Consider the following 112876-nt stretch of genomic DNA (forward strand, 5'->3'; position numbering starts at 1 on the left):
GGTTGAACCATTTAATCGAGCAGCGGCGATCATGCCACTCTCGATTTCAGAATGTCAAACCATCTCGGCCGGAGAGGAAATCGACCGAGGATCGCCTCGGACGAGAGGCGGGGAGAGCTCAGCCAGCTGGGGAAGCTAGATGACCGCGATGATGATGCCGAGGATCACGGTAAGAGCCGCAATGGCAGCACCGGCCATACTTCCAACCACGGGCAGAAGCATTGTTCCTCCTGTTGTCGGTAGAGCTAGTGATCGCGCAGCGACGGAGTGCCGCTGCCGATATCAGAGATGTCGAACTACCTCGACATTTCAGGAACTTAGCCGAGGTCGCCTCACACCGGAGGCAGTTTCACGAACTCGGTCTGAACGGAGTGCTAGATGACCGCGATGATGATGCCGAGGATGACGGTAAGCGCAGCAATAGCGGCACCGGCCATACTTCCAACCACGGGCAGCAGCATTGTTCCTCCTGTTTGTAGGTCGATCCATGGATGACTTAGCGCTGGTGATCATGCCAACTGTCACGTGGCACGTGACGATCCGACCCGGCGTGTCGGGAAATTAAACGAAGTCGCCTCGCTCCGGACTTCATTTAAATAGAATATGGCTACTCAATAATTAACTGGTCGGTCGTCCGACCAAATCAATGCTCAACCCGCACAACCCAATCCGGCCGATGGCAGCACAAGCGGACGGCCGAGCCCGGCCGTCCGCTGTGCCGACAAAAAAAGGAAAGATGGACGAGTTAGTCGTCCGGGCCGGGCCGATGGCTCCAGCGGGCCGACAGACCCCACCGCGGCACCGCGGAGCCGCGGCCGTGCCCGGCTATTGCGCGGCCGCAATGAACGGCCACTCACATGCCCGCGAAACAATCCGCGCTTCGGCCCGAATGGCCGACCTCGCCGGTTAGTTCCGAGTGGAATCGTTTGGCGGACAAGCGAAGACGCCGCCGATCACAGATCGGACGTTCCGGGCATACATCGGATGAATACGCGCTTACCCCGGATTCACGGAAACGAGTTCCAGCAGTCGCATGAGGTCCGTATAACGGCGTGCACCGATCCGGGCGCGCAGTTCCTGTTCCGCACGCGCCTCTTCGGCGCGCACCGACGCGACGAGTTCCGCACCGAGCCTGCTGAGCCCGATCAGAATCCGCCTGCGGTCGTCCTGTGCGGCGAGCCGGAAGATGAGACCGCGCTCGGCCAGGTAGTCCGCGTGCCTGGTCGCCGAGGACGGCGCCAGCTGTGACCTGGCCGCAAGCTCGCTCATCGTGATGCCGGTCTCGCTGGAGAGATTCGACAGCATCGACCACTGATCGGCCGTGAGCTGCCTGGCACACAGTGCTGCGTCCAAGTGACGCAGCCAACCGCGTTCTGCGGCACGCAGCGCACCATGCAGCGTCGAATATCCGCTTACAATGGTCGTCATTGTTATTTCCTGCCTGCCATGAATTTCGCTCGAACGAGAAGAAGAGTACCGAATGTCAGCGTTCGGCGAGAGCCCCGAGGGCACTATCGAGATCCTGAACATCGTTCCGATGCAGGGTCCCGGCGGTATCGTGGCCCCCTCGTGCGACGCGGCGATTTCGCTGGCGGTCGACGAAATCAACCGGGGCACAGGAATTCTCGGTCGCGAAATTCGTACTACGAATATCGACGGCGGCCGGCCGCCGCACGAGGTGGCGAACGAGGTTTCCGCCCTGCTCGCGACCGGAATGGTGGACGCGATCACCGGCTGGCACACCTCCGCGGTGCGGCTGGCAGTGGCGCGGGCGACCGCGAGCCGGGTGCCCTATCTGTTCGCCACCGGGCACGAAGGCCTGCCGGACGAGCTGCCCGGTGTACTGATGCTGGGCGAGCATCCGGCGGGGCAGACGCTGCCCGCCGTGCACTGGCTGGCCCGCGAACACGGCATCCGGCGCTGGGCGATCATCGGCAACGACTACATCTGGCCGCGGGAATCGGCCAAGGCGATCCGCAACAGCCTGGCCGACCCCGACGCCATCGTGCTCGAGCGGTTCGTGCCGCTCGGTTCACCCGATTTCGGCGACTTCCTCTCCCATCCGGCGCTGGATCAGGCCCAAGGCGTGATGATCCTGATGGTCGGTGCGGACGTGTCCCGGTTCAACCGGCAGTTCGCGGCTACCGGTCGCGCGGCCTCGCAATTGCGGATCAGCCCGGCGGCGGACGAGAACGTCTTGCTGGCGGGCGGGCCGGGCGCCAACCACAACTTCTATGTGGCATCCAGCTTTTTCATCGACGAGCATTCACCGGACGGGCGCGAACGGGTGGCGCGTTATCGCAAGCGGCACGGTGAATTCGCGCCCGCGCTGACCAGTTTCAGCAATATGACTTATGAGGCCATCCACACGCTGGCCGGGCTCGCGCACGCGGTCGGCTCACTGCGCGTGCCCGAAGTGCTCGGCGCGCTGGACCACGGGGTGATCCTGGAGACCCCCGGCGGCCAGCGCGCCTTTCAAGGCAATCAGGCGATCCAGCACGGTTTCATCGCCCGCGCCGACGGCGTCGAATTCGACATCGTCGACCGCATCACCTGACGGCGGATCAGGCCGCGACGAGCGTGTCCAGCACCGAGAGGAACAGGCCGAGCCCGTCGTCGCTCGGGCCGGTGAGCGGCTCGGTCGCGTGCTCGGGGTGCGGCATCAGGCCGACGATGCGGCCGTCGGCCGAGGCGATGCCCGCGATGCCGCGCTGCGAACCGTTCGGGTTGTCACCGGCGTAGCGGAAGACCACCCGGCCTTCGCCCTCCAGCTCGTCCAGCACGGCGGTGGGCGCCTGGTAGCGGCCCTCACCGGACTTGAGCGGGATGAGGATCTGCGCGCCGGCTTCGTAGCGCGAGGTCCACGCCGTAGCCGCCGATTCCACCCGCAGCCACTCGTCGCGGCAGATGAAGTGCAGACCTTCGTTACGGGTCAGCGCGCCGGGCAGCAGGCCGGCCTCGCACAGCACCTGAAAGCCGTTGCAGATCCCCAGCACCGGCAGGCCGGACTGCGCCGCGCGCACGACCTCGCCCATCACCGGGGCGAACCGGGCGATCGCGCCGGCACGCAGGTAGTCACCGTAGGAGAACCCACCCGGCACGACGACCGCGTCGACCTGCTTCAGATCCGCGTCCGCGTGCCACAGGCTGACCGCCTCGGCGCCGGACAACCGCACCGCACGGGCCGCGTCGACATCGTCGAGCGTCCCCGGAAAGGTGATGACTCCGATCCGCGCCGTCATGGCAGGCGAACCACCTTCCACTCCTCGATCACGGTGTTGGCCAGCAGCGATTCGGCGATCTGTGCGAGCTCCGCGTCGCCGACACTGTCGTCGACGTCGAGCTCGAATCGCTTGCCCTGCCGGACATCCGAGATGCCCTCGAATCCCAGGCGCGGGAGTGCACCGACGATGGCCTGTCCCTGGGGGTCCAGGATCTCGGCCTTCGGCATCACCTCGACCACGACTCGTGCCACGCGTTGCTCCTCAAGTGGGGTGGGGGGTTACCTCAGCAGCGTAGTTGTGCTGGTTGCCCGCGGCACCTCCGGGGTCGGCCAAAATTCGCGGGGCGGGGGCCACGGACCGCACCGCGCATAACATGGCGCCATGCGCATAGCTCACTTCGGCCACTCCTGCCTACTCGTCGAGCTGCACGGTAAGAAGGTGCTCTTCGATCCCGGCACCTTCTCGCACGGCTTCGAGGGCCTCACCGGCCTGGACGCGATCGCGATCACCCACCAGCATCCCGACCACATCGACCCGAACCGGATCGAGGCGCTGATCGAGGCCAATCCGGCGGCGCGGCTGCTCGCCGATCCGCAGACCGCGCAGCAGCGCGGCGAGCCGTGGGAGGCGGTGCACGCGGGCAACGTGCTCACGCTCGGCGATCTGCAAATAACCGGCGGTGGCGGTCGGCACGCGGTGATCCATCCGGAGCTGCCCGTAGTCGACAACACCGTCTTCCAGCTGGGCACCCCGGACGATCCGGCGCAGCTGGTGCACCCGGGTGACTCGCTGTGGGTGCCGCCGGTCCCGGTCGGCGTGCTCGCGGTGCCCGCGGCTGCGCCGTGGATGCGGCTCAGCGAGGCCGTGGACTACCTGCGCGCGGTGCGCCCGCGCACCGCGCTGCCCATCCACTACGGCATCATCGAGCCCGCCGCGCAGGGCATCTACTTCGGCAGGCTGGCCGAAATGGGGCCTGCCGAAACAGAATTCACCGTGGTGGAGCCCGAAGACCAGCGCGAGTTCTAGCGCGCCCGCCGGGCCTGCTCGGCGTAGTCGAGCAGGAACAGCGCCTCGGCCAGGGCCATGTGCTCGATCTCGCTGGGATCCACGCTCTCGTTCGGCGCGTGGATCAGCGCCTTCGGTTCCTCGACGCCGAGCAGCATGATCTCGGCGGCCGGGTAGGTGTCGGCGAAGACATTGCACAGCGGGATCGAGCCGCCCTGTCCCTGGGTGGTCGTGGGACGACCGTAGGCGGCGGTCAGCGCCGCCTCCATCGCCTCGCGCGCCGGGCCGCCGCTGCTCGATCGGAACGCGGCGCCGACGCCTTCGAGCTCGATGGTGAGTTTCGCGTTCCACGGCGTGTTCGCCTCGAGGTGCGCGACGAGCGCCTTGTGCGCCTGCTCCGGATCGGTGCCCGGCGGGATGCGCAGGTTGAGCCGGGCCCGCGCGGACGGCTGCACGGCGGCGGCCGACCCGACCACCGGCGGCGCGTCGATGCCGAGCACGGTCAACGCGGGCCGGGCCCACAGCATGTCGGAGACCGTGCCGTCGCCGGTGCACTCGACGCCGGGCAACAGGCCTGCGTCGCTACGGAATTGGTCTTCCGGGTACTGCACGCCGGTCCAGCGCTGGTCGTGCTGCAGTCCCGCGACGGTGGTGTTGCCGTGTTCGTCGCGCAGCGAGGCGAGCAGGTGGATCAAGGCCGCGAGCGCGTCCGGGGCGGCGCCGCCGAACATGCCGGAATGCAATGGGCTGGTCAAGGTTTCGACGGTCACCACGACATTCACGTTGCCGCGCAACGTCTCCGTCAGCGTCGGCACGCCCGCGGCGAAGTTGCCGCAGTCGCCGATCACGATCGCGTCGGCCCGCAGCAGTTCCGGGTTGGTCTCGACGAACCGTTCGAGCCCGCCGGTGCCCTGCTCCTCGGATCCCTCGGCGACCACCGTGATGCCCAGCGGCAGGTCCGGCCCCACCGCGCGCAGTGCGGTCAGGTGCATGACGATATTGCCCTTGCAGTCCGCGCTGCCACGGCCGTACCAGCGGCCGTCGCGCTCGGTGAGTTCCCAGACCGGCGAGTGCCAGGCGGCGCCGTCCAGCGGCGGCTGCACGTCGTAGTGGCAGTACAGCAGCACGGTCGGCGCGCCCTCCGGCGCCGGTCGCGCGGCGATCACCGCCTTGCTGCCGTCCGGCGTCTCGTGCAGACCGACCCTGGTCAACCCCGCCGCGGCGAACGCGTCTGCCACCCACTGCGCGGCACGGTCGCACTCCTCCGGCGGGAACTGCCGCGGGTCGGCCACCGATTTGAACGAAACCAGTTGTGTCAGATCGGTTTTCGCCTGTGGCATCAGCGCGGCCACGGCCGCGCGCAGTTCGGCGGTACGAGAATCGTCGGTCACCCGTCCACTCTGGCACGAACTGACCAGTCCACCGAGTGAAATATCGCGCAACGGCCGATTCGTGTCGCCGCGCCCCGCGCCGCCGTCCGCCGCGTGTGTGATTCTGGTACCCGAGCGCAGTTCGGTACCAGCACGCGAGCCGACCCTCCGGAGGCAGCCGATGTCCGAGACCCCCGACTCCGACGACCTGTTCGCGTTACCCGGGATCAACCGGATCGCGCCGCGGGCCGGTTTCCCGCAGCATGAACTCCGCCCCCAGGTCGCCTACGAGATCGTGCACGACGAGTTGCTGCTCGACGGCGTCTCGCGGATGAATCTCGCGACCTTCTGCACCACTTGGACCGACGATACGGCGCGCAGGCTGATGGCCGAGTCGCTGGACAAGAACATCGTCGACAAGGACGAGTACCCGCAGACCGCCGAGTTGGAGCGACGCTGCGTGCGAATGATCGCCGACCTGTGGCACTGCCCCGATCCGGCAGGCACGCACGGCACCTCGACCACGGGTTCCAGCGAGGCGGCGATGCTCGGCGGCCTCGCCGCCAAGTTCCGCTGGCGGCAGCGCGGCGGCACCGGCACACCCAATTTCGTCTGCGGCCCGGTGCAGGTCTGCTGGGAGAAATTCGCGCGGTATTTCGACGTCGAGATCCGGCAGGTCCCGCTCAGTGGTGACCGGCTGACGTTGCACCCGGACGAGGTCGCCGCGCACTGTGACGAGCGCACCATCATGGTGGTGCCGACCTTCGGACAGACCTTCACCGGCCTGTACGAGGACGTCGCCGGGATCAGCCGCGCGCTGGACCGGGTGCAGGAGGTGAGCGGCCTGGACATCCCGATCCACGTGGACGCCGCCAGCGGCGGGTTCCTGGCCCCGTTCACCGCGCCCGATCTGGTCTGGGATTTCCGGCTGCCGCGGGTGAAATCGATCAACGCCTCCGGGCACAAGACCGGGTTGGCGCCGCTGGGCGCGGGGTGGGCGATCTGGCGTGAGGCCGCCGATCTGCCCGCCGAGCTGATCTTCGATGTGGACTACCTCGGCGGCAGCGTGGGCACGTTCAATCTCAATTTTTCCCGGCCGGGCGGACAGGCGATCACCCAGTACTACGAATTCATCCGGCTCGGCCGCACCGGCTACACCCGGGTGCAGTCCGCCGGCTACCGCGCGGCCCGGAAACTGGCCGCGGGGCTGCGCGAATTCGGCACCTTCGAGCCGATCCACGACGGCGACCCGCGACATGGGATCACCGCGGTGTCGTGGCGGCTGATCGGCGACCCGGGCTTCAACCTCTACGACCTGTCGGATCGACTGCGCAGCCGCGGCTGGTTGATCGCCGCCTACCCGTTGCCCGCGCACCGGGAGAACGAGATCATCATGCGGGCGGTGATCCGGCACGGCTTCACCGTCGACATGGCCGACCTACTGCTCGCCGACTTCGACCGCTGCGTGAAACAGCTTGCCCGGCATCCGTTCTCGACCTCGCTCACCCGCCGGGAAGCGGGCGGATTCACCCACAGTGCGACGGCGCAGGTGCCGGACCCGAAACGGGACACGCACCCGGGCTGAGTCTTTCGCGCGTCGCCGCCCGCTTTACGCCATGACGGGCGGCGACGCCGGTGCGTTACGCCGCGCGTGCGATCGCGGGCGACTCCCACCGATAGACGGCGCCTACGGCACCGTGGAACAGCGCGAGATCGACGGCGTCGAGCATGGCCTGACGGGGGCCGGAGCGTTCCAGCTGGGCGGCCGAAACCGCAAGGCGCAGTAGCCCTCCGCGCCGCGCGGTACGGGCGGCGCCCATCACCAGCGCGCGACACCACCACGGTTCGGCGCGGAAACCCTCGCCGATGCCGTACACCCGGACCTTCTGCGCCACATTGCTTTCCAGATCCAGGATGGAGGTCAGGCCCAGCGCGACGCGGAACCCGAGCTCCGGCAGCACCTCTAGCGCGCCGACCGAGGCGTCCCAGCGCGGCGCCGCGAACAGGCGGGTACGCAGCTCCACCTGCTCCATCACCCGATCCGCCGCGGTGAGCCGCAACTTCGCCTCGTGCCGTGGCAGCGTGGCGAATTCGGCCCGGCGGCGTTTGGTCGCGGCCTGGTCGTAGCCGTGCAGCACGATGGCGTCGCCGCGGGCCCGCCTGCCGCGCAGCCAGGCCTGCGTCGCGGGGTCCTCGGTCAGGCGGTACTTGCCCTTCAGCCGGGGCGCCACGAGCAGCGATAGCGGCACACCGCGCTGGTCCATCGACGCGGCGAACTCGATCGCCGCGTCCCGGGTGGTGTCCCTGATGCCGGAGATCGAGACGATCAGCTCAGCGTTCATGAACCTACGATGCCAGCGGCAGATGTATTCGACGTGCAGGTCGGGTGACCGCGCGACGAACAGCGCCGGGCAAGGTCGCTACCTGCGGTGCGGCCGATCCGACGGCCGCACCGCGTGCGGGTCACGCACCGGCGAGACCGACCCGGTCCAGCACCCAGGCGTACTCGAAGGCGACTTCCTTCCACTTCTCGTACCGGCCGCTGACCCCGCCGTGGCCCGCGCTCATCTCCGTCTTGAGCAGCAGCTGCGCGTCACCGGTCTTGGTCGCCCTGAGCTTGGCGACCCACTTGGCCGGTTCGACGTAGAGCACGCGCGTGTCGTTGATGCTGGTGATGGCGAGGATGGCCGGGTAATCCTTGGCCTCGATGTTCTCGTACGGCGCGTACGACTTCATGTAGTCGTAGACATCCTTGTCCGCCAACGGGTTACCCCACTCGTCCCATTCGATGACGGTCAGCGGCAGCGACGGGTCCAGGATCGAGGTGAGCGGGTCCACGAACGGGACGTTCGCCAGGATGCCCGTGAACAGCTCGGGGGCCAGGTTCGCCACCGCGCCCATCAGCAGGCCGCCCGCGCTGCCGCCGTCGGCGATCAGCCGATCCGCGGCGGTGACGCCGGTGTCGATCAAATGCCGGGCGCACGAGACGAAATCGGTGAACGTGTTCTTCTTGGTGAGCGTCTTGCCGTTCTCGTACCAGAGCCGGCCCATCTCGCCGCCGCCGCGCACGTGCGCGACGGCGAACACCATGCCGCGGTCCAGCAGAGACAGGCGCGAGACCGAGAAGGACGGATCCATGCTCGCCTCATAGGAACCGTATCCGTAGAGCAGCAACGGTTTCGGTGCGTCCAGCGGGACGCCCCGCTTCCAGACCAGGGAGATCGGGATCCGGGTGCCGTCCGCGGCGACCGCCCAATCACGATGCTGCTCATAGTCGTTCGCGTCGTACCCGCCCAGTACCGGCTGCTCCTTGCGCAGCAGCAGGTCACCGGTGGCCGGCACGTAGTCGAACACCTGCACCGGGGTTATGAACGAGCTCAGTCCGATGCGCAAGGTCGGTTGTGCCCATTCGGGATTCGCGCCCGCGCCGACGGAGAACAGCTCGAGGTCGAAGTCGAGTTCCTTGCGCTCGCCGTAGCCGCTCTCGGTGAGCGGCCAGACCGTCACGCGGGTGAGCGCCTCGCGCCGGTAGCTCAGCACCAGGTGGTCGGCGAACGCGTCGACATCCTCGAGCCGCACGTCGTCGCGGTGCCCGATCAGCAGGGTCAGGTTCGACGGGTCGGCCACCGGTGCGTCGGCGAGCACGAAGTTCTCCGCCTTCACGCCGTCCACGACGTCGTTGTGCAGGATCAGGAACCGGTCCTCACCGGCCACCACCGCGTGCTCGGCCGAATATTCGACCCCCTCGCGGCGCGGCAGGATCACCCGGAACTCGCCCTCGGGGTTGTCGGATTCGAGCACCCAGCCCTCGGTGGTGATCTTGGAACCGACCCAGATCATCAGGAACTTCTCCGAGCGCGTGGAAACCACGCTCACCCAGTACCGCTCGTCCGGCTCGTGGAACACCTTGACGTCGGCGTCCGGCGCGGTGCCGAGCCGATGCCGCCACACGGTGTCGGGCCGCCACGATTCGTCGACCGTCTGATAGAAGACGTGCGTGCCGTCCAGCGACCAGGTCGCACCCGGTGCGGTCTCGGCGACCTCGTCGGGCAGCAGGTCACCGGTGCGCAGGTCCTTGAAGCGCAGCACGTACCGCTCGTCCCCGTTGGTGTCCACGGAGTAGGCGAGCAGGTTGCCGTCGTGACTGATCGAATACGCGCCGAGCGCGAAGAAGTCGTGGCCCTCGGCCAGCACGTTGCTGTCCAGCAGGATCTGCTCGCCCGGCACCTCGGTACCGGCCTCGAGCTGCGGCGGGGTCCACGCGTCGATGCCCTCGGCCTCGGCCGCGATCGGACAGCGGCAGTGCACGCCGTACTGCTTGCCTTCGAAGCTGCGCGAGTAGTACCAGTAGTCGCCCATCCGGGTCGGCACCGACAGGTCCGTCTCCTGGGTCCGCGACTTGATCTCGTCGAAGATGCTGTCGCGCAACCCGGCCAGGTGCGCGGTTTGCGCCTCGGTGTAGGCGTTCTCGGCTTCGAGGTACGAGATGACCTCCGGGTTCTCCTTGTCCCGTAGCCATTCGTATTCGTCGACGAACACGTCACCGTGGTGCACGCGTTCGGTGGGCACCGTCTTGGCGATCGGCGCGGCCACCCCGCCCAGGTCTGAGATCGTTCCGGTACCACTGTCGAGAGCCATGGGCTCCACCGTAGCGGCGCGCGCATCGTCCGTCCCGGCAGGACCCGGCCTGCCCACTGATCAGCGGGGACACTCCGGCCTTCCGGTCAGACCTCCGCTGATCCCGCGTTTCCCCGGGGCATCGTGGCGTGGTCCGAGGCGGCATGGATGACACCGTCGAGAACCTGCTGGGTGCTCTGCAGATCACGCAGCGCCTGTTCGATCCGGCGGCGTTCCTCGGTGAGCCGTTCCAGCAGCAACGGCGTGGCCGCCGCGTTGGGCGTGCCGTCCACATCGTTGATGCACGGCAGCAATTCGCCGATGGTGTCGCTGTGCAGGCCGGCCGCGAACATCTCCTGGATGCGGCGCACGCGCTCGACGGCGGCGGCCGGGTATTCGCGCTGCCCACCGGAGGTCCGCGTCGCGGCGAGCAGCCCCTTGGTCTCGTAGTACCGCAGCGACCGGACGCTGACGCCGGTCCGCTCGGCCAGTTCTCCGATGCGCACAATCGCTCCTTGACCTGACATTGATGTCAGGTTTTACGGTACAGGAATGAGGCTGCTGACCGAATACCGCGATCCGAAACTCACCACCCCCAACCGCATCGTCATGTCGCCGATGACCCGGCTGCGCACCCAGCCCGACGGCGCGCCGACCGCGGACGTCATCGACTATTACGCCCAGCGGGCGACGGCGGGGCTGATCATCACCGAGGGCCTCTGGCCGCATTCGACCGGGCAGAGCGAGGCGTGGTCGCCGGGTCTGCAGACGGACCGGCACGTGGCGGCTTGGCGGCAGGTCACCGAGGCCGTGCACGCGCGCGGCGGCCGCATCTTCGCGCAGCTCATGCACGGCGGCCGCAAAGGGCATCCGCTCGCCCGCATCGACGGCTCCTGGCCCGCCGGTCCGTCCGCCGTGCTGGACGAGGATCGGGTGCACCTGATCGCGGGCGGCAAGGCCGACCCCATCACGCCTGCCGCGTACGACCACGACGGCATCGCCGCTGCCGTGGCGCAGCATGCCCACGCGGCGCGCAACGCGATCGACGCGGGCTTCGACGGCGTCGAGCTCCACGGCGCCAACAGCTATCTAATCCACCAGTTCCTGGCCGACAACACCAACCTGCGCACCGACGAATTCGGCGGCTCGCCCGCCAACCGCATGCGCCTGCCGCTGGCCATCGTCGACGCGGTGGCGGACGCGATCGGCGCGCAGCGCACCGCGATCCGGCTCTCCCCCGGCAATCCGCAGTTCAACATGTACGAGGCCGATCCGGGCCCGCTCTACCGGACGCTGATCACCGAACTCGATCGGCGCGACCTCGCCTACCTGCACCTGACCGACAACGACGACTACCCGGCGCTCGCCGACCTGCGCCCCCGCTGGCACGGCACGCTCATCGCCAATATCGGCGAGAACCGGGAACCCACATCCGCCGCGGGTGCCGAAGCTGTGCTCACACGCGGCCTCGCCGATCTGGTGTCGTTCGGTCGCGCGTTCATCGCCAATCCCGATCTGGTGCACCGCATTACCCACGATCTGCCGCTGGCCGCCCTGCGCGAGGACGGGCTGTACGGCCGCACCGCCGAGGGTTACAGCGACTATCCGGCGTATGCGGCGAGCATGGCGCGCAGCGCGTAGCCCGAGCCGGACGCTCAGCTCTATCGGCGAGCCGCGAATTCGAATCGGCGTGTCGCCCTGACGAATCGGCGTGTCTGCGTCGTGTCGTAGGGTTGCGATTATGCGTATCGCCGTTGCCAGCCGGGTGGCCGTCGCCGCGACGATACTGTCCGCGGTGGCGGGACTCGGCGCGGCGAGCCCGGCCGCGGCCAGCGGCGGCGCACTCGCGGTGCCGCCGGGGCGGCAGGCTTCGATCGCCGCGGAAACCGCGTTGCTCAGCTGGGACGGCAAACGCGAGACCCTGGTGCTCGACCTGAATCTGTTGGCGGACACCGACAATGCGGTGCTCGTCGTCCCGACGCCGAGCCGGGCCAGCTTGGAGCCGGTCGCCGAAACCACCTTCGTCGACCTGAATCGGCTGACCCTGCCCGAGATAGTGACCGAGCGCCGCTGGTTCGGCGCCGGCGCGCCCACCGGCGCATCCGACGGGCCCGATCAAGCGACACTGGAAGACCCGACAGGTCCGTTCGAGACGTTTCACTTCACCGGCGCGCAGCTCGCCGACATGCGAACTTGGTTGGCCGCCACCGGTTACGCCCTTCGGCCGGAAGCGCATACCGCGCTCGACGAATACGGCAGGGACGGTTGGTCGTTCGTCGCGATCCGGCTCACCCGTTCCGGATCGATGACCGGAACGCCTTCCTTGACCGGGCGGATCGATCCGATCCGTTTGAGTTTCGCGACCGAACGCCCCGTCTACCCGATGCGGATCTCCGGCACCGCACCACAGCGGGTGCAGTTGTATGTGCTGAGCGACCACCGCGTGGCACGTTCGGACACCGGCGCGACGACGCAGACCGTCGATGTGGAATTCGCCGGACGTATTGCCGACACCACCAATCCGACGCTGACCGGTATGGCGGACGGCGGACGGAACTATCTGACGAAAATGTCGGTCGCGATCCCGGACCCCTCGAGCCGCACGACCGACTTCACCTTCGCCGCCGCACCCACCGACGACGAGGTCCGCGGCCGGCTCACGGTGCTCGAACCCGTGGAATTCCTCGGCATGCCCGCCGGTCCGGTGATCCTCGCGCCCGCGACGGCGGCCGCGGCGCTGGTGCTGTTCGCACTGGTGCGCACGTTGCGCAGACAGCCGAAGTAGCAGATCAGCCTTCCAGTACCTTCACCTTGTCGTTCGCTCGGCCCGCGAGGACCGCGCCGAGCGCCGCCAGCACGACGAGCCCGGCCAGTTCGCCGAGCCAGCCGCCCGGCACCCAATCGAACAGGCCCCACAGCTGCGATTTCCGGTGATCGATCAGCAGCCGGATGACCGCCTGTGCCGAGGCGACCAGTACGACCATGCCGACGACCTGCACGCCGATCCACGCGTTCTTGCCCATCCTGCTCTTCCTTTCGTCGCTGTGCCCGGTCCAGACACCCTCGGTGCCGTTCTCATGGTTCGCCGCGCACCCTGAATCGCGCATCGGTCATCGGTCGGGGGCGGGTTCATCCTTTGGTCGCTCGTGATTCGCCCTGCAGAGCGATGCGCCGGCCGGCTACCCCCACATAGAGTCACCTCATGTCCAGCGCTCCCCTGTCGTCGGCGCCGCCGCTGCGGTGGTGGTCGCACGCCTGGCGGCTGGCGGTGGCGGCGCTGATCGGCGGGCTGGCCTGGAACACCTCCCAGGTCGAGATGGCACCGCTCGACGGCATGCAGCTGGCCTGGTTCCACGTGGTCGATCCACTGCTCGGCGTGGCCTGCATCCTGCTCACGCTGCTGCGGCGCCGGTATCCGGTGACCATCGCGGCGATCGTGACGGTGGTGTCCACCGTGTCGGTGACAGCGAACGGCGCGGCCGCCCTCGTGCTGTGCTCGCTGGCCACGCGCAGGCGGTATGCCGAAACGATCGCGATGTCGATCGTCTGCATCGGCACCGGCTTACTCACCGACACCGTCTTCTATCCCAAACGTCCTGACATCCAGCCGGATTGGTACGGGCCGACCGTGCTCACGGCCACCGTCGCCGCCATCGTCGCGATCGGCTTCGCGGTGGGCGCACGCCGCGATCTGGTGTGGTCGTTGCGTTCTCGCGCCGAAACCGCCGAGCGCGAGCAGCATGCGCGCGCCGCCGAGGCCCGGTTGCTGGAACGCAACCGCATCGCACGGGAGATGCACGACGTACTGGCACACCGGATTTCGGTGGTGGCGATGCACGCCGGGGCGCTCGGCTTCCGCACCGACCTGAGCCGGGAGCAGACCGCGGCCACCGCGAAAACCATTGCCGAGAACGCCCATCTGGCACTGCAGGAGCTGCGCGAGGTGCTCGGCGTGCTGCGCGCCGACACCACGCTCGACGACACCCCGGAACCGCCGCAACCCACCCTGGCCGATCTGGAGCGGCTGGTCGACGAAGCCCGCTCGACCGGCATGGACGTGTCGATCACCGACACCACCACCGCCGAACTACCCGCGACCAGCGCCCGCACCGCGTATCGCATCGCCCAGGAGGGACTGACCAACGCGCGCAAGCATTCACCCGGCGCGCCGGTGCGGGTGCGCATCGACGGCGGCCCCGGCGGTGACCTGACCGTCGTCGTCGGCAACGCCGCCGCACGAGCGCCCGGGCTGTCCATCCCATCCTCCGGATACGGCCTGCTCGGTCTCACCGAACGCGCCGAATTGGTCGGCGGCACCCTCGATTACGGACCCGATCCGGCGGGCGGCTACCGCCTGCGCGCGGTGTTGCCCTGGCCCGCCGCCGTCACCACGGGCGAGCGATGACCGCGCCGATCCGGGTGGTCGTCGTCGACGACGAACCGCTGGCCCGCTCCGCGTTGACGCTGATTCTCGGCGGCGATCCGGAACTGGCGCTGGTGGGCGAGGCCGCCAACGGTGAACAGGCGCTCGCCGTGGTGCGCGAGCAACGGCCCGATCTGGTGCTGATGGACATCCGGATGCCGGTACGCGACGGGCTCGACGCCACCCGCGAACTGCTCAACCGGCCCGATCCGCCGCGCGTGGTCGTGCTGACCACCTTCGACGCCGACGATATGGTGTTGCAGGCGTTGCGCATCGGCGCGCACGGATTCCTGCTCAAGGACACGCCACCCGCCGAGATCGTCAGCGCGATCAAACAGGTCGCGGCGGGCAAGCCCATGCTGTCGCCCAGCGTGACCGCGCAGCTGATCTCGGTGGCCACCGCCGCGCCCAGCGCGGACGAGGCGGCCCGCGAGCCGGCCCGCCGGGCCCTGGCCGCCCTCACCGACCGGGAACGCGAGATCGCCGAAGCCATCGGCCGCGGACTGTCCAACTCCGATATCGCCAAAGAACTACACCTCAGCGTCGCCACGGTGAAGTCGCACATCAGCAGACTGCTCACCAAACTCGGCGCGGAGAACCGGGTGCAGATCGCGATCCTGGTGCTCACCGCGGGTCGCCCCGGCACGTGATCCGCTGGGCCGCAACGGAATCGGTCAGGCGCCGATGGCGGGCGCGATAGTCGGCCACGACGCGTGCAGGGTGTCCTGCCAGTACGACCAGGAGTGAGTTCCGGTGGGGCTGTAGTCGACTCGGGCCGGGATCCCCAGGGCGCGCAAGCGTTGCTCGAAGGCGACCACGCAGGTGTTGACACCGACCTCGACCGGGCCGCCGAGGAAAATGTTCTCGGCCAGTTGCGGTTTGATCTCCAGTTCGTGCGGACCCGGGATACCGGTGCCGGACGAAAGGTAGATCGTTTTACCGCGCAGGTTCTCCACCAGCAGCGCGGGATCGTGTTCGGCCCAGGCCGGACTACCCGGCGGACCCCACATGTTGACCGGATTCCCGCCCCGGTTCGCGATCGAGAACATCGTCGCGCCCATCGCCAAGCCGGTGTCGGGGCAGGCGCTGTAGCCCGCGACCGCGCGATACAGCCACGGCTTTCGGGCGGCGAGAATGAACGCCGCGTTGCCGCCCATGGAGAGCCCGCCGATCGCGTTGACGCCGTTGCCGTTGAACGCCGCATCGATCAGCGGCGGCAGCTCCTCGGTCAGGAACGTCTCCCAGCGGTAACGGCCGAAGCGGGGATCATCCTGCTGCCAGTCGGTGTAGTAGCTGGCCTGTCCGCCGACGGGCAGCACCACATTGACGCGCGAACCCGCGAAGAAGTGCTCCGCGTCGGTCGCGTTGGTCCAGGTGCTCTGGGTCTGACCGGGATCGAGCCCGTCCAGCAGGTAATAGGTCGGCCGGGGGCCGCCGCCGGCCGGATGCAGCACTTGCACCTGGATGGTCCGGCCCATCGCGGGTGAATCGATGAACAGCGCCGAACGGGTGGACGTGAGGCGGTCGATGCGCTCGAGCTGCGCGGCCGCCGCCGGACCGGAGCCCACCCACGCAGGTGCGGCCAGGCCCAGCGCCAAGGCCAGCACTGCCACAGCAACCGATGTTCGCCGCACGTCCCCACCTCCATCACCGCAAGACAATGACCTTCAAGGTAACTCACCGCAAGACGGGACGGAAGAGATCTTGATTTCAGGCTTCCATTCAGCAAACTGTCCGGTATGTATGCGCTACGTCCGGCGGCTCATCGTTCGAGGGCCCCGCGGATCGACCCCGCCAGATAATCCAGATCGGCACGCGGCGGACTGGTCGGACGGCCACGCAAGCCGAATCCGTCCCCGAGAGTCCGCGGGATGACGTGCAGATGCACATGGAACACCTCCTGGCCCGCCGTAACCCCGTCAGCCAGAAAGAAATTCACTCCGTCGCAGCCGACCTCGCTGACCCGCAACGCCGCCGCCACCCGCTGCCCCACCTGAAACAGCTTGCCGCCCACCACCGGATCCAGCTCCGCCAGACTCCGTGCCGCCACCTTCGGCACCACCAGCACATGCCCCGGCGTCATCGGCCGAATATCCATGAACGCCAACACATCATCATCCTCGAACACCCGGCTCGCCGGCGCCCGCCCAGCCACAATGTCGCCAAAAATCGTGTACGGATTCACCGCAGCACCCTAACCCCACCCCAACACGAAACTCGACAATTGCAATAGCCTCTACGCATCAGATGAAGTACTATCGAGACAGCTTCTGGCACTAGCTGGAAGAAGTGGACCCGGCTCTTCACCGGACGGTGGGCAGTCGGGTTTCGCGTTTCTACCGCCTGCTGTCGACGTCGACAACCCTCCGAATCAGCGGCGTCACGATCTGCTTCCACGCGCCACCGGCCCCGAACGCCCAGGCGATGGCGTCAGGCCACCACAGCGCCGGCTCCGTGTGCGGCAGTAGGTGAACATAAGGGAGTTCCGATGAAGTCTTCCTGAGCACCGCCGCTACGCAGTGCCGATCACGCTGGTCCTGACTCTCGCGCGACTCGATCACAAGTCGCGCAGCCCTCGCTTCGATCAGATCTGCGACAAGCTCGGTCAGGCAGACGCGCCTGGTCTCGACCTCCGGACCGTGGCCCTCATAGATCGCCACGTCAATGCTGGCTGCTTGGGCCATAGCGCCCAGGATCTGCCGACGCCGCTGATCAGGCTCATGGTTGAAATGCCACCGACGTTGACCCCGGAGGCAGAAACTCCGACCGAGCTCGCGCGCAGCCGCAAGTTCGGCCACCGGGATCAACACCGCGCACAGCAGATAGCGATCTCTTCGAATCGATTCGTCAACGAACGCGTGAAAGGGCACCGTGGGACGATACCGTTCAGCTATGACACCCGCGAACCAGATTTCCGGCGAAATCGTTGCTCTCGCTACAGGATTGGCGAAGGGGTGTAGCGCGCCGCTTCGGGGTCGGCGTCGACGAGTTTCTGGACGGCGGCGATGACATCGGAGACCTGGGCCTCGGCGGCGCCGATGAAGGCGGACTTGTCGGCGAGGGCGGTGTCGAGGGCGGCGCGGTCGAGCGGGAGGCGATCGTCGGCGGCGAGGCGGTCGAGCAGATCGGGTTCGCGGCCCTGTTCGCGCATGGCGAGGGCGACGGCGACGGCGTGCTCCTTGATGACCTCGTGCGCGGTTTCGCGGCCCACGCCGGTACGGACCGCGGCCATCAGGATCCGGGTGGTGGCCAGGAAAGGCAGGTAGCGGTCGAGTTCACGGGCGATCACGGCCGGGTAGGCGCCGAATTCGGTGAGCACGGTGAGGAAGGTTTCCATCATGCCGTCGATCGCGAAGAACGCGTCGGGCAGCGCGACGCGGCGCACCACCGAACAGAACACGTCGCCTTCGTTCCATTGCGCGCCGGCCAGCTCGGCGGCCATCGAGGCGTATCCGCGCAACACCACCTGCAGGCCGTTCACCCGTTCACACGAGCGGGTGTTCATCTTGTGCGGCATCGCCGAGCTGCCCACCTGGCCGGGCTGGAAGCCTTCGGTGACCAGTTCGTGCCCGGCCATCAGCCGGATGGTGTGCGCGAACGAGGACGGACCGGCGCCCACCTGCACGAGCGCGGACAGCACATCGTGGTCGAGCGAGCGCGGATACACCTGGCCGACGCTGGTGAGCACGTTCGCGAAACCGAGATGCCGCGCGACCTGCTGCTCCAACCGGGACAGCTTCGCCGGGTCGCCGCCGAGCAGGTCGAGCATGTCCTGGGCGGTGCCCATCGGACCCTTGATCCCGCGCAGCGGATACCGCTCGATCAGCTCCCGGACCCGGGTGAGCGCGATGAGCAGTTCGTCGGCGGCCGAGGCGAACCGCTTGCCCAGCGTCGTGGCCTGCGCGGCGACATTGTGCGAACGACCCGCCATCACCAGGGTCTGATATTCGGCGGCCCGCTCGGCCAGCCGGGCCGCGACCGCGACACCGTGCGCGTACACGTGCTCGAGCGAGAGCCGGATCTGCAGCTGCTCCACGTTCTCGGTGAGATCGCGGCTGGTCATACCCTTGTGCACGTGTTCGTGCCCGGCCAGCGCGTTGAACTCCTCGATGCGCGCCTTCACGTCGTGGCGGGTGACCCGTTCCCGTTCGGCGATGGACGCCAGATCGACCTGCTCGAGCACGCGCTCGTAATCGTCGAGTACGCCTGCGGGAAGGTCGATTCCGAGTTCCGACTGCGCCCGCAGCACCTCCAGCCAGAGTCGCCGTTCGAGCACGATCTTGTGTTCGGGCGACCACAGCCGCACCAGTTCGGGGCTGGCGTATCGGGTGGCAAGAACGTTCGGAACGAGGGTCACGTCTTGTCAGTCTAATGTGCGGAAACGGTCCACTTGCTGGGGCGTCGCCGGAGCGACGATGTCGATCACCTCGAGCAGGGCGCCGCGCGCCATCCGGCGGGGTTCGGGGTCGAGTTCGGTGAGTGCCGCGACCACCGCGCCGTCCACCACGGCGACCAGTCTGCGGAGTTGTTCGGGCCGGACGAGTCGATCGGAGCGGCGCAGCACGTCGGCGAGCAGCTCGTCGAGCTGGGCGCGCAGCCGTAGCTGCACCTCTCGCAGCTCGGGGTGCCGCGCCGAGGCGACCGAGCGCTCGTAGCGGGCGATCAACTGCCCGCGCGCGCCCTCGTCGTGCCCGTCGGTGCCGACCAGCAGATCGAGCACCAGATCGACGGTCGCCTCGGCGCCGCGGCGGCGGTGACTCACCTCGCCGACCCGGCGGCGCATGGCGTCGAGTTCCACATTGCCGCTGAATTCGACCGCGCGCGCGATCAGGTCTTCCAGCGATTCGAAGTAGTAGGTGGTCGACGCCAAGGGAAGGTCGGCGCGGGTCGCGACCGAACGGTGCCGCACTGCCTCGAATCCGCCTTCGAGCAACAACTCGGCGGCAGCAGCTACCAAAGCCTGGCGACGCCGTTCGCCTTTCGGGGTCGTCGCGGTGATCACCGTGCCATCGTGCCAGTCGTCATCAGTTCTTCCAGGGGAAATCAGCGAGGAAAAGCAACCATCGATGTTTTACCGTATCCGCGCGGTCATGGTGTCGAACTGCGGAAAGTTGTTGCCGTACACGACGATCAGACTGCGAGATAGTGCCCTAGACGCAGCAGCGCCGCCTCGATGTCGGCGGTGGCGCCCGCGAAGGAGAACCGCACTGTCCGGTTTCCGCGCACCGTATCGAAGTCCAGACCGGGCGCGAGCGCGACGCCGGTGTGGTCTAGCACGTCGGCACACCAGCCGCGCGCATCGTCGGTGAGGTGACCGATATCGGCGTAGGCGTAGAACGCGCCGTCGGCCGGGGCGAGATCGGTGATGCCCAGTTTCGGCAGCCCGTCCAGCAACAACTGCCGGTTGATCGCGTAGCGCCGCACGTGCCCGTCGAGCTCGGCCTTCGCCTCGGCACCGAACGCGTGCAAGGCCGCGTACTGCGAGATGGCCGGCGGGCACACGGTCAGATTGGAGGCGAGTCGCTGCAGCGCCGGGCGCAGCCCGGCCGGGGCGAGCATCCAGCCGAGCCGCCAACCGGTCATCGAGAAGTATTTGGACACCGAACCGATGACGACCGACTCCCGCGAGGTCTCCCACGCGGACGAGGTCGCGGTATCCGCACCCGCGTAGGTGATGCCGTGATAGATCTCGTCGGAGATGAGCAGGGTGCCGTGCTCGGCACACCAGCGCGCCAGCGCCGCGAGTTCGGCGGGCGCGATCATGGTGCCGGTCGGGTTCGCCGGACTCGCGACCACCAGCCCCGCCGGCGGTTCCGGCAACGCCGCCAGCATCGCCACGGTCGGCTGGAACCTGGTCTCCGCGCCGCAGTCCAGTTCGACGACCCGGCAGCCGAGCGCGGTGAGGGTGTTGCGGTAGGCCGGATAACCGGGCCGGGCCACCACGACGGTGTCCCCCGGGTCGAAGGCCGCCAGGAAAATCAGCGAGAACGCGCCCGACGACCCGGTCGTGATCACGACATCGTCCGGGTCCACCGGGTAGCCGTAGGTCACGGTGTGATGCGCCGCGATCACCTCGCGCAGCGCAAGAATGCCGAATGTCTCGGTGTAGCCGAGCAATTCGGATTCGATCGCGGTTCTCGTCGCGCGCAGCACCGGCGCGGGCGCGGGCGTCGAGGGCTGGCCGGCCGCGAGTACCAGCACATCGCCGTGCGTTCTGGCCCGTTGCGCCGCAGCTTTCCAGACATCCATCACGTAGAAAGGTGGAATGGTCGACCGGCGAGATTCTCTGGACACCCGCAAGACGCTAGACGGTGTCCCCCGACGGCAGCGCGCGGATGCCGGGCTTTCGTCTCGTCGCGCAGACTCCGCCGTATCCCGCCGTCGCGCCTGCCTGTCCTGCACGCGGCCGCGACCAGGGTTATGGTCGCTTTGATGCTCGAGAATGCTCGACGAGCCGGCCTCGACCGGGTGCGCGGAGTGGGCGGCATCGTGGTCATTCCGCCGGATTGGCGTGCCCGGATGCGGGAGAAACCCGCCCGGGGCATCCGCGTGCTGTTCGATCGGGTGCAACTCGGTGAACTGCTGCGCCACCGGCCCGACCCCAGGGAACTGTGGCGGCGGCGGGCCGAGTTACCCGAACTGTGGGCGCAGCGACGACCCGATCGGGACAGAATGCTCGCGCTGCTGCGCAAGCATCGCGTGCTGCTGGCCGGGCTCGCGGCCACCGCCGTGTTCGCCGCGGGCGACACCGCCTACACCGGCACCATCAGCGATCAATTACCCGACGTGGACCACGTGCAGCGCGTGGCCGTGGCCTATCCCTTGCAGATGCAGACCACACCGCCCTCGGTACGCCGCTACCTGAACGCCATCGCCAACGGTGAACGCCTGCGCGAACAGGCGGTGGTGGCCGCCGCCGCGCGCGCGACCTTGGAGCGCGCCAAGGCCGAAGCCGCCGCGGCGGCCGCGGGCGAATACCAACCGTGGATGGCGGGCGGCACCCTCCCGAATCCCGGCGCGGTACTGCCCGGCATGGGCGGTTTCGTGATGCCCGCGCGCGGCGTGTTCACCTCCGGGTTCGGTTCCCGCTGGGGCACCTTCCACAACGGCATCGACATCGCGGGCCCGATCGGCACGCCGATCTACGCGGTCGCCAACGGCACCGTCATCGACGCGGGCCCGGCCGAAGGATTCGGGCTGTGGGTGCGCATCCGGCACGACGACGGCTCGATCACCGTGTACGGCCACATGTACGACTTCTTCGTGTCCCGGGGCGAGCGCGTCCCCGCGGGCATGCCGATCGCGCGCATGGGCAACCGCGGCGACTCCACCGGCCCGCACCTGCACTTCGAGGTCATCGTCGGTGGTCAGCACGTAGACCCCCGCCAGTGGCTGGCGGTCCACGGCCTGAACTTCGGCTGAGGCTGTTTACGACTCCCGGGTCTGGCCCGAACTGGCGGAGGCGCGGTCCGGCACGGCGATACGGTCTTCCACCGCGGCGAGACCGATATCGGTGCGGTAATGACTGCCCGGCAGCTTGATCGCGGTGATCCGCGCGTAGGCGTTGGTTCGTGCCTCGGCCAGGTCGGCGCCCACACCGACGACGTTGAGCACCCGGCCGCCCGCCGAGATCAGCGCGCCGTCCTCGCGCAGCGCGGTGCCCGCGTGCAGCACCGCCGCGGTGTCGTCGATTGCGCCGTCACCGGCGCCGGAGATCACATCACCGATGCGCGGGCGGCCCGGGTAGTTCTCGGCGGCGACGACCACGGTGATCGCCGAACCGTCCCGCCAGCGCGGCGGTTCGACCTCGGCGAGGGTGCCGTTCGCGGTGGCGGCGAGCAGTTCGCCGAGCGGGCTCTCCAGCAGGGCGAGCACCGCCTGGGTCTCGGGATCGCCGAAGCGGCAATTGAATTCGACCACGGCGGGCCCGGCGACGCCCATCGCGAGGCCCGCGTACAGCAGTCCGGAAAAGCCGCTGCCGCGCCGAACCAGTTCGGCGGCAACGGGTTTCACCACATCTTCGATGATCGTGGTCACCGCGTCCGGGGACAGCCAGGGCAGCGGCGTGTACGCGCCCATGCCGCCGGTGTTCGGGCCGGTGTCGCCGTCGCCGACCCGCTTGTGGTCCTGCGCGGGCAGCAGCGGCACCACCGTCTCGCCGTCGACCAGGCAGAACAGCGAGACCTCCGGCCCGTCCAGGAACGATTCCAGCAGCACCGGATGCCCCTGCTCGAGCAGTTCGGCGCCGTGATCGCGGGCTGCCGACCGGTCGGCGGTGACCACGACGCCCTTGCCCGCGGCCAGGCCGTCGTCCTTCACCACCCAGGTCGGGCCGAAGCGGTCCAGTGCCGCGTCGAGATCGGCCGGGTTGTCCACGATCTCGCTGTGCGCGGTGCGCACCCCGGCGGCCGCCATCACGTCCTTGGCGAAGGCCTTCGAGCCCTCGATCCGCGCGGCCGCGGCCGACGGGCCGAAACAGGCGATGCCCGCGGCCCGCACGGCGTCAGCCACACCCAGCACCAGCGGCACCTCGGGACCGATCACCACCAGTTCGGCCGCCACGTCGGTGGCCAGCGCGACCACGGCCTCCGCGGAGCACGGATCGACCGGCCTGGTCTGCGCGTGCTGGGCGATGCCCGCGTTGCCCGGAGCGGCGACGATCCCCGTCACCGCGGGATCCCTGCGCAGCGCAAGGACGAGGGCATGTTCACGGGCTCCGGAACCGATGACGAGTACGCGCACGGCAGACAGCTTAGGTGAAGCCGTCCAACACCATGCCCCGACCATGATGTGCCGACCAAGTCATCGCGGCTTCTTACTCAGCGGGTGATTTCGCACGGACATGGGTAACTCGTCGGGGACGGGCTGACACATCCACGACACCACCGTCGGCCGCCGACGCCACGACCGCGGCACCTGAGTCTGGCCTGAATACGCGGAGAGGCGGGGGAGCGCATCATGGAAAGGGACGGTTCCGGCATACCGCCGCGGGCCTGCCACACCCAGATCGTGCGAAGGACGGGGAAACGATGGGCCTGATCGACGGAATCATGGGCAACGCCGGACGGATCGATCCCGGTCGGGCACAACAGGAATACGCGAAGTTGATGGGTGAGGGCGAACAGATCTATGCGGCGTACCTGCTGGTGCGCGACGCCATCCTGTTCACCAATCGCCGCCTGATCCTGGTCGACAAGCAGGGCATGACCGGACGCAAGGTGAGCTATCACAGCATTCCCTACCGGGCGATCACGCATTTCTCGGTGGAGACCGCGGGCACCTTCGATCTGGACGCCGAGCTCGCCATCTGGATCTCCGGCAATCCCGATCCGTTGCAGAAGCGGTTCAACCGCCAGGTGGACATCTACGAGGTGCAGGGCATCCTGTCGCACTTCGTGTCGGTGTAGTCCGCGCCGGCCCGGACTAGTCTGCGCTGTATGGCTTCTGTCTTCAGCGCGATCATCGCCGGTCAGCTCCCGGGTCGATTCGTGTGGGAGGACGACGAATTCGTCGGCTTCCTCACCATCGCCCCGGTCACTACCGGGCACACCCTCGTGGTGCCCCGCAAAGAGATCGATCAGTGGCAGGACGTCGACTCCGAGACGTTCGCCAGGTTGACCGCCGTCGCCCAGAAGATCGGGCAGGCGGTGCGGCAGGCGTGGGACGCGCCGCGCGCGGGCCTGCTCGTCGCCGGGCTGGAGGTGCCGCACCTGCACGTCCACGTCTTCCCGGCGTTCACCATGACCGATTTCGACATCTCGGGCGCGGACCCCGACCCGTCGCCCGAATCCATGGACGACGCCCAGGCCAGGATCAAGCAGGCGCTGCGCGACCTCGGCTACGGGGCGAACGTGCCCGACTGAACCCGTCGCGGATGATGGGTGAACCAGGGGTGGCCGGGCGCCGAAACAGGTTGCCTGGCCGCCCTTTTCGCTGTCGGCGGCAATTCTTCCCGCGGCGGCCACACCGGCAACCCGTAGCCCTCCGGCATCCGCTCCAGTTCGTCACAGATGTCGTTGATCAGCTGACTCGTGCTCGGGCGCATCGGTTTTCCCCTCCGTTTCACGCGCGGTCGACCCCAACCGCCGCCACCACAACTACCAGGCAGGTACGACAACTCTCGCCGCCGTCTTGCCCCCAATACGTCCGCGCCCTGCCCCACACGCGAACGAGCGCGCCGTAACCGACGCGCTCGTCTGGAGCCCCCTGTCAGGATTGAACTGACGACCTTTCGCTTACAAATCAGGCAGGGCCTCTACCGACCGAACGAGCGCGCCGTAACCGACGCGCTCGTCTGGAGCCCCCTGTCAGGATTGAACTGACGACCTTTCGCTTACAAGGCGAGTGCTCTACCACTGAGCTAAGGAGGCGGGGTCCGCTCGAAAGCGGTTGCCATCATAACCGGGCACGCCGACTGCGCGACACCGGCATTACGGTGTCACGCAGACGGCGATCGATCAAATGTCCCGGCGCAGTATCAGATACCGCGGATCAGGACTGGGCGCCCTGGCGGGCCGCATCGTCGGCGGCCATGGCGTCACGCAGGCTCTTCGGACGCATATCCGTCCAGTTCTTCTCGACGTACTCGACGCAGGCGGCCCGGCTGTCCTCACCGAACACAACACGCCATCCGGCCGGGACCTCCGCGAAGGCGGGCCACAGGGAGTGCTGCTCTTCGTCGTTGACCAGGACGAAGAAGCGGCCGTCTTCGTCATCGAAGGGGTTGGTGCTCAATTTCACCTCACTGGATACTGGCGCTATGTACGGGACCGCTCGTGGTTCACCCGGCACAGGCCCGATGAACCGAGGTTCCACGGACGTCCGCACCGTTAGAGTCCCGAGCGTAGTTTCGACCCTAGCAAGGCAGACGTTACGCCTGGGCGGTTACCTCTGGCGGTGAGAACTCAGCTCGCGAAAAAATCAAGCAGGATCTTGTTGACCGTTTCCGGCTGTTCCAGGTAGCCGAAATGGCCCGCATCGGGCACTTCCTGGTAGCGCGCACCGGGAATCACCTCGGCAATCTCCCTGGACAGGTAGGGCGGGATCATCCGGTCGTCGGCGAAACCGATGGACAGGCAGGGCACGGTGATCGCGCGGTAGGCCTGCACCCGCTCGAAGTCGTGATCCATCCGGCGCTGGGCGCGGATGCCCGGCGTCACCGGACCGCCGGTGAACTCGAACAGGTCGAGCCAGTCGCGGGCCGAGTTCGGTTCGGCCATGGTCGCGGGCGAGAGGTTCATCACCGCGGTCACCGCGGCCTCGTACTTCGCCGGCAGCTCGACGCCGCCGGCGTCGAGTTCGTGTTCGCCGAGCGAGAGGGTCTTCTGGAACTGGTCGAGCCGCCCGTGGCCGGCCATGAAGACGGCCTTGCGCACGAGTTCGGGCCGGGCCAACGCCAATTCCTGGGCCACCCGCGCACCCATCGAGGTGCCGACGACCAGCGCCGGGCCCTCGTCGAGCAGCTCGATCAGCCCGGCGGTGTCGGCGACCAGCTGGTCGATCGTCATGCCGTCGGCCGCCTCGTAGGAGGGCGCGATGCCGCGGTTGTCGAAGGTGCACACCCGGTAGCCGGCGGCGACCAGTGCGGGCACCTGGTGCAGTTCCCACACCCGCCCGGGGCTGCCGGTGCCCATGATCATGACCACAAGCGGCCCCGACCCCTTGACATCGGTACCCCGCGCACGGTCACCTTTGACCTGGTAGTTGAGGGAAATTCCGTTCACCGTGGCCAGCGGCATATCGACCCTTTCGTGGAGTTGCTGCTGTCCCCCACGGTATAGGGGCGAGCGGGGGCGGCACACCCGGCCGGGGGCCGGTGTGACGCGGGTACCACCCGCCCCTGGCGGCGCCAGATACCATTGACTATTCGCACGTACGAGCGTAGTGAACCGGGAGGACTTGAAGATGGCCGCGAAGGGCAGCGCGAACGACATCGCGGACGACGATCTGGAACCACTGGCCGACGAGACCGCACGACAGGCTCAGCGCGTGGTCGCCGCCTATGCGGAGGACGCCGACGAGTGCCGGATGCTGTTGTCGATGCTCGGCATCGGCCCCAGTTCCCGGGTCGAATAACCCGTTCTTACCTTCGACGCCAACGGCGACGTCGAGCTACCCAGATCCTGTGGGACCCAGCGACGCGCAAAGGATGCGTGAGTGGACCAGATGACTTCGTCCGACGGCTCCGAACCCGCCCTAGACACCTCCGCCGACCACCCGCAAACCCCGGTCGGCCCTGCCGAATCCGGTTCGGGCTTCGTGGTGGTGGCCAATCGGCTTCCGGTCGACCTGGAACGGCTACCGGACGGGACGAGCCGGTGGAAACGCAGCCCCGGCGGCCTGGTCACCGCGCTGGAGCCGGTGTTGCGCAACAACAAGGGCGCGTGGGTCGGCTGGGCCGGGGTGCCGGACGCGGATGTCGATCCGATCATCGAGGACGGCTTGGAACTGCATCCGGTGCCGCTGTCGGCGGAGGAGGTCGCCGACTACTACGAGGGCTTCTCCAACGGCACGCTGTGGCCGCTGTATCACGATGTGATCGTGCGACCGGTCTACGACCGCAAGTGGTGGGCCGCCTACGTCACGGTGAACCGGCGCTTTGCCGAGGCGACCGCGAAGGTGGCGGCGGAGGGTGCCACCGTCTGGGTGCAGGACTACCAGTTGCAACTGGTGCCCAAGATGCTGCGCATGCTGCGACCCGATCTGACCATCGGCTTCTTCCTGCACATTCCGTTCCCGCCGGTCGAGCTGTTCATGCAGATGCCGTGGCGGACCGAGATCGTCGAGGGTCTGCTCGGCGCCGACCTGATCGGCTTCCATCTGCCCGGCGGCGCGCAGAACTTCCTCTATCTGGCGCGCAGGCTGGCCGGTCAGCCGACTTCGCGCGGCACCGTCGGCGTCCGCTCCAAACTCGGCGTCGTGCAGGTCGGTTTCCGCACGGTGCGGGTGGGCGCGTTCCCTATCTCGATCTCCTCCGCCGAGCTCGACGAGCATTCGCGCCGCCGTTCGATCCGCGAGCGGGCCGCGAAAATCCGTGCGGAGCTGGGCAATCCGAAGACCATCCTGCTCGGTGTCGACCGGCTGGACTACACCAAGGGCATCGATATCCGGCTCAACGCGCTGGAGGAGCTGCTGCTCGAGCAGCGGATCGATCCGGCGGAGACGGTCATGGTGCAGCTGGCCACGCCGAGCCGGGAGCGGGTGGAGAGCTACATCCAGATGCGCGGCGACATCGAGCGCCAGGTCGGCCGGATCAACGGCGAGTTCGCCCGGGTCGGCTACCCGGTGGTGCACTACCTGCACCGGCCGATCCCGCGGGACGAGCTGATCGCCTTCTTCGTCGCCGCCGACGTCATGCTGGTGACGCCGCTGCGCGACGGCATGAACCTGGTCGCCAAGGAGTACGTCGCCTGCCACAGCGGGCTCAACGGCGCCCTGGTGCTGAGCGAATTCACCGGCGCGGCAGCCGAATTGCGGCAGGCCTACCTGTGCAACCCGCACGACCTGGACAGCGTGAAGGACGCCATCGTCTCGGCGATCGAGGACGACCGCGACACCAAGCGCCGCCGGATGCGCTCGCTACGCCGTCAGGTGCTCGCCCACGACGTGGACCGCTGGGCCCGCGCCTTCCTCGAGGCCCTGGCTCAGGATCAGGTCGCGGGCAGCGCCCTGCTCTCCGACGACGACGTCTACCCGGAGGAACGTCAACCCACCCGCTGAGTTCCGTTCACAGGAATCACCCAGGTTTGGTCCAGCGACTTCGCAGGAGGATGACGGACCATGAAGCCCATGAGTGGTGCGCCTGTGGAGCAGGCACCCGAGGCGCGGGTGCTGGTGGTCGACGACGAGCCGATGATCGTCGAGCTGCTCGCGGTCAGCCTGCGCTACCAGGGCTTCGAGGTGGACACCGCGGCCGACGGCGCGCAGGCCCTGGACAAGGCGCGCACCTTCCGGCCGCAGGCGCTGATCGTCGATGTGATGATGCCCGGCATGGACGGGTTCGGCCTGTTGCGCAGGCTGCGCGCCGACGGCATCGACTCCCCCGTGCTGTTCCTGACCGCGCGCGACGAGATGCAGGACAAGATCACCGGGCTCACCCTCGGCGCCGACGACTATGTCACCAAGCCGTTCAGCCTGGAGGAAGTGGTCGCGCGGCTGCGGGTGATCCTGCGCCGAGCCGGGCACACCGCGCCGCAGCGGGAGAATTCGCGGCTCCGGTTCGAGGACATCGAGCTGGACGACGACACGCACGAGGTGTGGAAGGCGGGCGAACCGGTCGCGCTGTCGCCCACCGAATTCACGCTGCTGCGCTATTTCATGGTCAACGCGGGCACCGTGCTGAGCAAGCCGCGCATCCTGGATCACGTGTGGCGCTACGACTTCGGCGGTGAGGTCGGCGTGGTGGAGACCTATGTGTCGTATCTGCGCAAGAAGGTCGACACCGGTTCCGAGCGGCTCATTCACACCCTGCGTGGCGTCGGCTACGTGATGCGCGCACCGAGCCGCAGCCGGTCGGCCGGGAAATGAGCCTGGGGCGGATCGGGAGGATTCGCGCCAAGGCCACCGCCACGCTGTCGGCGGTCCCGTTGCGGGTGACCTTGATGGTGGTGCTGGTGCTCACCGCCGGGCTCGGCCTGCTCATCTCGGGCACGGTGGTCACCTCCGGGCTCGAGCAGTCGCTGACCAACCGCACCGATCAGCAGTTACGGGAGGGCGTGATCGAATGGTCACGCCGGGCCCGGATGCCACCGCCGCCGGTGCTGCCACCGGACCCGCGGCACGCGCCGAGCCAGTTCTACGTGCATTCCACCAGCACGGACGGACGGACGTTCTTCATCAAGGCCTTCGGCGTCGACGGCGAACCCGCGCTGCCGGAGAATCCGGCCACTGGACCGATCACCGTGGGTTCGACGGGCGGCGGGCCGGTCCAGTGGCGCGCGCTGACACTGCGCGCACCGGACGGCACCACGACCGTGGCGCTGCCGCTCACCCAGAACAACGACACCGTGCATCGGCTGGTGGTGCTGCAACTGGTCGTCGGGCTGACGGTGCTGTGCGCGCTGGCACTGGTCGCGTACTTCGTCATCCGGCGCAGCCTGCGCCCGCTGCGCCGGGTCGAGCACACCGCGGCCGCCATCGCCCGCGGTGACCTGTATCGCCGAGTCCCGGTGCGCGGCACCAACACCGAGGTCGACAGCCTGTCCCGGTCGCTGAACGGGATGCTCGCGCAGATCCAGCAGGCCTTCGCCAAAACCGAGGCGTCCGAGGCGGCCGCCCGGCACTCCGAGGCGAAGATGCGCCAGTTCATCGCCGACGCCAGTCACGAATTGCGTACCCCGCTCACCACCATTCGCGGTTTCGCCGAGCTGTACCGGCAGGGCGCGACCGGCGAGCCCGACCTGTTCATGGACCGCATCGAACGGGAGTCCCAGCGGATGGGCATCCTGGTCGAAGACCTGCTGATGCTGGCCAGACTGGACGCCCAACGTCCGCTGGAGCAGGGCGTGGTGGATCTGCTCGCCGTGGCCAGCGACGCCGTGCACGGTGCCCGCGCCTTGGCCGCGGCGGCCGATCCGACGGGTCCGCGGCGGCGCATCGAACTCGAAATACAGTCCGGCGAGGGCACTCTGGAGATCGTCGGCGACGAGACCCGGCTCCGTCAGGTGCTGACCAACCTGCTCAACAACGCGCTCACGCACACGCCGGCGGAGGCGGCCGTCGCGGTCCGGCTCACCCCGACCGCCGACGATATCGTGCTCGAGGTCGCCGATACCGGCCCCGGCCTGCCGCCCGAGGAGGCCGAGCACATCTTCGAACGCTTCTACCGCACCGACGGCTCGCGCACCCGCAGCAGCGGCGGCACCGGCCTCGGCCTGTCCATCGTCCAGGCACTGGTCACCGCGCACGGCGGCACGGTGCGCGTGCAGAGCGTCGAGGGCCTCGGCACCACCTTCACGGTCCGGCTGCCGCGCGGGCTCAGACCGGCGTGACCTGGTCGACCAGCCAGCGGTCGCCGTCCTTCTGCACCGTCGCCTTGACCCGGCTGCCGGTGGTGGTTCCCTGCGGTGAATCCTTGCTGGTGGTCACCTGATTGACGAACAGCAGGACGACCACCTCGGACTTGTCCGCGGACACGATGCCCGCCGCCTGGGTGGTGGCGTGCACCGTGAGCTGCTTCTCCTTCGCGCCGGGCGCGATCGCCTGGGTGATCAGCTTCAGATAGTCGTCGCGGAATTTCGGCGACAGGTTGTCGGCCGCCTTGGGCAGTTCCTTGTCCACCGTCTGATAGTCGTAGGTGAACATCGCCGACACCGATCGATCGGCCGCGGCCACCGCGTCCTTGCGGGCCTGCTCCGCCCGATCGTCGTTCCAGATCCGGAATCCGTTGACGCCGAGCACGATCAGGGCCGCCACGGCGACCACACTCGCGCCCGCCAACAGGATCTTGCTGCGCATTGTCATCCGACGAACTCCACCTTGGATGCGGTCAACCCGGCGTCGCCCCGGCTCACGGTGATCCGGAAACGGTAGAGCCGCGTCTGCGGCCCCTCCTGGCCCGCGTTGGTCAGGGTCTGCTTGACCGCCACCAGCACCTGCGCCGAATCCACGTCGTCGCTTTCCAGTGCCGCCTCGACGACCTCGCCGTTGGAGACGATCTTGGCCTGCTGCACGACATTCAGGAACGGATCTACCCGCCCGTCGAACTCGCTCTTGAACTGGCCGGAGGCCACCGCGAGGATCCGATCGATGTCTTGCTTGGCCGAATCGGCGCGGATGGTGGTCAGATTCAGGGCGGCCTGCCTGGCGGTCTGCACGAATTCGGTGCGCCGCTCGTCACGCGCGTCGATCGAACGAGCCTTGACCACCGACAGTCCCGCGCCGACCACCAGCGCGAGCACCAGCAGCGCCGCGGCCGCGAAGGCGAGGATGCGCCCGACGCGGAGGGGGGACTGCGCCCCGGGGTCGACGGCCGGCGTCGCATCGGGCTCGACTCCGCTCGTACTCGTAGTTTTGCCGAGTTCTACGGTTTCGCCGTCCGCCGTTTTGCCTGCGGCTTCGACGGTAGCCGCCGCGCCAGGTTCGGCGGTTTCGGCGTCGGCTGCCGCGCCGAGATCGAGTGTTCCGGCGTCCGCGACGACGGTGTCGGCCGGCGGCGGCGCTGGGTCGCTCCCGGTGCCGGACGACGCCGTACGCACCGGCACACCGGCCTTCGGCACCTTCGTCTGCTCGGCCGGTATCGATGTCACACCGGGAGCCGCCGACTCGTCGGCCGGTGGCCCCACCGAGCGCACGGCACGTCGCCGCGTGCGCCGCTGATCTCCGTTGATATCAGTCATCGTTGCTGCTCCTCGAGCATCGCCTGCCAGCTCGACGGTACCGTGCCCGAACCGCTCGGTCCGATATCGCCCTGTCGGTACGTGCGTCCGTCCGGACCGATGTACTGACCGGTGGACGGGTCGTAGGATCGCGCGGCCGCCGGTGTGCCGGTGCCGACGTACGCGGCGGGTGCGGTCTGCGCCGGAACCTCCGCGGGCGGCGCTGCCGCGGGCGCCACGGGCTGTACGGGACCGAACGGCGGGTTGTTGCCTTCCGGAACATAACCCGTGCGGCACAGTTCGGGCGTCGGCGCGCGCCGACCGGGGAATTCCGCACACGGCGTATTGCGAATGCCGCGTACCTGGATCGGCGAGTCCTGCGGCACCTTGCAATACAGGCCCGCCGGTGAGGGCAGCGAATCGAGTTCGCTAGGTGAACGCCATTGATCGGTGGGCAGGAATCCGGTGGTGCACGCGGGCGGATCGTTGACCACGGTCCCGAAATCGACCATGGCGCCGTACTCCGCGGGTCCGCGGATGACCGTCCGCAACGCCGCGATCAGCGGCGGGAACACCACCAGAAGTTGTTCCAGCCCAGCGTGATACGTCACGCCGACCTGCCCGGTGCTGACCAGGTTGTTCAGCAGCAGCGGCAGGGTCGGTCGCAAGGATTCGAACTGCGCGTTCACCCGCTGCATCGCCGAGGGGCCCTCGTGCAGCACATTGCGCAGCGAAACATCATGCGCGCGAAGTTGATCGGTCACCGTGGCCAAGTCACTGGTCCACGAACGGATCGCGGCGTCGGACTGGATCTGGGTGTCCAGCAAAGGTCCGATCTGATCGAGCAGCTTTTTGGTCGGTTCCGCGTTGTTCTGTGCCTCCTGCACCAGCAGCGACGCCGAATCGATGAACCGCTGCAGATCCGGGCCCGCCCCGTTGAATGCCTTGAACGCCTCGTCGATCACCTGTCGCAGCCGGGTGTCGGCCACGCTGGACAGCAACCGATCGGACTGGTCGAGCAACGTACCGACATCCTGGGGCAATTTGGTGCGCCCCACCGGAATCACCGAACCGTCGGCCAGGTTCCCGCCGACCGGACGCTCGGCGGGAATCAGGTCGACGTACTGCTCACCGACCGCCGAAACGCTGCGCACCCAGGCGTTGACATCCGCGGGCACCTTGTAGTCGCTGTCGATGGACAGGTGCGCCTCGACACCGGTCGTGGTCAGCCGGACATCCTGCACCACACCGACATTCGTGCCGCGGTAGGCGACATTCGCGGTGGGATAGAGACCGCCGGTCGCGGCCAGCTGCACGGTGACGTCATAGCGCCCGATGCCCAGCATCGCGGGCACCTTCACATACACCCCGCCCATCACCACCAGGCCGATCACCGTCAAGATGGCGAAGATCGCGAGCTGCGTGCGGACGAATCTGGTCAGCGTCATCGGCCCGGGCCCCCTTGTGGCGCAGTGTTTCCCGGCAACGGCACGGTCAGGCCCGGAATCGCGGGCAGGCCGGGGATGGGCGGCAGGCCGGGCAGCGCGGGCGCGGGCTGCCCGTCGGCCGGCGGCGGCAGCAGCGGTCCGGTCGCCGGATTGCCTGCCTGCGTAGCGGTATCCGGGGCGAAGCCGCCGACCACGCCTTCGACACCGCCGAAGCGGCCGCCGAGCGGCGTGCCGATCAACCAGTTGTTGTCCAGCCGCTTCCCGGTGAGGTCGACCGTGATGAACAGGTTCAAGTAGTCACCCTTGATCGCCTTGTCCAGGTTCTTCATCGGGAACGGGAAGGTCGGGACGATCTTCAACGCCTCGACCAGGTTCATCCCGGTGTCGGCCAGCGTCTCCAGCACCGGCGCCAGACTGCGCAGGTTCGCCTTCAGGTTCTCGCCGCTGGTGGTGATGATCCGGTCGGTGACATCACTGAGGTCGCCGAGCGCCGTGATCGCCGCGGTGATGCTCGCGCTGCGGTCGGCGAGCACGGTGAGCGCGGGATGGATCCGCTCGATCGCCCTGGCGACCACGTCGCGCTGCTGGGCGAATTGCCCGCCGAGCCGGTCGAGTCCGCTCATCGCCGCGATGATGTCGTTGCGCTGCTTGTCCAGTCCCGTGGTCAGCGTCTCGAGCTGGGGCAGCAGGTCGCGGATGTCGTTTTCGCGCCCGATCAACGCCGAATTCAGTTCGCGGGTGATCGTTTCCAGCTGCGAGATGCCACCGCCGTTGAGCACCACCGACAGCGAGGACAGCACCTGTTCCGTCGTCGGGAACGCGCCCGCTCGCTCCAGCGGAATCACGTCCCCGCCTTTCAACTGCCCCTGCGGGGCGGTATCGGTGGGAGCGGCGAGTTCGACATGGTTGCTGCCGAGCAAGCTGGTCTGCCCGATCTTGGCGACCGCATTGGCGGGCAGGTGCACGTTCGGGTTCAGCGAAACGGTGACCAGCGCATGCCAGCCCTCCACCTCGATGTTCGATACCGTCCCGACCGTCACGTCGTCGACCCGCACCGGCGAATTCCTGGTCAGCGTGGTCACATTCGGCATCTGGATGCGCACCTGGTACGCGCCGTCCATCGTGCCCTCGGTGCCCGGCATCGGCAGCGAGTTCAAGCCGTCCCACTCGCAACCCGAAACACCGAGCAGCACAGCGAGACCGAGCACCATCGTCGTCATCCGGCGCGGCATCATCGCCCCCTCCCGGAATGGCAAGTCCGGCAATGCCTTCCGGCACGGTGACCGGCGGCGGTCCCGGCGCGGGCGCCTGTTCGGCCAGACTCGGCGGGCTGAACTTCAGCTGCTCCGGGAACGCGTGCACACCGGTCGCCGGGTTCAGCAGGATCGGCGCGTAATTCATGGCCAGCGAACTGATCACCGGCGCAAGGTATTGCGCGCAGAGGTCGGCCGAGCGATCGGACTGGTTGATCTCCAGCGCGCGCACCGAACCGCACAGGAAGCCGAGCGGATCGGCCGTATTGTTCAGCGCCACCGCGCCGGTGAGCGTCCCCTGAGCGGGCTTGTAGATCTGGTAGAAGTTCACCAGCGCGGTCGGACCCGAGTGCAGCACCCGCTCCAGCTCCGGTTGCTTGTCCACCAGGATCTGCGTGACATCGGCCAGCCGCTGCACGCCCTCGGTGAGTTCGGCGCCGCTGCCCTCCAGGAAACGCTTCACGTCGGCCAGCGCGGTGTCCAGATTGTCCAGTCCCGCACCGAGTTCGGCGGAGGCGCCGGCCAGCACCGAGGAGACCGAGGCGAGCCTGCCGCCGAACTGCACGATCTGTTCGTTGCTCGCCGCGAGCACATCCACGAACTTCTGCAGGTTGCGAATGGTGCCGAACAGGTCGGTGCGTCCATCGGAAAGGGTGTTCAGGGTGGCGGACAGTTCACGCAGGGTGTCGCGCAGCTTCTGCCCGTTGCCGTCCATATTGTCCGCAGCGGTGTTGACGAAGCGGCCGAACGAGCCCTGCGAGTCGTCGCCGACCGGGCCCAAAGTGGTTGCCAGCTTGGAGAGTTCGGCCTTGATGTCGTCCCACTCCACCGGCACCGCGGTGTGCTCGATCGGAATCTGCGCGCCGTCGCCCATTTTCGGGCCGCCGGTGTAGGCAGGCGCGAGCTGGATGAACCGCGCCGAGACCAGCGACGGCGAGATGATCACCGCGCGGGCGTCGGCGGGCAGGTCGATCCCGCGATCGATGGTCACCCGCACCTTCACCCGGTCCTTGCCGGGATCGATCGAATCGATCCGGCCGACCTTCACCCCGAGCACCCGGACCTCGTCGCCCTTGTACAGGCCCGAAGTCGACGGGAAGTACGCGGTGATGCTGGTCGTGCCGAGCCGCGTGATCCCGGTGTACGCGCCGAACGCCACCAGCGCGACCACCACGGCGCCCGCGACCACGACCGCCCAGCGAGGCACCTTTTTCGCCTTGTCCATGAGGGTCATCGCGGTGGCTCCTGAATCGACGGGCCGATCGACGGCGGTGCCGGATGCGTGAAGATGTTGCGCAGGTCGTCGGGCAGATGCTCGGGCCACACCAGCGCGTCCACCAGGCCCTGCAGCTGGGTGCTGGTGGCGTTGACGACATAGGCGTTGAACCACGGGCCGTTGCCGACCTGCTCGCCGAGGGCCGCGGCGTACGGGCCGAGGTTGTCGAGCGCGTCCGACAGGTTCTGCTTGTTGCGCTGCAGCAGGCCGAGCACCGAGTTCAGCTTGTCCAGCGCCGGTTTCAGCTGCGCCTCGTTGTCGTTGACCAGACCGGACAGCTGCTTGGCCACCTCGTTGACGTAGACGATCAGCTGCCCGATCGCGCCGCGCCGCCGGTCCAGCTCGCCGAGCAGGTTGTTGCCGTCCAGCAGCAGCATGTTGATCTGGTTGCTGCGGTCGGCCAGGATCTTGGTCACGCTCTGCGCGCGGACCAGCAGATCGGACAGCGCCTGGTCGCGCGCATTGATGCTGCGGGACAACGCCGTTACCCCGTCCAGTGCCGCGCGCAGCGGGGCGGGCGTATCGGCGAAGGTCGCCGAGAGCGTGTCGAGCGTCTTGTCCACCTGCTCGAGGTCCAGCCCCTGCACGGTGCGGCCGAGATCGCCCAGCGCGTCGTTGAGCGAGTACGGAGAAGTGGTGCGGTCCAACGGGATCGTGTCGTCGCGCCGCAGCGCGCCCGGCCCGGTCGGCGTCAGCTCGAGCGACTTGCGGCCGAGCACCGTGTTGGTCTTGATCGCGGCAGCGGTCTTCTGGCCGAGCACGATCGACTCGTCGAGGGTGAAACGCACCAGCACCTTGTCGCCGTCGAGGTGCACGCTGTCCACCCGGCCGGTGCGCACCCCGGCCACCTGGACCGGGTCGCCGGGCAGCAGCCCGCCGGCGTCGGCGAAGAACGCGGTGTAGTTCGCGCCGCCGCGGATGAACGGCAGCCGTTCGAACTGCAGGGCCGACAAAGCCACGCACACCGCGACCACCAGGCCGACGATGCCGATGGTGACGACACGGGATCGCTGCTCGTTCATTCGGGCGCACACCTTCCGGTCGTCTGCTTGCCCGGCAGGTTCACCTGCAACGGCTGCCCGTCCGGTCCGTCCACGAGCAGGTTGGTCCCGCAGACGTAGAGCTGCAGGAACGAGCCGTAGGCGCCGATGCGGATGAGCTTCTTGTAGGTGTCGGGCAGCCGGTCGAGCACCCACTGGATGGTGTCGGAGCCGTTGTCGAGATTGCTCGACAGCCGCCCGGTCTGCTCGATGGCGGTGCGCAGATCGGGTCGCGCCTGCGCGAGCAGATCGGTCAGATCCCTGGTGGCCCCGGCGATCCGCGGCAACGCGTCGCCGATCGGGTCCCGGTCGGCGGCCAGATCCGTGATCAGGCGCTGCAATTCGTCGAGCGTGGTGGCGAACTGGTCGCCGCGCTGATCGATGGTCTGCAACACCGTGTTCAGGTTGTTGATCACGTTGCCGATCAGCTCGTCGCGGTCGGCCAGCGTCTTGGCGAAGGAACCACCGCTGTTGAGCAGTGAAACCAGCGTGCCGCCCTGGCCCTGGAAGATCTGGAGCAGGGCGCTGGTCAGATCGTTCACCTGCGCGGGATCGAGGCCGCGCAGCAGCGGCCGGAACCCGCCGAGCAGCATGTCCAGGTCGAGCGCGGGCGCCGTCTTGTCCTTGTCGATGGTGCCGCCGTCGCGCAGCACGTCCGCGGCGCCCGGGCCCTCCAGCAGCTCCAGATACCGGTCCCCGACCAGGTTTTCGTAGCGGATGGTGGCCCGGGTGCTGGTGAGCAATCGATACTTGCGGTCGACGTCGAACTCGACGTGCGCCAGCTTGTCCTTGCCCACCCGCACCGAGGAGACCGAGCCGACCGGCACCCCCGCGATGCGCACCTTGGCCCCGGGCAGCATGCCCGACGAGCTGGTGAACACGGCGTGGTAGCCGTGCTCCCTGGCGAAGCGCATCTGGCTGAACACGACCGTCAGCCCGGCGAAGACCAGCGCCATCACCAAGGTGAAGATGGCCAGTTTCACGGTCGTCGCGGTGTTCTTCACAGTGCGTCCACCCCCGGTAACCCGGCGAACAGCAGCTGGAACACCTTCGGCGCCGAGTTGGGCTTCACGAAACCCGTGTTGGGCACGTACGGAGCTCCCTGATTCGTGTCGGTGACGACGTAGTCGGCATGGCTGTTCGGCACCCGGTCGACCACGCCCTCGCAATGCGGGCCACCGGTGGCGTTCACCTTCGGCAGGTCGTCCGGGTAGGTGTAGGGCTTGGCGCCGAACATGAAGTTGGTGTTCATCCCGATGCCGGGCAGCACCCCGCCGAATACCCGTTCGGCCAGCGGCATCATCGGGCCGAGCGCGTTGATGACGCAGCCGAGCGCGGGGTTGTATTCGAACAGCAATTGCGTGGTGGGCCGCAAGAGATCCAGCGCGGTGCCGAGGTTGCCCTCGTTCTCCTTCAGCACCGATCCGGTGGTGTCGGCCAAGCCGATCAGGTTGGCCAGCACGTCGTCCAGGCTCTGCTGCTCGTCGACCAGCGCGCGGCTGGTGACGGTGGCGTTGTCCACGGTGCGCAGCAGGTCGGGCGCCGTGTCCGCGTACAGGTCGGTGACCTGACCGGTCTGCACCAGATCCTGTTGCAGCGTGGGCAGATACGGGTTGATATCGCGCAGGTAGGCATCGCTGCGGGCGAGCAGGTCACCGAGCTTCTCGCCGCGGCCCTGCAACGCGGTGCCGAGCGCGGACAGCGTCGCGTTCAGCTTCTCCGGCTCGACCTTGGCCAGCACGTCGGACAGGTGCTGGAACAGCGTGTTGAACTCGACGGTCACGTGCTGCACGCTCACCCGCGCACCGGGTTTCAGCGAGGTCGCCGAAGGCTGTTCGGGCACCGTGAAATTCACGTACTTCGCACCGAAGACGGTGGTGGAGCGGATATCTACGCCCGCGTTCGCCGGAACCAGTTTCAGCTGATCGGGATTCACCGCCAGTTTCAGGCTGGCGCCCTCGGCGGTCTGCTCGATCCCGACGACCCGCCCGATCTCCACGCCGCGCACCTTCACCTTGGCGTCCGGGTCGAGCACCAGGCCGCTGCGCGGCGCGTCGACCATGACGGTCGCCGTCGAGGTGAAGCCGCCGACGAACATCAGCAGCGCGATCGCGACGATCGCCACCATCGCCAGCACCATCGCCGCTCCGGCGAGCTTGAACCCGAGCGCGTTTCGCAATTTCGTCGAATCCGCCATATCGCTATCCGGAGAGGTGGAAGTTGCCGGAGGTGCCGTAGATGGCCAGCGAGATCAGCAGTGTCACCGTGACCACCGCGACCAGCGAGGTCCGCACCGCGTTGCCGACCGCCACGCCGACCCCGACCGGGCCGCCCGCGGCGTTGTAGCCGTAGTAGGTATGGATGAGCATGACCGCCAGGGCCATGAAGATCGCCTGCGCGAACGACCAGAGGATGTCGCTCGGGATCAGGAAGGTGGAGAAGTAGTGGTCGTACACGCCCGCCGACTGCCCGTAGATGACCACCGTGGCGAACCGGCTGGCCAGGAAGGACGCGATCACGGCGAGCGCGTACAGCGGCACGATCGCGATCATCCCGGCCAGCACCCGGGTGCCGACCAGGTACGGCACCGGCCGGATGGCCATGGACTCGAGCGCGTCGATCTCCTCGGCCACCCGCATGGCGCCGAGTTGCGCGGTCGAGCCGGCGCCGATGGTGGCGGCCAGCCCGATGCCGGAGATGACCGGGGCGGCGATGCGGACATTGATGAAGGCCGCGAAGAATCCGGTGAGCGCCTCGACGCCGATATTGCCGAGCGAACTGTAGCCCTGCACCGCGATGGTGCCGCCGGCGAACAGGGTGAGGAAGCCGACGATCACCACGGTGCCGCCGATCACCGCCAAAGCACCGCTGCCCATGCTGATTTCGGCGATCAGTCGAATGGTCTCGGTCCGATAGTGGGTGAGCGCGCGCGGAATTGCCCCCAGCGCCTGCGCGTAGAACACAGCCTGTTTTCCGACAGAATCGAGCGAGTCCGACATCCGACGCACCCGTCGAACGGTACGCGGGAAGCGGGATTCGATCACGAAGGCCATGCGGTCACCGCGCCGTGAACTTGATGCCTACCGCGGTGACCACCACGTTCACGACGAACAAAGCCATAAAGGCGAAGACGACGGTCTGATTCACCGCATCACCGACACTCTTGGGACCACCTTTGACATTCAAACCCAGATAACAGGCCACCAGCCCGGCGATCAGCCCGAACAATCCGGCCTTCACTTCCGAGATGATCAATTCGGGCAAATGAGTCAGCAGCGTGATGCCGTTGACGAACGCGCCGGGGTTCACGTCCTGCAGAAACACCGAGAAGAGAAATCCGCCGACGATGCCGATGGTGCAGACCAGGCTGTTCAGCATCAACGCGACGAACATCGAGGCGAGCACGCGCGGCACCACCAGTCGCTGCACCGGGTTGATACCGAGCACCCGCATCGCGTCGATTTCCTCGCGAATCGTGCGGGCGCCCAGGTCAGCACAGATCGCGGTAGCTCCGGCGCCCGCCACGATCAGCACCGTCACGATCGGGCCGACCTGGGTCACCGCGCCGAACGCCGCGCCCGCGCCGCTGAGATCGGCCGCGCCGATCTCGCGCAACAAGATGTTGAGGGTGAAGCTCACCAAAACCGTGAATGGAATCGCGACCAACAGCGTCGGCACGATCGAGACCCGTGCGATGAACCAGGACTGGTCGATGAACTCGCGCCATTGAAATGGCCTGCGCACGCTGGCGCGTGCGACTTCGGCAGTCAGTTCGAAGAACCCGCCGACGGCCCGCAATGGCACGGCAAGGACCTCGTTCATCTACGAACCTCCTTGCTCAGAACCCGCGTACAACTTCACGGCACGATTCTTCACCGAGGCCGCACCGCCTCACTGATTAGAACACGTTCACAACGTTGCCGGAAGATGTTTGTCACTTTTGAACTGCACTTTTTAGCTGCATCGGCATACAAATCTGGAACGGGTGTCAGAGAGATTGATCCCACCTTTGTGAGGCGGAGCACATCTCGACACCCAATGTCTACCAAGTGCCGGACCCGTGATCAACAGTTGGTCAGTTGATCAGCAGTTCGTGTCGAGTGGGTCTTGCAGATACCGATCCTCGCTGCGCATGTTTCGCGCCGAAGGTCGGGCGGCGATACGAACTCAGCCGAGATCGAGCAGCGCCGAAGCCGAGAAGGTCTGCCCGGCAGGGCGTTCGGCGAAGTAGCCGCCGAGGGTGGCCGCGAGATCGCCCGGCGACCACTGACCGTCCGCGGCGTCGAACCGTTGCTCGACGACGGGCGCGGCCATGAGCGCCACCATCGCGCCGTAGACCACGAACAGCTGACCGTTCACCGCGTCGGCGGCCGGTGACGCGAGGTAGGCGACGAGCCGGGCCACGTGATCGGGGGACAGTGGATCGACCGCACCCTCGGGTGCGGCGCTGAACACCGTTTCGGTCATCGCGGTCCGCGCGCGCGGCGCGATCGCGTTGGCGCGCACGCCGTAGCGCGAAAGCGCCCGCGCCGCCGACAACGTCAACGCCGTGATGCCCGCCTTGGCGGCACCGTAGTTGGCCTGCCCCTCCGGGCCGAGCAGACCAGCCTCCGACGAGGTGTTGATCAGCCTGCCGTAGACCGGCGCGCCGGCCGCCTTCGACTTGCCCCGCCAATAGGCCGCGGCATTGCGGGACAACAGGAAATGGCCGCGCAGATGCACCGCGACGACGGCGTCGAAATCCTCGTCGGACATGTTGAACAGCATCCGGTCCCTGGTGATCCCGGCGTTGTTCACCACGATGTGCACACCACCGAATGCCTCCTCGGCGGTGCGGATCAGCGCGTCCGCGGTGGCCCGTTCGGCGATGCTGCCCGCGACGAACTCGGCCTTGGCGCCGAGCGCGCGGAGCTCGGACAGGGTGTCGGACACCGCATCCGATTCGGCCAGGTCGTTGATCACCACCGAGGCTCCGGCACCGGCCAACGCGAGCGCCTCTGCCCGCCCCAGCCCGGCGCCCGCTCCGGTCACGATCGCCACTCGTCCGGCCAGGCTCACATCTACATCGTCCACGGGGCCGACCCTAGAACGTGTTCCAGCCAATGGCAAGGGACCATTTCACTGGAGCCGCAGCGCCGCTTTCGGGCATTGCGCGACCGCGTCCTCGACCTCGGCGACGCGATCGGCGGGCACCTCGGCCGTCAGGATGTGCAACTGGTCTTCGTCATCGAGTTCGAACACGTCGGGGGCGATTCCGACGCAGATTCCGTTCGCTTCGCACTGATCCAGATCGACGCTTACCTTCATGAGAACTCCTTTACCGCGATCCTTGGCGAACCCTAACAAGCCGGCACCGCCGCAGGTGGCGCTATCGACCGGATTCGGTAGCAATACTGGAACATGTTTCAGTCGGTATGCAATGATCGGGTGCACCCACATCGAGAAGGCATGAGGTATTTGCCATGCGCATTGCGTACACGCCGCAGCAGGAGGAGCTACGCGCGGAGCTGCGCGACTACTTCGCGCGACTCATCACCCCCGAGCGGCGGGCCGCGCTCAGCGCGCAGACCGGCGAGTACGGCCAGGGCACCGTCTACCGCGACGTCGTGCGGGAGATGGGCCGCGACGGCTGGCTGACGCTGGCCTGGCCGAAGGAATACGGCGGCCAGGACCGGTCCACGATGGATCAGCTGATCTTCACCGACGAGGCCGCGATCGCCGGCGCCCCGGTGCCGTTCCTGACCATCAACTCGGTCGCGCCGACGATCATGCACTACGGCAGCGAGGAACAGAAGCGTTTCTTCCTGCCCAAGATCGCCGCGGGCGAGCTGCACTTCGCCATCGGTTACTCCGAACCCGGCGCAGGCACCGACCTGGCCAGCCTGCGCACCTCCGCGGTGCGCGACGGCGACGACTACGTGATCAACGGCCAGAAGATGTGGACCAGCCTGATCGCCTACGCCGACTACGTCTGGCTCGCGGTGCGCACCGACCCGAACGTCAAGAAGCACAAGGGCATCAGCATGCTCATCGTGCCGACCACGGCCGAGGGCTTCTCCTGGACCCCGGTGCACACGATGGCGGGGCCGGACACCAGCGCGACCTACTACCAGGACGTCCGGGTGCCCGCGAGCGCACTGGTCGGCCAGGAGAACGGCGGCTGGGCGCTGATCACCAACCAGCTCAACCACGAGCGGGTCGCGCTCACCTCGGCGGGACCGCTCGCGCTCGCGGTGCGCCAGACCGTCGACTGGGCGCGCAACACCAAGGCGGGCAACGGCTCCCGGGTCATCGACCAGGAATGGGTGCAGGTCAACCTGGCCCGGGTGCACGCCAAGGTCGAATACCTGAAGCTGCTGAACTGGGAGATCGCCAGCCGGGCCGACGCGGGCGGCGACGCGGCACCCCGGCCGTGGGACGCCTCCACCTGCAAGGTGTACGGCACCGAGCTGGCCACCGAGGCGTACCGGCTGCTCATGGAGGTGCTCGGCCCGCAGGCCTATCTGCGGCAGGATTCCCCCGGCGCCGAACTGCGCGGACGGCTCGAGCGGATGCATCGGGCCGCGCTGATCCTGACCTTCGGCGGCGGCACCAACGAGGTGCAGCGCGACATCATCGCGATGACCGCCCTCAAGCAACCCGCCGCCGCGCGCTGATCCGGAAAGCAGAGAGCTGACATGGATTTCACTCCCACCGAAGCCCAACTCGATCTGGCCCGGCTGACCGGCGAGGTGTGCGCCAAGCTCGTCACCGCCGACCGGCTGCGCGAACTCGACAAGGCCGACGAACGATTCGACGCGGCGCTGTGGAGTTCGCTCGCCGAGACCGGCGTGCTCGCGGCGGCGCTACCGGAGTCCGTGGGCGGCGGCGACTTCGGCGTGCTCGAGCAGACCGCCGTGCTGCGCGAGCTCGGCAAGTCGCTCGCCGCCGTGCCCTACCTCTGGTCCATCGTGGTCGGCGCGGGCGCGCTGGCCCGGTTCAGCGATGCGGCGCAACAGGATCTGGCGACCCGGGCGGGCGCGGGCCAGGTGATCCTGACCGCGGCGCTGACCGAAGAACACAACTGGGATACGGCCAGGCCCACCACCGTCGCGGTCGAGGCGGCGGGCGGCTGGCGGCTCACCGGCGTCAAAACCACAGTGCCGGTGGCCGATCGCGCCGAGCGCATCCTGGTCCCGGCCACCGTCGCGGGCGCACCCGCGGTGTTCCTCGTCGATCCCGCCGCGGCGACCGTGACCGCGCAGCAGGTCGTCGATCGCAGCCCCGAGTACCTCGTCGAATTCGCCGATGCCCCGGCCGAATTGGTCGGCACCGTCGAACAGGGCGCCGAGATCCTGGACTGGGTGCTGACTCGGGCCTGGCTGGGTCTCAGCGCGCTGCAGCTCGGCACGGTGGAGCGCGCACTCGACCTGGTGGCCGAATACGCCCGCGAGCGTGAACAATTCGGTAAAGCGGTGGGTAGCTTCCAGGCCGTGGCCCAGCGGCTCGCCGACGCCTACATCGATGTCCAGGGCCTGCGCCTGGCGGTCACCCAGGCGGCCTGGCAGCTCTCCGAGGACCTGCCGAGCGCCGCGGCCGTGCACACCGCCAAGTTCTGGGCGGCCGACGCGGGCCACCGCGTAGCGCACACCGTCGTCCACATCCACGGCGGCGTCGGAATCGACCGCGACCACATCGTGCACAACTACTTCACCGCCGCCAAACACCACGAATTCGCCCTCGGCGCCGCCACCGACCACCTCCGCGCCCTCGGCACCCTCCTCACCACCAACCCCACCTGACCCACCCCGCGAACGGCCCGCCGATCCCGGCGGGCCGTTCGTGTTTGCCCGGCCCTGAGGTCGCCGCATGACGCAAAACTGAGGGCCGCCACGGTATTCGTGGCGACCCTCGGTCTGCGTGCGCGGTCTACTTGGTGCTTGCTTCTGCGTGTTCGTCGGCGGGGCGTTCGTCGGTTTGGGCTTTGGCCCAGCGGTAGTCGGGCTTGCCGGCGGGGTTGCGCTTGATCTGGTCGACGAACCAGAGGCTGCGGGGGAGTTTGTAGGGGGCGATCTCCTGGGTGAGGACGGGGCGCAGCTCCTCGAGGGTGGGACGCTTGTCGCCACGGCACTGGACGACGGCGGCGACGCGCTGGCCCCAGCGTTCGTCCTCGACGCCGACGACGAGGGCGTCGAAGACCTCGGGATGGCATTTCAGCGCACCCTCGACCTCTTCGGGGTAGATCTTCTCGCCGCCACTGTTGATGCTGACCGAGCCCCGGCCGAGCATGGTGACCGTGCCGTCTTCCTCGACCCGGGCGTAGTCGCCCGGGATCGAATAGCGAATCCCGTTGAACTCCTTGAACGTTGCCGCGGTCTTGGCCTCGTCCTTGTAGTAGCCGACCGGGATGTGGCCCTTGCGCGCGATGAGCCCGACCTGCCCGGAGCCGGGCACCACCGGATTGCCGTCCTCGTCGAGCACCTCGGTGGCGGCGTCGATCTTCACCCGCGGACCACCGGTATGGTTGGCGCCCTTGGCGATTACCGACAGCCCGCCGAAACCGGTCTCCGAGGACCCGATGGAATCGGTGATCATCCGGTTGGGCAGCAGTTCGAGGAACTTGTCCTTCAGCGTCGGCGAGAACAGCGCGGCGCTGCTGGCGATCACGTACAGGCTCGAAAGATCGTAGGGCGCACCGGTTTCCGGATTCCCCTCGAGCAACGCGTCCACCATCGGCCGGGCCATCGCGTCACCGGTGATGAAGATGAGGTTGATCTTGTGCCGGTCGATGTGCTGCCACACCCCGTGCCCGGTGAACTCGGGGATCATCACGGCCTTGCCGCCGTCGAAGAGACTGTGGAAGGTCGCCGTCTGCGAGCCACCGTGGATCATCGGCGGAATCGGGAACCGCACCATCTGCGGGTTGCCCGCGCCCTGCTTGGACTGATGCCACTCGTCCTGGACGTACTCACCGGTGAGGAAGTTGATACCGCCGCCGAGCACCCGCCACCAGTCCTCGTGCCGCCACATCACGCCCTTCGGCAGCCCCGTGGTGCCGCCGGTGTAGAGCATGAAGATGTCGTCACCGGAGCGTTCACCGAAGTCACGCTCCCCCGACGCGGCGGTCAGCGCGGCCTCGTATTCGACCGAATCCGCTGCGGTCGCGGTGGCACCGGCCGTATCGTCGTCGACAACGATCACCGTCTTCAGCAGCGGCGTCTTCGGGAGCACCCCCGCCACCCGATCGCTGTAGCGGCGCTCGTGAATCAGCGCGACCATGTCCGAATTGTCGAAGATATATTGCAACTCGTTCTCGACGTATCGGAAGTTCACGTTGACCATCACCGCGCGCGCCTTGAACACCGCGACCATGGCCTCGACGGCCTCGATCGTGTTGCGCGAGTAGATGCCCACCTTGTCGCCCGGCTGAACACCATGTTCGAGCAGGTAGTGAGCCAATTTGTTGGCGCGCTCCTCCAGCTGGGCGTAGGTGACCTCACGGCTGTCGTCCGCGAGCGCGACGCGGTCGGGCATCAGGTCGATGGCGTGTTCGACAAGGTCCGCTATGTTGTAGCTCACAGCCCTAAAATAGAACGTGTTACTGTTCCTGGCAAGGTTCGAAAGTCAGGAGATTCGCCGATGCCACACTGTCTCGTCGAGGAACGCGATCATGTCCTGATCGTCACGATGAATCGCCCCGAGGCGCGCAACGCGCTCTCGGCCGAAATGATGGCGATCATGCGGGACGCCTGGGACCAGGTGGACAACGATCCGGACATCCGGGTCGCGATCCTGACCGGTGCGGGCGGCGCGTTCTGCGCGGGCGCGGACCTGAAGGCGATGACCGCGCAGCATCCCGGCGATTCCTTCGCGGGCGGCGGCTGGGACCTGTCGAAAATCGAGGCGCTGCTCAAGGGCCGCAGGCTCACCAAGCCGTTGATCGCGGCGGTCGAGGGCCCCGCCATCGCGGGCGGCACCGAGATCCTGCAGGGCACCGACATCCGGGTGGCCGGTGAAAGCGCGAAATTCGGCGTGTCCGAAGCCCGCTGGGGACTGTTCCCGCTCGGCGGGTCCGCCGTGCGACTGGTCCGCCAGATCCCCTACACCGTCGCCGCCGACATCCTGCTGACCGGCAGGCACATCACCGCGGCCGAGGCGAAGGACATCGGACTGATCGGGCACGTGGTCCCGGACGGCGGCGCGTTGGACAAGGCACTCGAGCTCGCGGCCCAGATCGCCGCGAACGGTCCACTCGCGGTGCAGGCCATCCTGCGCACCATCCGGGAAACCGAGGGCATGCACGAGGAAGAGGCGTTCCAGATCGACGCGAAGCTCGGCATGGCGGTGTTCAAGTCCACCGATGCCAAGGAGGGCCCGAAGGCCTTCGCGGAAAAACGCAAGCCGACCTTCACCGGTAGCTGAAAAGGCCACGCCCCCGGCACCTTTCGGCGACCGGGGGCGCTGCCGCGGCGAATTCAGCCGGCCGGGTAGGCCATCCAGAACGGCTCCCACTGGTGACCGTCGGGATCGATGAACGTGCGGCTGTACATGCCGACTTGTTCCTCTTGCGCTCGCTTCTCCGCGTTGACCTCCTCGGTGCCGCCCGCGGCCAGCGCCGCGCCGATGTAGGAGTCCACTTCGGCGATGCTGGTCAGCGCCAAACTGTAAGAGGCGCCGATTCTTTCGGTGGTTTCGGCCACCGGGCGACGACAGAACGTGGTGAAGAACTGTCTGGTCAGCAACATGATGCAGATGTTGTCGTCGATCACGATGCAGGCCGCGTTGTCGTCGGTGAACTCCTGATTGACCTTCCAGCCGAGCGCCTCGTAGAACTTCTTCGACCGATCCAGATCGGCGACGGGGAAGTTGAGAAAAATCATCCGGCTGCTCATGTGTCGGTCCCTTTTCGTAGTCCGCCTGTTTCCTGCGCATCTATGCAGACGACGCGCAGGCCCGGAACTCATCGCTGAGCGGGCGATGTGACCGGGCACACGACCCGGTTCAGCGATCTTGAAAACGCAGGTGGCGGACTTTTGGGTCTGGGCTGTGTCGGTGGGCTGTGGCAGGGTGACACCCATGAACGACTTGTCCGGCCACACCGCCGGCCTCGCTCCCGACGTCCTCGAATCCTTCGAGAAGCACCGCCGGGAATTGTGCGCTTACGCCTACCGCATGCTCGGCTCCTCCTTCGAGGCCGAAGACGCGGTCCAGGAGACCTTCACCCGCGCGTGGAAGTCCTACGACTCGTTCGAGGGTCGCGCGAGCCTGCGCTCCTGGCTGTATCGAATCACCACCAATGTCTGCCTGGACATGCTCGACGGCCCGCAGCGGCGGGCCAGGCCGATGGACCTGTCCGGTCCGTCGCGGCCGGACTCGCCACTACCCGCGCCCCAGCCGGACTACGTCTGGATCGAGCCGATCCCGAACGCTTTGGCCTTCGGTGCCGACCCGGCCGACCACGCCTCGGCCAAGGACACCCTGCGGCTGGCCTTCGTCGCCGCCTGCCAGCACCTGCCCGCCACCCAGCGCGCCATCCTGATCATGCGCGAGGTGCTGCGGTTCTCCGCCAACGAGACCGCCGAGGCCCTCACCATGTCGCCCGCCTCGGTCAACAGCGCGCTGCAGCGGGCCAGGGCGACCATGTCCAAGGTGCAGCCGACCACCTCGGACAACTACGACGAGTCCGACGACGACCAGCGCAAGCTCGTCGACAACTTCGTCAAGGCCTTCGAGGCCTACGACATGGACACCCTGACTTCGCTGCTGAAAACTGATGTGGCGCTGTCCATGCCGCCGATCGAGCTGTGGATCTCCGGCCCGGAGAACGTGGTCGCGTTCATGCTCGGCCACGGCAGCGGTTGCCGCGACTCCCGGATGATCCGCCTCGAGGGCGCCAACGGTCACCCCGCCTTCGGCCACTACAAGCCGAGCGGCGAGCCCGGTGTCTGGGTCCCCTGGTCGATCACGGTCCTGGAACTCGACGGCGACACCATCTCCGGCCTCAACTTCTTCCTCGACACCGACAAACTGTTCCCCCTCTTCGGGCTCGCCCCGGAACTCCGCGAAGCGGTGTAGGTCCCGGCCCCGCCTCCCGGGGAGGTTTGGACACACCAGCATTGCGCCCAGCCAGTTGCGGTCGGACAGTGTGCCTGTGCGCAGTACTGCCCGACTCGCGCGGGTTCTCGCGCACCGCACGACGACTTGCCGGGCGACACACCGGAAGAGTCGCGAAGACGTGCGCGGGGCGTTCCATTTGCCCCCCAGGCCCCGCCGAGGTCGCGTACTACGCTGCGCCGCGCGGCTTCTCACGCACTGCGCAGCGAGACGGCGCGCCGGGGCGGGCGACGGGCGGGGTGTTCCCCTAGGTGGCAGGTACGTAGCGCTCGCGAAGTTTGCGCTTGTAGAGCTTGCCGTTGGGGTCGCGGGGGAGTTCGGGGAGGTAGTCGATTGATTTGGGCATCTTGTATTTGGCGAGTTGGGTTGCGGCGAAGGACAAGAGTTCGGCGGTGAGGGTGTCGTCGCCTTCGATGCCGGGGGCGGGCTGGACCACGGCTTTGACCTCGGCGCCCCAGTCGGGGTGCGGGATGCCGAAGACGGCGACGTCGGCGACCTTGGGGTGGGTGACGAGCACGTTCTCGATCTCGGCGGGATAGATGTTCACGCCGCCGGACAGGATCAGGTCGGAACGACGGTCGTGCAGGTAGAGGTAGCCGTCCTCGTCGAGGTGGCCGATGTCGCCGACGGTGAACAGGTCACCGACGCGCGAGTCCTCGGTCTTGGCCTTGTCGTGGTGGTATTCGAAACTCGAAGCGCCCATGCGCATGTAGACCAGGCCGGGTTCACCGGTGGGCACCTCGGTGCCGTCCTCCTCGCTGAGCACTTTGATCACCGACCAGGGCCAGGCCTTGCCGACCGAGCCGGGCTTGCGCAGCCAGTCGGTGCCGTTGATCACCGTGCCGCCGCCCTCGGTGGCCGCGTAGTACTCGGTGACCGTCGGACCCCACCAGTCGAGCATCTGCCGCTTGGTTTCCTGCGGGCAGGGGGCCGCGCCGTGCACCATGCTGCGCAGCGAGGAGACGTCGTACTTGGCGCGCACCGCCTCGGGCAGGGCGAGCAGCCGATGGAACTGGGTGGGCACCATGTGACTGTGCGTCACCCGGTACCGGTCGATGAGCCGCAGCATTTCCTCGGCTTCCCACCGATCCATCAGAACGAGCTTGTGCCCCAACTGGATCGAGATGGTCGCGAAGTTCAGCACGGCCGTGTGATAGAGCGGCGAGCCACAGATGTGCACGTGCTCGTCGTACGGCGCGAGTTCGAACAAACCGAAGAAGGCCGTCGTATGGGGCGGCACGACATCCGGATCGGCGCCGGTAAGCGGCCGGCGAACGCCCTTGGGCCGACCGGTGGTGCCGGAGGTGTAGAGCATCGGTGCGCCGGTGCTGCGGTCGGACGGCCGTCCGGTGTCGGCGGCGCCGAGCCAGGCCACCGAGCGGAAGCCGTCGATCTCGCCCACCGAAAAGCGTGCCGTGGCAGGCAGTTTCGCCTCATCGGCCGCGGCGGTCGCGGTGGCGGCGAAGCGGTCGCTGGCCAAGAACGCCTTCGCCTCGCTGTCCTGGAGGATGTAGGCGACCTCGGGGCCGGTCAGGTGCCAGTTCACCGCGACGATGTACAGCCCGGCCTGATACGCCGCGAAGTACGCGGCGACCGCCTCCGTGCAGTTGTGCACCATGCTGACCAGCACGTCACCGGTTTCCAGGCCGAGCCCGCGCAGGCCGGTGGCGTATCGGTCGGCGAGCGTGGCCAATTCGCGATACGTCACCTCCCGGCCCGCCGGATCGACCAAGGCGATGCGATCCGGTTCGGCTTCGGCGATGTTCCACAGACCGAGAATTTTCGTTGACTCCTGCGCCGTCATCTTTATGAATCTAGAACGTGTTCTACATATCGACAAGGGGGGCGAGCCGACGTAATTGCTCGGCATCCGCCGCGGACACCAGCATCATGGTGACCCCGGCCGCCTCCCACACCTTCAGTTGTGCACGCACATGCGCCTCGTCGCCGATGATCGCGGTATCGAGAATCATTTCGTCCGGCACGACGGCGGCCGCCTCGGCCTTTTTGCCCGCCTGGAACAGCCGGCCGATCTCGTCGACCTCGCGTTCGTAGCCCATCCGGCGGTAGACCTGCGCGTGGAAATTCTGTTCCGGCGCGCCCATCCCGCCGATGTAGAGCGACATGACCCAGCGCATCCGCTCGAGTTCGCTCGCGGCGTCGTCGGTGATCACCACCTGACAACTCGCGGCGATCTCGAAGTCCGCCCGCGACCGACGCGCTCCGGCCCGGGCGAAGCCCTCGTCGAGCCAGTCGTTGTACATGTTCGCCAGCCGCGGCGCGTAGTAGATCGCGAGCCAGCCGTCGGCGATCTCGGCGGTGAGCGCGACGTTCTTCGGCCCTTCGGCACCGAGCCAGATCGGCAGATCCGCACGTAGCGGGTGCACGATCGGCTTGAGCGGCTTACCAAGCCCGGTCGCCCCCGGGCCGGTGTAGGGCAGCGGGTAGTTCGGCCCGTCGTTGGTCACCGGCGCCGCCCGCTCCAGAATGCGCCGGATGATCCCGACGTATTCGCGGGTCCGCTGCAGCGGTTTGGCGAACGGCTGGCCGTACCAGCCCTCGACGACCTGCGGCCCGGATACGCCGAGCCCGAGCACGGCCCGGCCGCCGCTGAGGTGATCCAGGGTCAGCGCGTGCATCGCGGTCGCGGCCGGGGTGCGCGCCGACATCTGCACGACGGACGTGCCGAGCCGGACCCGCTGCGTGGCCGAACCCCACCAGGTCAGCGGGCCGAACGCATCCGAGCCCCACGATTCCGCGGCGAACACGGCATCGAAACCCGCCGCCTCCGCCGCCAGCACCAACTCCCCCGCGTGCTGCGGCGGCTGCGCCATCCAGTACCCGAGTTGCAATCCGAACTTCATGTTCGACCCTTCCGACCGACCTCCGAGCCGTTTGCACAGCCCGTCACCGACACCGCATCTTGCCAGCAGAATAAGAACCTGTTCTACTCGACATTGTGACTCAGGGGAATACCGCATCCGGCGTAATCGCGGATGAGAGAGGGTCGGATTTGAACACCACCGCACCTGATGTACTCAGTGCGCCTCTACGGGTGCAATTCGACTACACCCGGTCCGTCGGACCGACGATCGGCAAGTTCTTGACCGCCCTGCGCGACCGCAAGATCGTCGGTGTGCGCGGCACGGACGGCCGGGTGCTGGTGCCGCCGCCCGAGTACGACCCGGTCAGCGCGGAGCCGCTCACCGACTTCGTCGACGTGGCCGCGGTCGGCACCGTCGCTTCGTGGACCTGGGTGCGCGAACCGCTGCCCGGCCAGCCGTTCGACCGCCCGTTCGCCTGGGCGCTGATCCAGCTGGACGACGCGGACACCACACTGCTGCACGCCGTCGATGTCGCGGCGCCGGAGGACATCCGGACCGGCATGCGGGTTGCCGTCCGATGGGCCGCCGAGACCAGCGGCAGCATCCATGACATCGCCTGCTTCGTCCCGGGCGAACAACCGGAAGCGACCACCGCGGCGACCGAGACAGGCGGCGAGCCGATCTCGGTCATCACCACGCCCGTCGATCTCAGCTATAAGCACACCGCGTCGCCGCAGGAGACCGTCTACCTGCGCGGACTCGCCGAAGGCAAGCTGCTCGGCGGGCGCACCGACGCCGCGGGCAAGGTGTACTTCCCGCCGCGCGGCGCCAATCCGACCGACGGCAGGCCGACCGACCAGACCGTGGAACTGCCCGACCGCGGCACCGTCACCACGTTCTGCATCGTGAACGTGCCGTTCCTCGGCCAGCGGATCAAGCCGCCCTATGTCGCGGCGTACGTGCTGCTCGACGGCGCCGACATCCCGGTGCTGCACCTCGTACTCGGTTGCGAGGCAAGCGAAGTGCGGATGGGCATGCGGGTGGAGGCGGTGTGGAAGCCGCGCGAGCAGTGGGGCTTCGGGCTGGAGAACGTGGACCACTTCCGCCCCACCGGCGAGCCGGATGCCGACTACGAGACCTACAAGCACCACCTCTGAGAGGCCCACGTTGACTGACCACGGAACGGACATCGCGGTCGTGGGCTTCGCCCACGCGCCGCACGTGCCGGAGACCTTCGGCACCACCAATGGCGTCGAGATGCTGGTGCCCTGCTTCCAGCAGCTCTACAGCCGGCTCGGCATCACCAAGTCCGATATCGGCTTCTGGTGTTCCGGCTCCTCGGATTATCTTGCCGGGCGCGCGTTTTCGTTCATCTCGGCGATCGACGCGATCGGCGCGGTGCCGCCGATCAACGAGTCCCACGTGGAGATGGACGCCGCCTGGGCGCTGTACGAGGCCTGGGTGAAACTGCGCTCGGGACAGGCGGAGACCGCGCTGGTGTACGGCTTCGGCAAGTCCTCGGCCGGCACGCTGCGCCAGGTGCTCACCATGCAGCTCGACCCGTACCTGGTGACACCGCTCTGGCCGGATGCCTGGTCGATCGCCGGATTGCAGGCCCGCGCGGGCCTGGACGCGGGCCGCTGGACCGAACAGGACATGGCCGCGGTCGCCGCGGGAAATGACGGCGACGTCGAAAGCCTGCTCGGCACACCGTATGTCGCCGATCCGCTGCGTGCCCACGACATCGCGCCGGTCACCGACGGCGCGGCGGCCATCGTGCTTGCGGTCGGTGACCGCGCGCGCGAACTGTGCGAGCGGCCCGCCTGGATCACCGGTATGGCGCATCGGGTGGATACACCGAATCTCGGCGCCCGCGACCTCACCGTCTCCCCCTCGACCGCGGCTGCGGCACAGGCGGTTACCGGCGGCGACACGAGCAGCTTCGATATCGCGGAGCTGCACGCGCCGTTCAGCCATCAGCAGCTGATCCTCACCGAGGCGATCGGCCTGAAGAACGGGACCAAGGTGAATCCGTCGGGTGGCGCGCTCGCCGCGAATCCGATGTTCGCCGCCGGGCTCGAACGCATCGGCTTCGCGGCCGAGGCGATCATGGGCGGCACCGCGAATCGTGCCCTCGCCCATGCCACCAGCGGCCCCGCGCTGCAGCAGAACCTTGTGACAGTCCTGGATTCGGAGGCGAGCCGATGACCAATCCCGCTGCGGTGCTCGGCACCGGCCAAACCCATCACGTGACGAAAAGAACCGATGTATCGATGGCGGGCATGTGCCGCGAGGCCATCGACCGCGCGCTGGTCGACGCGGGCTTGACCATCGCCGATATCGATGCCGTGGTGGTCGGCAAAGCACCAGATCTGTTCGAGGGCGTCATGATGCCCGAGCTGTATCTCGCGGATGCATTGGGCGCCACCGGAAAACCGCTGTTGCGCGTGCATACCGCGGGCTCGGTCGGCGGCTCCACCGGCGTGGTCGCCGCCAACCTGGTGCAGGCCGGCGTGCACAAGCGCGTGCTCGCGATCGCCTGGGAGAAGCAGTCGGAGTCCAATGCCATGTGGGCACTGTCGATTCCGGTGCCGTTCACCATGCCGGTCGGCGCGGGCGCGGGCGGCTACTTCGCCCCCCACGTGCGCTCCTACATCCGCCGCTCGAACGCGCCGAGCCATATCGGCGCGATGGTCGCGGTCAAGGATCGCCGCAACGGCGCGAAAAACCCACTCGCCCACCTCAAGCAGCCCGATATCACGCTCGAATCCGTGCTGGCATCGCAAATGCTCTGGGACCCCATTCGTTTCGACGAGACCTGCCCGTCCTCGGACGGCGCCTGCGCCATCGTGCTCGGCGACGAGGAAGCGGCGACCGCGGTGGAGGCGACCGGCAAGAAGGTGGCCTGGGTGCACGGCACCGCGATGCGCACCGAGCCGACCACCTTCGCCGGACGCGACCAGGTGAACCCGCAGGCCGGTCAGGACGCGGCGGCCGCGCTCTGGCAGGCCGCCGGAATCACCGACCCGCTCAACGAGATCGACGTCGCGGAGATCTACGTGCCGTTCTCCTGGTTCGAGCCGATGTGGCTGGAGAACCTCGGCTTCGTGCCGCAGGGCGACGGCTGGAAGCTCACCGACAAGGGAGAAACCGAGATCGGCGGCATTCTGCCGGTCAACCCGTCCGGCGGCGTGCTCTCCTCGAACCCGATCGGCGCATCCGGGCTCATCCGGTTCGCCGAGGCAGCCAAGCAGGTCATGGGCCGCGCCGGTGCGTACCAGGTGGAAGGCGCCCGCAAGGCCGTCGGCCACGCCTACGGCGGTGGCTCCCAGTACTTCTCGCTCTGGGTCGTCGGCTCGGAGCGGCGATGAGCCCACTACAGTTCACCCTCGGCATCGCGCTCAGTCCGCTGGAGCAGCTGCCGGAACTCGCGAAGACCGCTGAGGAATGCGGCTTCTCGTCGATCGCGCTGCCGGACTCGCTGTTCTACATGAAGTCCGCGGCGGCGAAGTACCCCTACACCGCCGACGGGAGCAGGTTCTGGGGACCGGAGACACCTTGGGTCGACCCGCTGATCGGGGCGACCGCGATGGCCATGGCGACCAGCCGGATCCGGTTCTACACCAACGTGCTCAAGCTCGGCTCCCGCAATCCGCTGCTGCTCGCACGCCAGGTGGGGTCAGTGGCAGCCATGTCCGGCAACCGGTTCGGCTTCGGTGTCGGCATCGGCTGGGCGCCGGAGGAATTCGAGTGGTGCGGCGTGCCGTACGCGCGCCGCGGGGCCCGGGTCGACGAGATGATCGAGGTCATCAAGCTGGTGCTGGGCGGCGGCATGGTCGAATACCACGGCGAATTCTTCGATTTCGATCCGTTGCAGGTCAGCCCGGCGCCCACCGAGCCGGTGCCGTTCTATATCGGCGGGCACACGGAGGCGGCGCTGCGCCGGGCGGCCCGGGTCGGCGACGGATGGGCCTCGGCGATGATGACCTACGACGAGCTGCGCCGGACCATCGGCAAGCTCGACGCCCTGCGCGCCGAATTCGGCCGGGGCGCCGAACCGTTCGAGATCCAGGCGGTATGCGTTGACCGGTACGGCCGGTCGGGCTATCAGGACCTGGCCGATGTCGGCGTCACCGATGCGATCGTGGTGCCGTGGCTGATGGACGGCATCGGCTTCGACGGCGAGCTCGCCGCCAAACAGGACTCGCTGCGCCGATTCGCCGCGGCACATATCGAGGACCCGATCGTCGCGGAGGTACCCGCATGACCACTACCACCGACCATCCCGCCCGCACCGCCGGGCTCGCGTCGCAGGCCGCGGTGCGCGCCCGGGACAAGGCGGCCTGGGTCGCCCTGTTCGCCGAGGACGGCATCGTCGAAGATCCCATCGGCCCTTCCGGTTTCGACCCGGAGGGCAAGGGACACCGCGGAAAGGAAGCGATCGCGGCGTTCTGGGACAAGGCGATCGCGCAGACCACCTCGATCGAGTTCCTGTTCGGTGACTCGTTCGCGTGCGGCAACGAGATCGCGTTCACCGGCACCATCCGCAGCACGCTCGGCGGTCATCGGATCGACGCCGACGGGGTGTTCACCTACCGGGTGGACGAGACCGGCAAAATCGCCGCGCTGCGCGCGTTTTGGGAGGTCGACCGCGCCATGGCGACCGCGAAGAAGATCGACTGACAGACCGACCGGCGAAAGGCCCTCGGACCGGAGTGGGGACTACCGGGCCGAGGGCCTTTGGTTTCGGTGTGCTCAGTGCGCGACCGGGCAGGTCTTGTAATCCACCGGGAATTCCTTGATCCCGTTGAGCCAACCGGAACGCAGCCGCTTCGGGTCGCCGAGCTTGGTGATGTCCGGCAGATGATCGGCGATGGCGTTGAAGATCAGGTCCACCTCGAGCCGGGCCAGGTTCGCGCCGATACAGAAGTGCGCGCCGGTGCCGCCGAAGGACAAGTGCTGGTTGTCCTTTCGCAGGATGTCGAACTTCTCCGGCTCGTCGAAGACGTCCTCGTCGAAGTTGGCCGAGCGGTACAGCATGACGACCCGCTCGCCCTTCTTGATCTGTACGCCGCCGAGTTCGGTGTCTTCCAGCGCGGTCCGCTGGAAGGAGGTGACCGGCGTGGCCCACCGGATGATCTCGTCGGCGGCGGTGGCCGGGCGCTCCTTCTTGAACAGCTCCCACTGATCGGGGTGCTCCATGAAGGCGTTCATGCCGTGCGTGATGGCGTTGCGGGTGGTCTCGTTGCCGGCCACGGCCAGCATGATGACGAAGAAGCCGAACTCTTCCTCGCTCAGCTTGTCGCCGTCGACATCGGCCTCGATCAGCGTGGTGACGAGGTCGTTGGCCGGGCATTCCTTGCGCGCGGCGGCCATTTGGTATGCGTAGCCGAGGATCTCGGCCGAGGCCATGACCGGGTCCGCGTCGTTGTCCGGGTCGTCGTATCCGGTCATGTCGTTGGACCAGGTGAAGACCTTCATTCGGTCTTCCTGCGGCACGCCGATCAACTCGGCGATCGCCTGCAACGGCAGCTCACACGCGATCTGGGTGACGAAGTCGCCACTCCCGGATTCGGCCGCGGCCTTGACGATCGATTCGGCCCGCGCCGAAAGTTCTGCGCGCAGACCGTTTATCGCGCGCGGGGTGAAGCCGCGGGAGATGATCTTGCGCAGCTTCGTGTGCTCCGGCGCGTCCTTGTTGATCAGCACGAAGCGCTGCAGTTCGATCTGCTCGCGGGTGATGTCGTCATTGAAGCGCGGGATCGCGGTGTTCTCGTAGGTGGAGAACACCTCGCTGCGCCGGGACACCTCTTTGACATCGGCGTGCTTGCTCACCACCCAGAAGCCCTCGTCGTGGAAGCCACTGACCTCGGCCGGTTGCGGATTCCACCAGACCGGGGCGGTTCGGCGCAGTTCGGCGAACTCCTCGACCGGGACTCGTTCGGCATAGATGCCGGGGTCTGTGACGTCGAATCCGTCCGGCAGATTCGGCCGGACATTCCGAGGGTCTACCACCAGATGTCTCCTTCGACAAACTGAAACACGTTCTATAATCATTGAAGCATAGGCGGCAGTATCAGGAAAGAAACCGGACAGAACCGCCAGAAACATCCCTGAACTCGTTACAGTTTCTGTCCCATACGAAAGGTTGGACATGGGCACACCCGTCATCGTCGAGGCCGCGCGCACCCCCATCGGCAAGCGCGGCGGCTGGCTGTCCGGCCTACACGCCGCGGAACTACTCGGCCTCGCGCAGCGCGGGCTGCTGGAACGCGCCCATCTGGACCCGACACAGGTCGAGCAGGTGATCGGCGGCTGCGTCACCCAAGCGGGCGAACAGTCCAACAACGTGACCCGCGTCGCGTGGCTGCACGCCGGGCTGCCGTGGCAGGTCGGCGCGACCACCATCGACGCCCAGTGTGGTTCGGCCCAACAGGCCAACCACCTCGTCGCCGGGCTCATCGCCACCGGGGCGATCGATGTCGGCATCGCCTGCGGAGTCGAGGCGATGAGCCGAGTTCCACTGGGCGCCAACGTCGGCGAGCACGCGGGCGCACGCAGGCCGGCCTCCTGGAGCATCGACCTGCCCAACCAGTTCGAAGCGGCGGAGCGGATTGCCAAGCGACGCGGCATCACTCGCGCCGACGTCGACAAGTTCGGTGCTCGCTCACAGCGCCTGGCCGGCCAGGCCTGGGCCGAAGGCCGCTTCGACCGCGAGGTGCTCACGATCACCGCACCGGCGGTGGACAAGGAAGGCAACGCGACCGGCGAGAAGCTGGACGTGTCGCGCGACCAGGGGCTGCGGGAGACGACGGTCGAGGGACTGGCCAAGTTGAAGCCGGTGCTCGAGGGCGGCGTCCACACCGCGGGCAGCTCCTCGCAGATCTCCGACGGCGCCGCCGCGGTCCTGCTGATGGACGAGCAGGCGGCGCAGCGAGCGGGCCTGCGGCCGCGGGCGCGGATCGTCACCCAGGCCCTCGTCGGCTCCGAGCCCGAGTTCCACCTCGACGGACCGGTGCAGGCCTGCTCGCGCCTGCTGGAACGTTCCGGGATGAGCATCGGCGACATCGACCTGTTCGAGATCAACGAGGCCTTCGCCTCGGTCGCGCTCTCCTGGGCCTCGGTGCACCGGCCGGACCTGGATCGGGTCAACGTCAACGGCGGCGCGATCGCCCTGGGACATCCGGTCGGTTCGACCGGATCCCGGCTGATCACAACGGCTTTGCACGAGCTGGAGCGCACCGGCAACAGCACCGCGATGGTGCTGATGTGTGCCGGTGGCGCATTGGCGACAGGCACGATCATCGAGCGTCTATAGGGTGTTCAACTCCGCGAAACGGGTTTGTTGAACGTTCATCCCCCAGGCTCGAAAACGTGTCGTACGCCACACATGAGTGAGCTTCGTCAACTAGATGAGACGTCAGCTATCTTTCCGCTATCATGGGTGGCGCGGGGAAGACCTCCAGGACGGGCCAGAACCGGTCCGTACCTCGGCTTCTCGAGAGCCGTTGGGGTGACCCGCAAACGCAACGGTCCCAGTACCTTCGCCCAACCGGCACCTAGAAGCTTCAAGGAAATCCGGAATCAGGCGTAGGTTTTCAGTTACTGAGCCGCTAATATCAATGATACGTATCCGAGATAACGACTGTTAGTACAGCGAAGGGAATTGGGCGGCTCACAATGGCTGATTTCGCGGCGCGGCTGAACAAGCTGTTCGAAACCCTGCATCCCCCGGGGCGTAAGCCGCACACCAACGCGGAGGTTGCGGCTGCGCTGACGGCCTCCGGACATCCGATCTCGAAACCGTACCTGTCGCAGTTGCGGTCGGGACAACGGACGAACCCGTCCGATGAGACGGTGGCCGCCCTGGCGAAGTTCTTCAAGGTCAAGCCGGACTACTTCTTCAACGACATCTATGCCGCCAAGATCGATCACGATCTGGAGTTGCTGTCCCAGCTGCAGGGCTACGGACTGCGACGGCTGTCGAGTAGAGCGTTCGACCTGTCCGAAGAATCACAGAACCTCCTCACCTCCATGGCGGAGAAGTTGCGGGCAAGTGAAGGCTTGCCCGGAATTCCTCCGGATGGAACCGAATAGGTTCACTTGCACGAAGCACAGTGCGGCCCCACGGGTCGCACTGTGCTGTGTTATGCGTTCACACCCTGGACAATGCATGATGGCGTGCCCCGGGTAATAGGGGCTTGCCCTGTCAAGGGTGCTTGCGGTATCCGATCACGCGTGCGTGCGGACCCGCATTCGACTATCTCGGAACAGACTGCCGCACCGGTTATCCCGGTCCCCTGATTTTGTGCATGCTTCGATAAGTCAGCGTTCACCGGGCAGAACTCGACCCGGAGTCCGCAACGCGGATCCCGGGGTGTCTACGGGTGCACCAAATACGGGCGGAAGAGACCGCTTAGCTCAATTTCGGGCGTGCTCCAGGCTTGTCGCGTCATATGCCCGCGCGATGGCCTGGACCCAGCCGCGCGGACTAATGCCCTCCGGCGGAGCAATCCACCGCGCATCGATTGCCACATCGCCCAACGGGTTTCTCGCCCACTCCGCCACCGTGCCCGCCCGCTCCGCGATCGACCGTGGCGGCGGGGCCACCGCAGCGAGCACCACGCCACCGCCGGACTGGAGATACAACGCGTCCATGATCTGGGCCACTTGATCGGACGCTCGTAGCTGAGTCGAGGTACCGGTCTGGTCGTGCGCGACGACCTCGGGGAAGCGGCCGACCATGATCTTGTGCAACAACCGGATCTGGCGCAGCAGCACCCGGGCTCGCACCCAGAGCTCCACCACGATCCAGACCGCACCGAACGCGATCAGCAGACTCGCCGCCTCCCAGGCCGGCCACGCCCAGGTCGGATTCCCCGGCGCGACCCGCGGCGCATCATTGAACGCGCGCCGAACCTGAAGCACCGCAAGCACTGCGACGACAGCGGTGCCCGTGGTGTAGATCGCGATACCGCGGCCGAGCGTGGTCCAGTCGAGGTTGCGCAGACCGGTGATGACGATGAACACCGCGCCGAACGCGACCACCTCCCAGCCGAAGGTGAACGACCACGCGATGGTCGCGGCCACCGCGAACAGACCGAGGCTGTAGATCACCAGCGCGACCTGGCGCAGGTTTCGGCGCGATACCACCGGCCAGGCCGCCGAGGCCACCACCGAGGTGGCCGTCACGAAGGCGATCCACGCGGACACCACGACACCGTCGGAAAGCCAGCCGGCGTGCACGCCACCCGGCAGCAGGTTGTCGATCGCCACCGCGATCTCCGGCACCGCCACGGTTGCGGCCAGCGCAACGGCGGCGACCGCGATCACGATGGCCACCCGGGCCGTTGTGGCCGGCTTCACCAGCACGCGCCCCACCCGGGCGCCTGCCGCCATCCAGACCAGCAGTGCCGTCAACCAGAGGGTCATCCCAGCGCCTCATCGAATCGAAGGACCGAGACGCCTGCGCCTCGGCTGTTGAACACCCGGAGCCGGGTCATCAGCATGGCGGCGAAGGTCTCCGCCTCCCACTCGGCGAGCTCGTCCGCGCCGTCGTCGACGATCTGCTGGTGCGCCCGCTGACTCAGCATGTAGGCGATCAGGTCGTCGCTGGCCTCGAGCGTCACCTCAGGCGCGGGCGCGCCCTCGTGATCGAACACGATGTGGCCGAGTTCGTGCGCGAGCGTGTGCTCGCGGCTCGGCAGCGATTCGGCCAGCACGATCACGTCCCGATCGGGATAGAACCGGCGCTGACCGCACACGCCGGGCCCCAAATGCGCACTGGCGATTTCGATTTCGCGCCGCCGCTCGCTCGCGATGGCGAGCACGACCTCGTCCAGCGTGGTGGCGTCGGAGTCCGCCGCCACCGCGCACACAGCATCGACGGCCGCGGCCACCCGCCGGTAAGACCGCGAACTGCTCTGAGTCTTCGAGTCACTCATGCCTGCACCTCGCTGCCGCTCGGTTCCGGCATGCGCGACGCACGCTGTGACACAATTCGTTCGCTCCGCTCACTCATGCCACACCCCTCACGGCCTCGGGAAGAACATGGCACGGGCGGCGTCTACTCGGGCCTGTGCGGCCGAGGCGCCCTGGAAGCTGACCGCGCCGGAACCCGCGCCGGCGAGCCCGAGTGCGATCAGGCCACCGATCACCGAGAGCAGCTTCGGTTTCGGGAGACCGTCGTTGGCGCTCGTCGGGCGCACGTCGGGGTTGGGCTTGGCGGGCGAGGCCTGCGGCGGTGCCGCGGGGGCGGGCGGTGCGGGTGGCGGCACGGCGGCCGGGGCCGCTGCGGGCACCGGAGCGAGCACGGGCAGCGGGATGGCCGGCAGCACCGGCGAGGGCACCGGCGGCACCGCGATCGGAGGCAGCACCGGGGCGGGCGGTGGCGGAATCGGGATCAGCAGCAGGAGCAGCGGAGCGGCGGAGCCGACCGCGGCCGAACCGACCGCCGCGGAACCGACTGCGGCAGAACCGGTTGCAGCGGAACCCACACCCGCGGACCCGACGCCCGCAGAGCCGACACCGGCGGAACCCACCGCGGCCGAACCGACGCCGGCCGAACCCACCGCGGCCGAACCGGTCGTGCCGACGCCGACACCCGCGGACCCGACCGCGGCCGAACCCGTTGCGGCGGCGCCCAATCCGGCGGACCCGGTCGCGGCGAGCGCGGCCGAACCGGATCCCAGCACGACACCGAGCCCGGCCGAGCCGGTGCCCAGGGTCAGGCCGAGCCCGGCCGAACCGGAACCGAGCACGATGCCCAGCCCCGCGGACCCGGCCGCAGCCGCGGACCCGCCGGCAGCAGAACCACCGGCCGCAGCGGATCCGGCCGCAGCCGAACCGCCGGCCGCCGCCGAACCGGTCGCCGAACCGGTGCCGATCGCGGGGTTGGTAGGCACCGCACTGACGTCACTGGGCTGTCCGGGGACCGAAAGGGGGTACCAGGGACCACCGGTGTCATACGGCGGCGGAGCGGGGTCCAGAGCGCACTGGGGGCAGCCGCCGACGGGCTGTGCCTCGGCCGCTACCGGGCCGAGTAGCGCGAAACCGGCCACGGTCCCCGCTACTGCAAGCACACGTAACGTGCGACCAACGGCCATGCGTCGAGCCTTCCCCTCATTTGCAAAGCGCAGAACTTCCCCGGTCACGACGCTCACACGGGATTTTTTAACGGACGGGGGCCATAGTAAACCCCTATCGTTACCTGCGCAGAAAGAAGGGTGGTGCCAGGTCAGGCCCCGTACACCGGTTCGGGCGGCATCCCCTTGGCAATCAGGTCGGCCACCACCGGGCCGAGCTCGGCCGGATCCCACCGTGCGCCCCGGTCCACCGCGACGCCGTGCCGCCACCCGTCTGCCAAGGCCACTTTACCGCCCTCGACCTCGAACATGCGGCCTGTGACGCCCTTGGACTGCGCGCTGCCGAGCCAGACGACCAGCGGAGAAATGTTCTCCGGCGCCATCGCGTCGAAGCCGGCGTCCGGCCGCGCCATGGTCTCGGCAAACACCGTTTCGGTCATCCGGGTGCGCGCCGCCGGTGCGATGGAATTCACAGTGACGCCGTAGCGCGCGAACTCCGCGGCGGCCGTGAGTGTGAGACCGGCGATACCCGCCTTGGCCGCGCCGTAGTTGCCCTGACCGACGCTGCCCTGCAGACCCGCACCGGAGCTGGTGTTGATTATGCGGCCATCGACCGGCCGACCGGCCTTCGACTCGCCGCGCCAGTACTCGATCGCGTGCCGCATGGTGACGAAGTGGCCCTTGAGGTGCACGCGGATGACCGCGTCCCATTCGTTTTCGCCGAGATTGACCAGCATCCGGTCGCGCACGAACCCGGCATTGTTGACCAGCACGTCCAATCCGCCGAAGGTGTCCACCGCCTGGCGGACAAGACGTTGCGCGCCTTGCCAATCCGCGACGTCGTCGCCGTTGGCCACGGCCGCGCCGCCGAGCGCCTCGATCTCCGCGACGACCTGCTCGGCGGGGGTCTCCCCCGTCGCCGCGCCGTCGAGCGCCGAGCCGAGATCGTTGACCACCACCCGCGCCCCGGCGGCGGCGAAGGCGAGCGCGTGCGCCCGGCCGATACCGCGGCCCGCACCGGTCACGATGACGGTGCGTCCTGCGCAGATCTGCTCGGTGTCCATACCTGTGTCCTCTTCGTGTGGGTCCGATGTGTTCAGGACTGCTGCCGGCCTACGTCCGCGGTGGACGCGGCGAGGAAGGCCGGGCGTTCGCCGCCGCCGTGCACGAGCAGGCTCGCCCCGCTGACGTAGCCGGCCAATTCCGAGGCCAGGAAGACCGCGCAGCGGCCGATATCGTCCGGGTGGGCCATCCGGCCCAGCGGGATCGTCTCCCCCACCGCGTCGATGCCGTCCTGGTCGCCGTAGTGCAGTTGGCTCAGCTCGGTGACCACCGGTCCGACGACGAGCGAGTTGACCCGCACCTTGGGCGCCCATTCCACGGCGAGCGAGGCGGTCAGGCTGTCCATGCCCGCCTTGGCCGCGCCGTAGGCCGCGGTGCCCGGCGACGGGCGGTGCCCGCTCACGCTGGAGATGTTCACGATGGAACCGCCGCCCGGCTGCTGCTGCATCACCGCGTTGGCGGCCTGGGAGACCAGCAGCGGCGCAAGCAGATTCAGCTCGACGATCTTGGCGTGGAAGTTCTTGCTCGCCGTGGCGGCGAGGGCGAAGGGCGCGCCACCGGCGTTGTTGACCAGGTGGTCGAGGCGGCCGTGCCGCTCGACGACGGCGTCGACCAGCCCCTGCACCGCGTCCGCGTCCCGGACATCGCAGGGCAGGAACTCGATGCCGCGACCGTCGACCTCGATCGGCGCCTCGGCGCGACGCCGGGCACAGGCGATCACGGTCGCGCCCGCCGCGAGGAACGTCCGGCTCACCCCGGCGCCCACGCCGCGGACACCGCCGGTCACCAGGACGACGCGATCGGCCAGATCGATTTCGAGTGCCACCGTGCTAACCTACCAAGCAACTGCTTGCTTTGCCACTGTGTTGGATTAATCACGAGCCGAGCTACTCACGATGGGATAGGCGATGGGGATCAACCGTCACTCCGAATCAACCGGCATCACCGTGGTCACGGTCGACTACCCGCCGGTCAACGCGATACCGACGGACGGCTGGTTCGCCATCGCCGACGCGCTGCGCGAGGCCGGGCGCGATCCGGAGACCCGGGTTGTGGTGCTGCGCGCGGAGAATCGCGGTTTCAACGCCGGTGTCGATATCAAGGAGATCCAGAGCAAGCCCGGCCATCAGGCGCTGATCGACGCGAATCATGGTTGTTTCGAAGCGTTCGCGGCGGTCTACGACTGCCCGGTGCCCGTGATCGCGGTGGTCCAGGGCTTCTGCCTCGGCGGCGGCATCGGCCTGGTCGGCAATGCCGACGTCGTGATCGCTTCCGACGACGCCACTTTCGGGCTGCCCGAGGTGGACCGCGGCGCGCTCGGCGCGGCCACCCATCTGTCCCGGCTGGTGCCGCAGCATCTGATGCGCGCCCTGTTCTATACGGCGAGCACCATCACCGCCCAGCAGCTGCAGCACTTCGGCTCGGTGTACCAGGTGGTGCCGCGCGCCGAACTCGACGCCGCGGCAATGGAAGTCGCCAAGAACATCGCCGCCAAGGACGGCCGGGTGGTCCGTGCGGCCAAACGCGCGCTCAACGGTATCGACGGGCAGGACGTGCACCGTAGCTACCGCTACGAACAGGGATTCACCTTCGAACTCAACCTCGCCGGTGTCGCCGACGAGATCCGCGCCCGGTTCGACGACGACCTGGCCGCGCGCAAGGCCGAGAAATAGGGAGTTCAGCACTCATGCGAGACAAGCGAATGTCGCTCGACGAGGTCGTCGGCGAACTGCGCAGCGGAATGACGCTCGGCATCGGCGGCTGGGGTTCGCGGCGTAAGCCGATGGCGCTGGTGCGCGCCATCCTGCGCTCGGACCTCACCGACCTGACCGTGGTCAGCTACGGCGGGCCGGATCTCGGCCTGCTGTGCTCGGCCGGGAAGGTACGTAAGGCGTACTACGGGTTCGTCTCCCTGGATTCGCCGCCGTTCTACGATCCGTGGTTCGCGCACGCGCGCACCAGCGGCGCGTTGGTGGCCCGCGAAATGGACGAAGGCATGCTCAAATGCGGGCTGGAGGCCGCCGCCGCCCGGCTGCCGTTCCTGCCGATCCGGGCCGGGCTCGGCTCGGACGTGCCGAACTTCTGGGACGGCGAATTGCGCACGGTCGCTTCGCCCTATCCCGACGTCGACGGTCACACCGAAACCCTGATCGCGATGCCCGCGCTCAATCTCGATGCGGCGCTGGTGCATTTGAACCTCGGTGACAAGCACGGCAACGCCGCCTACACCGGCGTCGACCCGTACTTCGACGACCTGTACTGCCTGGCCGCCGAGCGCCGGTACGTCTCGGTGGAGCGCCTCGTCGACACCGACGAACTGGTGAAAACCGTGCCGCTGCAATCACTGCTGCTCAACCGGATGATGGTGGACGGAGTGGTCGAGGCGCCCGGCGGTGCCCACTTCACCCTCGCGGGCGACAGCTACGGCCGGGACGAAAAGTTCCAGAAGCACTACGTGCAGTCGGCGAAGACGCCCGAGACGTGGCAGCAGTTCGTCGACAAGTACCTGGCGGTCTCCGAAGACGAGTACCAGGCCGCCGTCCGCGAGTTCGCCCAGGAGGCCCAGAAATGACCGCAGCGCGAGGCGATTCCGTAGCGGGTGCGGCCGAGACCTGCACCCGCGCCGAGGTGTGCGCGGTGGCCTGCGCGGAGATCTTCAGCGGCGCGGGCGAAATCATGGCGAGCCCGATGTCGCCCATGTCGATCATCGGCGCGCGGCTGGCGAAGCTCACCACCGAACCCGATCTGCTGCTCTCCGACGGAGAGGCGCTGCTTTTCGCCGACACCCCGCCGATCGGCGGGAAAGCACCGATCGAAGGGTGGATTCCGTTCCGGAAGGTGTTCGACGTGGTGGCCTCCGGGCGGCGGCACGTGGTGATGGGCGCCAACCAGATCGACCGGTACGGCAATCAGAACCTCTCCGCGTTCGGCGCCTTGCAGCAACCCACCCGGCAGATGTTCGGGGTCCGGGGCGCGCCGGGCAACACCCTCAATCACGCGACCAGCTATTGGGTTTCGCGGCACACGAGCCGGGTCTTCACCGACCAGGTCGACATCGTCTCCGGCGTCGGCTACGACAAGATCGATCCGGCGAACCCGGCGTACCGGTTCCACCACCTGCACCGGGTGGTGACCAATCTCGGCGTCTTCGACTTCACCGGTCCCGGCCACACGATGCGGGCGCGCAGCCTGCATCCCGGCGTCACCGCCGCCGAGGTCGCCGAGAACACCGGCTTCGAGATCGACGGACTCGCCGAGGCGGGCGAGACCCGGCTGCCGACCGCCGAAGAACTGCGACTGATCCGGGACGTGCTCGACCCCAAGAAGATCCGGGAAACCGAGGTCCCGGCATGAGCGCGCCCACGCCGCGGTTACGCACCGCGCTGACCGATTTGGTCGGCATCGACCATCCCGTCGTGCAGACCGGCATGGGTTGGGTGGCCGGGCCGAGCCTGGTCGCGGCCACCGCCGAGGCGGGCGGGCTGGGCATCCTCGCCTCCGCCACGATGACCTATGCGGAGCTCGAAGCGTCGATCGCAAAAACCAAGGCGCACACCGGGAAACCGTTCGGTGTGAACATCCGCGCGGACGCCTCGGACGCACCCGAACGCATCGACCTGTTGATCCGGGAAAAGGTCGCCGTCGCCTCGTTCGCCCTGGCACCCAAGCAGGAGCTCATCGCGAAGCTGAAAGATGCGGGCGTGGTGGTGATTCCGTCGATCGGTGCGGCCAAGCACGCGGTGAAGGTGGCGTCCTGGGGCGCGGACGCGGTGATCGTGCAGGGTGGCGAGGGCGGTGGGCACACCGGACCGGTGGCGACCACACTGCTGCTGCCCTCGGTGCTGGACGCGGTCGATATTCCGGTGGTCGCGGCGGGTGGGTTCTTCGACGGACGCGGCCTGGCCGCCGCCCTCTCCTACGGGGCGGCGGGCGTCGCGATGGGCACCCGATTCCTGCTCACCCAGGAAAGCACCGTGCCGGACGCGGTCAAGCAGGAGTACCTCACCCGGCAGTTGCAGGACACCGTCGTCTCCACCAAAGTCGACGGCATGCCGCACCGGGTGCTGAACACCGAACTGGTGCAGCGCCTGGAACATTCGGGTCGCACCCGCGGACTCGCCGCGGCGGTCGCCAACGCGGCGAAGTTCAAGAGCATGACCGGCATGAAATGGTCCACCCTGGTACGCGACGGGCTGACCATGCGAAAGACCAAGGACCTCAGCTGGTCTCAGGTCGTCATGGCGGCCAATACGCCGATGCTGTTGCGCGCCGGGCTGGTCGAGGGCAATACCGGGGCGGGCGTGCTCGCCGCCGGTCAGGTCACCGGCATCATCGAGGACCTGCCCACCTGCAAGGAGTTGATCGATCGGATCGTCGCCGACGCGGTCGGCCGGATCGAGGCGTTGCAGAAGAACCTCTGAGCACCTACCGCGAATGCCCCGTTCCCGCCGGGAGCCGGGGCATTTCGCGTGCTCAGGGCGTATTGCTCGGTCCAGCCGGTCCGTGTTGCGGCCGGGCGGGCAAACTACCGTGGTGGTCGAGTTCGCCCGGGCCGTACGATCCCGCTCATGAACCAGCCCATGCCGCCGCAACAACCGCACTACCCGCAGCAGCAGCCCGGGTTCCAGCAGCCGCCGCCGGGATACCAGCAACCGCAGCAGCAGCCGGGCCCGCAGTTCCCGATCCTCGTCTCCACCATGAACGACGTGCCCGGCCACCGGGTCGTCCGGGTTTTCGGTGAGGTCGCGGGCCTGACCGTGCGCAGCCGCGGCCTCGGCTCGAACCTCGCCGCCGGTTTCCGTTCCCTCGGCGGCGGCGAGATCACCGAATACACCCAGCTGCTCTACCACTCCCGCCACGAGGCGATCATGCGAATGTGCCAGCACGCCATGTCCTTCGGCGCCAACGGCATCCTCGCCATGCGCTTCGACTGCAACGAGATCGCCAACACCATGAGCGAAGTAGCCGCCTACGGCACCGCCGTGCTCCTGGAACCCGCCGAAAAAAGCTGACCGCTCACCCGATTTCCGCATCCGGTCGCACTCGCTTCCGGAATGCGGGAAATAATCGCGGCGCGACGGTCATCCCGCACCGCTATTTGTTCGCCGACCAGATGGCAAATTCCCCACCCGGCGTGCAGATAACGCGTGACCCATCCCTTCCCACGATCCCCCATGCCTCATAGTCTTCGTCGATGGGAACATGGATGGCAGCTCCAGAACTGAACTCGAGGATCAGGCCATCGCTTTCGCCAGCATCTGCTCGCGTGACCACGGAGCCGATGAGAGATTCGAGCTCGGCGGCCACTACGACATAGTCGTTGGAGGGGGCTTGCAGCACGCTTCCGGTCGAAGTTCGAAACGTCAGCTCACCCTCGATCTGCAATTCGAAGGCATCCGGCTCGCCGAATCGAATCGTCGCCGTGGCACCAAGGATTACCGCTGCCACCGGCAATCCTTCGATCTGCAATGGCAATTCCATTCTCGGCAACCTCGGGGTCCGCAGCGCCCCCGGACGGTGGCGTGTTTCGACCACCGCCGGGGAGCACGAGTGGGGTCAGTTGGGGAGGCGCTCGATTATGGTGACGTTGGCGGTGCCGCCGCCTTCGCAGATGGTGAGGAGGCCGTAGCGGCCGTTGCGGCGTTCCAGTTCGTTGAGGAGGGTGGCGAAAAGCTTTGCGCCGGTGGCGCCGAGGGGGTGGCCCAGGGCGATGGCGCCGCCGTTGACGTTGACCTTTTCGGGGTCGGCGCCGGTTTCCTTCAGCCAGGCCAGGACGACGGGGGCGAAGGCCTCATTGATCTCGATGACATCGATGTCCTCGATGGTGAGGCCGGTCTTTTCGAGCGCCCACTTGGTGGCCGGGATCGGCGCGGTGAGCATGAAGATCGGGTCGGCGCCGCGGGCACTGACGTGGTGGATGCGAGCGCGCGGGGTCAAACCGTAAGCCTCGACGGCCCATTCGGAGGCGAGCAGGGTGGCGCTGGCGCCGTCGGAGATCTGGCTCGCGACGGCCGCGGTCAACGGGCTGCCCTCGGCCAGCGGCGGCAGCGACGCCATCTTCTCCAGGGTGGTCTCGCGCGGCCCCTGATCGATCCAGAAGTCGCCGACCGGCACGATCTCGCGATCGAAACGACCGTTCTTGATCGCATCGCGGGCCCGCTCGTGACTGCGCAACGCCCAGCGCTCCATGTCTTCCCGGCTGATGCCCCACTTCTCGGCGATCAACTGGGCGGCACGGAACTGCGTGACCTCGGCGGTGCCGTAGCGGTGGTCCCAGCCGGCGGCGCCGACGAACGGCGAATCGAAGCCGTACTCCTTGCCCGCGTACATGGCGGCGGAGATCGGGATGGCGCTCATGTTCTGCAGGCCACCCGCGACGATCACCTCGGCGGTGCCGCTCATGATGGCCTGCGCACCGAAATTGATGGCCTGCTGGCTGGATCCGCACTGCCGGTCGACGGTGACGCCGGGTACTTCTTCCGGGTATCCGGCGGCCAGCCAGGCGGTCCGGCCGACGTTGCCGGCCTGCGGGCCGACGTTGTCGACACAGCCGACGATCACGTCGTCCACATTGCCGGGGTCGATCGAGTTGCGATCCAGCAGCCCGCGCAGCGCGGCGGCGCCGAGGTCGGCCGGGTGCACGGCGGCGAGGGCGCCGCCGCGCTTGCCGACCGGTGTGCGCACCGCATCGATCACGTAGGCGTCCCGCAGCGGCGTGTAGGGGCGGCGGGGAGTGGAGGGTGCAGACATCGGAGTACTCCTACGTGATGTGCTCGGCCTAGCCGTTTTCGGAGGCGGTGAGCCCGTCGAGCACGATGGTCAGATACTGCTTGGCGAGGTTGTCGACGGTGATCGGGCCACCGGGCTGGTACCACCGCACCGCCACCCACACCGTGTCGCGCAGGAACCGGTACGCCAGTTCGACGTCGATCTCGGGCCGGAAGCTGCCGTCCTGGACACCGTTGGTCAATACCCGGTGCCACAGCTCGCGGAATTCGCGGTTGTAGTCGGCGATGTAGGTGAACCGTTCGGCGGTGCGCAGCCGCTTCGCCTCGGCCTGGTAGATCGCCACCGCGGCGTGATGCCGGTCGAAGGACTGGTAGGACGCGATCACCAAGGCTTCCAAGGTGTCTCGCGAGCTGAGCCCGGCGGCGACGATCTCGCGGTAGTGCCCGAACAGGTCGTCCAGGAAGCCGCGCAGGATCTCGTCCACCATCGACTCCTTGGAATCGAAGTGGTGGTAGAGGCTCCCGGATAGAATCCCGGCCGCGTCGGCGATATCGCGCACGGTGGTGGCGCGCAGTCCGCGTTCGGCGAACAGTTCGGCCGCCAGCGTGAGCAGTTCATTGCGCCGTGCTGATTTCGAAGCGTCGGGTGCCGTCACATCGGCCATAATACAACCAAGCGTTTGCTTGGTACAGGCCGGCATGCGCGAAAGTGCCGGATCACGGCATCGCTGGATCGCGAGGACCCGATCAGCGCACCGAATAACGCAAGGGCGAGGACACCGATAGGTCCGCGAGCAGCCGGTCGCAGATGACCACCGGCGCCACCCCGGCTCTGGCCATGCGCGCGACCAGCGCCAGCCGTCTTTCGCAGCTGTCCCATTCGACGGTGAGCTGTCCGCGGCCCGGCCCCGCGTCGACGGTCGCCATGACGCGCGGCGGGCCGGAGGGCACCGGCTCTTCGATCAGCTTGAGCACCATGCCGCGCTGCCACGCCTGGTAGGTGTCCATATCGGCACCGATCACCAGCTTGTCGGTGGCGGCGCACAGACCCTGCGCGATCTCCTCGTCGAAGGCGACGCGGTCGAGCCGGAACTTGCGGCACTTGGCCACCACGTCGAGCAGGTCCGCGCGCACCTCGCACAGCAGCGCGGCTTGGCGATGCCTGCGCCGATCCTGTTCGGACTCCTCGGCGGACAGCTCGCCGGGGTCGGGTTCGAGACCGATCTGTTTGGCTCGCTCGTGATCTCGGGCCAGGTCGGCCCGCAGCGCGCCGCGCGGATCACGGGCCACCGCGGCCTCATCGATCGCGAACTGCTCGAGAATCTGCGCGGCCCGCATCGCGGTCGCACGTTCGGAGGTGTGCTCGATCAACTCGGCGCCGAGGGTGAGTGCGGCGAGCACCAGGCTGTCCAGCCTGCGCCGAGCCAGCACCACTTCGCGCACCAATTCGAGTTCCAGTTGTTCGCGGGCAGCTGGGCTATCAAGGCCCATAGCCATCGCCCCTTTGGAGAGTGCGGGTTCCGATCTCAACCAGCATGGCACAACCCGGCGACATCTGCCGTCGGCTTTTCTACCTGATCAGCCGCCCATTTGCCGGAGGTGCGCCCGAGCGTGCCCGCGACCGCATTCTGCCGTGCTCGACGGTCCGTCCAGTCCGTCCCGACCGGACTGTTCCGGGCCGCGAGCCACCGGTCGGCTACCCGATGCGAACCGGGGCGTACGACCGCAAACCTGAACCGGCTCAGGCTCGTTGGCTGCTGACCGACACCACCTCACCGGTCAGGTATGTGGTGTAGTCGCTGGCGAGCATGGCGATGGTGGCCGCGACCTCCCACGGCTCCGCGGCCCGGCCGAACGCCTCGCGCTCGGAGAGCCGGTCCAGCAGTTCGGTCGAGCTGACCTTGTCCAGAAATGCGTGCCGCGCGATGCTGGGCGCGACCGCGTTGATCCGGACCCCGAGGGCGGCGGCCTCGACGGCACTGCACCGGGTCAGCGCCATCACGCCCGCCTTGGCCGCGGCGTAGTGCGCCTGGCCGTGCTGCGCGCGCCAGCCGAGCACGCTCGCGTTGTTGACGATCACGCCGCCGTGCCCGGCGGCCCGGAAGTAGTTGAGCGCCGCGCGCGTGCAGCGGAAGGTGCCGTTGAGGGTGATGTCGAGCACGCGATCCCACTGCTCGTCGGTCATGTCGACGACCGGTGTCTCCCCACCGAGGCCGGCATTGTTGACCATGATGTCGATCCGTCCGATCGCCTCGGCCGCCCCACGCACCAGCGCGTTCACCTGCTCGGTGCTTTGCACGTCGCAAGCGATCGAAGCGACCTTGCGGTCGGGGAATTCGGCCGCGAGTTCGGCCGCCGTCTCGGCCAAACGTCGCTCGTGCCAATCGGAGACGACCACATCGGCGCCCTCGGCGAGCAGCCTGCGCGCGGTGGCCGAGCCGATGCCGGTGCCCGCGGCCGCGGTGATGACGGCGGCACGTCCGGTGAGCAGACCGTGTCCCGGAATCGGCTGGGACGCCACGGAGAGGTCGGTCATCCTCGTGCCTCACGCGGTAGGCCGAGCACCCGCTCGGCGATGATGTTGCGCTGCACTTCGTTCGAACCTCCGTAGATGGTGTCGGCGCGGGTGAACAGGTACAGCCGCTGCCATTCGTTCAGATCGTCTGCGTCGGCAACCAGGCCCGCGGGCCCCAGCACGGCCATCGCCAATTCGCCGAGTCCGCGATGCCAGTTGGCCCACAACAGTTTCGCGACCGAGGCCTGGCCGCCGTCGGTGACACCCGCACCCTGCATGGTGCGGATGGCGTGCGCGCGCAGCACCCGCAGGCCGACCCAGGCGCGATCGATCCGCTCCGCGATCAACGGATCGGCGGCGGCGCCGGTGCGCCGGGCCAGGGCCTCGACATCCGCCAGTTCCCTGGCGAACCGGATCTGCTGGCCGAGCGTGGAGATACCGCGCTCGAAGGTCAGCGTGCCCATGGCGATCCGCCAGCCCTCACCCGGTTCACCGACGACCAGGTCCGCGGCGGTGCGCGCGTCGTCGAAGAAGACCTCGTTGAACTCCGAGGTGCCGGTCAACTGAATGATCGGCCGCACATCGATGCCCGGCTGATTCATCGGAACGAGCAGGTAGGACAGGCCGTGGTGGCGGGTGGAGCCGGGTTCGGTCCGGGCGATCACGAAGCACCAGTCGGCGACGTGGGCCAGTGACGTCCAGATCTTCTGTCCGTTGATCGACCACTCGTCGCCGTCGCGACGGGCCGAGGTGGTGATCGCCGCCAGGTCCGAGCCCGCGCCGGGTTCGGAATACCCCTGGCACCACAGTTCGGACACGGTGCGGATGCCGGGCAGGAAGCGGTCGCGCTGCGCCTGGGTGCCGAAGGCGAGCACCGTCGGTCCGAGCAGTTCTTCGCCGACATGCGAAACCCGCGCGGGCGCATTCGCTTTCGCGTACTCCTCGTGGAAGATCACCTGCTGGCGCACGCTGGCCGCCCGGCCGCCGTATTCCTCCGGCCAGCCGAGGCAGGTCCAGCCCGCGGCGGCCAGATGCCGGTCCCAGGCGAGGCGTTCGTCGAACGCCTCGTGCTCGCGGCCCGGTCCGCCGAGTCCGCGCAGCTCGCGGTACTCGCCGTTCAGGTTGTCCGCGAGCCACTCGCGCACGTCGGCGGCGAATTGCTGGTCCGCGCTCGCGGAAAACCGCCCGCCCGAACCGGCGGTATCGGATTCTGAGGTCTGGATCGCACCCACGCCGGTAGGATAACCTACCAAGCACTTGCTTTGTAGGGCGCGCACATAAGTGCCCTGCACGAACGGTAAGGACAACCGTGACAACCCCTGCACAGACGACACCGCTGGCGCTGCGGCATGCCGCGCAGACGTTCGGCGCCGCGCCCGCGCTCGCCGACGGCGCGGTCCGGCTGGACTGGACGCAACTGCACGCCGCGGTCCTGGACGTGGCGCGGGCGCTGATCGCACGCGGTGTGCAAGCCGGCGACCGCGTCGCGATGTGGGCGCCGAACACCTACCACTGGGTCGTCGCCGCGCTCGGCGCGCACTACGTCGGCGCCGCGTTGGTGCCGTTGAACACCCGCTATGTCGCCGCGGAAGCCGCGGACGTGCTGGCCCGGGTGGACGCGCGGGCACTGTTCATCGCCGGCACCTTCCTCGGGCGCGATCGCCTGGCCGAATTGCGCTCGACCGCACCGGATCTCAGCATCGAGACGGTGGTCGTCATCCCGGTCGAACCGGGCACCACGACCACCGACGCCACCGCGTTCGACTGGTCCGAGCTGGCCGGGATCGCGGAAAAGTCCACGCTCGCCGAGGCCGAGGACCGCGCGTCGGCGGTCCGGCCGGACGATATCGCCGACATCCTGTTCACCTCCGGCACCACCGGGCGCAGCAAGGGCACGCTCGTGGCGCACCGCCAGGCGCTCTCGGTGGTCCGGGCCTGGGCCGAGTGCACCACACTGCGCAGAGACGACCGGTATCTCGTCGTGAATCCGTTCTTCCACAACTTCGGCTACAAGGCGGGCATCCTGGCCTGCCTGGTCACCGGCGCCACGATCGTGCCCCAGGCGGTCTTCGACGTACCCGTCACGTTGCGGCTGATCAGCGAAGAGCGGATCACCGTCCTGCCCGGCCCGCCGACGATCTATCAGACGATCCTCGACCACCCCCGGCGCCGCGACTGCGATCTCGGCACGCTGCGGATCGCGGTGACCGGCGCGGCGACCGTGCCGGTGGTGCTCATCGAACGGATGCGCGACGAACTCGACTTCGACATCGTGCTCACCGCCTACGGCCTGTCCGAAGCCTCCGGGTTCGGCACCATGTGCCGCACCGACGACGACGCGGCGACCATCGCGGGCACCTGCGGCAGGCCGATCGCCGACTTCGAACTGCGCCTCGCCGACGACGGCGAGGTGCTGCTGCGCGGGCCGAACGTGATGCTCGGCTACCTCGACGACCCCGAAAGCACCGCCGCCGCCATTGATTCCGAGGGTTGGCTGCACACCGGCGATATCGGCAGCGTCGACGAGCGCGGCTATCTGAAGATCACCGACCGGCTCAAGGACATGTACATCTCCGGCGGATTCAACGTGTACCCGGCCGAAGTCGAGCAGGCCCTCGCCCGGTTGGACGGCGTGGCCGAATCCGCGGTCGTCGGGGTGCCGGACACCCGGATGGGCGAGGTGGGCAAGGCTTTCGTCGTCCGCAAGGCGGGCGCGTCGCTCACCGAAGAACAGGTGCGCGCGCACGCCACCACCGTGCTGGCCAACTTCAAGGTGCCGCGATTCGTGGAATTCCGCGATCAGCTGCCCTACAGCGCCGCCGGGAAAGTGCTCAAGCGTCAACTACGTGAGGAGATTTCGTGATGTCGGAACCGGCTGTCCCGGACGAGGGGGAAGTCGTCACCTACGAGGTGCGCGGCCGCGTCGCGATCGTGACGCTGAATCGGCCGGATTACCGCAACGCGCAGAACTCGGTGATGACCTACGCGCTCGACGCCGCGTTCGAGCGAGCCGTCGAGGACCCCGAGGTCGGGGTGATCGTGTTGGCGGGCAACGGAAAACACTTCAGCGCCGGCCACGATATCGGCACGCCGGGCCGCGACCACCACGTGCACTACCCGAACAAGGCGACGCTGTGGTGGGACCACGTCGACAAGGCCGGCGGCGACCAGCGTTTCGCCCGCGAACTCGAGGTGTACCTCGGCATGTGCCGGCGTTGGCGGGAGATTCCCAAGCCGACGATCGCCATGGTGCAGGGCGCGTGTATCGCAGGCGGACTGATGCTCGCCTGGGTATGCGATCTAATCATCGCGTCCGACGACGCGTTCTTCTCCGATCCGGTTGTGCGGATGGGCATTCCGGGCGTCGAGTACTTCGCGCACCCGTGGGTGATGGGACCGCGTGCGGCCAAGGAGTTCCTGTTCACCGGCGACCGCTTCGGTGCGGCCCAGGCCAAGGAGTGGGGCATGGTGAACCGGGTCGCGCCCCGCGCGGAGCTGGAAAGCGAGACGCTCGCGCTGGCCGAAAAGATCGCCACCATGCCGCGCTTCGGTCTCGCGCTGACCAAGAAGGCGGTCAATCAGGCCGAAGACCTGATGGGCATGCGAGCCGGAATGGACTCGGTGTTCGGCCTGCATCATTTCGCCCACGCGCACAACGCCGAAGTCGGCGCCGATTCGCTCGGCGGCATGAACGCCAAGTCGATGAAGGCCACCGCGACCGGCGAGAACGGGGCGAAGTAAGTGGACCTCGAGATCGACCAGGCGACACAGGAATTCCAGGCCGAAGTCCGCGATTTCCTGGCCGCACACAAACCCGCGCAACCGCTCCCCTCGATGGACACCAAGGCGGGATTCGAGGCCCACCGCGCGTGGGAACGCACCCTCGCCGAGGCGCGCCTGTCCGTGGTCGCGTGGCCGGACGAGTACGGCGGCCGCGACGTGTCCCTGCTGGAGTGGGTGCTGTTCGAGCAGGAGTACTACGCGGCGAACGCGCCGGGTCGAGTGAGTCAGAACGGCATCTTCCTGCTGGCGCCAACGCTTTTCGAGCACGGCACGACCGAGCAGCTGGACCGGATCATGCCGCGGATGGCGCGCGGGGACGATATCTGGGCCCAGGCCTGGTCCGAACCCGAAGCGGGCAGCGACCTCGCGGGCATCCGCTCCACCGCCCGCCGTACCAGCGGCGGCTGGCTGCTGAGCGGCCAGAAGACCTGGAGTTCCCGTGCGGCGTACGCGGATTGGGCCTTCGGCCTGTTCCGCAGCGACCCCGAAGCCGAACGCCACAAGGGACTGACCTACGTCATGTTCCCGCTCACCGCCGACGGCGTTTCGGTCCGGCCGATTCCCCAGCTGGACGGGGAGCCCGGCTTCGCCGAGATCTTCCTCGACGAGGTGTTCGTTCCCGACCGCGACGTGATCGGCGCGCCCGGCGAAGGCTGGCGGGTCGCTATGAGCACCTCGAGCAACGAGCGCGGACTGTCCCTGCGCAGCCCGGGGCGGTTCAGCGCGACTGCGCAGCGATTGATCGACCTCTGGCTCGACCAGGGCGACCAGGCCAACACCGCGCAGCGAGATGCCGTGGTGGACGCCTGGATCGGCAGTGAGGCCTACCGGCTGCACACTTTCGGTACGGTCACCCGGCTCAACGAGGGCGGCAAGCTCGGCGCGGAATCGTCGATTACCAAGGTGTTCTGGTCCGAACTCGATATCGCGATGCACGAGACCGGGCTCGATGTGCTCGGCGCCGCCGCCGAACGATCCGGGCCGTGGACGGACGGCTACCTGTTCTCCCTTTCCGGCCCGATCTACGCGGGTACCAACGAGATTCAGCGCAACATCATCGCCGAGCGGCTGCTCGGACTACCGAGAGGAAGCAGCCGATGAGATTCGCGCTCAGTCCCGAACAGCTCGATTTCGGCGGCAGCGTACGCAAGCTGCTCGACGCCGGGCGCACACCCGCGGCCGTGCGCCATTGGGCGACCGGCGATCCGCGGCCCGGCCGCGCACTCATCCGGCAGCTGGCCGGTGCCGGTGTGCTCGGCCTGGCCATCGATGACGAACACGGCGGGGTCGGGGCCGAACCGATCGATCTGGTGGTGGCATTCATCGAACTCGGCCGCGCCGCCGCGCCCGGACCGCTGATCGAGACAGCGGCCGCGATACCTGCTCTCCTGCAGGCACTTCCGGATGACGAACCGGCCGCGCGCTGGTTGCCCGGCCTCGCCGAAGGCAGTGCGCTGGGCACCCTCTCGTTCACCGCGCCGGAGCAAAGCAGCGTCGCGCTCGATGCCGACACCGCCGAAATGGTGCTGATCGCGGACGACGCGCGGTTGTCCACCGCGCAACGCACCGGAACCATCCGATCGATCGATCCGGCTCGGCGGCTGTTCACCGTCGCGGCCGACGAACTGGTCGCCGAGGGCGACGCGGTGCGCGCGGCCGTCGCCACCGCCTTCGACACCGGGGCGCTGGCCTGCGCGGCGCAGTTGCTCGGCGCGGGCCGGGCACTGCTCGACGCCACCACCGGATACGCCAAGCAGCGCAAACAGTTCGGCAAACCGATCGGCGAGTTCCAAGCCGTCAAACAGAAACTCGCCGACGTGCTGATCGGGCTCGATCTGGCCGAGCCGCTGCTCTACCGCGCCGCGCTCACCATGGCGACACCGACCCGCGGGCGGGACGTCTCGGCGGCCGTGATCGCCTGCGGCGATGCGGCCTACCGTGCTTCGCGCGCCGCCCTGCAAGTGCACGGCGCGATCGGCTACACCGCCGAATACGACCTTTCGCTGTGGCTCACCCGGGTCACCGCACTGCGCTCCGCTTGGGGCACAACGGATCTGCATCGCGGCCGGATCGCCCGCGCACTGCGCGACGAGGCGACGGCCGAGCGAGGAACGGCATGACGAATACCGAACACCAGGAGTTCACCGCCTCGGTGCGCGCACTGCTCACCAAGCACGCCGGATCCGCGGCGGTGCGCAAAGCGATGGGCACCGAACTCGGCTACGACCCCGCGCTGTGGCGGTTGCTGTGCGAGCAGATCGGGGTCGCGGCGCTGGCCGTGCCCGAGGAGTACGGCGGCATCGGGGCAAGTTTGGTCGAATCCCTGCTGGTCGTAGGCGAGCTCGGGCGCACCCTCGCCGGGGTGCCGATGCTCGGGTCTGCCGTGCTCGGCGCGCAAGCCGTGTTGCTGTCCGGCGATGCGGAGGCGTGTGCACGGCTCCTCCCTGAAGTCGCCGAAGGCACCCGGACGTTGGCGGTCTGCTGGGCAGGTGCGAGCGGTTGGGACGAAGCCGGAGTCCGCGAGGCGGACGGAAAGCTCACCGGTACCGCGCATTACGTGCTCGACGGCGTGGGGGCCGACACCCTCCTGGTGGTCACCGCGAGCGGGCTTTTCGAGGTTCCGGCGGACACCGCGGGCGTGTCGCGGCGGACGGTACCCACCATGGATCCGACGCGGAAATTGAGCAGCATCACCTTCACCGAGGTCCAAGCGCGCCGCCTCGGCGGCGGAGACCCAATCGCCGGGCGCACGCAACTGCGGGAGATCGCCTGGGCCGCAGTCGCAGCCGAGCAGGTAGGCGCCGCCGAACGCTGCCTCGAACTGACCGTCGACTACACCAAATCCCGCGTCCAGTTCGGCCGCGCCATCGGCAGCTTCCAAGCACTCAAACACCGCATGGCCGACATGTACGTGCTGCTGGAATCCGCCAAGTCCGCCGCCCAGGCCGCCACCCTCGCGGTCACCGAGCAGTCCCCCGGCGCCGCCGAAGACGTCTGGGTCGCCCGCCTGCACTGCTCGGACGCCCTCACCACCATCGTCGCGGAAACCGTTCAACTACACGGCGGCATCGCCATCACCTGGGAACACGACGCCCACCTCTTCTTCAAACGCGCCCACGGAGACGCCCACCTCTTCGGCACCCCACCCCGCCCCAAAGCCCAAACCGCCTGACCCTCAACGCTTTCAGCGTGAGCGAGGTTCCCGCACCCGTTCCGTGTTCCCGCACCCCGACTTGCCGGAAGACACGCCGGGTTCAGAACAACGAGGGGTGCGGGAGTTCGATCATGGTCAGCGCTCCTGTGCACGACCGATCTCTTCGGGTGGCAGCGGATCAACCTCGTCAGGTGAGTAGAAGATTCCATCGATTTCTTCAGGCATTGTGTCTCCATCTCCCTACACCGCTACCGCGGCATTTCTCGCATTTGGATGAAGAGCCTTCCGTCGTCGGCCGGCAGTTGTTGAGCACGATGGCATAGGCGTGCGCCGCCGAAGCTACTTTGGTGACCATGGCCAGGATGTCTTCGGCCCGCTGGTCGTAGCTCTTGCTCCACTCCTTGCCGTCGGTGTACGAGCCGGCCATGTCGGTGGCCTTGGCCATTTCCGGCCAGCGGGCATCGATCGCCGACCACCAGGCGGCGGCACCGGCCGCGATCTTGGTGGCGGTGTCGTAGTAGTCGGCGGTGTCGACGTCGAGGACCGTGCCGGTCATCGGGCGGATCCGCCGCGCCCAAGGGCGGACAGGATGGTCACGGTGCCGTCGGCGTAGGAGGTCCGGGCCGCGGCGGCGGCGCGATGCATCTTCGCCAAGCCCGCGGCGATCTCGGCGGCCGCGGCGGTCCATTCGGCGTGCGCGGTGGCGTGCGCGTCGGCCGACTTGCCGGACCAGTTGCGCTGCACGGCGGCGATACGCTCTTCGACCTCACGCAGCGACTCGGTGACGAACTCGTCGAGACCGGCCAGTTTCGCCGTAACGGCTTCGATATGGGCCAGGTCGGCTCGATACTGTTCGGTCATTCCTATTGTCCCCCTTTGGTTTCCACGACTCAGGGCAGATCCAGTGAACTCACCGCCGTGGCGGTGCCGGTGTCGGTGGCTTGACTGCGGTCGACCACCACCCCGAGCAGTTCGGCCATATCGGCGAGGGCCTCGAACACCGAGAGCGCGGCACGATGGGTTTCGTCCCAGGCGGCGGCGTAGGCGGTGGCGGCGGGGCCGTGCCAGGTCGTCATCAGTCCGTCGACCTCGACCGAGCCGGATCGCAGGCCCGCGATCAGGTTGGCGGCGGCCTGCTGGACGTAGCGTCCGGCATCTGTCACTTCGTCGGGCACCAAGGCGAACGTAACGGCGGGGTCGGTCATGGCGCGGCTCCTCCCGGGGACATCATGAAAGCTACCGCCGGGAAGCATCGGACGCATAGCCGCCTCGGCGGGAACGGCGCCGACCGGGACTTTCCGGTTCGTGATCAGGTTCACGAGACTTACATAGTTAGCTTATGTAATAATATTCTGGTGCAGCGTGCTCAGGAAACCACAGCGGATGACATCGTCGTCGATCTACTCGTGACCGCGGGCAGGCTCACTCGGCTGGCCGGGGTGATCAGCGGCGACGACCTACCGCGAGCCGTATTGCGCGCGCTCGCCGTGCTCGACGAGCACGGTGCGGTGCGGGTGAGCGAGTTCGCCAGGATCGATCGGTGTTCGCAACCGGCGGCAACGACGCTGATCGGGCGGCTGGTCGCGGACGGATTCGCGACCCGGCGCAGAGACCCGGACGATTCCAGGGCGGTCGTCGTCGAACTCACCCCGGCCGGGCGCACTCGGCTCACCCAGGCGCGTCAAGCCTTCGCCACCGCACTCACCACCCGGCTCGAAGGCTTCGACACCGCGCGGCTCGCGCAACTGGACACCGATCTCAACGAACTGCTGGAGGCCCTGAAAACGGCTACGCGACAGCATCATCCGATATCGAGGGAACATCGATGAGTAGTACTTTGGCACCTGACCGCGCCGTGGGCGCGGACCCCACGGAACCCACCCGGCAGCCGAAAGCCGTTTGGGCCGTTGCCTTCGCGAGCGTCATCGCGTTCATGGGCATCGGACTGGTCGACCCCATTCTGAAACCGATCGGCGAGCAGTTGCACGCCTCGCCCTCGCAGGTGTCGCTGCTGTTCACCAGTTACATGCTGGTGACGGGCGTGGCCATGCTGATCACCGGCGTGGTGTCGAGCCGGTTCGGCGCGAAGAAGACGCTGCTGGCCGGGCTGGCCATCATCATCGTGTTCGCGGCACTGGCCGGATTGTCCAGCACCGTCACGCAAATCGTCGGCTTCCGCGCGGGTTGGGGTCTGGGCAACGCCCTGTTCATCGCGACGGCGCTGGCCACCATCGTCGGCGCGGCCAGCGGCGGGGTCGCCCGGGCGATCATCCTCTACGAGGCGGCGCTCGGAATCGGCATCGCCACCGGCCCGCTACTCGGCGGCGTGCTCGGTGGAATCAGCTGGCGTGGACCGTTTTTCGGCGTGTCCGTGCTGATGGCCGTCGCGCTGATCAGCATCGTGACGCTGCTGCCCGAGGGACCGAAGCCGACGCATCACACCTCGATCGCCGCACCGTTCCTGGCGCTTCGGCACCGTGGGTTGCTGACCGTCAGCCTCACCGCGCTGCTCTACAACTTCGGCTTCTTCACCCTGCTCGCCTACACCCCGTTCCCGCTGGACATGGGCACCTACGCGATCGGCTTCATCTTCTGCGGCTGGGGCGTGCTGCTCGCGCTCGCCTCGGTCTTCCTTGCGCCGCGCCTGCAGCGGCGGTTCGGTTCACTGCCGATGATGGGCCTGTCGCTCGGGCTGTTCGCCGCCGATCTCGCGGTGATGGCGGCGTTCGCCGAGCACAAGCCGGTACTGATCGCCGGGACCGTGCTCGCCGGACTGTTCCTCGGGGTGAACAACACCCTGATCACCGAGGCGGTGATGATCTCCGCGCCGGTCGAGCGGTCGACCGCGTCGGCGGCCTACAGCTTCGTGCGCTTCGCCGGTGGCGCGGCCGCGCCCTACCTGGCGGGCAAGCTCGGTGAGCACAGCATCGCGCTGCCGTTCTGGGTCGGGGCCGCCTGTACCGCGGCCGCGGTGCTCGTCCTGCTCGCCGGTCGCGCGGCGCTCGCGCACATCGACGAGCACGATCCCGCGCCGCACAGCGTCGACGAAGCCGAGGCGATCACCGTCGGCGACTGAGACTTTCGCTGCGCACGGCTGCCTGGATCGGTATACCGGATTCAGGCAGCCGTGCCGCGTACCCTCGGGTCGTATGGGCGATACGCAGCGCGGCCGGGTGAAGATCGAGACGAGCCAGAAGCGGGTGCGGGTGTTCCTCGGCGGCCATGTGGTCGCCGATACCGCGCATCCGGTGCTGGTCTGGGAGGGCCCGCACTATCCGACGTACTACCTGCCGGTCGCGGATCTGCACGCGAAACTCGAGCCGACCGGCACCACCCACCACTCCCCCAGCCGCGGCGACGCGACGGAGTACGACGTGGTGGTGGACGGCACCACCGCGCCGGCGGGCGCGCTGCGCTACCACGATTCGCCGCTGCCCGAACTGAACGAGCTGGTCCGGCTGGAATGGCACAAGATGGACGAATGGTTCGAGGAGGACGAGCCGGTCTACGTCCATCCGCGCGACCCCTACTCCCGGGTCGACATCCTCGGCAGTTCCCGGCACGTGCGCGTGGCGATCGACGGCGTCACCGTCGCCGATTCGCATTCGCCCCGCATCCTTTTCGAAACCGGCCTTCCCGCAAGGTATTACCTGCCGATGACCGACGTCCGGATGGATCTGCTGCACCCCTCGGACACGCACACCAGCTGCCCGTACAAGGGCACCGCGGACTACTGGACCGTCCGGGTCGGCGAGCAGGACTACCAGGACTACGTCTGGGGCTATCGCACGCCACTGCCCGAGAGCCAGAAGATCGCCGGTCTGGTCTGCTTCTACAACGAGAAGGTCGACATCTATCTAGACGGCGAACTCCAGGAACGCCCGCGCAGTCCGTTCAGCTGAAACCCGCTCAGCGGTAACCGATGAGGCCGTCGGCGAGTTCGTCCGCGTCACCGTCACGGTGGGCGTCCAGGGCTTGTTGCAGAGCGAAAGTTCCTCCGATGATGGCTGTTCGGGCGGCGAGATCGTCGGCATGCTCGGTCATCTGGAGGATCATTCGGAAGACCTCCTCGCCGTAGCTCGCGGCGATGGCGGCGAAGTCCTCGGCCGGGTCGCCGAGGCACACGCCGTCCCAATCGACGACGCCGCAGAGTAACGGGTTGCGAGTGTCGTTGTCCCACAGCAGGTTTTCACCGCCAAGGTCACCATGCACAACGGCCTCGGTACGGTGCGGCAAGGTATCGAGCGCGGCGAGTTCGCAATCCGCGCGGGCACGTCCGGCGGCGCTCATCAGCGGATACAGTTCGACACGGACGTCGGCGGCGAACTGCGTCCAGCGGTCAGCGGGTGCCGGCGGCAATACCGACTGCTGGCCGGCTCCAGCCGCGGACAATGCGGATAGGAGCGCATGACATTGCCGCGCAACCGATTCCACGGCACACGCGTCGCTCAGCACAGTGGCCGCCAACGGCTCGCCGCCGACCCGCGTCATCACCAGGTACGGCGGGTCGTCGGACAGATCCACCACCCGCGGCACCGCGATCCGGCGGCTGTTCACAGAGGTTGTCGACAGTTCACAACGCGACTCACCGCACGACACGTCGGTGCTCGGTGCAGAAGATCTGTGACCCCCCTGCGCCACAACCAACTCCAGCCCCGACACGGCGCGCAACGCTGCCGCACGCAGCGGCAGACGCGCCGCGGCGGCCGCCGTGCGAGCCAAACAGACCACCCGGTCGGCACCGATCACCAGGTAGTGGAACTGCCCGTCACGCACCGTCAGCTCGGACAAACGCGCACCAGGCAGCACACGCTCCAGCAACCCCCGATGTCCCTCGATCACAACGTCCACCCGACCACTCTCGCCGGTAGCGCACCCCTACCCTACCGATTTCGCGCACCCTTTCTGTCTTCCCGCACCTGTTTTCGCATGTCAGAGCGAGTGCGGGAAGGCAGAGAGGGTGCGCGAAACCAAGCAACGCGCGGGCAGCCAACCAGCGCGTTGGCACCGGTCAGCAGGCGGGATCAGACCGCGACCAGTGGTGGTTTGTCGGCGGCGCTGCGGTATCGGCCGGGGGCGAGGCCGTACTGCCGCTTGAAGGCTTTGGCGAAGGCAAATTCTGAGGTGTAGCCGACTTTGCGGGCGACGGTACCCAGCGACGCGTTGGTCTCACGCAGTAGGCGGGCTGCGGTGAGCATGCGCCATCTGGTGACGTAGGCGAGTGGTGGTTCGCCCACGGTGGCGGTGAAGCGGCGGGCGAGGGTGGCGCGGGAGACGCCGGCGACGGCGCTCAGGTCGGGGACGGTCCAGGGACGGGCCGGTTCTTCGTGGACCGCCCGGAGTGCGGCGGCGACCGCCGGGTCCGCGAAAGCGCCTGCCCAGCCGGTGGTTCGGGCACCGGCCTGCTCCTCGAACCAGGCGCGCAGGACGAACAGGAGCAGCATTTCGAGCAGTGCGGGGACCGCGGCGTCGCTCCCCTGGCGTGGTTCGGCGATCTCCGCGGCGAGCAGGTCGACCGCGCCACGCAAGGCCGGATGCCGGCCGGGACGGGCGGGGAGATGGATGAACTCGGGCAACTCGTCGAGCAGCGGATGGCTACGCTGCCTGCCGAGTTCGTAGGCGCCACAAAGTAATACGGTCCGCACGCCGGAGCCCTCGACTTCCCGCGGCTCGCCAGGGCGCGCGGTTTCGGTGACCGGGCTGTCCAGGTTGTCGACCAGATCGTGATCGGCGCCCCGCGGCATGAAGACCACGTCCCCGGCCCCGAGCGCCATCGGTTCGGCCCCGGTGGGCGGCACCAGCCGGCACGAACCCTGCAGCACCACATGGAAACCCGCACCCGGTACGACCGGATAGCGACGCCCCCACGGCGCATGCCGGACGAACATGCCGGAGGTCGGGCTGCCGGTACGGATGGCGGCGACGGTTTCGCTGAGCACGTCCACTCTCTCACCATAGCGCTCCCGCGCTGAGTGTTCTAAACATAGATGATCGCGATACAGCTATTGGTAGTCTCAGTCCGTCGCCGTAGATTGCCACTCATCACAACAAGATCGCCCTCTACGGCATCACCGGCGGTTGCGCCCGCACCGAGCTGTGTCCTACGTCGAAGGCGCGCTCGCCACGTCGATTCTCGACACGCTGGTGGTTCAACCACGGAGGACGTCGCCGCGCTGCCCAGCGCCGATCTGCGCTATGACCTGCTCATGGACGCGCACAGCATCGAGGGCCGCAGCACCCGCGGGGTCGTGCGCGGGGTGCATTCCTACCGCGACTCGGCCCTGATGCCGGTGGAAGTCGCCCCCGGCTCGCGGAGGACACCACGAAACCCGGCGCACCGGCCGAAGCTTTCGACGCGGGCGAATTCCTCGACGCACTAGTGCCTTTCGGCATAACTGGGCACATCGAGGAGTGCTGACCGGCGCGAGGCGGACCGCAGGCGGTTTCGGGTGAGTGACGGGGTTCGAACCCGGGGCCTCCTGGACCACAACCAGGCGCTCTGCCGACTGAGCTACACCCACCAAGGCGTGCACTTGAACGGTAGCGCGACCGGTCCGCCCTGGTCATCCCATTTTCCGCGCGGGCGACCGGCGCGCGTGCCCAGAATCAGGCATAGTCGAAACGGTGACAGACACCCGACCCGAACTCGCCGCCACGTTGGACCTCGCCCCGCACCCGGAGGGCGGGTGGTTTCGCGAAACCTGGCGCAGCGCTGTGGAATTCACGCCCGAAGGCTATGCGGGCAGCCGCGCCAGTGCGACCGCGATCCACTTCCTGCTGTTCCCCGGCGAACAGTCCGCCCCGCATACCGTGCGCTCCGACGAACTGTGGCTGTGGCATCGCGGCGGGCCGCTGGTGCTGAACATCGGCGGCGAGGAGGTCATCCTCGGCCCCGAAGTGGAGCGCGGACAGGTGTTGCAGGCCGTCGTACCCGGCGGAGTCGTCCAGGCCGCGCGACCCGCGAGCGACGAATACGTCCTGGTCAGCTGCATCGTCTCGCCCGGTTTCGATTTCGCCGACTTCCACATGGATTGACCTCAGTCACCGTCGTACTCGCGACGGGTCCGCTCGACCAGTGCCGCGACGCCGAGGATCTCGCCGACCCCGGAGGCGGAATGCCCCGCACTCCAGACGTCGGTCCAGTTCTTCGGCGCGTCGGCGCCGGCGAAATGGGCCGCGAGGTCGAAGGTGCCGGCGCGTAGCGCGGCGACGTCGATGCCGAGCGCCCGCATCGAGCCCGCCAGCATGTTGGTCGGCAGACCGGTGAAGGCGGAGGTGAGCACCACGTCGTCGAGGCCGGAGGCGGCCACCAGCTCCTTGTGCGCGGGGTCGGCCATGCTTTCGGCCGTCGCGAGGAACTTGGTGCCCATGTAGGCCAGGTCCGCACCCAGTGTGATCGCGGCGCGCAACGCGACGCCGTCGGCGACTCCGCCCGCCAAAACCACCGGCCCGTCGAAGAATTCGCGCACCGCGCGGACGAAGGCGAACGGATTGGCCCAGCCGGTCTGCCCGCCCGCGCCGGCGGTGAGCAGGATCAGCCCGTCGGCGCCGCATTCGAGTGCGCGCACCGCGTGGTGCACCGACGCGACGTCCGCCAGCACCAGCGAGCCGACCTCGTGCAGCGGCCGCACCACCTCGCGCGGGGTGCCGACCGAGGTGATCACGATCTCCGTCGGCTGCTCACACAGCACCCGCAGGTCCGGCTGCAACCGCGCGTTCCCAGGGTGCACGATCAGATTCGCCGCGACGGGCGCCGGACGCGCTTCGTCGGTGGTCAGGGCGGCGTCGATCTGGGTCAGCCACTGCGACAGCTGTTCCGGCGTGCGGGCATTCACCGTCGGGAACGAGCCGACCACGCCCGCCCGGCAGGCCGCGATCACCAGCTCCGGCCCGGAGACCCGGAACATCGGCGCGGCGATCAACGGCACCGTCAGCCGTGCGGTGAGTTCGGCGAACCCCGCGGTCGTCGCGTCATCGGACATCTGCGCCCCTTTCCGGACAGCTATGCCCGGACACTAAGGCAACCGGCGGGGCGAGCAGAAGCCGCGCGACACCCTTTGGCGGAGTGCCCAGAGAACGGCAAACGAATTCGGCAGCTCGCCCTGCAAAACTCAAGAGACCGTTTGCAGCTCCGCGAATTGCTGGGCGTCGTGCGCGCAGAACAGCGTGATCTCGTCGCCGTGCTCGGCGCGCAGGCTCCGCAGGCGCTCGAGGTTGTGCACCCGCCGCTCGTGCATGACGTCGGTCGCCCGCTGATAGACCTTCAGGCCCACCGGCGCGGTGCCGTCGTCGAGCAGCTGACCGCGGTGCATGAACGCATCGCCACAGTGCAGCAGCCAGCGATCGCCCTGCTGGACCGCGACACCGCTGTGCCCACGTGTGTGTCCCACGAGGGGAACCAGCAGGATACCGTCGAGCAGCGGCGCCGCGCTGAACTCGAACCACGGTTCGGCGCTGGTCTCATGGGTCTGCCAGTGCGCGCCGTGCGCCCACTGCCGGGGCACATAGCGGCTCTTCTCCAGCCGCGTCGCGCGCGCGGTGGCGGCCGCGAGTTCGTCCGCGAACACGTGCACCGTGGCGTCCGGGAAGTCCGCGAGCCCGCCCGCGTGGTCGAAATCGAGGTGGGTGACCACGATGTGGCGGACGTCCTCGCGCTGATAGCCGAGCGCGCGGACCTGGTGCAGCGCGGTCTGTGCCAAACGCAGCACGGGCCGCAGCATGGCCTGCGTGCCGAAACCGAGACGCTTCGGGTCCGCGATCTCCGCGGTGCCGAAGCCGGTGTCCACCAGCACGAGGCCGTTATCGGTTTCGATGAGCAGGCAGTGCGCGACCAGCTCTGCGGTCAGCAGTCCGCCGCTGCCGAGCAGTGCCCGCCCACCGAGCGGGCACATCGTCGCGCAATCGAGATGGTGCACCTTCATCGTGGATCTCCCTCGGCTGAGTACGCTCTCGTTTTCAACCTAGCCGAGGGTCCGCCGTCCGCTACTCCGGCACCTCCAGCACGCCCTCGTCCACGGCCCATTTGATGGTCTTCTCCAACTGTGCGCAGGTGTCGGGGCGCCCGGGCTGTGCACCGTTCTTGCTCAGTTCGGCGAAGACCGGGCAGTGCGTCTGCGGCGGCTCGGTCCACTGGACCGAGGTCTGGTGCGCGCTGCTCTTGCGCACCAGCACCTGGCTCTGGCAGGCCTGGCACCGCAGCGGTGTCAGGCCCTGCTCCAGATAGCGCTGCTTGTCGACCACCGTCTGGGCGCGCACTTCGGCCTGCCGAACGGGCTGATCGGCGAAGTCGGGTGCTTTCGCCCAGCGGACCATCAGACCCCGGCCTCCGCCTGCTTGCCCTCGGCCTCGTCGGCCTCGCGCTTGCGCCGCAGGTTCTCCGCGACCTCGGCCTCCCACGCCTCGTTCGCCTTGGTGGTGTCCACCTCGAACTCGAAGCGCTGCGTCATCTTCTCGGTGACGTCGGCCGCGTCCACGTAGAACTGGTCGTACCAGCGGCGCAGTTGGTACACCGGGCCGTCTTCCTCGCACAGCAGCGGGTTCTCGACCTTGGACTTGTGCTTCCAGATCTCCACGTCCTGCAGGAAGCCGACGCTGATGCCCTCGGTCATCTTCGCGGCCAGCTTGTCGGCCATCTCGCCCTCGACGCCCTGCGGCTTCTCCAGCGTGATGCCCCACTGCAGGACGAAGGAATCCTGAGTGACCGGGTAGTGGCAGTTGATCAGGACGCTCTTGACCTCGTACCCGCTGTAGATGTTGATCAGCGGATTGATCATGTAGGACGGTCCGAAATAGGACGCTTCCGACTTGAGCAGGGTGTCGCCGCCGTACTTGGACGCCATCCCGATGTCCGGCCTGCCCTTGGTCTCCAGGAACTGGGTGGCGATATGCCCCTCGAAGACGTTCTTGAAGTAGGTCGGGAAGGCGAAGTGGATGTAGAAGAAGTGCGCCATGTCGACCACGTTGTCGATGATCTCGCGGCAGTTGGCGCCCTCGATCAGCATCGAGTTCCAGGTCCACTCGGTCCAGCCGCTGTCGAGCTGCTCGGTCGGGTTGCCGTCCGCGTCGGTGTACGGGCCCTCGATGTGCGGGATCGTCACCTCCGGCGGCGGCTGGCTGCCCTCGAAGTCCTGCCAGACGAACAGCTGTCCGTTGCGTTCCAGCGTGGTCCACTTCCGGGTACGAGCGAGCGGTGGCACCCGCCGGCCGTACGGGATCGCGGTGCATTTGCCGTTCGTGCCGGACCAGCGCCAGTCGTGGAACGGGCAGGCGATGTCGTCACCCTTGACCTCGCCCATGCTCAAGTCGCCACCCATGTGCCTGCAGTAGGCGTCGAGCACGCGCAGTTCACCGTTGCTATCGGCCCAGATCACGAGCTTGGTGCCGAAGACGTTGACCGCGTGCGGTTTCCCGTCGCGGAACGTCTTGGCCAGGCCGAGGCAATGCCAACCCCGTGCATAACGGGTGGGTGCGGTACCGACGTCTAACTCCCGGACCTTCGCACCGCCCCCCTGTGGGGTAACTGCCATCGCGAATCCTCCTCCTTCTGTACTAGAACACGTTACAAAAATGTCGCGTTCCATGCCAGCGATTCCGGTCACTTCCTGCACATGTCCGTCAATGCGGTGGGATCGGCACCCGTTCTCGACATAAATAGGAACCTGTTCTAGTCTCAGAGGCAAATGACTACCGGTTATCAATCGACCAGGCAGGAGCAGGTCCCGAGATGACGCAAGAAGTGACCGAACGGGTCGACGCGCTGTTGCCGACACTGCGCGAGCGCGCACAAGAAGCCGAGGACCTGCGGCGCATTCCCGACGAATCCATGAAGGCCCTGCAGGAGACCGGGTTCTTCCGGCTGCTGCAGCCCAAGCAGTGGGGCGGGCACGCGGCCGACCCCGTCGTCTTCTACGACACGGTGCGCAAGATCGCCAGCGCCTGCGGATCCACCGGCTGGGTGGCCGGCATTGTCGGCGTACACAATTGGCACCTCGCGCTCTTCGCGCAGCAGGCCCAGGAAGACGTCTGGGGCGAGGACACCGAAGTGCGGATCTCCTCGTCCTACGCCCCGATGGGCGCGGGCGTGGTGACCGACGGCGGCTACCTCGTCAACGGCGCCTGGGCCTGGTCCTCCGGCTGCGACCACGCCACCTGGGCGGTGCTCGGCGGCCCGGTGATCAAGGACGGCAAGCCGGTCGACTTCGGCAGCTTCCTCATTCCGCGCGACGACTACCGCATCGACGACGTCTGGAATGTGGTCGGCCTGCGGGGCACCGGCTCGAATACCGTTGTGGTGAAGGACATCTTCGTCCCGTCGCACCGGTTCCTCAGCTTCCGCGCGATGAGCGAGATGAAATCGCCCGGCCTGGAACAGAACACGGACCCGGTGTACAAGATGCCGTGGGGCACCATCCATCCCACTACCATCTCCACCCCCATCGTCGGCATGGCCTACGGCGCGTACGAGGCGCACGTCGAGCACCAGGGCAAGCGGGTGCGCGCGGCGTACGCGGGCGAGAAGGCCAAGGACGATCCGTTCGCCAAGGTGCGCATCGCCGAGGCGTCCAGCGATATCGACGCGGCCTGGCGGCAGCTGTCCGGCAACGTCGCCGACGAATACGCGCTGCTCGCCGCCGGTCAGGAAGTACCGTTCGACCTGCGGGTGCGGGCGCGGCGCGACCAGGTGCGCGCCACCGGCCGCTCGATCGCCGCGATCGACAAGCTCTTCGAGAGTTCCGGCGCCACCGCCCTCGCGAACGGCACACCGCTGCAACGCTTCTGGCGGGACGCGCACGCGGGCCGGGTACACGCGGCGAACGATCCCGAGCGGGCCTACCTGATGTACGGCACGCACGAATTCGGACTGCCCGTCACCGACGGCATGGTGTAGGAGCTGCCTTGACTTCAACCGTGGCACTGACCGCCGAATCGACCTCCCGGTACGCCCAGGTGCGTCCGGACCTCAAACTGCACTACCACGAGGCGGGCGTCGGCAACGGCCCGACGATCGTGCTGCTGCACGGCGGTGGTCCCGGCGCGTCCTCCTGGTCGAACTTCGCCCGCAACATTCCGGTGCTGGCGGAGCACTTTCACGTGATCGCCGTGGATCAGCCCGGCTACGGCCGCTCGGACAAGCCGACCGAGCATCCGCAGTATTTCGTGCACAGTGCCTCGGCACTGAAAGATCTGCTCGACCATCTGGAGATCACCGCGCGGGTGCACCTGCTCGGCAATTCGCTCGGTGGCGGGGCGGCCGTGCGGTTCGCGCTCGACTATCCCGAGCGCGCCGGAAAACTGGTGCTGATGGGCCCGGGCGGGTTGAGCAACAACCTGTTCGCGCCCGACCCGACCGAGGGCGTGAAGCTGCTCGGCAAGTTCAATTACGAGCCGACCAGGGAGAACCTGGAAGCGTTCCTGCGCATCATGGTTTTCGACCAGTCGCTGATCACCGACGAGTTGATCGAAGAACGGTTCGCCTCGGCGAGCACGCCGGAATCGCTCGCCGCGACCCGCGCGATGGGAAAGTCCTTCGCCAGTGCGGATTTCGAGAAGGGCATGCTCTGGCGCGACGCCTACAAGCTGTGCCAGCCCGTATTGTTGATCTGGGGCCGCGAAGACCGGGTCAACCCGCTCGACGGCGCGCTCATCGCGACCAAGGTGATTCCGCGGGCACAGTTGCATGTGTTCGGCGGGTGTGGACACTGGGCACAGTTGGAGAAGTTCCACGAATTCAACCGACTGGCCATCGATTTCCTGGCCGGTTCCAAGGAGAAGTGATGGGGATTCGATCACTGGCGTATCTGCGCATCGAGGCGACCGACATGGCCGCCTGGCGTGAATACGGACTCAAAGTGCTCGGCATGGTCGAAGGCAAGGGCACGAACCCGGACGCGCTGTACCTGCGCATGGACGAATTCCCGGCCCGGCTGGTGATCTCGCCCGGCGAACACGACCGGTTGCAGATCTCCGGCTGGGAAACCGCCAATGCCGAAGAGCTGCAGGATATCCGGACCCGGCTCGAAGGCGCGGGCGTGCCCTACAAGGAGGGCACCGCCGCCGAACTCGCCGACCGCCGGGTGTACGAGCTGATCCGCTTCGACGACCCCTCCGGGAATACACTGGAGGCGTTTCACGGTGCGGCACTGGAACATCGGCGCGTGGTCAGCCCCTACGGGCACCGGTTCGTCACCGAGGAGCAGGGGCTCGGTCACGTCGTGCTCAGCACCAAAGACGACAAGGCCGCGCTCGAGTTCTACCGTGACGTACTCGGTTTCCGGTTGCGTGACTCCATGCGGCTGCCACCGCAGATGGTGGGCCGCCCGGCCGACGGCGAGCCCGCCTGGCTGCGCTTCTTCGGCTGCAACCCGCGCCACCATTCGCTCGCGTTCCTGCCCATGCCGACACCGAGCGGCATCGTGCACCTGATGCTCGAGGTGGAGAACGCCGACGACGTCGGCCTGTGCCTGGATCGCGCGCTGCGCAAGAAGGTTCGGATGTCGGCGACGCTCGGCAGGCACGTCAACGACAAGATGCTCTCCTTCTACATGAAGACGCCCGGCGGTTTCGACGTCGAATTCGGTTGTGAGGGACTCGAAGTCGACGACCACGACTGGATCGCGCGGGAATCCACCGCGGTGAGCCTGTGGGGCCACGACTTCTCCGTCGGGCAGCGTCCGCAGTGACCGGCGAGAGGACGGCGGACGGCGCGGTAGGTGAGCACGAGGTGCGCGACACCATGGCCCACCCCGAGATCGACGGCAGGCAGTTCCGGAATGTGCTCGGGCAGTTCTGCACCGGCATCACCGTGATCACCACCTTCGACGAGGCCGACGCGCCGATCGGTTTCGCCTGCCAATCCTTCGCCGCCCTCTCCCTGGACCCGCCGCTGGTCCTGTTCTGTCCCACCAAGGCGTCCCGCTCCTGGGCGGCCATCGAACGCTCCGGCCGTTTCTGCGTGAACGTCCTGGCCGAGGAGCAGCGAGAACTGTGCGCCCGCTTCGGTTCCCGCGAACCCGACAAGTTCGCCGGCGCCGCCTGGCACGCCTCCCCGCGCGCCCTCCCCGTCCTCGACGACGCGCTGGCCACCATCGAATGCACGGTGGACCGTGTCGTCGACGGCGGCGACCACTACATCGTCATCGGCCGCGTACAAGCGCTCTCCGAATCCACCGACACGGGCCGCCCGCTCCTCTTCTATCGAGGCCAATACACCGCCATCGAGCCCGATAAAACCACCCCCGCCCCCTGGCGCGCCGACCTCGAACACTTCCTCACCACCACCACCCTCGACACCTGGCTGTGAGGACGCCCCACGAAACCCTGTGCCGGACAAGGTGACACACGGCACGGGGTCACGTGGCGACTCCTCAGAACAGTCCCCCACCAGCGTGGACTGTTTCACCGGTGATCCAGCCACCCGCCGCAGACGCCAGGAAGGCGACGATGCGGGCGATATCGTCGGGTTCGCCGATACGACCGAGAGGTGTTGCGGCGACGATCTGTTCGGTCAGCTCCGGGCTCCGCGCCGCGGCCAGTGCCTCGGTCTTTATCGCGCCCGGCAGCACATTGTTGACGGTGATGCCCCGGGCGCCGAGTTCTTTCGCCAGGACCCGGACCAGTTCCTCGGCCGCCGCCTTGCTCGCGCTGTAGAGACCGGACTCGGGACGATGCGTCGCCGTCACACCGGAGGAGACGACGATGATCCGGCCGTTGTCCCGCAAACGGTTCGCTGCTTCACGCAACGCGACGAACGTGGCCCTGGTGTTGATCGAGGGTGTCAACAGTTGGCTCTCTAAACTTGCCCCGTGACGATCGAAGAGCCAGAGCTGTCGGCCGCCTTCTCGGCGCTGAACCGCGAGGTCAATCGCTGTACCACTTGATCGCTTGACGGTTCGGCTTGACCGTGCAGCAAGCCGAACTGCTGTGTCAGCTCTACGGCGAGCCACCGTCGTTCGGCGAGCTGGCAAGCTCCCGCGCACCGACCGAGCCCAGCTGGTCATCCTGCTCCGCGCTTCGGCAGCCGCATTGGCCGACGGCCGCCCTCGGAGCTAGTCCGGTGGACGCCAGAGTGCGTAGCCCCGTGCGCTACAGGGCGCTACACTGGCGGCATGAAGGTGATCACGCAGCGGGAATTTCGGAACAACTCCGCGGCGGTCATGGATGCGGTCGAGGCCGGGGAGACATTTCGGGTCACTCGCAACGGGGTCGAAATCGCCGAACTGCGGCCGGTCAACCGTCGGCGTCGGCTGACTGCGGAAGAGCTGGTCGAAAAGCATCGGAAACTACCGCGCCTGAACTACGCGGAGATGCGCAAGGAAGCCGACGAGTTCTTCGGGACCGAGGACCGCATCGGCGACGACGACACGTGGGGAGCGCGCTGGTGAGCGAACGACCAAGCAGCGGCATCCTGGATACCTGCACCTACATCGACTTGTACGAGCTCGAACCGGTCACATTGCCGAAAATGCCGGAGATCACGACGATTACGCTCGCGGAGCTCCATCAAGGAGTGGCCATGGCAAAGGACCCGGTCGTTCGCGCCGAGCGGTCCGAGCGGTTAGGCGTCGCGATCGTCGAGTTCGATCCCCTGCCGTTCGATGAAGATGCGGCGACCCGCTATGGGACGCTGGTCGCCCTCACCCTCGCAACCAAGCGCGATCCGCACCCGCACAAGATGGACCTGATGATCGCCGCCATCGCGTCGTCGCGCGGACTCCCCCTGTTCACCCGCAACAGCGCCGACTTCCGCGGCTTGGAAAGCATGGTGGAGATCGTCCCGGTGTGAGTCACGATCACGGCAGGCAGCGGTTATTTCGGTGTCGAAGTCGTGCGCCGAGTTCTTAAGTGCTCATTCGGTGCGCACTTATGCGCGGAAGATGGAGGCATGACCAGCACCGAGATCATCACCTGCAGCGACCTCGCGGAGTGGGAGCAGTGGCTCAGCGCGAATCACGATGCGGCACAGGATGCATGGCTGAAGATCGCCAAGAAGGGCGCGACCGGCTCGACGATCACGATTACCGAGGCCCTGGACGGGGCACTGTGTTTCGGATGGATCGATAGTCATCGGCGGAAGTTGGATGCGGAGTACTACCTGCAGCGGTATTCGCCGCGGCGCGCCAAGAGCCCGTGGTCGCGGATCAATGTCGCCAAGGCGGGGGCGCTGATCGCCGCCGGGCGGATGCGGGCGGCGGGATTCGCGGCGATCGCGGCCGCGCAGGCGGACGGGCGCTGGGCAGCCGCGGCGTGACAGCGGGCCGCGACCGGTGACTCGCACCGGCCACGGCCCGGACGAAGCGTCGCTCAGACGGCGACCGCCGCCTGCTCCCGCTGCAACTCCAACGCGATGTCGATCAGCTGATCTTCCTGCCCGCCAACCAGTTTCCGCTTGCCGGCGCGCACGAGCATTTCCGCGGCGGAGACACCGTAGCGTTCGGCCTGCCGCTCGGCATGCTTGAGGAAGCTGGAGTAGACGCCCGCGTAGCCCATCATCAATGAGGAGCGGTCGAGCAGGCATTCCTGCGGCATGGCGGGCCGGACCACGTCCTCGGCGGCGTCAGCGATCGCGAAGAAATCGATGCCGGTGCTGATGGCGAGCTTGTCGCACACCCCGACCAGCGCTTCGACCGGGGTATTGCCCGCGCCCGCGCCGAAGCGTCGCGCACTGCCATCGATCTGCGTGGCGCCCGCGCGGATCGCGTAGATCGAGTTGGCGACGGCGAGGTCGAGATTCTCGTGACCGTGGAAGCCCACCTGCGCGTCGTCGCCGAGTTCGGCGACCAGCGCCGCCACCCGGTCGGTGACCTGGTCCAAGACCAGCGCACCCGCCGAGTCTACGACGTAGACACACTGGCACCCCGCGTCCGCCATGATGCGTGCCTGCTTGGCCAGCACCTCCGGCGGCTGCGAATGCGACATCATCAGGAACCCGACGGTCTCCAGGCCGAGTTCGCGCGCCAGCCCGAAATGCTGAATGGAGACGTCGGCCTCGGTGCAGTGGGTGGCGATCCGGCAGATCGACGCACCGTTGTCCTGGGAGATCTTGATGTCTTCCTTGACCCCGACACCGGGCAGCATCAGCACCGCGATCTTGGCCTGCTTCGCCGTCTCGGCGGCGATCGTGATCAGTTCCTGCTCCGGCGTTTTGGAGAAGCCGTAGTTGAACGACGAGCCGCCGAGGCCGTCGCCGTGGGTCACCTCGATGACCGGCACGCCGGCGCCGTCCAGGGCGGCGACGATATCGCGCACCTCGGTGGCGGTGAACTGATGCCGCTTGTGATGGGATCCGTCGCGCAGCGAGGTGTCGGTGACGCGGATGTCGAGTTCTGCTGAGTAGCCCATGTTTTCGCTCCTTACACCCGGGCCGCGCGGACTTGACCGGCGAGTACCTCGCCGACCCTGGTCGCGGCGGCGGTCATGATGTCGAGGTTGCCCGCGTACGGGGGCAGGAAGTCGCCCGCGCCTTCGACCTCGACGAATACCGAAACCTTCGCCATCCCACCGGAAACTACCGACGGCGGATCGAATTGCGGGTCGTTGAGCAGCCGGTACCCGGGCACGTACTGCTGGATGTCGGCGACCATGCGCTGGATCGACTCGGTGATCGCGCCGGTGTCGGCATCCTCGGGGATGGCGCAGAAGATGGTGTCGCGCATGATCATCGGCGGCTCCGCCGGATTCAAGATGATGATCGCCTTGCCGCGCTGCGCACCGCCGATGGTCTCGACCCCGCGACTGGTGGTCTTGGTGAACTCGTCGATATTGGCCCGGGTGCCGGGCCCCGCGGAGACCGAGGACACGGACGCGACGATCTCGGCGTAGGGCACCGGCACGACCCGGGAGACGGCGGCGACGATCGGAATGGTGGCCTGGCCACCGCAGGTGATCATGTTGACGTTCGGGGCATCCAGATTCGCGCCGAGGTTCACCGGCGGCACCACGGCGGGACCGACGGCGGCCGGGGTGAGATCGACCGCGCGGATACCGGCCTCGGCGTAGCGCGGGGCGGCGGCGCGATGCACGTACGCGGAGGTGGCCTCGAAGATCAGCTCGGGCAGTTCGGACTGCCCGAGCAGCCAATCCACGCCTTCGGCCGAGGTTTCCAGGCCGAGTCCCCTGGCCCGCTTCAATCCCTCACTGTCCGGGTCGATCCCGATCATCCACCGCGGCTCGATGGTGGTCGAGCGCAGCAGTTTGTAGAGCAGATCGGTACTGATGTTGCCGGACCCGACGATCGCGGCGGTGACGGTCCCAGTCTCGGACACCACAGGCCTCCTAAATGAATTGCAAACGGACAGAACCGAGCCCGGCGAACTCGGCGTGGAATGCGTCGCCCGGCCGGGCGTCGATGGCGCGGGTGCAGGAGCCAGGCAGCACGATGTCGCCCGCCTTCAGCCGCACCCCGAAGCCGGCCACCTTGCGCGCCAGCCAGGCCACGGCGATCACCGGATCGCCGAGCACGGCATCGCTGTGCCCCTCGGCCACCGTCTCGCCGTTGCGGGTGAGCACCGCGTCGATGGTCTTGATGTCGATATCCCCGGGCGCCACGCGTTCCGGGCCGAGCACGTATCCGGCGGAGGAGGCGTTGTCGGAGATGGTGTCCATCAACCCGATGTTCCAGTCCTTGATCCGCGAATCGATCAGCTCGATGGCGGGAGCGAAAGCGACTGTCGCGGCGAGCACGTCGGCCTCGGTGCAGTCCGCGCCGGGCAGATCGGCGCCGAGCACGAATCCGACCTCGACCTCGACCCGGGGGAACAGGTAGCGCCCCGCCTCGACCGGAACGTCTTCGTAGACTTCCATTTCCGCGAGCAGGTGACCGTAGTCGGGTTCGTCGACGCCCATCATCCGCTGCATGGCCTCGGACGAGAGGCCGACCTTGTGGCCGACCACCCGGGCGCCCGTGTCGAGCCGGCGCCGGATGTTGATCAGCTGGATCTCGTAGGCATCGACCACGTCGATGTCCGGGTACCGGCTGACCAGCGGGTCGATCGGCACCCGGTCGCGTTCGGCGCGCTCGAGTTCGTCGGCGAGTTCGGTTCGTACCGCGTCGGACAGCACGCTAGTTTCCTTCCGCTGTTGCTTGATCGGACGCCGGGACGTGTACGCCTGCGGCGGACCGGCCGGCCCGTCGTCCGGAGAAAATGCAGTCGGCCAGCGACAATCCGCTGACATAGGACTCCGAGCAGATACCGACCGCGGTCCGCCCGGCCGCGTAGAGACCCGGAATATCCATTCCGGCAGTCGATTTGACCGCGCCGGTGCGCTCATCCACCACGACGCCGCCGAGGGTGAGCATCGGGCACGGATTGGTCAGGCTCGGTTTGATGCCCACATCCAGCAACCAGTACGGCCCGGTGCGGACCGGTTCGGTGAATTCGGCGGGCTTGCCGACCGGATCGGGGGTGCCGAGTTCGATCGCGGCGTTGTGCGCGGCCACCGTGGCGCGCAGGCCCGCCGGGTCGATGCCCGCTTTCGCGGCAACGGCTTCCAGCGTCGCACCGCGAATCGCGCTGCGCCGCATCGCCTCGAACTGGCCGCGCTGGAACCAGGCGCCCTGCTTGCCGATCTGGGCGATCGCGGTCCGCATCAGCGCGTCGTCGGCGAGCAGCCAGCCCTTGCCGTCATGGTCGGCGATCAGCGCCTGTCCCACGGCGGCGCCGTACCTCGTCTCGTCGATCACCCGCCGACCGGCCGCGTCGACCAGCAGCGCACCGGTGAAAGCGCTGGGCGGCAGGAGGAATCGCCACGCGGAGACATTGCCCATCCGATCGGTGGCCGCGCCCGCCTGCTGCGCGAGCAGGATGCCGCTGCCGTCGTCACCGGTGGTGCCGAGCGCGAGTCCGCCGCGATACGCGGGCGCGTATTCGCGCACCATCGCCCGGTTCGCGATGAACCCGCCTGCGCTGAGCACCACGCCGCGCCGGGCGAGCACGCGAATCGTGCTGCCGTACCGGCGATCCAGCCGGGTCAGCTGCCGTTCCAGGGCGGCACGCAGCGGCGGGTAGTAGATGCCGGGCTTGGCGGCGACCTTGGCCATCCGGGTGTACCGTTCGCGCACCCGGCCGGGTGCGTCGCGCAGCGTGCGGCATTCGACGCCGAGCACCGTGCCCGCATCGTCGATGATCAGTCGCGTTGCCTGCGTCAGGGTTTCGACCCGGACGCCGAGCCGGGACGCGGCCGCCGAGAGCGGTCCCGTCAGCTGCTTACCGGAGGTACCCTTGCCCTTGACTCGATGCCCGCGCTGCGCCGCCGGGATATCCCGGAACGCACCGGAGATCTCACTGCCCGAGTAGTACAGGTAGTAGCTGTCGTTCGGGTAGGACGTCTTGTACGGGCACAGCGACGCTTCGAACGGAACGCCATGCCCGCGCAACCACTCGATCATCGCCGGGCTCTCCGCCACGAAGCGGCGCAGGGTCTGCGGGCTCACCGCGGCGCCGACCTCGCGCTCCAGATACGCGAGCATCGCCTCCGGCGTATCGGTGACACCGGCCTCTCGCTGCACCGACGTCCCGCCGCCGGCGTAGATGATGCCGCCGGACAATGCCGAGGCGCCACCGCCCGCGAAACGTTCCAGCGCCAGCACCTGTGCACCGTCGGCGGCCGCTTCCAGCGCGGCCGCGGCGCCTGCCGCGCCGAAGCCGACCACCACCACGTCGGCAACCAGGTCCCAATCGAACCCCATGTACTTCACTCCGGCCTTAAAACTGAAACGAGTTTCCTCGACATATCGGACGCCGAGTGGGTCTTCTGCCACATAAATATAGACCAACGGCAGCCACACTCTATAACGTGTTCTACATGATTGATCGGGAATACGACGTGGTCGTGGTCGGCAGTGGCGCCGCGGGGATGACCGCCGCCCTGACCGCCGCCCACCACGGGCTGAGCGTGGTGCTCATCGAGAAGGCCGCGCACTACGGCGGGTCGACCGCCCGCTCCGGCGGTGGCGTCTGGATCCCCGGCAACAAGGCGCTGCTCGCGTCCGGCCGGCCCGACGACCGCGAGGTGGCCCGCAACTACCTGCACAGCATCATCGGGAACGTGGTGCCGAAAGAGCGGATCGATACCTATATCGATCGCGGTGCGGAAGCCTTCGACTTCGTCCTCGACCACACCCCGCTGAAGATGAAGTGGGTGCCGGGCTACTCCGACTACTACCCCGAGGCGCCGGGCGGGCTCGGCGAGGGCCGCTCCTGCGAGCCCGCTCCGTTCAATGCCAAGGTGCTCGGCGCGGAACTGGCCAATCTGGAACCGCCGTACGCCAAGGCGCCGCTGAACGTGGTCGTCATGCAGGCCGACTTCGTCCGGCTGAACCTGATCCGCAGGCACCCGAAAGGCATGATGCGCGCCATGCGGGTAGGTGCGCGCACCTACTGGGCCAAGTTCACCGGTAAGCACATCCTCGGCATGGGGCAGGCGATCATCGCCGCCATGCGCAAAGGTCTGCTCGACGCACAGGTGCCGGTGCTGCTGAACACCCCGCTGACGGGCCTTGTCGTCCGCGACGGCGCGGTCACCGGTGTCGAGGCCGAACACGAGGGCAAGCCGGTCACCATCGGCGCACGCTACGGCGTGGTGCTCGGCACCGGCGGTTTCGAGCACAACGCCGAACTGCGCACCAAATATCAGCGGCAGCCGATCACCACGGAATGGACCACCGGCGCGGCCGCCAATACCGGCGACGGCATCCTCGCGGGGATGGCCGCGGGCGGCGATGTCGGCTTCATGGAGGACGCCTGGTGGGGTCCGACCATCTTCAAGGGCGGGCGGCCGTGGTTCGCGCTGGCCGAGCGGAACCTGCCGGGCACCATCATGGTCAACAGCGCGGGCAAGCGCTTCGGCAACGAGTCCGCGCCGTATGTCGAGGCCGTGCACACCATGTACGGCGGCGAGTACGGCCAGGGCGACGGACCGGGCGCGAACATTCCGGCCTGGCTGGTCTTCGACCAGCGCTACCGCAACCGCTACATCTTCGCCGGATTGCAGCCCGGCCAGCGGTTTCCGTCCCGCTGGATGGAGAACGACAACATCGTCAAGGCGGACACGATCGAAGAGCTGGCCACCAAGATCGGTGTTCCCGCAACCGATCTCGCGGCGACCGTCGCCCGGTTCAACACCTTCGCCGAGACCGGCAAGGACGCCGATTTCGGGCGCGGCGACAGCCACTACGACCGCTACTACGGCGATCCGACGGTGAAGCCGAATCCGTGCCTCGCCGCCCTGGTGCAGGGCCCGTTCTACGCCGCCAAGATCGTGCCGGGCGACCTGGGCACCAAGGGCGGCTTGGTCGCCGACACCGCGGGCCGGGTCCTGCGCGAGGACGGGACCGCGATCGCCGGACTGTACGCCTCGGGCAACTCCTCGACCCCGGTGATGGGCCACACCTATGCCGGACCCGGCGCGACCATCGGCCCCGCCATCACCTACGGCTACCTCGCCGTGCTCGATATCGTGCGGAAGAAGTCCGAGCAGCCCGCGCAGACCGGCGCCGAGGCGTAATCCGTGTCGCTGATCCACGAGGAGAATTGATGCCCATCGATCCGAAAATCGCTCTCGGAGCCGAACTTCCGAGCCGCGAGTTCGCCTGGACCCCGTCCGACGTGCAGCTGTACCAGCTGGGTCTCGGCGCGGGTACCCGATGGACCGATCCGGCCGAGCTGCGCTATCTGGACGACCGCGCACCCCAGGTGCTGCCGACCTTCGCGACCGTCGCGCCGACCCTGCACGAGACCGAACCGCCGCGGGTCAGCTTCCCCGGCATCGACATCGATCTGGCGAAGGTGGTGCACGGCCACCAGGAGGTGGAACTGCACCGCCCCATCCCCGCGGCCGGCAAGGCCACCAGCAAAGGGCGGATCACCGAACTCTGGGACAAGGGTTCGGCCGCGGTTGTCGTGCAGGAGCAGTTGGTGATCGGTTCCGACGGCGAGCCGCTGTGGACCGCGCGCTCGTCGATCTTCGCCAAGGGTGAAGGGGGCTTCGGCGGCGAACGCGGACCGAGCACGAAGGCCGAACTGCCCGAGACGGCACCGGACTTCGAGGTGACCGCCCCGACCCTGCCGCAGCAGGCACTGCTCTACCGGATGTGCGGTGACCGCAACCCGCTGCACTCCGATCCCGAATTCGCCCGTGCCGCCGGGTTTCCCGCGCCGATCCTGCACGGTCTGTGCACCTACGGCATCGTCTGCAAGACGGCCACCGACACCGTGCTCGGCGCGGCGGCCGAACGCGTCACGGGCTTCCGGGCCCGCTTCGCCGGTGTGCTCTACCCGGGTGAGACCATCCGCACCCGGATCTGGCGGCAGGACAACGAATTGATCATCGCCGCAACGGTTGTCGAGCGCGACGACGCACCTGTGCTCAGCGATGTGCGGCTGCGCTTCCGCGGCTGAGCGCAACCGGTTCCCGCACCTGGCCTCCGGGTGCGGGAATCAGGATGTGCGCGGCTGGGTGCGCGCCCGGCGGATCGCCGCGCCCTGCACGATCATGGCGTACAACAGGATCACCAGCACCGGGGCGGCGAGCGGGGCCCACGGCACCCGGATCGGTACCAGTGCCGCGCCGACGGCCACGGCGGCGAAGCCGACCGCACCCGCCACCGAGGGCACCGTGGTCGGCACCACACCGTGCGGTGCGGTGACGGTCGCGGCGTTCAACAGGTAGGCGGTGGCCACCAGACCCATTGCCGCCGCGGCGAGTACGCCTGGGTCGGCGACCACGAGCACGCCGACCGCCACCAGCACCGCGGCCACGGCGAACGGACGGAACCACCAGCCGAGCGCCACCAGCACGAGGGCGGGCCCGGCGGCCCACGGTTCCAGCAGCGCCACCGAGGTGACCAGCAGAACGCCGGACAGCACGGCGAGGAATCGGGTCATCGGCGCACTCGCACGGTACGGCGGTGCTCCGGGAGCACCCGCATGATCTGATCGAGCCGGGTGTCGGCCGGCCAGGCCACGATATCGACACCGACGGTGCCCATGTCGCGATACATCGAGGCCCGTTCCAACTGCCACATCTTGGCCAGCGTGGGGTCGAGGTCGTCGCGAAACGGCGTGCCGCGCAGGACATCCACGACCACCACCACGTGCCCGCGCTTACGCAGGTCGATCAGCGCGAGCGCGAACTGGGTGTCCAGCAGTGTGGAGAAGGCGACCACGATGGCGCCCAGCGGCACGGCCGCGTGCGGCGCCAGCGTGCCGGTGGTCGGAATGTGTTCCTCGCCGACACCGAGCACGGTGTCCACGACGCGATAGAACTGCCTGCGCCCGATATCGGGGCGCAACCAGCGCGGCGCCTGCCCGAGGCACACCACGGCGGTGCGGTCGCCGGCCTGCAGGGTCGACTGCACCACCTGCGCCGCACCCCGGACCGACAGTTCGAGCGAATCCGTCGCCGGACCCGGCGCCTGCTGTGAGGTGTCCACCAGCACAACGACATCCGCGGAACGGTTGGTCAGCCGCTCGGTGACGTAGAGCCGGCCGCGCCGGGCGCTCACCGGCCAGTTCACGATGCGCAACTGATCGCCGGGCGCGTATGCCCGGATGTCGGCGTACTCGACGCCGGGACCGAATCGCCGGGTCAGATGGGTGCCGAGGCGCTCGGGAAGTTCGGTGCGCGGCAACCGCATCCGCTGCGGATCGGTGATCGGGTAGACGAACAGCTGGCCGGCGGGCAGCACCGCGGTGGCCACCGCGAGACCAGCCGGGCTCAGCGCGGACACCCGCACCGACACCGGGTAGCGGCCCCAGCGGTCCGCGGACAGGGCCAGCCGCAGCCCGGCGGGCGCAGCGCCGGAATCGCTGGACTGTTCGACTTCGATGCCGAGCGCGTCGGTCTGCGCCGGTGTCAGGCGCAGCAGCGCGTGTCCCCGCTCGACGAAGGCGGCGACGGTCAGCACCACCTCCTCGGATTCGAAGCAGCGCAGCGTGCCGCCGCCGTCGACCTGGATCCTGGTGCTCGACTGCTGCCACGGCGCGGTGGCGAGCACCCCGAGCAGCGGCGCCGCGAAAACGACCAGCTGCCAGCGGCCGAGCACCACCGCGAGCACCAGCGCCACGGCGGCGCACACCGCGAGCATGAAAACCAGCGGTGCCGGGCGCCACCGCAATTCGGCCTCGACCGCGGTGCTGGCGTCGCGATGTCTCATGTCACGGTCGCGCGGGGAACCGGAAGGCGGCGTAACAGCTCGGTGATCACGTCCTCGCCCCGGATGCGGCGCACCCACATCTCCGGCCGCAACGTGATCCGATGCGCCATCGCCGGAATCGCCAGGGCCTTCACGTCTTCCGGGATCACGTAGTCGCGCCCGAGCAGCAGCGCCCTGGCCCGCGACATCTGCACCAGATCGAGCTCCGCGCGCGGACTCGCGCCGACCTCGACCTGGGGATGGCCACGGGTGGCCGCGGCCAGCGCCACCACGTAACTCACCACATCCGGGTGCACCGTGACGTATTCGACGGATTGCCGCATCTCCAGCAGCCCGTTCGCGTCCACCACCTGGCCGACCTGCGGCATGGTCGCACCGCGCTCGAGCCTGCGCCGGATCATCTGTGTCTCGTCGTGTTCGGAGAGATAGCCGAGCCGCAGCTGGATCGCGAATCGGTCGAGCTGCGCCTCCGGCAACGGGTAGGTGCCCTCGTACTCGATCGGGTTGTCGGTCGCCAGCACGATGAAAGGCTGTGGCAGCGGGAAGGTTTCGCCATCCATGCTGACCTGCCCCTCGGCCATCGACTCCAGCAGCGCGGCTTGGGTTTTCGGCGGCGTGCGGTTGATCTCGTCGGCGAGCAGCACATTGGTGAACACCGGGCCGCGCCGGAAGGTGAAGCGGCCGGAGGTCATGTCGTAGATCGTCGAGCCGAGCAGGTCCGCGGGAAGCAGGTCCGGGGTGAACTGCACCCGGGTGAACTGCAGGCCGAGCGCGGCGGCGAACGATCTGGCGATCAGCGTCTTACCCAGGCCGGGTAGATCTTCGATCAGCACGTGACCGCCGGCCAGCACCGCGATCAGGATCAGCTGCATCTCGTCCCGTTTGCCCACCACCACCCGGGAGATCTCTCTGAGCACGGCGTCGCTGCGCTGGACCGTGACATCCATCGGCATTGTCATCTGTGTACCCGCACTTGCCTCAACCCATTTCACATTCTCTGCAGGCGGCTCAGGATCTCGTCCAGTGCCGCCCGGCCCGGTGCCCTTGTGGTCTGATCACGCAATGCCGAGTTGGCCGGGTCCACCCAGCGCCACAGCTCGGGTCCGAACAGGTGGATCCCGGCGGCCTCGGTGGCGCGGCGGTTCTTCGCCACCCGCTGCCCGCTGGACAGCTCGAACTCCTTGGCCAGCAACGGCCGCAGGTGCCGGTCCCAGTCCGCGCGGGTGCCCTCGGCACGATCGGCGAGCATCTGCGCCCTGGCATGCCAGCGGCGCAGCATCTCGGCGGGACCGTTCTCGATCTCGTCGATCTCGTCGAAGGTGCGCGGCTCGCCCCGGTCGAGCAGCGACCAGACCAGCCAGGCCAACGCGAGCGCGACCGGGATCGCGACGGCGAACAACATGATGCCGCGCGCCTTTTCGAAGGTCACCAGCTCGATCACGGCGATCACCACCGCCGCGCCGAGGACAACGGCCATTCGATTCAAACTGCCTCCCGCTCTCTCATGCTGCCTCCCCTTGCAGATCCGCGAGCACGATCCGCAAAAGCTGCTCCGCCCGCATCCGCTGCCATTCGAGCATCGCGTGCGGGCTGAATCTGGCCTCCTCGAACAGGGCGACCAATTCCCGGGCCGAAGCGTCGTGCAGCGCGCCGCGCTCGAACGCGCGGGCGAGCACCTCCATGGGCGTATCCGAAACCAGCGGTGCGGCAGCGCGATCGAAGGCGAGCCCGCGTTCCATCGCTACGTAGCAGGCGATGATCGCGGTGCGTGGGTCCTGGCCCGGCACATTCATTGCGGCCAAGCCCATTTCGGCGGCCCTGGCCAGCGAGTCCACCGCGGTGGGCGGCACGACGACCAGCGGCGGCGGCGCGGGCGCGGGCTGACGCCGGGACGCGACGGTGACCACAACGAGCCCGGCCAGGGCGACGACGACCAGTGCGATCGCCGCGACGGCGGTGAGCAGGAACGCGGTGCCGGTCAGTTCCGCGGGCGTGGCGCCGGGGTCGGGTGCGCTGGTGGCGAATTCGTCCGGTGGCCGGCCGGGGTTCGGCGCCTCGGCGGGGCTCGGTGGCGCGCTGTCCTCGCCGCCGACGCCCACGAAGAAGATCGCCGAGGCGGCCGAGAGGATCATGGCCAGCACGGCGAGACCCGCCAGCACCAGCAGCCCGACCCGGCCGAGACCGCCACGCGGCCGGTCGGCGTCGCGGTCGGGTTCCGGCATGGCCAGCGGCAGCCGATGCTGGCTCGCTATCACGCCCGCGAGCAGAATGACCATGGACACGGTGAGCAGCACCGGCATCAGGGCCACCGACAGCGCCGAGGGCGAGGCGGACTGGTCGCGGGATTCGGTCACCCCTGGGATGTGTCCCCGTAACGCGAACGCGGCAAACGCCAGCAGCGTGATCAGAACGATCACGCGCAATATCGGCGATCGCGCCCCGGCCACTGATTACCACCAAACCTGAGTACTGCACAAAACAGCCACATAGTTACATGCCGAGCGGTCCGCTCGGGATGGAATCGAATACTTCGGAATTGATCCTCTTTATCAATGAATCCCGCTGCTCAGGGGCAGGTCGCCGGTTCATTGCACAACTATCCGACGGAAGAAGCTACCAATTGGGAAAGTTCACAAAGGCGGCTGGCGAGCCGCGAAATATCGGGGATGTCGTGTACACCGTCTACCAACTCCGGCAAAGGCACCCGCGCGGCGATTCCGAGCTCGCGATCCGCGTCGTAGAGCACATCGACCACATTGACGAAACGCATCGCCCAGTCCGGTGGCACCTCGGACAAACGGGGCACATCCACGATGGTCCAGCGCCGAAAGCGGTGCGCCAGTGCGACATAGTCGGCAGCGGCGGTGGGAGTGCCGCAGAGCGCGGCGAATTCGATCTCCAAGCAGTCGCCGTCGGCCTTTCTGGCCAGGATGGTCCGCGCGCCGATCGGCACCGCGACCGGCGCCACCGCCGCGGGTTCCGGGGCGGCACGCTCGAGCAGGTACCGCCCCGCCGCGAAACCGGAACGCCCGCCGGCGGATCCACGGGTGCGGTAATCCAGCGGGCCGTCCAGGGACACCACGTCCAAATGGGCGGTGATGCGGGCGATCGTCGGCAGGAACCGGTCGTGGAACAGCGGATTGGGCAGTAGCTGCGCGGGCGGATAGTTCGAGGTGACCACCAGCACGACGTGGCGGGCGAACAGCGCGTCGAGCATCCGCGCGATGAGCATCGCGTCGCCGATATCGTGCACGTGGAATTCGTCGAAACACACCAGCCGGGCGTCGCCGAGCAACGCGGCGACCGCCTTGTCGATCGATCCGGACGCGTGCGCCGCCGCGTGCAGCCGGGCGAAGAACTGATGAAAGTGGAAGCGGCGCTTACGCTCCGAGGTCACCGCGGCGAAGAAGCGATCCATCACCATCGTTTTGCCGCGCCCTGGCCTGCCGTGCAGATAGATCCCCCGGTGCCGCCGCACCGGCCGCCCGCGCCGGTCCACCAGCTCCGCCAGGCGTTGCGCCGCCCGCGCCTGATCCGCGTCGAGCGCGACGGCCGCGGCTTCGATAGCCGACATGAGAACCCCGATCTCCAGGATGAAATCCGATCCTCTACAGTTGTAGAGGATCGGCTTCGACGAGACCAGAAAGGTGATCATGTCCACACCCGACCGGCGCGCACTGATCGTCGACGCCGCCATCGAACTGATTGCCGCCCAGGGCATTCGAGCGCTGACCCACCGCGCCCTCGACACCGCGCTGACCTTGCCCGCCGGATCGAGCTCGTATTACTACCGGACGAAACGCGCACTCATCGAAGCAATCGTGGAGCGGATCACGAGCCGATCCCGTGCGGACTTCACCACCGCACAACTCGCACCACCCGGATCGCTGATGCCCGAGTCCGTCGCGGCCGCCATCGCCGCCTGGCTCGACCGCCTACTCGCCGAACGCCGCAGTCATCTGATCGTCCGGCACGCCCTGATTCTCGAGCTGCTGCCGGATGCCGACCTACGCCCGCGGCTGGCTCGCAGCCTCTTTTCCGTCGAGCGCGCCCGAGACCTGTTCGACGTCATGGAAGTGGCCGACCCCGAGGCTGCGGCCGCCGACTTCATCGCTGTCCTCGAAGGCGCGGTTTTCGACCGATTCGCGGGCACGCGCGCCGATCTCACGCCCGGAACCGCCCACAGCGTCGGCCAACTGACCGCGCTGCTGTCGGCCTTCTTCCGCGGAGTCGGTGCCGAGCAACGCTGAGTGCGCCCGAAGCGCTTCACGTTTCATCGAAAGCCGCCGAGCGGGGGGGGATCCGGCGCGGCGACCGGGTCGAACTCGATGGCAGCGCCGGACTCCGATAGGCCGAGCTGGGCCGGAAGGTTCGTCGTCTCGGCAGTCCACCCGCGCTCACTGTAGGTGGCACCGGTGGTCAGGGCGCTGATGCCCGCGGTGGGATAGGCGATGATGTCGGCAGGGAGGGCGTCGAGGGGAAACCAGCGCAGTTCGTAGCACTTGTCCGGCTCGCGGTTGACCGGCTCACCGCGCCAGGTCCGGACCTCGAAGAAGAGACCGAGTCGTGGCTCGTGTCCGTTGCCGATGACGTGCGCGGTGTGGACATGGCGCAGGTCGGCCGGGTCGATGCGGACGCCGATCTCCTCGTTCGCCTCGCGGACCGCCGCGGCGGTCACCGACTCGCCCACCTCGACCTTGCCCGCCGGAAGATGCCAGCGGCCGTCGAATTCGTCGGTGCCGCGCCGCTTGCTGAGCAGCAATCGACCGTCCCGGATGAGCAGGACGTGCGCGTCGACGAGATGCCGGGTGCTCACGCGACCCCGACCCGGCCGAGTTCGAGAGCGATGGCGCCGCAGACCAATTCGCGAGCGCGCGCGAGCTCGAGCGAACCGCTCAGCCAGCGCATGCTGAGCCCCTCGACCAGCGCGGTGAGCCGTTCGGCCGCATCGCGGGGGACCACCTCGGCATCGACGAGACCGCGCTGCTGGGCCGTACCGATCACCTCGCTCAGGTAGCCGTTCCAGCGCGCCGTGGCCTCGCGCAGTTGATCGCGGAGCTCGGGCTGGAAGATGGCGGCGGAGCAGTATTCGCCCCACGCGATGCTGTTCTCCACCACCACCGGCAGGTCCTGCAATTCCAGCAGCAGCACCTGCTCGAGGTGGCCGACCGGGTCTGCGTCGGCGTCGATCTCGGCATCGGTGTAGCGCTCGGCGCGGGTGCTGATGAAGTCCAGGGTCTGCGCGAGCAGGCCCGCTCTGTCCTTGAAGTGGTAGTAGATCAGCGAGGTGGAGACGCCGGCCGCCTCGGCCAGCTCCTCCACCCGTAGGCCACGGATACCGCGCTGCGCGACCACGCGGGCGGCCGACTCCAAGATCGAATCACGACGAGACATGGGGTCAATGCTACAGTGCAATCCTGACTAAACTTTTAGTCAGGATTCTCGCCCGGAGATTCACCGACTATCGGAGCCCGTTATGGAGAACCCCATGTCTCGCCGTTCTGTGTTCAGCGTCCTCGCGGGGGCGGGCCTGCTCGCCGCGGGCATGTCGGCGTGCGGTTCGTCGGAGCCGTCCGCGACCGCGACGCCGACGCCGGCGCCTGCCGGTCCCGGCGGCCGCTTCGGCGCCGAATGGGAGAGCCACGCCCGCACCTACATGTCCTGGCCGGCGCAGGCCGCGATCTGGGGCAACTATCTCGGCGACGTGCGCAAGGACATCGCCGGGCTGGCGCGCGAGATCGCCGAGTACGAGTACGTGGTCATGCTGGCCAGGGCCGGCCAGGTGAAAGACGCGCAAAAGCAGTGCGGCAGCGGTGTCGAGGTGATTGCGCTCGAGGTCGACGACCTGTGGGCCCGGGATACCGTCCCGGTCTTCGTCGAACAGGCGGGCCAGGCCGTCGGCGTCGACCTGCACTTCAACGGCTGGGGCAACAAGCAGCCGCATCCCAACGACGGCCCGCTCGGTCGGAACCTGCTGTCGCGCTACCACATTCCCAGTTGCTCGGCGCCGTTCGTCGGCGAGGGCGGCGCGTTGGAGACCGACGGTCAGGGCACGCTACTGGTCACCGAGAGTTCGATCGTCAACGACAACCGCAACCCGGGCAAGAGCCGCGACCAGCTCGAGGCGGAATTGAAGCAGACCCTCGGCATCGAGAAGGTGATCTGGTTCGAGGGGGTGCGCGGCGAGGACATCACCGACGCGCACGTCGACTGCCTGGTCCGCTACATCGCGCCGGGAGTCGTCCTGCTGGACAAGCCTTTTCCCGGCGCACCCGCCGATTCCTGGTCGCGCTCCAGCGATCAGGCCCGGCGCGTGCTGGCGGAGGCGACCGACGCGCGCGGACGCAAGCTCGAGGTGATCGACCTGCCCCAGCCCGATCCCGACCGGATCACCGGCGAGGGCGAGGAATTCGTGTCCAGCTACGCGAACTTCTACATCGCCAACGGCGCGGTGTTCCTGCCCGAGTTCGGCGACCGCGCCGCCGACGATCGCGCGCAGGGCATCCTGCGCGATCACCTGCCGGGCCGCGACGTCGTTCCGGTGCCGATCGACGAGATCGCCGCGGGCGGCGGCGGCATCCACTGCTCCACCCACGATCAGCCCGGCAAACCGGAACACTGACGCACTTCCGTTGGCCCCGCGCGCTTTCGGGGCCAACGGAAGTGGGATCAGTTGGCGCTGAGCACCAAACCCGACGTCGGCACGCCGGTACCGGCGGTGACCAGGATGTTCGTCAGGTCGTCCACCGGGTTCACCGAGGTGCCGCGAATCTGGCGGACCGCCTCGGCGATACCGTTCATGCCGTGGATGTAGGCCTCCCCGAGCTGGCCGCCGTGGGTGTTCAGCGGCAGCCTGCCGCCGACCTCGATGGCGCCGTCGGCGATGAAATCCTTGGCCTCGCCGCGCCCGCAGAAACCGAGCTCCTCCAATTGCATGAGCACGAACGGGGTGAAGTGGTCGTAGAGGATCGCGGCCTGCATGTCCTCGGGCCGCAAACCGCTCTGCGCCCAGAGCTGGTCGCCGACCAGACCCATTTCCGGCAGGCCGTCCATGGCGTCGCGGTAGTAGCTCGTCATGACGTACTGGTCGGCGCCGGAACCCTGTGCAGCGGCGGCGATCACGGCGGGTCGCTGCGGTAGGTCGCGGGCTCGTTCGACGCTGGTCACCACGATCGCCACCCCGCCGTCGGACTCCTGACAGCAGTCGAGCAGGTGCAGGGGTTCGGCGATCCAGCGCGAATTCTGGTGGTCATCCAGGGAAATCGGCTTGCCGTAGAAGAACGCGGCCGGATTCACCGCGGCGTGCTTGCGGTCGGCGACCGCGACCCGGCCGAAATCCGCACTGGTAGCGCCGTATACGTGCATGTAGCGCCGGGCCACCATGGCCACCTGCGCGGCGGGCGTGCCCAGGCCCTGCGGATAGGACCAGCCCGCGTCGATGCCCGAGGAGGTCGGTGCGGTCGCGAGCGCGGTGGAGAACTGACCGAACCGGGAGACCGACCGCTCGTTGA

118 protein-coding genes, 2 tRNA genes and 1 pseudogene (1 of these 121 cut by a window edge) are annotated in these 112876 nt (G+C 67.8%); 50 read left to right on the forward strand and 71 right to left on the reverse strand.

The genetic code is table 11. From position 1 onward, the window contains the following. Window positions 1–996: 996 nt before the first annotated feature. Window positions 997–1428, reverse strand: a complete 432-nt coding sequence (locus TY25_RS13205) for a MarR family winged helix-turn-helix transcriptional regulator (RefSeq protein ID WP_042256239.1) — start codon at window positions 1426–1428, stop codon at window positions 997–999. Between the two features lie 52 nt (window positions 1429–1480). On the opposite strand from TY25_RS13205, the gene TY25_RS13210 reads away from it, so the two are divergent. Beyond that, complete coding sequence (locus tag TY25_RS13210) at window positions 1481–2557, forward strand: substrate-binding domain-containing protein (RefSeq protein ID WP_042256240.1); 1077 nt, start codon at window positions 1481–1483, stop codon at window positions 2555–2557. Between the two features lie 7 nt (window positions 2558–2564). Here TY25_RS13210 and purQ read toward each other — a convergent pair whose 3' ends face one another. Together purQ and purS are read right to left on the reverse strand one after the other, a co-directional pair. After that, window positions 2565–3242, reverse strand: a complete 678-nt coding sequence (purQ, locus tag TY25_RS13215) for a phosphoribosylformylglycinamidine synthase subunit PurQ (RefSeq protein WP_042256241.1) — start codon at window positions 3240–3242, stop codon at window positions 2565–2567. Then, a complete protein-coding gene (gene purS, locus TY25_RS13220; protein ID WP_014981451.1) occupies window positions 3239–3475 on the reverse strand; it encodes a phosphoribosylformylglycinamidine synthase subunit PurS in 237 nt (78 codons plus the stop codon). Before purS ends, purQ begins: the two co-directional genes overlap by 4 nt. A gap of 130 nt (window positions 3476–3605) precedes the next feature. On the opposite strand from purS, the gene TY25_RS13225 reads away from it, so the two are divergent. Beyond that, window positions 3606–4250, forward strand: a complete 645-nt coding sequence (locus TY25_RS13225) for an MBL fold metallo-hydrolase (protein WP_042256242.1) — start codon at window positions 3606–3608, stop codon at window positions 4248–4250. On the opposite strand, the gene TY25_RS13230 is transcribed toward TY25_RS13225, so the two are convergent. Further along, the gene (locus TY25_RS13230) at window positions 4247–5620 is read right to left on the reverse strand and encodes a dipeptidase (RefSeq protein WP_081868855.1); all 1374 of its coding nucleotides are present in this window, start codon (window positions 5618–5620) and stop codon (window positions 4247–4249) included. The genes TY25_RS13225 and TY25_RS13230 overlap by 4 nt on opposite strands. 160 nt (window positions 5621–5780) lie before the next feature. Between TY25_RS13230 and gad the strand changes: the two genes are divergently transcribed. Continuing rightward, window positions 5781–7184, forward strand: coding sequence for a glutamate decarboxylase (gene gad, locus TY25_RS13235; RefSeq protein WP_042256243.1), 1404 nt, complete (start codon window positions 5781–5783; stop codon window positions 7182–7184). Window positions 7185–7239: 55 nt separating this feature from the next. Here gad and TY25_RS13240 read toward each other — a convergent pair whose 3' ends face one another. The 3 genes from TY25_RS13240 to TY25_RS13250 all read right to left on the reverse strand — a co-directional run bounded on the left by TY25_RS13240 (window position 7240) and on the right by TY25_RS13250 (window position 10722). Continuing rightward, window positions 7240–7941 carry a DUF2334 domain-containing protein gene (locus TY25_RS13240; RefSeq protein WP_029899571.1) on the reverse strand — a complete coding sequence of 234 codons (702 nt, stop codon included), beginning with the start codon at window positions 7939–7941 and terminating at the stop codon, window positions 7240–7242. A 121-nt stretch (window positions 7942–8062) separates the two neighbouring features. After that, a complete protein-coding gene (locus tag TY25_RS13245; protein ID WP_042256244.1) occupies window positions 8063–10237 on the reverse strand; it encodes a S9 family peptidase in 2175 nt (724 codons plus the stop codon). An 86-nt stretch (window positions 10238–10323) separates the two neighbouring features. Next, a complete protein-coding gene (locus tag TY25_RS13250) occupies window positions 10324–10722 on the reverse strand; it encodes a MerR family transcriptional regulator (protein ID WP_042256246.1) in 399 nt (132 codons plus the stop codon). Window positions 10723–10768: 46 nt separating this feature from the next. On the opposite strand from TY25_RS13250, the gene TY25_RS13255 reads away from it, so the two are divergent. Both TY25_RS13255 and TY25_RS13260 read left to right on the forward strand, forming a co-directional pair. Then, complete coding sequence (locus tag TY25_RS13255; protein WP_042256247.1) at window positions 10769–11857, forward strand: alkene reductase; 1089 nt, start codon at window positions 10769–10771, stop codon at window positions 11855–11857. Between the two features lie 100 nt (window positions 11858–11957). Beyond that, window positions 11958–13001 (forward strand): DUF2330 domain-containing protein, encoded by a 1044-nt coding sequence (locus tag TY25_RS13260; protein WP_052382953.1) that lies wholly within the window; start codon window positions 11958–11960, stop codon window positions 12999–13001. A gap of 4 nt (window positions 13002–13005) precedes the next feature. Here the strand turns inward: TY25_RS13260 and TY25_RS13265 are convergent, their stop codons facing one another. After that, window positions 13006–13239 carry a hypothetical protein gene (locus tag TY25_RS13265; protein ID WP_042256380.1) on the reverse strand — a complete coding sequence of 78 codons (234 nt, stop codon included), beginning with the start codon at window positions 13237–13239 and terminating at the stop codon, window positions 13006–13008. Between the two features lie 179 nt (window positions 13240–13418). Here TY25_RS13265 and TY25_RS13270 point away from each other — a divergent pair, with 179 nt between their 5' ends. Next, entirely contained in the window at window positions 13419–14621 is a 1203-nt protein-coding gene (locus TY25_RS13270; RefSeq protein WP_042256248.1) for a sensor histidine kinase, read from the forward strand. After that, window positions 14618–15289 carry a response regulator gene (locus TY25_RS13275; protein WP_042256250.1) on the forward strand — a complete coding sequence of 224 codons (672 nt, stop codon included), beginning with the start codon at window positions 14618–14620 and terminating at the stop codon, window positions 15287–15289. Before TY25_RS13270 ends, TY25_RS13275 begins: the two co-directional genes overlap by 4 nt. 24 nt (window positions 15290–15313) lie before the next feature. On the opposite strand, the gene TY25_RS13280 is transcribed toward TY25_RS13275, so the two are convergent. The 6 genes from TY25_RS13280 to TY25_RS13305 form a co-directional block, all read right to left on the reverse strand. Continuing rightward, entirely contained in the window at window positions 15314–16273 is a 960-nt protein-coding gene (locus tag TY25_RS13280; protein WP_042256252.1) for an alpha/beta hydrolase, read from the reverse strand. A gap of 128 nt (window positions 16274–16401) precedes the next feature. After that, a complete protein-coding gene (locus TY25_RS13285; protein ID WP_041562381.1) occupies window positions 16402–16824 on the reverse strand; it encodes an HIT family protein in 423 nt (140 codons plus the stop codon). Between the two features lie 151 nt (window positions 16825–16975). Beyond that, entirely contained in the window at window positions 16976–17509 is a 534-nt protein-coding gene (locus tag TY25_RS13290) for a hypothetical protein (RefSeq protein WP_042256254.1), read from the reverse strand. 65 nt (window positions 17510–17574) lie between these two features. Beyond that, window positions 17575–18996, reverse strand: a complete 1422-nt coding sequence (gene purB / locus TY25_RS13295) for an adenylosuccinate lyase (RefSeq protein ID WP_042256256.1) — start codon at window positions 18994–18996, stop codon at window positions 17575–17577. A 6-nt stretch (window positions 18997–19002) separates the two neighbouring features. Beyond that, window positions 19003–19641, reverse strand: a complete 639-nt coding sequence (locus TY25_RS13300) for a TetR/AcrR family transcriptional regulator (RefSeq protein WP_014981435.1) — start codon at window positions 19639–19641, stop codon at window positions 19003–19005. Between the two features lie 128 nt (window positions 19642–19769). Then, the gene (locus TY25_RS13305) at window positions 19770–20933 is read right to left on the reverse strand and encodes a pyridoxal phosphate-dependent aminotransferase (RefSeq protein ID WP_088607051.1); all 1164 of its coding nucleotides are present in this window, start codon (window positions 20931–20933) and stop codon (window positions 19770–19772) included. A 138-nt stretch (window positions 20934–21071) separates the two neighbouring features. Here TY25_RS13305 and TY25_RS13310 point away from each other — a divergent pair, with 138 nt between their 5' ends. Further along, window positions 21072–22061 carry a M23 family metallopeptidase gene (locus tag TY25_RS13310; protein ID WP_042256381.1) on the forward strand — a complete coding sequence of 330 codons (990 nt, stop codon included), beginning with the start codon at window positions 21072–21074 and terminating at the stop codon, window positions 22059–22061. 6 nt (window positions 22062–22067) lie between these two features. Here TY25_RS13310 and purD read toward each other — a convergent pair whose 3' ends face one another. Next, complete coding sequence (purD, locus tag TY25_RS13315) at window positions 22068–23381, reverse strand: phosphoribosylamine--glycine ligase (RefSeq protein ID WP_042256259.1); 1314 nt, start codon at window positions 23379–23381, stop codon at window positions 22068–22070. Window positions 23382–23668: 287 nt separating this feature from the next. Here purD and TY25_RS13320 point away from each other — a divergent pair, with 287 nt between their 5' ends. Next, window positions 23669–24046: a PH domain-containing protein gene (locus TY25_RS13320; protein ID WP_014981431.1), complete on the forward strand. Its 378-nt coding sequence runs from the start codon at window positions 23669–23671 to the stop codon at window positions 24044–24046. Window positions 24047–24076: 30 nt separating this feature from the next. Continuing rightward, entirely contained in the window at window positions 24077–24502 is a 426-nt protein-coding gene (locus tag TY25_RS13325; protein WP_042256260.1) for an HIT family protein, read from the forward strand. Here the strand turns inward: TY25_RS13325 and TY25_RS42615 are convergent. The 4 genes from TY25_RS42615 to TY25_RS13340 form a co-directional block, all read right to left on the reverse strand. Then, the gene (locus TY25_RS42615) at window positions 24478–24684 is read right to left on the reverse strand and encodes a hypothetical protein (RefSeq protein ID WP_146154100.1); all 207 of its coding nucleotides are present in this window, start codon (window positions 24682–24684) and stop codon (window positions 24478–24480) included. The two genes, TY25_RS13325 and TY25_RS42615, sit on opposite strands and share 25 nt — an antisense overlap. A gap of 250 nt (window positions 24685–24934) precedes the next feature. Then, a tRNA-Thr gene (locus TY25_RS13330) sits at window positions 24935–25009 on the reverse strand. A gap of 121 nt (window positions 25010–25130) precedes the next feature. Next, window positions 25131–25373 carry an MbtH family protein gene (locus TY25_RS13335; RefSeq protein ID WP_011207082.1) on the reverse strand — a complete coding sequence of 81 codons (243 nt, stop codon included), beginning with the start codon at window positions 25371–25373 and terminating at the stop codon, window positions 25131–25133. 170 nt (window positions 25374–25543) lie between these two features. Beyond that, on the reverse strand, window positions 25544–26377 hold the full coding sequence (locus TY25_RS13340; RefSeq protein WP_042256261.1) for an alpha/beta fold hydrolase: 834 nt from the start codon (window positions 26375–26377) through the stop codon (window positions 25544–25546). 166 nt (window positions 26378–26543) lie between these two features. Here TY25_RS13340 and TY25_RS43395 point away from each other — a divergent pair, with 166 nt between their 5' ends. The 4 genes from TY25_RS43395 to TY25_RS13360 all read left to right on the forward strand — a co-directional run bounded on the left by TY25_RS43395 (window position 26544) and on the right by TY25_RS13360 (window position 30628). Continuing rightward, on the forward strand, window positions 26544–26714 hold the full coding sequence (locus TY25_RS43395) for a hypothetical protein (protein WP_014981427.1): 171 nt from the start codon (window positions 26544–26546) through the stop codon (window positions 26712–26714). Window positions 26715–26804: 90 nt separating this feature from the next. Beyond that, entirely contained in the window at window positions 26805–28358 is a 1554-nt protein-coding gene (locus tag TY25_RS13350) for an alpha,alpha-trehalose-phosphate synthase (UDP-forming) (RefSeq protein WP_042256262.1), read from the forward strand. A 69-nt stretch (window positions 28359–28427) separates the two neighbouring features. After that, on the forward strand, window positions 28428–29165 hold the full coding sequence (locus TY25_RS13355) for a response regulator transcription factor (protein WP_042256264.1): 738 nt from the start codon (window positions 28428–28430) through the stop codon (window positions 29163–29165). Beyond that, a complete protein-coding gene (locus TY25_RS13360) occupies window positions 29162–30628 on the forward strand; it encodes a sensor histidine kinase (protein ID WP_042256265.1) in 1467 nt (488 codons plus the stop codon). Before TY25_RS13355 ends, TY25_RS13360 begins: the two co-directional genes overlap by 4 nt. Here TY25_RS13360 and TY25_RS13365 read toward each other — a convergent pair. The 12 genes and pseudogenes from TY25_RS13365 to TY25_RS13425 form a co-directional block, all read right to left on the reverse strand. After that, window positions 30615–31094: an Rv1363c family protein gene (locus TY25_RS13365; RefSeq protein ID WP_014981423.1), complete on the reverse strand. Its 480-nt coding sequence runs from the start codon at window positions 31092–31094 to the stop codon at window positions 30615–30617. The genes TY25_RS13360 and TY25_RS13365 overlap by 14 nt on opposite strands. Window positions 31095–31096: 2 nt before the next feature. After that, window positions 31097–31975, reverse strand: coding sequence for an Rv1363c family protein (locus TY25_RS41620; protein WP_052382955.1), 879 nt, complete (start codon window positions 31973–31975; stop codon window positions 31097–31099). Beyond that, window positions 31972–33402 carry an MCE family protein gene (locus TY25_RS13375; RefSeq protein ID WP_042256267.1) on the reverse strand — a complete coding sequence of 477 codons (1431 nt, stop codon included), beginning with the start codon at window positions 33400–33402 and terminating at the stop codon, window positions 31972–31974. Before TY25_RS13375 ends, TY25_RS41620 begins: the two co-directional genes overlap by 4 nt. After that, the gene (locus tag TY25_RS13380; protein ID WP_042256269.1) at window positions 33399–34637 is read right to left on the reverse strand and encodes an MCE family protein; all 1239 of its coding nucleotides are present in this window, start codon (window positions 34635–34637) and stop codon (window positions 33399–33401) included. The genes TY25_RS13375 and TY25_RS13380 overlap by 4 nt, the downstream gene beginning before the upstream one ends. Before the next feature lies 1 nt (window position 34638). Further along, window positions 34639–35889: pseudogene (locus TY25_RS41625) on the reverse strand (MCE family protein); the annotation flags it as partial. Continuing rightward, entirely contained in the window at window positions 35886–36953 is a 1068-nt protein-coding gene (locus TY25_RS13395) for an MCE family protein (RefSeq protein WP_014981418.1), read from the reverse strand. The pseudogene TY25_RS41625 and the gene TY25_RS13395, both read right to left, overlap by 4 nt. Then, a complete protein-coding gene (locus TY25_RS13400; RefSeq protein WP_081868856.1) occupies window positions 36950–37975 on the reverse strand; it encodes an MCE family protein in 1026 nt (341 codons plus the stop codon). The genes TY25_RS13395 and TY25_RS13400 overlap by 4 nt, the downstream gene beginning before the upstream one ends. After that, window positions 37972–39168, reverse strand: coding sequence for an MCE family protein (locus TY25_RS13405; RefSeq protein WP_042256272.1), 1197 nt, complete (start codon window positions 39166–39168; stop codon window positions 37972–37974). The genes TY25_RS13400 and TY25_RS13405 overlap by 4 nt, the downstream gene beginning before the upstream one ends. A gap of 4 nt (window positions 39169–39172) precedes the next feature. Further along, window positions 39173–40024, reverse strand: coding sequence for an MlaE family ABC transporter permease (locus tag TY25_RS13410; protein WP_014981415.1), 852 nt, complete (start codon window positions 40022–40024; stop codon window positions 39173–39175). A 4-nt stretch (window positions 40025–40028) separates the two neighbouring features. Continuing rightward, window positions 40029–40793 carry an MlaE family ABC transporter permease gene (locus TY25_RS13415; protein ID WP_014981414.1) on the reverse strand — a complete coding sequence of 255 codons (765 nt, stop codon included), beginning with the start codon at window positions 40791–40793 and terminating at the stop codon, window positions 40029–40031. Window positions 40794–41138: 345 nt separating this feature from the next. Continuing rightward, on the reverse strand, window positions 41139–42044 hold the full coding sequence (locus TY25_RS13420) for a 3-oxoacyl-ACP reductase (protein WP_088607055.1): 906 nt from the start codon (window positions 42042–42044) through the stop codon (window positions 41139–41141). Between the two features lie 45 nt (window positions 42045–42089). Further along, window positions 42090–42278 (reverse strand): ferredoxin, encoded by a 189-nt coding sequence (locus TY25_RS13425; RefSeq protein WP_042256274.1) that lies wholly within the window; start codon window positions 42276–42278, stop codon window positions 42090–42092. A 155-nt stretch (window positions 42279–42433) separates the two neighbouring features. On the opposite strand from TY25_RS13425, the gene TY25_RS13430 reads away from it, so the two are divergent. After that, complete coding sequence (locus TY25_RS13430; protein WP_014981411.1) at window positions 42434–43627, forward strand: acyl-CoA dehydrogenase family protein; 1194 nt, start codon at window positions 42434–42436, stop codon at window positions 43625–43627. 21 nt (window positions 43628–43648) lie between these two features. Then, window positions 43649–44752: an acyl-CoA dehydrogenase family protein gene (locus tag TY25_RS13435; protein WP_042256276.1), complete on the forward strand. Its 1104-nt coding sequence runs from the start codon at window positions 43649–43651 to the stop codon at window positions 44750–44752. A gap of 127 nt (window positions 44753–44879) precedes the next feature. On the opposite strand, the gene TY25_RS13440 is transcribed toward TY25_RS13435, so the two are convergent. Next, a complete protein-coding gene (locus TY25_RS13440; protein WP_042256277.1) occupies window positions 44880–46529 on the reverse strand; it encodes an acyl-CoA synthetase in 1650 nt (549 codons plus the stop codon). 60 nt (window positions 46530–46589) lie between these two features. On the opposite strand from TY25_RS13440, the gene TY25_RS13445 reads away from it, so the two are divergent. Then, window positions 46590–47372, forward strand: a complete 783-nt coding sequence (locus TY25_RS13445) for a crotonase/enoyl-CoA hydratase family protein (protein WP_042256279.1) — start codon at window positions 46590–46592, stop codon at window positions 47370–47372. Between the two features lie 53 nt (window positions 47373–47425). Here TY25_RS13445 and TY25_RS13450 read toward each other — a convergent pair whose 3' ends face one another. Then, window positions 47426–47842 carry a VOC family protein gene (locus tag TY25_RS13450; protein WP_042256281.1) on the reverse strand — a complete coding sequence of 139 codons (417 nt, stop codon included), beginning with the start codon at window positions 47840–47842 and terminating at the stop codon, window positions 47426–47428. A gap of 184 nt (window positions 47843–48026) precedes the next feature. Here TY25_RS13450 and TY25_RS13455 point away from each other — a divergent pair, with 184 nt between their 5' ends. Continuing rightward, the gene (locus TY25_RS13455; RefSeq protein ID WP_014981406.1) at window positions 48027–49025 is read left to right on the forward strand and encodes a sigma-70 family RNA polymerase sigma factor; all 999 of its coding nucleotides are present in this window, start codon (window positions 48027–48029) and stop codon (window positions 49023–49025) included. Window positions 49026–49311: 286 nt separating this feature from the next. Here TY25_RS13455 and TY25_RS13460 read toward each other — a convergent pair whose 3' ends face one another. Beyond that, entirely contained in the window at window positions 49312–50868 is a 1557-nt protein-coding gene (locus TY25_RS13460) for an acyl-CoA synthetase (RefSeq protein ID WP_042256283.1), read from the reverse strand. A 22-nt stretch (window positions 50869–50890) separates the two neighbouring features. After that, complete coding sequence (locus TY25_RS13465) at window positions 50891–51928, reverse strand: LLM class F420-dependent oxidoreductase (protein ID WP_042256285.1); 1038 nt, start codon at window positions 51926–51928, stop codon at window positions 50891–50893. Between the two features lie 149 nt (window positions 51929–52077). On the opposite strand from TY25_RS13465, the gene TY25_RS13470 reads away from it, so the two are divergent. From TY25_RS13470 to TY25_RS13490, 5 genes are read left to right on the forward strand one after another with little or no spacing between them, the layout of a single operon-like run. Beyond that, the gene (locus TY25_RS13470; protein WP_042256286.1) at window positions 52078–53046 is read left to right on the forward strand and encodes a Zn-ribbon domain-containing OB-fold protein; all 969 of its coding nucleotides are present in this window, start codon (window positions 52078–52080) and stop codon (window positions 53044–53046) included. Further along, window positions 53012–54097, forward strand: coding sequence for a thiolase family protein (locus TY25_RS13475; protein ID WP_042256288.1), 1086 nt, complete (start codon window positions 53012–53014; stop codon window positions 54095–54097). The genes TY25_RS13470 and TY25_RS13475 overlap by 35 nt, the downstream gene beginning before the upstream one ends. Then, window positions 54094–55260: a thiolase family protein gene (locus TY25_RS13480; protein ID WP_042256289.1), complete on the forward strand. Its 1167-nt coding sequence runs from the start codon at window positions 54094–54096 to the stop codon at window positions 55258–55260. Before TY25_RS13475 ends, TY25_RS13480 begins: the two co-directional genes overlap by 4 nt. After that, the gene (locus TY25_RS13485; RefSeq protein ID WP_042256291.1) at window positions 55257–56156 is read left to right on the forward strand and encodes a TIGR03619 family F420-dependent LLM class oxidoreductase; all 900 of its coding nucleotides are present in this window, start codon (window positions 55257–55259) and stop codon (window positions 56154–56156) included. Before TY25_RS13480 ends, TY25_RS13485 begins: the two co-directional genes overlap by 4 nt. Next, window positions 56153–56572 carry a nuclear transport factor 2 family protein gene (locus TY25_RS13490; RefSeq protein ID WP_029901845.1) on the forward strand — a complete coding sequence of 140 codons (420 nt, stop codon included), beginning with the start codon at window positions 56153–56155 and terminating at the stop codon, window positions 56570–56572. The genes TY25_RS13485 and TY25_RS13490 overlap by 4 nt, the downstream gene beginning before the upstream one ends. Before the next feature lie 72 nt (window positions 56573–56644). Here the strand turns inward: TY25_RS13490 and TY25_RS13495 are convergent, their stop codons facing one another. Next, a complete protein-coding gene (locus TY25_RS13495; protein WP_228835959.1) occupies window positions 56645–57946 on the reverse strand; it encodes a cytochrome P450 in 1302 nt (433 codons plus the stop codon). Window positions 57947–58043: 97 nt separating this feature from the next. Here TY25_RS13495 and TY25_RS13500 point away from each other — a divergent pair, with 97 nt between their 5' ends. Together TY25_RS13500 and TY25_RS13505 are read left to right on the forward strand one after the other, a co-directional pair. Next, on the forward strand, window positions 58044–59207 hold the full coding sequence (locus TY25_RS13500) for a steroid 3-ketoacyl-CoA thiolase (protein WP_042256292.1): 1164 nt from the start codon (window positions 58044–58046) through the stop codon (window positions 59205–59207). A 362-nt stretch (window positions 59208–59569) separates the two neighbouring features. Further along, the gene (locus tag TY25_RS13505) at window positions 59570–59986 is read left to right on the forward strand and encodes a helix-turn-helix domain-containing protein (protein WP_042256293.1); all 417 of its coding nucleotides are present in this window, start codon (window positions 59570–59572) and stop codon (window positions 59984–59986) included. A 324-nt stretch (window positions 59987–60310) separates the two neighbouring features. Here TY25_RS13505 and TY25_RS13510 read toward each other — a convergent pair whose 3' ends face one another. The 5 genes from TY25_RS13510 to TY25_RS13530 all read right to left on the reverse strand — a co-directional run bounded on the left by TY25_RS13510 (window position 60311) and on the right by TY25_RS13530 (window position 64861). After that, a complete protein-coding gene (locus tag TY25_RS13510; protein ID WP_042256295.1) occupies window positions 60311–61321 on the reverse strand; it encodes a hypothetical protein in 1011 nt (336 codons plus the stop codon). After that, window positions 61318–61833, reverse strand: a complete 516-nt coding sequence (locus TY25_RS13515; RefSeq protein ID WP_042256296.1) for an ImmA/IrrE family metallo-endopeptidase — start codon at window positions 61831–61833, stop codon at window positions 61318–61320. The genes TY25_RS13510 and TY25_RS13515 overlap by 4 nt, the downstream gene beginning before the upstream one ends. An 87-nt stretch (window positions 61834–61920) precedes the next feature. Next, window positions 61921–62793 (reverse strand): hypothetical protein, encoded by an 873-nt coding sequence (locus tag TY25_RS40495; RefSeq protein WP_052382956.1) that lies wholly within the window; start codon window positions 62791–62793, stop codon window positions 61921–61923. Window positions 62794–63125: 332 nt separating this feature from the next. Next, window positions 63126–64037, reverse strand: coding sequence for an SDR family oxidoreductase (locus tag TY25_RS13525; protein WP_042256298.1), 912 nt, complete (start codon window positions 64035–64037; stop codon window positions 63126–63128). A 32-nt stretch (window positions 64038–64069) separates the two neighbouring features. After that, window positions 64070–64861, reverse strand: a complete 792-nt coding sequence (locus TY25_RS13530; RefSeq protein ID WP_042256299.1) for an SDR family oxidoreductase — start codon at window positions 64859–64861, stop codon at window positions 64070–64072. Window positions 64862–64943: 82 nt separating this feature from the next. Between TY25_RS13530 and TY25_RS13535 the strand changes: the two genes are divergently transcribed. From TY25_RS13535 to TY25_RS13555, 5 genes are all read left to right on the forward strand, one after another. Continuing rightward, window positions 64944–65708: an enoyl-CoA hydratase family protein gene (locus tag TY25_RS13535; protein ID WP_042256300.1), complete on the forward strand. Its 765-nt coding sequence runs from the start codon at window positions 64944–64946 to the stop codon at window positions 65706–65708. Between the two features lie 14 nt (window positions 65709–65722). Further along, window positions 65723–66607: a CoA transferase subunit A gene (locus tag TY25_RS13540; protein ID WP_081868857.1), complete on the forward strand. Its 885-nt coding sequence runs from the start codon at window positions 65723–65725 to the stop codon at window positions 66605–66607. Continuing rightward, entirely contained in the window at window positions 66604–67389 is a 786-nt protein-coding gene (locus tag TY25_RS13545) for a CoA-transferase subunit beta (RefSeq protein ID WP_042256303.1), read from the forward strand. Before TY25_RS13540 ends, TY25_RS13545 begins: the two co-directional genes overlap by 4 nt. Continuing rightward, the gene (locus tag TY25_RS13550) at window positions 67386–68456 is read left to right on the forward strand and encodes an NAD(P)H-dependent flavin oxidoreductase (RefSeq protein ID WP_042256304.1); all 1071 of its coding nucleotides are present in this window, start codon (window positions 67386–67388) and stop codon (window positions 68454–68456) included. The genes TY25_RS13545 and TY25_RS13550 overlap by 4 nt, the downstream gene beginning before the upstream one ends. A gap of 261 nt (window positions 68457–68717) precedes the next feature. Further along, the gene (locus tag TY25_RS13555; protein WP_201773665.1) at window positions 68718–69047 is read left to right on the forward strand and encodes a YbjQ family protein; all 330 of its coding nucleotides are present in this window, start codon (window positions 68718–68720) and stop codon (window positions 69045–69047) included. An 82-nt stretch (window positions 69048–69129) separates the two neighbouring features. Here the strand turns inward: TY25_RS13555 and TY25_RS40500 are convergent, their stop codons facing one another. The 6 genes from TY25_RS40500 to TY25_RS13585 all read right to left on the reverse strand — a co-directional run bounded on the left by TY25_RS40500 (window position 69130) and on the right by TY25_RS13585 (window position 74501). Next, on the reverse strand, window positions 69130–69516 hold the full coding sequence (locus tag TY25_RS40500; RefSeq protein WP_146154101.1) for a DUF6188 family protein: 387 nt from the start codon (window positions 69514–69516) through the stop codon (window positions 69130–69132). A gap of 75 nt (window positions 69517–69591) precedes the next feature. After that, window positions 69592–70785 carry an acetyl-CoA C-acetyltransferase gene (locus TY25_RS13565; protein ID WP_370466199.1) on the reverse strand — a complete coding sequence of 398 codons (1194 nt, stop codon included), beginning with the start codon at window positions 70783–70785 and terminating at the stop codon, window positions 69592–69594. 28 nt (window positions 70786–70813) lie between these two features. Then, window positions 70814–71428: a TetR/AcrR family transcriptional regulator gene (locus TY25_RS13570; protein ID WP_042256309.1), complete on the reverse strand. Its 615-nt coding sequence runs from the start codon at window positions 71426–71428 to the stop codon at window positions 70814–70816. An 82-nt stretch (window positions 71429–71510) separates the two neighbouring features. Continuing rightward, entirely contained in the window at window positions 71511–72254 is a 744-nt protein-coding gene (locus TY25_RS13575; RefSeq protein WP_042256310.1) for a hypothetical protein, read from the reverse strand. Between the two features lie 250 nt (window positions 72255–72504). Continuing rightward, on the reverse strand, window positions 72505–73299 hold the full coding sequence (locus tag TY25_RS13580) for an SDR family oxidoreductase (RefSeq protein ID WP_042256312.1): 795 nt from the start codon (window positions 73297–73299) through the stop codon (window positions 72505–72507). Beyond that, window positions 73296–74501: an acyl-CoA dehydrogenase family protein gene (locus TY25_RS13585; RefSeq protein WP_256656713.1), complete on the reverse strand. Its 1206-nt coding sequence runs from the start codon at window positions 74499–74501 to the stop codon at window positions 73296–73298. Before TY25_RS13585 ends, TY25_RS13580 begins: the two co-directional genes overlap by 4 nt. Before the next feature lie 86 nt (window positions 74502–74587). Here TY25_RS13585 and TY25_RS13590 point away from each other — a divergent pair, with 86 nt between their 5' ends. The 5 genes from TY25_RS13590 to TY25_RS13610 are packed head-to-tail and all read left to right on the forward strand — an operon-like array spanning window position 74588 to window position 80233. Further along, window positions 74588–76141: a FadD3 family acyl-CoA ligase gene (locus TY25_RS13590; protein WP_042256314.1), complete on the forward strand. Its 1554-nt coding sequence runs from the start codon at window positions 74588–74590 to the stop codon at window positions 76139–76141. Next, the gene (locus tag TY25_RS13595) at window positions 76141–77019 is read left to right on the forward strand and encodes an enoyl-CoA hydratase (protein WP_042256315.1); all 879 of its coding nucleotides are present in this window, start codon (window positions 76141–76143) and stop codon (window positions 77017–77019) included. The genes TY25_RS13590 and TY25_RS13595 overlap by 1 nt, the downstream gene beginning before the upstream one ends. Further along, complete coding sequence (locus TY25_RS13600) at window positions 77020–78162, forward strand: acyl-CoA dehydrogenase family protein (protein ID WP_042256316.1); 1143 nt, start codon at window positions 77020–77022, stop codon at window positions 78160–78162. Next, window positions 78159–79181 carry an acyl-CoA dehydrogenase family protein gene (locus tag TY25_RS13605; RefSeq protein ID WP_042256317.1) on the forward strand — a complete coding sequence of 341 codons (1023 nt, stop codon included), beginning with the start codon at window positions 78159–78161 and terminating at the stop codon, window positions 79179–79181. The genes TY25_RS13600 and TY25_RS13605 overlap by 4 nt, the downstream gene beginning before the upstream one ends. Then, the gene (locus tag TY25_RS13610; RefSeq protein WP_042256318.1) at window positions 79178–80233 is read left to right on the forward strand and encodes an acyl-CoA dehydrogenase family protein; all 1056 of its coding nucleotides are present in this window, start codon (window positions 79178–79180) and stop codon (window positions 80231–80233) included. The genes TY25_RS13605 and TY25_RS13610 overlap by 4 nt, the downstream gene beginning before the upstream one ends. 199 nt (window positions 80234–80432) lie before the next feature. On the opposite strand, the gene TY25_RS13615 is transcribed toward TY25_RS13610, so the two are convergent. From TY25_RS13615 to TY25_RS40505, 3 genes are read right to left on the reverse strand one after another with little or no spacing between them, the layout of a single operon-like run. Next, complete coding sequence (locus TY25_RS13615) at window positions 80433–80771, reverse strand: hypothetical protein (protein WP_042256320.1); 339 nt, start codon at window positions 80769–80771, stop codon at window positions 80433–80435. Beyond that, window positions 80768–81076, reverse strand: coding sequence for a WXG100 family type VII secretion target (locus tag TY25_RS13620; protein ID WP_042256321.1), 309 nt, complete (start codon window positions 81074–81076; stop codon window positions 80768–80770). Before TY25_RS13620 ends, TY25_RS13615 begins: the two co-directional genes overlap by 4 nt. Window positions 81077–81105: 29 nt before the next feature. Next, window positions 81106–81420, reverse strand: coding sequence for a WXG100 family type VII secretion target (locus TY25_RS40505; protein WP_052382958.1), 315 nt, complete (start codon window positions 81418–81420; stop codon window positions 81106–81108). A gap of 150 nt (window positions 81421–81570) precedes the next feature. Here TY25_RS40505 and TY25_RS13630 point away from each other — a divergent pair, with 150 nt between their 5' ends. The 3 genes from TY25_RS13630 (at window position 81571) to TY25_RS13640 (ending at window position 84117) form a co-directional block, all read left to right on the forward strand. Further along, window positions 81571–82044, forward strand: coding sequence for a MarR family winged helix-turn-helix transcriptional regulator (locus tag TY25_RS13630; protein WP_042256322.1), 474 nt, complete (start codon window positions 81571–81573; stop codon window positions 82042–82044). Then, window positions 82041–83291 carry an MFS transporter gene (locus tag TY25_RS13635; protein ID WP_042256323.1) on the forward strand — a complete coding sequence of 417 codons (1251 nt, stop codon included), beginning with the start codon at window positions 82041–82043 and terminating at the stop codon, window positions 83289–83291. The genes TY25_RS13630 and TY25_RS13635 overlap by 4 nt, the downstream gene beginning before the upstream one ends. A 73-nt stretch (window positions 83292–83364) precedes the next feature. Then, window positions 83365–84117, forward strand: a complete 753-nt coding sequence (locus tag TY25_RS13640; protein ID WP_042256324.1) for a DUF427 domain-containing protein — start codon at window positions 83365–83367, stop codon at window positions 84115–84117. A gap of 7 nt (window positions 84118–84124) precedes the next feature. Here the strand turns inward: TY25_RS13640 and TY25_RS13645 are convergent, their stop codons facing one another. The 3 genes from TY25_RS13645 to TY25_RS13655 form a co-directional block, all read right to left on the reverse strand. After that, the gene (locus TY25_RS13645; protein ID WP_063602724.1) at window positions 84125–85057 is read right to left on the reverse strand and encodes a phosphotransferase family protein; all 933 of its coding nucleotides are present in this window, start codon (window positions 85055–85057) and stop codon (window positions 84125–84127) included. Window positions 85058–85239: 182 nt separating this feature from the next. Further along, window positions 85240–86160: an AraC family transcriptional regulator gene (locus TY25_RS13650; RefSeq protein ID WP_042256327.1), complete on the reverse strand. Its 921-nt coding sequence runs from the start codon at window positions 86158–86160 to the stop codon at window positions 85240–85242. A 503-nt stretch (window positions 86161–86663) separates the two neighbouring features. After that, window positions 86664–86736 (reverse strand) — tRNA-His (locus TY25_RS13655). A gap of 103 nt (window positions 86737–86839) precedes the next feature. Between TY25_RS13655 and TY25_RS13660 the strand changes: the two genes are divergently transcribed. Beyond that, window positions 86840–87250, forward strand: coding sequence for a cupin domain-containing protein (locus TY25_RS13660; RefSeq protein ID WP_014981364.1), 411 nt, complete (start codon window positions 86840–86842; stop codon window positions 87248–87250). 2 nt (window positions 87251–87252) lie between these two features. Here TY25_RS13660 and TY25_RS13665 read toward each other — a convergent pair whose 3' ends face one another. The 4 genes from TY25_RS13665 to TY25_RS13680 form a co-directional block, all read right to left on the reverse strand. Then, entirely contained in the window at window positions 87253–88197 is a 945-nt protein-coding gene (locus TY25_RS13665; RefSeq protein WP_042256328.1) for an NAD(P)H-dependent flavin oxidoreductase, read from the reverse strand. Between the two features lie 129 nt (window positions 88198–88326). Next, window positions 88327–89136 (reverse strand): MBL fold metallo-hydrolase, encoded by an 810-nt coding sequence (locus TY25_RS13670; protein WP_042256329.1) that lies wholly within the window; start codon window positions 89134–89136, stop codon window positions 88327–88329. A gap of 61 nt (window positions 89137–89197) precedes the next feature. Then, the gene (locus TY25_RS13675; RefSeq protein WP_042256330.1) at window positions 89198–89527 is read right to left on the reverse strand and encodes a hypothetical protein; all 330 of its coding nucleotides are present in this window, start codon (window positions 89525–89527) and stop codon (window positions 89198–89200) included. Beyond that, window positions 89527–90741 carry a 3-ketosteroid-9-alpha-monooxygenase, oxygenase component gene (locus TY25_RS13680; protein WP_029898952.1) on the reverse strand — a complete coding sequence of 405 codons (1215 nt, stop codon included), beginning with the start codon at window positions 90739–90741 and terminating at the stop codon, window positions 89527–89529. The genes TY25_RS13675 and TY25_RS13680 overlap by 1 nt, the downstream gene beginning before the upstream one ends. Window positions 90742–90938: 197 nt before the next feature. Between TY25_RS13680 and hsaA the strand changes: the two genes are divergently transcribed. From hsaA to hsaB, 4 genes are read left to right on the forward strand one after another with little or no spacing between them, the layout of a single operon-like run. Then, window positions 90939–92102 (forward strand): 3-hydroxy-9,10-secoandrosta-1,3,5(10)-triene-9,17-dione monooxygenase oxygenase subunit, encoded by a 1164-nt coding sequence (gene hsaA / locus TY25_RS13685; protein WP_014981359.1) that lies wholly within the window; start codon window positions 90939–90941, stop codon window positions 92100–92102. An 8-nt stretch (window positions 92103–92110) separates the two neighbouring features. Beyond that, the gene (hsaD, locus tag TY25_RS13690; RefSeq protein ID WP_042256332.1) at window positions 92111–92989 is read left to right on the forward strand and encodes a 4,5:9,10-diseco-3-hydroxy-5,9,17-trioxoandrosta-1(10),2-diene-4-oate hydrolase; all 879 of its coding nucleotides are present in this window, start codon (window positions 92111–92113) and stop codon (window positions 92987–92989) included. Then, the gene (hsaC, locus tag TY25_RS13695) at window positions 92989–93894 is read left to right on the forward strand and encodes an iron-dependent extradiol dioxygenase HsaC (RefSeq protein ID WP_029898947.1); all 906 of its coding nucleotides are present in this window, start codon (window positions 92989–92991) and stop codon (window positions 93892–93894) included. The genes hsaD and hsaC overlap by 1 nt, the downstream gene beginning before the upstream one ends. A 53-nt stretch (window positions 93895–93947) precedes the next feature. After that, window positions 93948–94514, forward strand: coding sequence for a 3-hydroxy-9,10-secoandrosta-1,3,5(10)-triene-9,17-dione monooxygenase reductase subunit (gene hsaB / locus TY25_RS13700; protein WP_042256390.1), 567 nt, complete (start codon window positions 93948–93950; stop codon window positions 94512–94514). A gap of 64 nt (window positions 94515–94578) precedes the next feature. Here hsaB and TY25_RS13705 read toward each other — a convergent pair whose 3' ends face one another. Then, a complete protein-coding gene (locus tag TY25_RS13705) occupies window positions 94579–94992 on the reverse strand; it encodes an SDR family oxidoreductase (RefSeq protein WP_236639114.1) in 414 nt (137 codons plus the stop codon). 327 nt (window positions 94993–95319) lie between these two features. On the opposite strand from TY25_RS13705, the gene TY25_RS13710 reads away from it, so the two are divergent. The 3 genes from TY25_RS13710 to TY25_RS13720 all read left to right on the forward strand — a co-directional run bounded on the left by TY25_RS13710 (window position 95320) and on the right by TY25_RS13720 (window position 96461). Next, on the forward strand, window positions 95320–95595 hold the full coding sequence (locus TY25_RS13710; RefSeq protein WP_042256333.1) for a type II toxin-antitoxin system Phd/YefM family antitoxin: 276 nt from the start codon (window positions 95320–95322) through the stop codon (window positions 95593–95595). Continuing rightward, entirely contained in the window at window positions 95592–95996 is a 405-nt protein-coding gene (locus tag TY25_RS13715; RefSeq protein ID WP_201773664.1) for a type II toxin-antitoxin system VapC family toxin, read from the forward strand. The genes TY25_RS13710 and TY25_RS13715 overlap by 4 nt, the downstream gene beginning before the upstream one ends. A 99-nt stretch (window positions 95997–96095) precedes the next feature. Then, on the forward strand, window positions 96096–96461 hold the full coding sequence (locus tag TY25_RS13720; protein ID WP_042256335.1) for a YdeI/OmpD-associated family protein: 366 nt from the start codon (window positions 96096–96098) through the stop codon (window positions 96459–96461). 53 nt (window positions 96462–96514) lie between these two features. On the opposite strand, the gene dmpG is transcribed toward TY25_RS13720, so the two are convergent. Genes dmpG through TY25_RS13740 form a run of 4 tightly spaced genes read right to left on the reverse strand, consistent with a single transcriptional unit; the run spans window position 96515 to window position 100898 of the window. Then, window positions 96515–97552: a 4-hydroxy-2-oxovalerate aldolase gene (dmpG, locus tag TY25_RS13725; protein ID WP_042256336.1), complete on the reverse strand. Its 1038-nt coding sequence runs from the start codon at window positions 97550–97552 to the stop codon at window positions 96515–96517. Window positions 97553–97563: 11 nt separating this feature from the next. Next, entirely contained in the window at window positions 97564–98475 is a 912-nt protein-coding gene (locus tag TY25_RS13730; RefSeq protein WP_042256394.1) for an acetaldehyde dehydrogenase (acetylating), read from the reverse strand. A 10-nt stretch (window positions 98476–98485) separates the two neighbouring features. Next, window positions 98486–99271 (reverse strand): 2-keto-4-pentenoate hydratase, encoded by a 786-nt coding sequence (locus TY25_RS13735; RefSeq protein ID WP_042256337.1) that lies wholly within the window; start codon window positions 99269–99271, stop codon window positions 98486–98488. A 1-nt stretch (window position 99272) separates the two neighbouring features. After that, window positions 99273–100898: an FAD-binding protein gene (locus TY25_RS13740; RefSeq protein ID WP_042256395.1), complete on the reverse strand. Its 1626-nt coding sequence runs from the start codon at window positions 100896–100898 to the stop codon at window positions 99273–99275. Between the two features lie 107 nt (window positions 100899–101005). On the opposite strand from TY25_RS13740, the gene kstD reads away from it, so the two are divergent. Next, complete coding sequence (gene kstD, locus TY25_RS13745) at window positions 101006–102715, forward strand: 3-oxosteroid 1-dehydrogenase (protein WP_042256339.1); 1710 nt, start codon at window positions 101006–101008, stop codon at window positions 102713–102715. Window positions 102716–102744: 29 nt separating this feature from the next. Further along, on the forward strand, window positions 102745–103608 hold the full coding sequence (chsH3, locus tag TY25_RS13750; protein WP_042256340.1) for an enoyl-CoA hydratase ChsH3: 864 nt from the start codon (window positions 102745–102747) through the stop codon (window positions 103606–103608). Between the two features lie 39 nt (window positions 103609–103647). Here the strand turns inward: chsH3 and TY25_RS13755 are convergent, their stop codons facing one another. The 6 genes from TY25_RS13755 to zapE all read right to left on the reverse strand — a co-directional run bounded on the left by TY25_RS13755 (window position 103648) and on the right by zapE (window position 108939). Continuing rightward, complete coding sequence (locus TY25_RS13755) at window positions 103648–104094, reverse strand: hypothetical protein (RefSeq protein ID WP_042256342.1); 447 nt, start codon at window positions 104092–104094, stop codon at window positions 103648–103650. Then, window positions 104091–105365, reverse strand: a complete 1275-nt coding sequence (locus TY25_RS13760; protein WP_042256343.1) for a DUF58 domain-containing protein — start codon at window positions 105363–105365, stop codon at window positions 104091–104093. The genes TY25_RS13755 and TY25_RS13760 overlap by 4 nt, the downstream gene beginning before the upstream one ends. Next, on the reverse strand, window positions 105362–106324 hold the full coding sequence (locus TY25_RS13765) for an AAA family ATPase (protein ID WP_042256344.1): 963 nt from the start codon (window positions 106322–106324) through the stop codon (window positions 105362–105364). Before TY25_RS13765 ends, TY25_RS13760 begins: the two co-directional genes overlap by 4 nt. Window positions 106325–106353: 29 nt before the next feature. Then, window positions 106354–106842, reverse strand: a complete 489-nt coding sequence (locus tag TY25_RS13770; protein ID WP_014981341.1) for a hypothetical protein — start codon at window positions 106840–106842, stop codon at window positions 106354–106356. Between the two features lie 25 nt (window positions 106843–106867). Then, on the reverse strand, window positions 106868–107782 hold the full coding sequence (locus tag TY25_RS13775; RefSeq protein ID WP_042256397.1) for a DUF4129 domain-containing protein: 915 nt from the start codon (window positions 107780–107782) through the stop codon (window positions 106868–106870). Between the two features lie 179 nt (window positions 107783–107961). Continuing rightward, a complete protein-coding gene (zapE, locus tag TY25_RS13780) occupies window positions 107962–108939 on the reverse strand; it encodes a cell division protein ZapE (RefSeq protein WP_042256400.1) in 978 nt (325 codons plus the stop codon). Between the two features lie 79 nt (window positions 108940–109018). On the opposite strand from zapE, the gene TY25_RS13785 reads away from it, so the two are divergent. Then, complete coding sequence (locus TY25_RS13785; protein WP_042256346.1) at window positions 109019–109615, forward strand: TetR/AcrR family transcriptional regulator; 597 nt, start codon at window positions 109019–109021, stop codon at window positions 109613–109615. 23 nt (window positions 109616–109638) lie between these two features. On the opposite strand, the gene TY25_RS13790 is transcribed toward TY25_RS13785, so the two are convergent. Further along, entirely contained in the window at window positions 109639–110181 is a 543-nt protein-coding gene (locus TY25_RS13790; protein WP_226887083.1) for an NUDIX hydrolase, read from the reverse strand. Continuing rightward, window positions 110178–110759: a TetR/AcrR family transcriptional regulator gene (locus tag TY25_RS13795; RefSeq protein WP_042256347.1), complete on the reverse strand. Its 582-nt coding sequence runs from the start codon at window positions 110757–110759 to the stop codon at window positions 110178–110180. Before TY25_RS13795 ends, TY25_RS13790 begins: the two co-directional genes overlap by 4 nt. A gap of 94 nt (window positions 110760–110853) precedes the next feature. Here TY25_RS13795 and TY25_RS13800 point away from each other — a divergent pair, with 94 nt between their 5' ends. Continuing rightward, window positions 110854–111987, forward strand: coding sequence for an agmatine deiminase family protein (locus TY25_RS13800; RefSeq protein ID WP_042256349.1), 1134 nt, complete (start codon window positions 110854–110856; stop codon window positions 111985–111987). Window positions 111988–112034: 47 nt separating this feature from the next. Here TY25_RS13800 and TY25_RS13805 read toward each other — a convergent pair whose 3' ends face one another. Continuing rightward, window positions 112035–112876, reverse strand: partial view of a lipid-transfer protein gene (locus TY25_RS13805; protein ID WP_042256351.1) — the 3' portion only. 337 nt of this gene lie beyond the right edge of the window; only the last 842 of its 1179 coding nucleotides appear in the window; the start codon falls outside the window, past its right edge; the stop codon is at window positions 112035–112037.

Source organism: Nocardia brasiliensis NBRC 14402 (assembly GCF_000308475.2).
GTDB lineage: Bacteria > Actinomycetota > Actinomycetes > Mycobacteriales > Mycobacteriaceae > Nocardia > Nocardia brasiliensis.

Coding starts and splice junctions, on each gene's coding strand:
- TY25_RS13205 (WP_042256239.1), bottom strand. CDS start 1,428: ATGACGACCATTGTAAGCGGATATTCGACGCTGCATGGTGCGCTGCGT.
- TY25_RS13210 (WP_042256240.1), top strand. CDS start 1,481: ATGTCAGCGTTCGGCGAGAGCCCCGAGGGCACTATCGAGATCCTGAAC.
- purQ (WP_042256241.1), bottom strand. CDS start 3,242: ATGACGGCGCGGATCGGAGTCATCACCTTTCCGGGGACGCTCGACGAT.
- TY25_RS13225 (WP_042256242.1), top strand. CDS start 3,606: ATGCGCATAGCTCACTTCGGCCACTCCTGCCTACTCGTCGAGCTGCAC.
- gad (WP_042256243.1), top strand. CDS start 5,781: ATGTCCGAGACCCCCGACTCCGACGACCTGTTCGCGTTACCCGGGATC.
- TY25_RS13240 (WP_029899571.1), bottom strand. CDS start 7,941: ATGAACGCTGAGCTGATCGTCTCGATCTCCGGCATCAGGGACACCACC.
- TY25_RS13245 (WP_042256244.1), bottom strand. CDS start 10,237: ATGGCTCTCGACAGTGGTACCGGAACGATCTCAGACCTGGGCGGGGTG.
- TY25_RS13255 (WP_042256247.1), top strand. CDS start 10,769: ATGAGGCTGCTGACCGAATACCGCGATCCGAAACTCACCACCCCCAAC.
- TY25_RS13260 (WP_052382953.1), top strand. CDS start 11,958: ATGCGTATCGCCGTTGCCAGCCGGGTGGCCGTCGCCGCGACGATACTG.
- TY25_RS13265 (WP_042256380.1), bottom strand. CDS start 13,239: ATGGGCAAGAACGCGTGGATCGGCGTGCAGGTCGTCGGCATGGTCGTA.
- TY25_RS13270 (WP_042256248.1), top strand. CDS start 13,419: ATGTCCAGCGCTCCCCTGTCGTCGGCGCCGCCGCTGCGGTGGTGGTCG.
- TY25_RS13275 (WP_042256250.1), top strand. CDS start 14,618: ATGACCGCGCCGATCCGGGTGGTCGTCGTCGACGACGAACCGCTGGCC.
- TY25_RS13310 (WP_042256381.1), top strand. CDS start 21,072: ATGCTCGAGAATGCTCGACGAGCCGGCCTCGACCGGGTGCGCGGAGTG.
- TY25_RS13320 (WP_014981431.1), top strand. CDS start 23,669: ATGGGCCTGATCGACGGAATCATGGGCAACGCCGGACGGATCGATCCC.
- TY25_RS13325 (WP_042256260.1), top strand. CDS start 24,077: ATGGCTTCTGTCTTCAGCGCGATCATCGCCGGTCAGCTCCCGGGTCGA.
- TY25_RS42615 (WP_146154100.1), bottom strand. CDS start 24,684: ATGCGCCCGAGCACGAGTCAGCTGATCAACGACATCTGTGACGAACTG.
- TY25_RS13340 (WP_042256261.1), bottom strand. CDS start 26,377: ATGCCGCTGGCCACGGTGAACGGAATTTCCCTCAACTACCAGGTCAAA.
- TY25_RS43395 (WP_014981427.1), top strand. CDS start 26,544: ATGGCCGCGAAGGGCAGCGCGAACGACATCGCGGACGACGATCTGGAA.
- TY25_RS13350 (WP_042256262.1), top strand. CDS start 26,805: ATGACTTCGTCCGACGGCTCCGAACCCGCCCTAGACACCTCCGCCGAC.
- TY25_RS13355 (WP_042256264.1), top strand. CDS start 28,428: ATGAGTGGTGCGCCTGTGGAGCAGGCACCCGAGGCGCGGGTGCTGGTG.
- TY25_RS13360 (WP_042256265.1), top strand. CDS start 29,162: ATGAGCCTGGGGCGGATCGGGAGGATTCGCGCCAAGGCCACCGCCACG.
- TY25_RS13365 (WP_014981423.1), bottom strand. CDS start 31,094: ATGCGCAGCAAGATCCTGTTGGCGGGCGCGAGTGTGGTCGCCGTGGCG.
- TY25_RS41620 (WP_052382955.1), bottom strand. CDS start 31,975: ATGACTGATATCAACGGAGATCAGCGGCGCACGCGGCGACGTGCCGTG.
- TY25_RS13375 (WP_042256267.1), bottom strand. CDS start 33,402: ATGACGCTGACCAGATTCGTCCGCACGCAGCTCGCGATCTTCGCCATC.
- TY25_RS13380 (WP_042256269.1), bottom strand. CDS start 34,637: ATGATGCCGCGCCGGATGACGACGATGGTGCTCGGTCTCGCTGTGCTG.
- TY25_RS13395 (WP_014981418.1), bottom strand. CDS start 36,953: ATGAACGAGCAGCGATCCCGTGTCGTCACCATCGGCATCGTCGGCCTG.
- TY25_RS13405 (WP_042256272.1), bottom strand. CDS start 39,168: ATGGCGGATTCGACGAAATTGCGAAACGCGCTCGGGTTCAAGCTCGCC.
- TY25_RS13410 (WP_014981415.1), bottom strand. CDS start 40,024: ATGGCCTTCGTGATCGAATCCCGCTTCCCGCGTACCGTTCGACGGGTG.
- TY25_RS13415 (WP_014981414.1), bottom strand. CDS start 40,793: ATGAACGAGGTCCTTGCCGTGCCATTGCGGGCCGTCGGCGGGTTCTTC.
- TY25_RS13425 (WP_042256274.1), bottom strand. CDS start 42,278: ATGAAGGTAAGCGTCGATCTGGATCAGTGCGAAGCGAACGGAATCTGC.
- TY25_RS13430 (WP_014981411.1), top strand. CDS start 42,434: ATGCGCATTGCGTACACGCCGCAGCAGGAGGAGCTACGCGCGGAGCTG.
- TY25_RS13435 (WP_042256276.1), top strand. CDS start 43,649: ATGGATTTCACTCCCACCGAAGCCCAACTCGATCTGGCCCGGCTGACC.
- TY25_RS13445 (WP_042256279.1), top strand. CDS start 46,590: ATGCCACACTGTCTCGTCGAGGAACGCGATCATGTCCTGATCGTCACG.
- TY25_RS13450 (WP_042256281.1), bottom strand. CDS start 47,842: ATGAGCAGCCGGATGATTTTTCTCAACTTCCCCGTCGCCGATCTGGAT.
- TY25_RS13455 (WP_014981406.1), top strand. CDS start 48,027: ATGAACGACTTGTCCGGCCACACCGCCGGCCTCGCTCCCGACGTCCTC.
- TY25_RS13460 (WP_042256283.1), bottom strand. CDS start 50,868: ATGACGGCGCAGGAGTCAACGAAAATTCTCGGTCTGTGGAACATCGCC.
- TY25_RS13465 (WP_042256285.1), bottom strand. CDS start 51,928: ATGAAGTTCGGATTGCAACTCGGGTACTGGATGGCGCAGCCGCCGCAG.
- TY25_RS13475 (WP_042256288.1), top strand. CDS start 53,012: ATGCCGACTACGAGACCTACAAGCACCACCTCTGAGAGGCCCACGTTG.
- TY25_RS13480 (WP_042256289.1), top strand. CDS start 54,094: ATGACCAATCCCGCTGCGGTGCTCGGCACCGGCCAAACCCATCACGTG.
- TY25_RS13485 (WP_042256291.1), top strand. CDS start 55,257: ATGAGCCCACTACAGTTCACCCTCGGCATCGCGCTCAGTCCGCTGGAG.
- TY25_RS13490 (WP_029901845.1), top strand. CDS start 56,153: ATGACCACTACCACCGACCATCCCGCCCGCACCGCCGGGCTCGCGTCG.
- TY25_RS13495 (WP_228835959.1), bottom strand. CDS start 57,946: ATGATTATAGAACGTGTTTCAGTTTGTCGAAGGAGACATCTGGTGGTA.
- TY25_RS13500 (WP_042256292.1), top strand. CDS start 58,044: ATGGGCACACCCGTCATCGTCGAGGCCGCGCGCACCCCCATCGGCAAG.
- TY25_RS13505 (WP_042256293.1), top strand. CDS start 59,570: ATGGCTGATTTCGCGGCGCGGCTGAACAAGCTGTTCGAAACCCTGCAT.
- TY25_RS13510 (WP_042256295.1), bottom strand. CDS start 61,321: ATGACCCTCTGGTTGACGGCACTGCTGGTCTGGATGGCGGCAGGCGCC.
- TY25_RS13515 (WP_042256296.1), bottom strand. CDS start 61,833: ATGAGTGACTCGAAGACTCAGAGCAGTTCGCGGTCTTACCGGCGGGTG.
- TY25_RS13525 (WP_042256298.1), bottom strand. CDS start 64,037: ATGGACACCGAGCAGATCTGCGCAGGACGCACCGTCATCGTGACCGGT.
- TY25_RS13535 (WP_042256300.1), top strand. CDS start 64,944: ATGGGGATCAACCGTCACTCCGAATCAACCGGCATCACCGTGGTCACG.
- TY25_RS13540 (WP_081868857.1), top strand. CDS start 65,723: ATGCGAGACAAGCGAATGTCGCTCGACGAGGTCGTCGGCGAACTGCGC.
- TY25_RS13545 (WP_042256303.1), top strand. CDS start 66,604: ATGACCGCAGCGCGAGGCGATTCCGTAGCGGGTGCGGCCGAGACCTGC.
- TY25_RS13550 (WP_042256304.1), top strand. CDS start 67,386: ATGAGCGCGCCCACGCCGCGGTTACGCACCGCGCTGACCGATTTGGTC.
- TY25_RS40500 (WP_146154101.1), bottom strand. CDS start 69,516: ATGGAATTGCCATTGCAGATCGAAGGATTGCCGGTGGCAGCGGTAATC.
- TY25_RS13565 (WP_370466199.1), bottom strand. CDS start 70,785: ATGTCTGCACCCTCCACTCCCCGCCGCCCCTACACGCCGCTGCGGGAC.
- TY25_RS13570 (WP_042256309.1), bottom strand. CDS start 71,428: ATGGCCGATGTGACGGCACCCGACGCTTCGAAATCAGCACGGCGCAAT.
- TY25_RS13575 (WP_042256310.1), bottom strand. CDS start 72,254: ATGGGCCTTGATAGCCCAGCTGCCCGCGAACAACTGGAACTCGAATTG.
- TY25_RS13580 (WP_042256312.1), bottom strand. CDS start 73,299: ATGACCGACCTCTCCGTGGCGTCCCAGCCGATTCCGGGACACGGTCTG.
- TY25_RS13595 (WP_042256315.1), top strand. CDS start 76,141: ATGTCGGAACCGGCTGTCCCGGACGAGGGGGAAGTCGTCACCTACGAG.
- TY25_RS13605 (WP_042256317.1), top strand. CDS start 78,159: ATGAGATTCGCGCTCAGTCCCGAACAGCTCGATTTCGGCGGCAGCGTA.
- TY25_RS13610 (WP_042256318.1), top strand. CDS start 79,178: ATGACGAATACCGAACACCAGGAGTTCACCGCCTCGGTGCGCGCACTG.
- TY25_RS13615 (WP_042256320.1), bottom strand. CDS start 80,771: ATGACCGGCACGGTCCTCGACGTCGACACCGCCGACTACTACGACACC.
- TY25_RS13620 (WP_042256321.1), bottom strand. CDS start 81,076: ATGACCGAACAGTATCGAGCCGACCTGGCCCATATCGAAGCCGTTACG.
- TY25_RS40505 (WP_052382958.1), bottom strand. CDS start 81,420: ATGACCGACCCCGCCGTTACGTTCGCCTTGGTGCCCGACGAAGTGACA.
- TY25_RS13635 (WP_042256323.1), top strand. CDS start 82,041: ATGAGTAGTACTTTGGCACCTGACCGCGCCGTGGGCGCGGACCCCACG.
- TY25_RS13640 (WP_042256324.1), top strand. CDS start 83,365: ATGGGCGATACGCAGCGCGGCCGGGTGAAGATCGAGACGAGCCAGAAG.
- TY25_RS13665 (WP_042256328.1), bottom strand. CDS start 88,197: ATGTCCGATGACGCGACGACCGCGGGGTTCGCCGAACTCACCGCACGG.
- TY25_RS13670 (WP_042256329.1), bottom strand. CDS start 89,136: ATGAAGGTGCACCATCTCGATTGCGCGACGATGTGCCCGCTCGGTGGG.
- TY25_RS13675 (WP_042256330.1), bottom strand. CDS start 89,527: ATGGTCCGCTGGGCGAAAGCACCCGACTTCGCCGATCAGCCCGTTCGG.
- TY25_RS13680 (WP_029898952.1), bottom strand. CDS start 90,741: ATGGCAGTTACCCCACAGGGGGGCGGTGCGAAGGTCCGGGAGTTAGAC.
- hsaA (WP_014981359.1), top strand. CDS start 90,939: ATGACGCAAGAAGTGACCGAACGGGTCGACGCGCTGTTGCCGACACTG.
- hsaC (WP_029898947.1), top strand. CDS start 92,989: ATGGGGATTCGATCACTGGCGTATCTGCGCATCGAGGCGACCGACATG.
- hsaB (WP_042256390.1), top strand. CDS start 93,948: ATGGCCCACCCCGAGATCGACGGCAGGCAGTTCCGGAATGTGCTCGGG.
- TY25_RS13710 (WP_042256333.1), top strand. CDS start 95,320: ATGAAGGTGATCACGCAGCGGGAATTTCGGAACAACTCCGCGGCGGTC.
- TY25_RS13720 (WP_042256335.1), top strand. CDS start 96,096: ATGACCAGCACCGAGATCATCACCTGCAGCGACCTCGCGGAGTGGGAG.
- dmpG (WP_042256336.1), bottom strand. CDS start 97,552: ATGGGCTACTCAGCAGAACTCGACATCCGCGTCACCGACACCTCGCTG.
- TY25_RS13740 (WP_042256395.1), bottom strand. CDS start 100,898: ATGGGGTTCGATTGGGACCTGGTTGCCGACGTGGTGGTGGTCGGCTTC.
- chsH3 (WP_042256340.1), top strand. CDS start 102,745: ATGCCCATCGATCCGAAAATCGCTCTCGGAGCCGAACTTCCGAGCCGC.
- TY25_RS13755 (WP_042256342.1), bottom strand. CDS start 104,094: ATGACCCGATTCCTCGCCGTGCTGTCCGGCGTTCTGCTGGTCACCTCG.
- TY25_RS13760 (WP_042256343.1), bottom strand. CDS start 105,365: ATGAGACATCGCGACGCCAGCACCGCGGTCGAGGCCGAATTGCGGTGG.
- TY25_RS13765 (WP_042256344.1), bottom strand. CDS start 106,324: ATGACAATGCCGATGGATGTCACGGTCCAGCGCAGCGACGCCGTGCTC.
- TY25_RS13770 (WP_014981341.1), bottom strand. CDS start 106,842: ATGGCCGTTGTCCTCGGCGCGGCGGTGGTGATCGCCGTGATCGAGCTG.
- zapE (WP_042256400.1), bottom strand. CDS start 108,939: ATGTCGGCTATCGAAGCCGCGGCCGTCGCGCTCGACGCGGATCAGGCG.
- TY25_RS13785 (WP_042256346.1), top strand. CDS start 109,019: ATGTCCACACCCGACCGGCGCGCACTGATCGTCGACGCCGCCATCGAA.
- TY25_RS13795 (WP_042256347.1), bottom strand. CDS start 110,759: ATGTCTCGTCGTGATTCGATCTTGGAGTCGGCCGCCCGCGTGGTCGCG.
- TY25_RS13800 (WP_042256349.1), top strand. CDS start 110,854: ATGTCTCGCCGTTCTGTGTTCAGCGTCCTCGCGGGGGCGGGCCTGCTC.